Source organism: Bordetella flabilis, from assembly GCF_001676725.1.
GTDB lineage: Bacteria > Pseudomonadota > Gammaproteobacteria > Burkholderiales > Burkholderiaceae_B > Bordetella_C > Bordetella_C flabilis.
The window spans coordinates 4,329,814-4,442,959 of the sequence record NZ_CP016172.1 but is presented as its reverse complement, the minus strand read 5'-3'; the positions used below and the strand labels follow the sequence as shown (position 1 = coordinate 4,442,959).

The window sequence follows — 113,146 nt, the reverse complement described above, 5'->3', positions numbered from 1 at the left end:
GTGCCTGCTGGCCTTCATGGGCGCCGGCGCGCCGCTGGCCGTGGTGCTGGCGGCCACCCTGCTGACGGGCGTCGGCCTCGGATCCTGCATGGTGGGCACCATCATGGTGGTACAGAACGCGCTGGAGCCGCGCGACATCGGGGCCGGCACCGGTTCAGTGCTGGTGCTGCGATCCATGGGCAGCGCTTTCGGCAGCGCCGTGGCGGGTAGCCTGTTGGCCCTGGGATTCGCGTCCTCGTTGACGGCGGCCAGCATTACGCAGCAGATGGACCTGGGAGCGCTGCGCCATGGCAGCGACGTGCTGACGCAGTTGCCGCCCGCGGTGAAGCTGGTCCTGATGGAAGGCGTCGCGTCCACCTTCCGCAACATCTTCGCCTTCGGCGCGGTCGTGGCCGTCGTCTCGCTGCTCGTCGTGCGGCGCATGCCGGACCTCGAGCTGCGCAGCGGCGCGGCCAGCCATACGCCGATCGGCGATTGAGCCTGCCGCGCCCCGGCATGGCGCCGCGCCCATTGCCCGCGGGGCGGCGCCGCGCAGGGCCCCACGCCGCACCGTACGTTCAGGGCACCAGCGACAGGCCGATGCCGATCTGCGACTTCTGGCGCTGGTCGTAGCCCAGCAGCGTGTCGCCGTAGCCGTTGAAGTACTGCAGGTGCAGGTAGCCGTTCATGTTCAGGAAGGTGCGCTTGAGCGGCCATGCCAGGTCCAGCTGGGTGGTGCGGCGTGCGCTGTCGCCCTGGCGGTACATGACCGAGGCGATAAGCCCGTTGTCCTGTGCCCAGCGCAAGTGCCAATCGACCCAGCCCGTATAGTCGGTGTAGTTGCGGTTCTCGTCGCCCAGGGCGAAATAGCCCTTGATGCGCGGCGCGAAGGTCAGCGTGCTGCCCCCGTCGAAGCGGTAGTTGACCGCCGGCTGCACGAAAGCGTCGTTCACCGACCTGGAGTCATCCCCCGCCTTGCCATTGGAGGCATGCTCGACGCCGCTGGCCAGCCCGACGCGCCAGTTCTGGTCGGCCGACTGCCACATGTTGTCCGATTGCCAGAACAGGCTGGGATTGAAGGTGGTATCGATGAAGGGCCGCGATTCGCCCTGCAGATCCCACACGGATGTCTGGGTATAGCCCAGGTAAAGATTGTCCAGGAAACCGGGCTCCTTGCCGGCGTCCGGCGTGAAGAGCCGGTATTTGAGGCTGAACTGCAGCTTGGATGTGGTCCGGCCACGGGTGCGGATGTCGATGTAGGTCGGCTCGTATTCCGACAGGCCGCTGCGCAGCCGGTCGAATGCCGGGTTGCCGGAGGCCGTGCCCGCCGGGGTGGCCGCCGCCACGCTGGTGGGCGAGGGGCCGGCGTCGGGCGACGCGCCGATGGCACTGACTTCCTTCGCGGGCAGGGGCTGGCCGGTGCGGGCATCGACGACCGGCACATCGGCGGGCTTGCTGGCGATGGTGCCGGCGGCCGTGGCATCCAGCGCCATCAGCGTCGGCTCGCCTTCGATCGCCACCGCCTGCAGGCCGGTGGCCTGCGCCGGAACGACGGCGCGCCAGGCCATGCGCGCGAAGTTGTTGACCGGAACGTTGAAGTCCAGGACCTCACTCTCGGCACGCGCGACGCTGCGGACGACGTTGCCCGAAGGCGAGCGCCACTGCAGCACGATTTCGCGCGGCGGCTGCCAGCGGCCGCCGGTGTCGCTATCGTTGAAATAAATGGCCTGGACTTCGATGGTGGTGCCGGGTGCGGCACTGGCGCGATCCAGCTTGTAGCTGATGCCGGCGTGGGCCGGGAAGACGGCAGCCGCGGACAATAGGGCGGCGATTCCTCCCAGGCGCACCGGCACGCGCGAGGTTACGGTGCTTGGCATGTTCGTACCTGGTCAATAGGGGACGAGGCACTCTAGCATCGGGACCTTACGCCATTGATACTGTCTGTAATGCGCTTCGCGCCTGTCCCTGGCACGTCTCCTTCAGAAGCGCGCCCGCAGGATCGCGGCGCCGCGGCCGTCCGGGCGGTTTTCGCCACCGTGCTGCGGTACGATTCGTTACCGCGGCGAGAGCTTGCTTTACAGCTATGCAGCGAGGGCGCCACATAGAGGGCGTATCGAAAGGCGAGGCAATGGCCACAGCGCAAAGGCACGCGCTAGGCCCGTGGGCGTGGTGGAAGGCCGGCCGCTCCACTGGCGCCGGGCGCCAGGGTAAAATGCCGCGCCGCAGGGACGTGCGCGCGGCGCAATGCCCCGGCTACCATGCGGTATGGGTTTCTTCAGGCCGCCCTTAGCTCAGTTGGATAGAGCACTCGCCTTCTAAGCGAGCGGTCACACGTTCGAATCGTGTAGGGCGGGCCATTTGTGAACTTCAAGCAAATCGAGACCTTCCGCGCCGTCATGCTGACGCGCTCCATGACGGTGGCGGCGGTCCAGTTGCATACCTCCCAGCCCAACGTCAGCCGCGTAATCTCCCAGCTCGAACGGGAAACCGGCCTGACGCTGTTCCAGCGCACAGGCAGCCGCCTCATCCCCACCATCGAAGGCGAGGCCTTGTTCAAGGAAGTGACGCGGGCTTTCGTGGGCCTGGATACCCTGCGCGAATCGGCTCGTTCGATACGGCAGCTGGGCGCCGGCGCCTTGCGTATCGGCGTGGTGCCGGCCATCGCGATGACCGTGATGGCCCTGGCCATTTCCAAGTTCCGCCGCTATTACGCCGAGGTGCCCATCTCGGTGTACACCAGCGATTCGCGTACGGTCGCCAACTGGACGGCGACGCGATTCTGCGATTTCGGCCTGGTGGCCTACCTGGTCGATGTGCCGGGGATCCGCAGCGCGCGCTGGCGTAACGAGAAGGGCGTGTGCATCGTTCCGGTGGGCCATCGGCTGGCGCGTCGACGCCGCATCGTGGCCAAGGACCTGAACGGCGAGGACTTCATTTCCCTGACCCAGGGCGACGGCACCCGCATCGCGATCGACGCGGCCTTCGACCCGGGCGCGCGGCGGCTGACCATCGAAACGCCCTATGCCGCGACGATCTGCAGCATGGTCGGCATGGGACTGGGCGTCAGTGTCGTGAATCCCCTGGTGGTCCGCAGCCTGCGGCCGCCTGGCATTGTGACGATGCCGTTCGAGCCGGCCATCCCGTTTCCAAGCTACATCCTGCACAACGAGCAGCATGTGGAATCGCCGCAGAGCCAGGTCTTCTTCGAATGCCTGCAGGAAGCGGTGCGGGAGCGCTGACGGCCCGACGGCCGCGGCGCGGCGCCGAGCATATACGGCGCGGCCATCGTGGCACGGGTATATCAATTCTGCATGACCCGCGGGTTTATTCGTATTTGACGGCGGCAAAGGGGCGTTCCCATAATCCTTCGCAAAAGCTCGAACGTCGTGCACGGCGCTGCGCCACATGCCCAGGCTTCACGCTCTCAGGGAAAGCCCGCATGCCGCGCAGTCCGGCATCGAATACATCGAAAGGGGAAACGCCGTGCTGAAGACATATCCATCGTGTCACGTCACCGCACTTGCGGACGCCGCACCCCCTGTTTACCCAGCCGCCCCGCAGCCCGCGCGTCCCCGCGCGCCGGCGGTCCGAAACGCAGTGCCGTCATAAGCGCCCGGCCTCTCGCGACGCGGCTCCGGTCGCGACCCGGGGCGTAAGTGTTTTACACGCCGGCCGCGCGGGCGTGATAGTCGCCGCACCCGGTTCCTGGTCGACACGGCGTGCCCCGGCGCAGCGTGTTTCATGCTTTTCCCTGGCGTTCCGGCCCGGCGGGCGGACGCCGTATTCGCAGTGATTACCTAGACTGGAGTAATCAATGAAAAAGCATACGGTTCACCTTGCCATGCTGGTCGCCGCGGGTTTGATCGCCGCCGTGCCGGCGGCGCAGGCGCAGCAGCGCCTGGTGGTCGCGGGATACGGCGGTTCGTTCGAGGACATCCTGCGGCAGGATCTTTTCCCTGCCTTCGAGAAACAGCACAACGTCAAGATCGACTACGTGGCCGGCAATTCGACCAATACACTGGCGCGGCTGCAGGCGCAGAAAAGCAACCAGGAAATCGACGTGGCCATCGTCGACGACGGTCCGATGTACCAGGCCATCGCACTGGGCTTCTGCAGCCCCATCACCAATCTGCCGGCCGCCGACCTTTATCCGGCTGCCCGCTACAAGGACGACAAGGCGGTCGGCCTGGGCCTGGTGGCGACGGGCATCATGTACAACAAGAAGGCGTTCGAGCAGAAAAAATGGCCGGCGCCGACGTCTTGGGACGATCTCAAGGATCCCAAATACAAGAGTGTGCTGGTCATCCCGCCGCTGAACAACACCTATGGCCTGCACGCATTGGTCCAGTACGCCCGCGCCAACGGCGGCGGCGAAAAGAAAATCGACCCCGGTTTCAAGGTCTTCAAGGACGAGGTCGGTCCCAATGTGCTGGTCTACGAGCCGTCGCCGGGAAAAATGACCGAACTGTTCTCCAGCGGGCAGGCCTTGATCGCCGTATGGGGCAGCGGCCGCGCCAAGGCCTTCGCCGATACGGGATTTCCCGTGGGCTTCGTTTATCCGCGCGAAGGCGCGTACGCCTTGCTGTCCTCCGTCTGTCCCGTGGCCAAACCCAAGCCATCGCCGTTGGCGCAGGCCTTCGTGACCTACCTGCTGTCGCCGGAGGTGCAGACCAAGCTCGGTTCCGCCTATGGCTACGGCCCGGTGAACAAGAAGGCGACCTACACCGAGGATCCCAACGCGGCGGTCCAGCTGCCGGTCGGCAAGGCGGCCCAGGACCTGATCGTGGTGGACTGGGACACGGTCAACCAGAATCGCGACGATTGGAACAAGCGCTGGACCCGTGAAGTCGAGCGCTGAAACGGATACGCGCCGCGCGCGAGGAGATGTCGATGAGCTTTCTCGTCCTGGACGGCCTTACCAAGCATTACGGGGATAGCGTCGCGGTGGGCGGCCTGAGCCTGGAGATCGAGCGTGGCGAATTCGTTTCGCTGCTGGGTCCCTCGGGCTGCGGCAAGACGACCACCCTGCAGATGATCGCCGGCTTTGTCGATCCGACGGCCGGGCGCGTCGTCCTGGACGGGCGCGATCTTGGCCGCACACCGCCGCAGAAGCGGGGCATGGGCATCGTCTTCCAGAACTATGCGCTGTTCCCGCATATGACGGCGGCCCAGAACGTGTCCTTCGGCCTGGAAATGCAGGGGGTCGGCAAGCGCGAGCGCGCCGACCGCGTGGCCGAGACGCTGAAGCTCGTGGGCCTGGCGCACCTGGCGGACCGCTACCCGGCCCGCATGTCCGGCGGACAGCAGCAGCGCGTGGCGCTGGCGCGCGCGCTGGTGATCCGTCCGCACCTGCTGCTGCTGGACGAACCGCTGTCCAACCTTGACGCCAAGTTGCGCGAGGACATGCAGATCGAACTTCGCAGCATCCAGCGCACGGTGGGCACGACCACGATCCTAGTCACGCACGACCAATCGGAAGCCTTGGCGCTGTCGGATCGCGTCGTGGTCATGAACCAGGGGCGCGCGGAACAGGTGGCCCCGCCTTTCGCCGCCTACGAAAGGCCGCAGACCTCTTTTGTCGGCGGTTTCCTCGGCAAGGCCAATGTGTTCCATCCGCAGGCGGTGGACGTCGATGGCGTTCCCCACCTGCGCGTGGGCCAGGCCTGTATCGCGCTGGACGGCCAGGCCGTCCCGGGCACGGGCGCGGCCATTGTGCGCCCGGAAAAACTGCGGTTCAGCGAACCGGGTCCAGGCGCGCTGCCCGGGCGCATGAAGACGCGCATCTTCCAGGGCAACCACTGGCTGTGCCAGGTGGAGACGGAAGTCGGCGACGTGCTGGTGATCCGCCAGAACGATGGGGTGGCCGTGCCGGCCGAAGGCGAGCCGGTACATCTGTCGTGGCGCGCCGCCGATATGCGCGTGGTCCAGGCGCCGCCGGCGCCGGCCGCCCTGTGAGCGCGCCGCCATGGCCGCATGCCGCGATCGCCGCACGCCACCATCGTCTTGCGAGACTCCGCCGATGACCGCACGCCACCATCGCGCAAGGATCTGCCCATGAGCGCCCGCGCCACGCCCTGGCTGCTCAGCGCGCCCGCGCTGCTGCTTTACGGCCTGTTCCTGGTAACGCCGCTGCTGCTGGTGTTGCTGATCAGCTTCTACAACTTCGACTTCTATGGCGGCATCGATGCTTCGTTCACCGCCAAGAACTATATCGATATCTTCACCGACGGCTATTACTACGAGATCTACGCCCGTACCTTCGGCGTATCGGTGCTGGTCACGCTGGCCTGTGCGGTGCTGGGCTCGGCGGAAGCCTACGTGCTGTCGCGCATGCGCAATCCCTGGAAGGGCCTGTTCCTGATGGTGGTGCTGGGGCCGTTGCTGGTCTCGGTGGTCGTGCGTACGCTGGGCTGGGCGCTGCTGTTCGGCTCGACCGGCCTGATCAGCCAGTTCCTGCAGGCACTGGGCCTGAGCGATGCCCCGGTCAGCCTGATGTACACCAACCTGGGCGTCGGCATCGCGCTGACGCACGTGCTGGTGCCCTTCATGGTCATCTCGGTATGGGCGTCGCTGCAGCGTATCAACCCGGCCACCGAGGCTGCCGCCTTGTCCCTGGGCGCGCATCCCTTCACCGTGGTCCGGCGGATCATCGTGCCCCAGGCCATGCCGGGCATTCTCTCCGGAGCCATCATGGTGTTCGCCCTGTCGGTCAGCGCCTTCGCCACGCCGGCCATCGTGGGCGGCCGGCGGCTCAAGACGGTGGCCACCGCCGCGTACGACGAGTTTCTCAACACCCTGGACTGGCCGCTGGGCGCCGCGCTGGCCGCGGTGCTGCTGCTGGCCACCGTGGTGGCGCTGATCGCCGCCAACCGCCTGATCGAGCGCCGCTACGGCGCCGTCTTCGAGGCATGACGCGGAGGCTTGCACCATGGATTCCACCACGACGATCCGGCAGGGGAGGATGCAGCCATGACACCACGCAGCAACGGCGTTTTCGGGCTGGTTTTCCACACCTTGTTCATCCTGTTCATCCTCGCGCCGCTGCTGATGGTGTGCGCGGTGGCGTTCACGTCCGAGGGCTTCATCTCGCTGCCGACGTCGGGCCTTTCGCTGCGCTGGTTCCGGGCCATCCTGGACAACCCCCGCTTCATCGACGCCTTCTGGTTCAGCCTGGGGCTGGGGGCCCTGTCCGCCACGATCGCCATCGTGCTGGCGGTACCCGGGGCGCTGGCGCTGGCGCGTCACCGCTTTCGCGGCCGCGAGGCCGTCATGGCGTTCTTCCTTTCGCCGCTGATGATTCCGCACGTGGTGCTGGGCCTGGCTTTCCTGAAGTACTACACGTCCATCGGACTGGTCGGCAGCTATGCCGGCCTGGCGATCGCCCACACGGTGCTGATCCTGCCCTATGCCTTGCGCCTGGTGCTGGCCTCGGCCACGGGCCTGGATCCCTCGTTGGAGCGTGCCGCGCTGTCGCTGGGCGCTACGCCGCTCCGCACCTTTCGCCGCATCGTGCTGCCGCTGATCCTGCCCGGCGTGGTCAGCGGCTGGGTGATCGCCTTCATCACCAGTTTCGACGAACTGACGATGTCGATCTTTATTGCATCGCCGTCGACGACCACGCTGCCCGTGCGGATCTTCCTGCATATCGAGGACACCATCGATCCGCTGGTGACGGCTGTCTCCGCGGTGCTGATCTACATGACCGCCATCGCGGTCGTCATCCTGGACCGCCTGGTCGGCCTGGAAAAGTTATTTGTCGGTAAGGGACGCTGATGAACGAGAACTCCGCAACATTGTCGTCGGCGCATGTCCGCCCGCGCCGGCACCAGGGCGTCCATGACGTGGTGGTGGTGGGCGGCGGCCTGGTGGGGTCGGCCATCGCCTACGGCCTGGCGCAAGCGCTTCCCCATGTCGCGGTGCTGGACGAAGGCGACATCGCCTACCGCGCTTCGCGCGGGAATTTCGGCCTGGTGTGGGTGCAGAGCAAAGGCATGGGGATGCCGGCCTATGGCCACTGGACCATGGCTTCGCAGGGGCTGTGGCAGCGACTGGCCGACGCGCTGCGCGACGAGACCGGCGTCGACGTGCGCCTGGAACAGCGCGGCGGCCTGCACGTGGTTCTGAGCGACGAGGAATACGAAGCGCGCGAGGCATTCATGACGCGCCTGCAATCGCAGCCGGGCATGGCGCAGTATCCCTGGAAGATGCTGGACCGCCAGGCGGTCGCCGACCTGGTGCCGGGCCTGGGGCCGGAGGTGCGCGGCGCCTCGTGGACCCCGGTGGACGGCATTGCGAACCCGCTCAAGCTGCTGCGCGCCCTGCATACGGCCTTCGACCGCCGCGGCGTGGATTACCTGCCGCATCATCCGGCGCAACAGGTGACGTTCAGGAACGGCGTGTTCGAGGTCGCCACGCCGCACGGCATCGTGCGCGGCGCCAAGCTGCTGCTGGCCTCCGGCCTGGGCAACAAGGTCCTGGGCGCGCAGGTCGGCCTGGACATTCCCGTGCGTCCGCAGCGCGGGCAGATCATCGCCCTGGAGCGCACGCGCCGCATCCTGGAAACCCCGCTGGTCAGCCTGCGGCAGATGGATGAAGGCACCTGGCTGATCGGCGACTCCCAGGAAGAGATGGGCTATGAAGACCGCACGACCGGACTGCCCGTGCTGGCGACGCTGGCCGACCGCGCGGTACGCACCCTGCCGGCCTTGCGCGACGTGCGCGCGGTGCGCGCCTGGGCGGCCCTGCGGGTGATGTCGGCGGATGGCTTCCCGATCTATGAACAATCCGCCACGCATCCAGGCGCCTTCGTCGCGACCTGCCACAGCGGCGTGACCCTGGCCGCCGCGCACGCCTATCGCTATGCGCCCATGGTCGCCGCCGGTGTGCTCGATGAAGGCATGTCCAGTTTTTCCACTCGGAGGTTCCATGTTCAAAAGGCTGCATGAGGCGGATGAGGCCCTGGGCCAGGCGCCCGTGGCGATACGGCTGGATGGCGCCGAGGTCGCCTGCCGCGCGAGCGACACGGTCGCGGCGGCGTTGCTGGCCCATGGCTGGGACGCCTGCCGCGATACCGCCGTGGGCGGCGTGCCGCGCGGTCCCTATTGCATGATGGGCGTGTGCTACGACTGCCTCGTCACCATAGACGGCCGGCCCAACCAGCAGGCGTGCATGACACTGGTGCGGGCGGGGATGAGGGTGGAGCGCCAGGCTGGCGCACGCAAGGTGATCGAATGACGACGACGCTACGCACATGCGACCTGCTGGTGGTGGGCGCTGGGCCGGCCGGCCTGGCGGCGGCGACCGAAGCCGCCCGCCTGGGTGTCGGCACGCTGCTCCTGGACGAGCAGGCCGCCCCGGGCGGCCAGATTTACCGTGCCATTACGACGACACCGCTCAAGGACCGTCGGGTCCTGGGCGAGGACTACTGGCACGGCGCCAGCCTGGTGGCTCCTTTTGCGCAGTCCGGCGCCGTTTACGAGCCGGGCGCCACGGTGTGGGCCGTCGCGCGGCACACGGCGCCCGCGCAGGCCGAAGGATTCGAGGTCGCGTATTCCGTGGGGGGCGAGGCGCGGCTGGCTCATGCGCGGCACATTCTGCTGGCCACGGGGGCGCAGGAGCGCCCCTTTCCGATTCCCGGATGGACGCTGCCGGGCGTCATGACGGCGGGGGCCGCGCAGATCCTGCTCAAGCAATCCGGCATGGCGCCGGATAGCCGGGCCGTGCTGGCCGGCTGCGGCCCGCTGCTGTACCTGATCGCGTGGCAGTACCTGAACGCCGGCGTAAAGCTGCACGCCTTGCTCGATACCACGCCGGCCGGGCGTAGTGTCCAGGCGCTGCCACATGCCTGGGATTTCCTGCGCTCGCCGTATCTCGCCAAGGGCCTGAAGCTGCTGCGGGCCGTCAGGGCCCACGTCCCGGTACAACGGCATGTGGCCTCGCTCGAAGCGCTCGGCGAAAACGGCCGGCTCGCGGCCGTGCGCTTCCGGGCGGGCGCAGGCGCGCCCCAGACCATGGCGGCGGACCATTTGCTGCTGCACCAGGGCGTTGTGCCGAATATCAATCTGTCCAACGCCGTCGGGATCAAGCACGCCTGGAATGACGCGCTGGCGTGCTGGGAACCCATGGTGGACGCCTGGGGCGCCACCGATGTCGCGGGAATCGGCATCGCGGGCGATGGCGCGGGGATCGCCGGCGCGCGCGCCGCCGAACACCGTGGCCGCCTGGCCGCCCTGCAGGCCGCGCTCGTGCTGGGCCGCATCGACGCCGCGCGGCGCGACCGCGAGGCCCGTCCGGCGCGCCAGGCCCTGGAACGCGCTACCCGGGGTCGCGCCTTCTTCGACACGTTGTACCGGCCCGCGGACGCCTATCGCCGCCCAAGCGGCGATACCATCGTGTGCCGCTGCGAGGAAGTCACGGCCGCGCAGGTGTGCGACGCCGTCAAGCTGGGCGTGCAGGGACCCAACCAGTTGAAGTCCTTCCTGCGCTGTGGCATGGGGCCTTGCCAGGGCCGATTCTGCGGGCTCACGGTGACGGAGCTGATCGCCGGCGAACGGGCGGTGCCGCCGGCGGAGGTCGGCTACTACCGCCTGCGTTTTCCGATCAAGCCCCTGACGCTGGGCGAACTGGCTTCGTTGCCGCAGACGGATGAGGGCCGGCAGGCGGTCATCCGCTTCAAGAAATGAACCGGGGGGCCATCTCCGCCGAAGTGATCGTCATCGGCGGCGGCCTGCACGGCAGTTCGGCGGCCCTGCATCTGGCGCGCGCGGGTGTCGATACGCTGGTGCTGGAAAAGAACTACATCGGCCGCCACGCATCCGGCGTGAATGCCGGCGGCGTGCGCACCTTGTCGCGCCATCCGGCGGAGATTCCGCTGGCCTTGGCGTCGCGCGACATGTGGTACCGCATCGGCGATCTGGTCGACGACGACTGCGGCTTCGAGCAGCACGGGCAAATCCGCGTCGCGGAGACGGACGCGGATGTGGCGGACGCCCGGGAGCGGCTGGCCCTGCTGGCGGGGCTCGGCTATTCGCACGAAGCCTGGATCGACGCCGACGCATTGCGCGCGCGCATACCGCGTATCGTGCCGACCATCCGTGGCGGTGTGATCGCCAGCGGTGACGGCGCCGCCGATCCCTATCGCACTACCTTCGCGTTCCGCCGCAAGGCGGCGCGCCTGGGCGCGCGCTTCGAAGAAGGGGTGCGGGTAAACCAGGTGGAGCAGGTGGGCGCCCGTTGGCGCGTCGACACCGACGCGGGCGTGCGCGAGGCCCGCGCCGTCGTCAATTGTGCGGGCGCCTGGGCCGACCGCATCGCCGCGCAATGGGGGGAAGCCGTGCCGCTGGTTCCGATCGCGCCCATGATGCTGGTGACGACGCGCATGGAGCACTTCCTGGATCCGGTGGTGTTGTGCCAAGGCCGTCCGCTGTCGTTCAAGCAGCGCGCCAACGGCACGGTGCTGATCGGTGGCGGCCGCCGCGCCTGGGTGGACCGCGACGCCGAATGGACGGAGTTGGACTTCCGCTCGCTGGGCGCCGGCGCCCGCACCGTCTGCGATCTTTTCCCCCACATGCGGGACGCCATCGTCAGCCGCGGGTGGGCGGGCATCGAGGCCGCCATGCCTGACGAGCTGCCCGTCATTGGCCCCAGCGTCCGGCGGGAATCGGCCTTCCACGCTTTCGGCTTCTCCGCGCATGGGTTCGAACTCGGACCTGTCGTGGGAAAAATCACCGCCGACCTGATCACGAAGGGCCGCACGGAGCTTCCCATCCTGCCGTTTTCGATTAAACGATTCGTGGCCCGCGCTGATTCGGCCTGAGGCCCGATTTCTTGCCTGGCATGCGGACAAGCGGGCAGGCGGCGAAGATGGCTCCGGGTCCGGCACCCCGCAAAGCCGCGAAGCGCGGGTAGCACAGGCATGAAAAAGGAGCTCCGCGTGGAGCCCCTTTCTATATACGCAGCGGCGTGAACGGCCTTACTTCTGGGTTGCCGCGGCGGCCTTGTTCAGCGATTCGGCCAGCATGGTCAGCTTCTCGTCGGTCGCTTTTTCTTCCTGCAGCGTTTCCCCGAGCAACTTCTGGGCTTCCGTCTCGCCAAGCTGCTTGGCAAAGGTGGCCAGCGTGCCGTAGCTGGCGATCTCGTAGTGCTCCACCTTCTGCGCCGCGCCGATCAGGGCGGCATCGAGCACCGGGCCCTTGCCGATTTCTTCAATCACTTCCTTGCCTTCCTCCACCAGGCCTTCCATGGCGGCGCATTTGATGCGCTTGAGCCGCAGGCCCATGAGTTCCACGATCTGGTCGATACGTTCGACTTGGCCGAGCGTTTCCTCCAGGTGTGTCTTGAAGGCAGCCGCCAGATCGGGGTTGCTGGCAGCGCGCGCAAGCTTGGGCAGTGCCTTGGTCAGCTGCTTTTCCGCACTGTAAATATCGGATAGTTCGTGCAGGAAAAGGTCTTGGATGGTTTTCTCGGCCATGGGTGTGCTCCTGTGCTGGGTTGAATAGTCATGCGGCGCTTTCGCCGCGCCTTGCGCACCGTAAGCAACCGGCATGCCCGCTTCCCCGGCGCATACGCTGCACCTGTCTCGAACTCCGATGAGCAAGAGTGGCGCGCGGTGCAATTAATGCGAGAGCGGGCGCGTCCCGCGGTCGCCCCGCGCCCGGCACGGAACCTGCATCGGAGGCGTGCCACGGGATGGTGCCGGACCTGCCGTCCCCCTGGCGCTAACGCGCCGATACAGCAACGGAGATGGCTATGGAAGCAAGCAGCACGACTATGGACCGCGAGGTCATGGAGTCGCACTACATGGACTGGTTGCGGGACGCCCACGCCATGGAGCAGCAGGCGGAGAGCATGTTGACAGCGATGGCCGCGCGCATCGAAAACTATCCTGATCTCAAGAGGCGGATCGAACAGCACATTGATGAAACGCGCGAGCAGGCGCGGCTTATCGCCGAGTGCATCCAGCGTCGCGGTGGCGACACCTCGATGATCAAGGATCTGACGGGCAAGGCGATGGCGGGCATGCAGGGCATGGCGAACATGTTCGCCAGTGACGAGATCGTCAAGGGCGGCATGCTGAGCTATGCATTCGAGCATTTCGAGATTGCCTCGTACTCCAACCTGATCGAGGCGGCGCGCATGGTGGGCGACCGCGAAACCTTGGCGATATGCGAACGCATCCTGCCGCAGGAGCAGGCGATGGCCGACTATCTGCAGCACAACATGGCAGGCGTGTCGCGGCGCTTTCTGGAGCTGGCGCAACAGCCCGGCGCCAAGGCCAAGGTATAAGCGGGGGCATGCGGCCGCGGCTAGGCCACAAGCCCGCGCCAGCGGCCGGTGGAGACGGCGGCACGACGCTTGCGCGGGCGTTTTTCCCCGTCTCCGCCGCCGTCGCAATGCGCCTCCATCATCTGAATTGCATCTCTTCCTGTCCCATCGGCGGTCACCTGATGGACGGGCGGGCGGGTTGCCTGTTCTGCCGTGGCAGCCTGTGCTGCCATTGCATCCTCGCGGAAACGCCGCGCGACGGCCTGGTCCTCGTCGACACCGGATTCGGCTTGCGCGATGTACGGGATCCGCGCAGCCGCCTGAGCGCGTTCTTCCTGGCTTTGCTGAAACCGGATTTCAAGGAGTCGATGACGGCGGTCCGCCAGATAGAAGCCCTGGGCTACAAGGCGTCGGACGTGCGGCACATCGCGCTGACTCACCTCGACTTCGACCATGCGGGCGGCCTTGACGACTTCCCCAACGCCACCGTGCACCTGATGCGGCGCGAGCGTGAGTCGGCGGCCCTGCAAGCCACCTGGATGGACCGGCAGCGCTACCGGCCCCAGCAGTGGTCGTCGCTGCGCCGTTGGAAGACCTATCTGCCCGGCGATGGCGACGCCTGGTTCGGCTTTCGGGGCGTGCGCCTGCTGGAGGGGGTGCACGCGGATATCGCGATGGTGCCGCTGCACGGCCACACGCATGGGCACGCCGGCGTCGCGCTGCTGGATGACCCCAAGTGGCTTCTGCAGGCCGGCGACGCCTACTTCTATCACGGCGAACTGAATCTGGAGCGTCCGCACTGCACGCCGGGGCTGCGCTTCTACCAATGGATGATGGAGAAGGAAAGGCGCGCGCGCCTGGAGAACCAGGCGCGGCTGCGCAAGTTGAAACACGAGCGCGCAGCGGAAGTCGATATCTGCTGCAGCCACGATCCGCAGGAATTCGATGCGTTGGTCGCGCGCGCCGAGTCGGCGCACGCGATGGTGTGACAAGGCGCACGAGTCAGGTACAGCGATTGCGGAATACCGCGCCAGTCGCGCGCAATTGGCGCGCGGCAGCGCCGTCTCACTGGAGGGCTTATGTTTGCTCACAACAAACGACTGCAATACACGGTACGCGTCCAGGAAACCAATCCTGGTCTCGCGAACCTGCTTTTGGAACAGTTCGGCGGACCACAGGGAGAGCTGGCTGCCGCCATGCGTTATTTCACGCAAGCGATCGCCGAAGATGATCCGGGCCGCAAGGACATGCTCATCGACATCGCGACCGAGGAGCTGAGCCACCTCGAGGTAATCGGGACCCTGGTCGCGATGTTGAACAAGGGAGCCAAGGGTCGGCTGGCGGAAGCCGTGGATAGCGAGGCCGAGCTGTATCGCGCCGTGAACGGGCCGGGGAACGACTCTCACGTCACGCAGGTGCTGTATGGCGGTGGACCGGCGCTGATCAATTCCGGAGGCCAGCTCTGGACTGCCGGCTATATCGATTCCATCGGCGATCCGGCCTGTGACCTGCGCTCCAATATCGCCGCCGAGGCCCGGGCCAAGATCATCTATGAGCGTCTCATCAACGTGACCGATGATCCCGGCGTGAAGGAGGCCCTGGGTTTTCTCATGACGCGCGAAGTGGCGCACCAGCAGTCCTTCGAGAAGGCCCTGTACTCCATGGTGCCCAATTTCCCGCCCGGAAAGCTGCCCGGGGATCCACGCTTCGCCAACACCTACTTCAATATGTCGCAGGGCGAGGGCGATACCCGTGGCCCCTGGAACAGCGACGAGAACTTCGAGTTCGTTTCGGATCGCGAGGAGCAGTGCGCGGTCGACGGCGGCGATGGATTGGCCATGGTGAACCTGAGCGGGGAAGAAACGCAGGCCATGCAGGCTTTGGTCTCGCGTACCGCTTCGGACCCTCAGTCCAACCCCGAAACGGGAGCGGACCTGGGCGCAGGGGTTTCCACGACCGGCAAGATTTAACCGCCGGCGCGGCGGACAATCAACGTTGTCCTCTCGCAGGAAGGGCAGGTCGGCATGCCGGCCTGCCCTTTCTTTTTGCCGCGCGGCCGAGCCCAGCCAGGCATGCCCCTTGCGATAGGTAGAGCACGCGCCGGTGTCGGCGTTTCATTAAGGAGCTGATATATGAACAAGGACCAAGTTAAGGGCGTAGGCGAACAGGTCAAGGGCAAGGTCAACGAGACCGTCGGCAAGGTCACCGGCAACAAATCCCAGGAGCTCAAGGGCGATGTCCAGCAGGGCGTGGGCAAGGTGCAGAAGGCACATGGCGACGCCAAGGAAGACGTCAAGGATGAGCTGGACCGGACCAACCGTCCCTAAGCGCTACGTGTGCGCGCTGTCCCTGCGGGGACTGGCCTGATGACCGCCGCCCCGGTATCGCCGGGGCGGCGTCTTTTTCGGCGCAGTAAAGACCGGCCGGCAGCAGGCCCGCGGCGGCCGGCTGCCGGCATCACGCGCCGTGCGGTGGCTGCTCATCCCGGAGCGCCTCTTCCAGCGTGTCCAGCACCCGTTTGGTCTGGCCTCTTGCCTGCATAGAAAACAGCAACAGCGAGCGCCCTGTCACCTGGTAAACGTCGCCCGACTCGAAGCTGGGGAGTTCGGTGCGCACAGGCGCGTTGGTGTCGATCAGGCAGGTCCACTGGTCGCTGCCCGGGATATCCGGAAGGGTGAAATCGACGACGTCGTGGTACGCGTTGAACACCAGCAGCAACGTCGCGTCGGAAGCCGGCCTGCGGATACCCGTGGCACGGGCACGGCCGTCTATTACCAGTCCGAAGCAGTGCATGCCGGGATCCGACCATTGATCGTCGCCGATTTCCACACCAGCCGGACTGAGCCAGCGAACGTCGTTGACCCCTAGTTTCTCGTCATAGTCCCCGGTCAGGAAGCGGCCGCGCCGCAGTACCGGCAGGGTGTGGCGCAGCGTGGTGAGCTTGCGCACGAAATCGATCAGCGCACGGCCGTCGTCATCGATCTCCCAATCGACCCAGCTGATGTCGTTGTCCTGGCAGTAGGCGTTGTTGTTGCCGCCCTGGGTCCGGCCGAACTCGTCGCCGGCCAGTATCATGGGCGTTCCTTGCGAGAACAGCAGGGTCGCCAGCATGTTGCGCTTCTGCCGTTCGCGCAGGGCGCGGATCTCGGCGTCGTCCGTTGGTCCCTCCGCCCCGCAATTCCAGGAGCGGTTGTCGGAATGGCCGTCGCGGTTGTCCTCGCCGTTGGCGTCGTTGTGCTTGTCGTTGTAAGAGACCAGATCGTTCAATGTGAAGCCGTCGTGGGCGGTAATGAAATTGACGCTGGCCCAGGGACGCCTTCCGCCATGATTGAACATGTCGCCCGAAGCCGTAATGCGCGCCGCGAGGTCGGCCGCCACGCCTTCCTCGGCCTTCCAGAACGCGCGCACGGTATCGCGGAAGCGGTCGTTCCACTCCGCCCACCCTGGTGGAAATCCCCCCACCTGGTAGCCGCCCGGTCCGCAGTCCCATGGTTCGGCAATCAGCTTGACGCTGCTCAGGATGGGATCCTGGCGGCAGGCCTTGAGAAAGCCGCTGCCATAGTCGAAGCCGCCCGGTTCGCGGCCGAGGATCGTGGCAAGGTCGAAGCGGAAGCCGTCCACATTCATTTCCGTGACCCAGTAGCGCAAGCTGTCCATGACCATCTGCAGGACACGGGGATGCGACAGGTTCAACGTGTTGCCGGTGCCGGTGTCGTTGATGTAGTAGCGCTTATTGTCGGGCAGCAGGCGATAGTACGAGGCATTGTCGATGCCGCGGAACGATAGCGTCGGTCCCAGCTCGCTGCCTTCGGCCGTGTGGTTGTAGACCACGTCCAGGATGATCTCCAGCTCGGCCTCGTGGAAGCGGTCGATCATCTGCTTGAGTTCATTGATGGCGCCCGGGCCTTGCGCGAAGTAGCGCGGGTCGGGCGCGAAGAAACCGATGGTGTTATAGCCCCAGTAGTTGGTCAGCCCGTTGTCGAGCAGATGGCTGTCATTGACGAAGGCATGGATCGGAAGCAGTTCCACCGAAGTGATGCCCAGGCCCTTGATATGGTCGATGACGGCCTGCTGGCCCAGACCTTCGAAAGTGCCGCGCAGCGCCTCCGGGACTGCCGGATGGCGTTTGGTATAGCCGCGCACATGGGTCTCGTAGAAGATGGTGCGTTCCCAGGGGACTCGCACGCGCGTCGGGTGCACCCAACTGAAGCGTTGATCCACGACCTGGCATTTCGGCATGAACGGCGCGCTGTCGCGCTCGTCCACGCCCAGGTCGGCGTCTTCGCTGCCCAGCGTATAGCCAAAAACGGCGGGGTCCCACTTGAGTTCGCCGACATAGGCCTTTGCATAGGGGTCGAGCAACAGCTTGTTGGGGTTGAAGCGATGTCCGTTCTCGGGATCCCAAGGGCCATGGACGCGGTAGCCGTAGACCGTGCCAGGCTTCAGGTCGGCGACGTGCACGTGCCACACTTCGTCGGTGTACTCCGGCAGTTCGATGCATTCGATCTGCTTTTCGCCCTTTTCATCGAACAGGCACAGTTCGACACGCGTGGCATGCGCGGAAAAGAGCGCGAAATTGACGCCGTTTCCGTCCCAGGTGGCGCCCAGGGGAAAAGGCAGACCCTCTGAAATGCGGGGGTGTTCGGTCATAATAGGCACTCCGGGGGATGGATGGGTGGCGCGGAGACCAGCGTGCGCCGAGGGCGCCAACCCAGCAACCGGCATGCCCGGCCCGGGTACGTGGATTGCGGCGCAATGCCACTCGTACTGGAGGTCTGCCATGAATACCCTGAAAGACACGGCGCGCGGCCTGGCGATGGAGCTAGGCATCGAATCCCCCTTGGACGCCCGGCACATCCAGGGCGAGGCGGATCCGTCCGCGCATCAGTTCGCGCTGTCGACCGCCGCCGGCCGGCTATATATCCAGAACGCCGCAGGCAAGGTGATCGAAGTCGGTGACCTGGTCGAGGAGCAGGGCACTTATGCCTACCGCCTGGACCAGGGCACGATTCAGGGCCAGGATCTGCCCGATCTGGGCAGCGTTCTGAGGCACCTGGCGGCACAGTTGACTTACCTCTACGTGGATGGGCTGTTCCGGCAATTGCCCGATAGCGCCGCCGAAGCCAATGCGCATTCGATGTCGGTGCCGCCCCTGCACGTGACGCTGGCCGAGGGCACGGACGAATTGCGCGGGCCGGCCGGCACGGAGACCCTGGTCCGCTGACGCGGCGCGGCGCGCGCATCGAAGCCGCGCTGGACCGCGGAGGCGGGTGCTATGCGCGCCCGCCTGCCGGCCGCCTCGCCGGGACGCGGGCACGCGCCGCGTCGTGCTGTTCCTGGATAAGCCGCGGATAGACGGCCCGGGCGCCCGCCAGGAAGTTGTCCACGGCGTAGCGCACCTTGTCGTCGAAGTCCACTTCCATCGGGGATTGGTAAATCGTCTCGCGAATGGCGGTGTAGAACAGGCCGTCGTGCAGGGTCCAGTAGAACTCGATCTCCTGCTCGGAAACGGGCGCGTCCTCGCGCACGCCGCAGTAGTCGCGCAATTCCAGGCAGCAAGGTATCAACAGTTCTTTTTTCAGCAATTGCAGATAGCGGCGGTTCAGGCCGCTGCTTTCCAGGCCCGCGAACATATAGATGCGGATCCATTCGGGCTGGTAGGTCGCGCGCGCGTATTCACGATAGAAGCGCACCAGCCTTTCGGCCAGGGGTACGGCGCGGTCCTGCAGCAACGTCACCCATTGGGGCTGCCACCGGCCCATGAAGACATGCAGGTAGACCTTGTCGATGAGGTCCTGCTTGGACTTGAAGTACCGGTACAGCAGCGGCTGCGTAATGCCCAGGCGTTGCGACAGCTCGCGCGTATGGCCCGCGAAGCCTTTCTCGGAGAAATAGCGGATGGCCCCATGCAGGATCTGCTGCTCCCGCTCCTCGGCCCGCAGCCGCGGCTTCTTGGCCGCTGCGACAGGCGTCTGGCGGGGGGGCTGGGTAGCGGACGCCATGGATCCGCTCACAAAGGGTCGCCCGTGTCCGGCGTCAGCCCGGCGGACCGCACGGCCGGGATCAGGCAAAGCTCGTCATTGTCCGAGGTATCGCCCGAGATGCCGATGGCGCCGATAACCTGGCCTCCGGCATCGCGGATCAAGGCACCTCCGGCGACCGGGGCCAGGCGGCCTTCGGATATCGCATTCAAGGAGGCGAAGAAGGCCGGGGCGCCCTGCGCCCGGCGGGCGAGTTCGCGGCCTCCCAGGCCCATGCCCAGGACGCCCCAGGCCTTGGCCATGGCGAGCTGCGGACGCATGATGCCCGAGCCGTCCGAGCGTTTCAGGACGACCAGATGGCCGCCCGCGTCCATGATGGCCACGGTCAGCGGCGCGAAGCCACGGTCGCGGCCCTGGCGCAGGGCCTCGTCGGCAATGCGATCGGCCTGGTCCAGAAGTACATTGCTCATACTGCGATCTCCTTTTCAATCCACCCGGATACCGTTTTCCTTGATGATGCGCGCGTACTTCGCGATTTCAGCCTGGTTGAATTTCTTCAGTTCCGCCGGGCTGGAATGCATGGCTTGCACACCCAGGTCGTAGTAAAGCTGCACCAGCGCCGGATTGCTCATGGCCTGGTCGATGGCGGCGCGATAGCGCTGCACCACGTCCGCGGGCGTCCGCGCCGGCAGGTACACGCCCCAGGAATTTAGCGCGACGAGGCCGGCCAGGCCACTTTCGGCGAAGGTCGGCACGTCGGGCAACTGCGCGGCCCGCTCCGCGCTGGTTATGGCCAGGGCCCGCAGCCGGCCGGCCTTGATGTACTGCATGACCGCCTGGGTGTCGGCGATGATCATGTCGATCTGGCCCCCCATCACGTCATTGACGGCCGCCACCCCGCCTTTGTAGGGCACGTGCTGCATCTGGATGCCGGCTGCGTCGTCGAGCATCTCGCCGCTCAGGTGCGCCAGCGTGCCGGCGCCCCCGGAACCGAAATTCAGGCTGCCCGGCTTGGCCTTGGCGGCCCGTATCAGGTCCGCCAGCGTCTTGTAGGGCGATTTCGGGTTTACCACCAGCACGCAGGGACCCGTGGCCACCAGCGAGATGGGGATGAAGTCGCGGTCCAGGTCATAGGGCACCTTGGTCAGCAGCGGGTTCACCAGGGTGGGGCCCATATTGCCCAGCATGAAGGTATAGCCGTCGGCAGGCTGGCGCGCGGCATAGTCGGTGCCGAGCGTGCCGGCCGCGCCGGGCTTGTTGTCCACGATGACGGGTTGCTTCCACACCTCGCTCAGTTTCTGGGCCAGAATGCGTGCCATCAGGTCGGAGGCGCCGCCGGGCGGATAGGCGACGACGAGGTGGACAGGGCGGTCGGGGAAACTGGCGGCGGCCACGCTCGCCCATAGGGCGAACACGGCCGCGACCAGGAAGGTCGGGTATCGGCGGTACATTGTTTGTCTCCAGGTGTGGTGCGGCCCCGTTCATTGCGGGTGCCTTTGCGGATATACTATCGATCGATAAATTAGAAAGCAATTCTTAAATTCCAAGCGGGAAGGGTCTCATGGCAAATTTCAGCAGCCCCAGCCAGGCCGGTCGGGCCGATCAAACGCTGGCGCACAACATGAAGCTGTTGGCGCACCACGAACTGCAAGGCTTTGGCGGACTGGGCGAAGGTATCGCGATGCAGCAGACCGATGACGGTCGCCGCATCCTGTGGCTGGCGCATGAATCGGCGCCGAAGAATTTCACGGCCGTCGACGTGACCGACCCGCGCCAGCCGCGCGTGGTGGTGCAGACCGACCTGCCGCACATGAAGGTACGTTCGAATTCGCTGGACGTGTGCGGCAATGTCATGGCGGTGGCCTACCAGGTACAGTCGCCGGGCATGACGCCCGCCGGGTTCGACCTGTTCGACATCAGCGTTCCCGAAAAGCCGCGGCTGCTGTCGCACTTCGACTGCTCCGGACCGTATTCCCGCGGCGTGCACGCCTTATGGTTCGTGGACGGCAAGACGGTGCACATGGCCTCCGGCGCGCCCGACTTCCAGCCGCACAATCAGCTGGACGACCAGATCTATCGCATCATCGACGTCAGCGACCTGGGCAAGCCGGTGGAGGCGGGCCGCTGGTGGTACCCCGGCACCCGCGTGGGCGACAAGGAAGCCCCGCCGCCGCGCCTGCCCGCCAAATTCGATACGGGGTTTCGCGCCCACAACACCAACGTGTTCCCGGAGCGGCCCGACCGCGCCTATGTCGGCTATATCGACGGTGGCGCCGTGGTGCTGGATATCTCCGACACCTCGAACATCAAGGTGGTGTCGCAATGGAACCACTCGCCGCCGAACAATGGCTTCACGCATACCGTGCTGCCGCTGTTCGAGCGCGACCTGTGGATCGTCAGCGACGAATGCGTGCAGGACGATGGCGCCGACTGGCCCAAGCTGGTGTGGGTGGTGAATGCCCGGTCCGAAGCGAATCCGCTGCCCATCAGCACCTTCCCGATGCCGTCCGTGGAAGCCTTCGCAAGGCGGGGAGGACGCTTCGGCGCCCATAACCTGCACGAAAACCTCCCGCTGCCCGTATCGTTCAAGTCGGACACGCTGATCATCGGCACCTTCTTCAATGGCGGCGTACGGGTGTTCGATACCAGCGACCCCTATCACGTCGAGGAAGTGGCCTACTACGTGCCCGGGGCGCCCAAGCTGTCGCCGGCCGGCGCCATCCAGTTGAACGACGTGTATGTGGACGATCGGCGCCTGGTCTACACGGTGGACCGCTTCAGCGGTGGCCTGTACATCCTTGAAATGACGATCTGAGCGCCGCGGCGGGAGGGCCTGCATGGCATATCAGCGCGATCCGCTGGCGGGCAAGCTGCCCGTCACGCTCATCACCGGCTTTCTGGGCAGCGGCAAGACCACGCTGATCCGCCGCCTGCTCACCCATCCCGACATGAACCGGGTGGCGGTGGTGATCAACGAAGTCGGCGAAATCGGCATCGACAACGATCTCGTGGTCATGTCGTCGGAGAATGTCAGCCTGCTGGCCAACGGCTGCCTGTGCTGCACCGTGCGCACCGACCTGCAGGATACGCTGCGCGAGCTCTTCGGCCAGCGGCGCGCCGGCCAGATCGCCGACTTCGATCGCGTCGTCATCGAAACCACCGGGCTGGCCGATCCGGCGCCTGTCATCCAGACCCTGGCCAGCGATACCATGCTGGGCGCGCAATACCGGCTGGACGGCGTGGTGACCCTCGTCGATGCGGTGAACGGCCCGGATCAACTCGCGGTGCAGCCGGAGGCGGTCAAGCAGGTCGCGGTGGCCGACCTGCTGGTCATCACCAAGGAAGACCTGGCGCAGCCCGCGGCGGTCCAGACCCTCACTGAAACGCTGCGTGGTATCAACGGCAACGCGGCAGTCAGGCACACCAGCATGGGGCAGATCGAACCGGTGGAACTGACGGGCCTGGGCTTGACCAGCGCGCGCGCTTCGGCCGGCGCGCTGCGCTTCCTGGGGGCCGCGTTCGACGAGGCCTTCTCGGAGGGGCAAGACGCGGCCTACCTGGGCGCGCGATTGCCCGCCCGGCACGCGCCGGACATCCAGACCCTGGCCCTGCGCTTCGACGCGCCGTTCACGTGGGAGACCTTTGCCGCCGCAATGGACATGCTGATCAGCCTGCGCGGCGTGGACCTGCTGCGCGTGAAGGGCATCGTCAACGTGGAAGGCAAGCCCGTGGTCGTGCAGGCGGTGCAGCACATCATGCATCCGCCCGTGACCCTGGACGATTGGCCCAGCGAGGACCGGGGCTCGCGGCTGGTCTTCATTACGCGCAACATCAAGGCCGCGGCCATACGCGGCCTGTTCGACGCCGTCGGCGCGATACGCGACTGAACGCCCGCTGTCCGGTGATTCAGCGCCCGGGCGCCGACATCTTGTCCAGCACGTCGTAGACCGCCGCGGTATCGGCGTCGCCGTGGCCCATGCCCATGGCGGCGTTGTACACGGGAATGCAGGCATTGAAGAGGGGCGCCGGCACGTTGCCTTCGGCCAGGGCCGCGGCAATCAACTTCATATCCTTCTGCCAGGTGCTGACCTTCATGGTCGCGGCATCCCAGGTGCCGGCGCTCATGACCGGCCCGCGTACCTCCAGCATGCGCGATCCGCCGGCGCCGTCGGCCAGGACCTTGACGGCCAGGTCCATGTCGATGCCCATGCGCTGGCCCATGAGCAGGGCCTCGGCCGCCGAAATATTGTGTATGGCTACCAGCAGGTTGGCCATAAGCTTCATGCGCATGCCGTTGCCGAAGGCGCCGATGTTGTAGGTGACGCGCGCGAAGCCGTCGAACACCGGCTGCATCGCCGCGATCGCGGATGGGTCGCCGCTGGCGTAGACCGCCAGGTCCTTGTTCACCGCCTGGGCGCCCGTGCCGGACAGCGGGCAGTCGAGCAGGGTAATGCCGCTCGGCTGGAGCAGCTCGGCGGCCCGTTGCTTGGCCTCCAGGTTCAAGGTGCTGGTTTCCGCGACGCACAGGCCGCGGGCGCCCACCGCGGCGATGCGGCGTGCCAGGTCGGCCAGTACCGCGTCGCTGGGCAGGCAAAGCACGAGGAATTGCGCGGACCGGATGGTGTCTTCCGGGTTGTCGGTGGGCGTGCCGCCCGCGCGCGTCAGTGCCTGGCGCGCCGCCGCGAGCGGATCGTAGCCGACCACCCTGTAGCCAGCCTGCACCAGGTTCGCGGCGATCGCCGAACCCATGATCCCGATGCCGAGCACGCCCACGGTGGCGCGGCCTTTCGGGGAGATGGCGGGGGAGAAAGCGGAGGAGGTGGACACGGCGTTCCTTCAGCGGCGGCGCCCGCGGCACGCCGCGCCGGAGTGGGGCGCCGGACCGTGTGCCGCGGTAGTTGATCCATCGATAACTTAGAAGTATACCGCCGCCGCCGCAGGCGTGTTCATTCCCCCCGGATGTTGCCGGCCTCGATCACGCGATGCCACTTCTCCGTGTCGCTGGCGATAAGCCGGGCAAACTCCTGCGCCGTCGTCGCGGTGGGCTCGACGCCTTGGGCCGCCAGGCTGTCGCGCAATGTCTTGCTGGACAGGGCCCTGTCCACCGCCGCGTTCAGGCGTGCAAGGGTCTCCGCCGGCACCGCCGCGGGGGCCAGGACGCCATACCAGTTGCTGGCTTCGACGTTGGGGATACCCAGTTCCGCCAGCGTCGGAACGTCGGGCAGCGCGGACAGGCGCGCGGGCGCGGCGACCCCGATGGGCTTCAGCGCCTTGTCCTTGATGAACGGCATCAGGCCGGAGATATCGCCGAAGAAGGCGTCGACGTGGCCGCCCATGGTGTCGGTGATGGCCGGCGCCGCGCCCTTGTAGGCGACATGCAGGAAATTGACGCCGGTCGATGCGTTGAACAGCGCGAGCGCCATGTGGGGCATGCTGCCGATGCCCGACGACGCGATGTTGCCGGGTTGGTCGCGCTTGCGGGCGTTGTCGACGAATTCGCGTGCAGTGCGCGCCGGGTTCCCGGGCGAAACGACGAGTACCTCGGGCGTGTTCACGACCAGGGAGACCGGCGCGAAGTCCTTGCGCGGGTCGTAGGGCAGCTTGGGATACAGGGAAGGATTGATGACGATGGCGCCCGCCGACGTCAGCCACAGCACGGAGCCGTCCGCGGGCCCGCGCATGACGTAATTGGCCGCGATTGCGCCGTTGGCGCCGGGCCGGTTTTCCACGATCACGTTGCCGCCCAACTGGGTCTCCATTTCCTTGGCCAGCAGGCGTGCCAGTGTGTCAGCCGGGCCGCCGGGCGGAAAGGCCACGATCAGCCGGGTAACAGGGGCGGCGTGGGAGGCGTATGCCAGCGTGGCGAGGATAAAGCACAGGAAAAGGCGCCCGAACGACGGGAACAGGGATCTCATCGGGATCTCCGCAAGAAAAGAAACAAAGGGGAAATGTGCGCGTGCGCCGCGCAAGGCGGCGCCGCGCGCCTAGCCGCCCGGGGCGCCTTGCGTGTTGACGTAAAGCGCGTAGATGGACGTGCACGAAGCCATGAAAAGCCGGTTGCGGTGCTTGCCGCCGAAGCAGAGGTTGGCGCAGCGTTCCGGCAAGGAGATATGCCCGATGGCTTCTCCCTGCGGCGAGAACACGCGCACGCCGTCCAGCTCGGCCGTGCCCATGCCCCAGCCGCACCACAGGTTGCCGTGGATATCGACCCGGAAACCGTCGGGTGTCCCGGGGCCGGCATCGACCAGCACGCGGCTGTCGCGCAGGCCTGTGCCGTCCGCCGTCACGTCGAAGACGCGTATCGTGCGCGGACGGGCGCGTGACTCAATGACGTACAGACGGGACTCGTCCGGAGAAAACGCCAGTCCGTTGGGCCCGTTCACGTCATCGGCCACGACCTCGAGCCGGCCCTCGGCGGGATCCAGGCGGTAGACATGGGCCGGCAATTCCTGTTCTGCCATCTCGCCCTGGTAGTACCCGAGGATGCCGAAGGGCGGGTCGGTGAACCAGATCGAGCCATCGGATTTCACGACGACGTCATTGGGCGAGTTCAGGCGCTTGCCGTCGTAGCAGTCGGCCAGGACTGTGATGCGGCCGTCGTGTTCGGTGCGCGTGACGCGCCGCCCGCCGTGTTCGCAGGTAATGAGCCGGCCCTGGCGGTCGCGCGTATTGCCGTTGGCATGGTTCGCAGGCCCGCGATAGACGCCGACCTGGCCCGTCGGCTCGTCCCAGCGCAGGATGCGGTCGTTGGGGATATCGCTCCACAGCAGGTAGCGGCCATCGCCGAACCACACCGGGCCTTCGGCCCAGCGGCAGCCCGTGGCCAGGCGTTCGACGGCCGCGAGCGGCAGATGGAGTTTTTCGAAGGCCGGCGACAGCGCGCGTATGGCCGGGTCGGGATAGCGTTGTGCGGGTTCCCACATCGGGCGTCTCCTGGAACTGCGCGTCAGCCGTACAGGCGGGCAGGGTTGTGTGTCAGCACCGCCTTGGCGGTGGCTTCGTCGCCGCAGGCGCGCCGTACCAGGGCCAGCAGCGCGGCGTCATCCGGCGGCGCGTACCTCACGTTGACGTGCGGCCAATCGCTGCCCCACACGCTGCGTTCGGGTGCGGCCTGGACGAGGCCGCGGATTTGCTGCAACGCGTCTTCCGGGCTGCCGTCCGTCACGCGGTCCGCGCCCGATACCTTGATCCAGACCTCCGGCGATTCCAGCCTGTGCAGCAGCGCCTGTCCGGCGTGCGATTGCAGGCCGCCCCGGGCGGGCAGCCGCGCCATGTGGTCGATGACCTGGGGCACGCCGCAACCTTCGAGGGCCTGAAGAATGGTCAGCGTGTCGTCGGCCTCGGCATGGACCAGCACATGCCAGCCATAGGGCGCGACCCGCGCGATGCACTCCCGCATCCGCCCCGTGTCGATGGCGCTGCCGCCGCCGCCCAGGTGCGCCATGGCGCCCAGGCGTATGCCGCGCACGCCGGCGTCATGCATGGCCTGCAATGTCGGTTCCGGGATGTCGGGATCGATGACCGCTATCCCGCGGTATGCGCCTGCGCTGGCGGTCAGCGCGCCCACCAGCGCCGCGTGGTCGGGCCCATAGCAGGCGCCCTGCACAATCACGCCGCGCGTGACGCCCATGCGGGCATGCAGGGCACGCAGCGTGTCGAAAGGCGCTTCCGCGGGGCGATAGACCGCATCGGGCGGCAGCGGGTAGGTGTTCCAGGGGCCGAAGATATGGGTATGGCAATCCCAGACGTGATCATTGGATGTCATGGCATCTCACTGCAAGCGGGAAAGGGAAACGGGAAAAGAATGGGCAATGGCCGTCAGGGCATGCGCGCCGGCCCGGCGCATGGGGACCGGACCAGCCGGCAGGACGCGCACGCATCAGCTCGACGTGGCCCCGGTCTCCTTGATGATGTCGGTCCAGCGCCGGTACTCCGAGGCGATCAGATCGCCGTAGGCCCGGCCCGGGCCACCGGTCGCCTGCGCGCCCTGGGCCTTCAATGCGTCGATCGTGTCGGGCGCGCGCAGCACGGTCTCCATGGCGCCGTTCACCTTGGCGACTACCTCACCGGACAGATGCGCCGGTCCCACAATGCCTTGCCACGTGCCCGAATCGAAGCCCGGCAGCACGGTTTCCGCCAGTGTCGGGCAATCCGGCAGCACCGACACGCGCTGCGCGGTAGTCGCCGCGATCGCACGCAACTGCCCGTTCTTCACGTACGGCAGGAAGGCGTTGATGCTGCCCGACATCATGAAATCGATGCGGCCGGACAGGAGGTCCGGCAGGGCGGCGGCGTTGCCCTTGTAGGGAACATGGGTGAACTGCACGCCGGCCTGGCGGGCGAACAGTACGCTGGTCAGGTGATCTATGGTGCCATTGCCCGACGAGCCGAAGTTCAGTTTGCCGGGCTGGCGCTTGAGCAGCGCGATGAATTCCGCGGGCGTCGCGGCCTGCACCTTGGGGTTCACGATCAGCACCAGCGGCACGGTGGCGACATAGGCCACCGGCGTGAAGATCCGGGCCGGGTCCAGCTCCGGCCGGCCGAACAGGGCGGGGGATATGGAGATCGATGAACTGTTGTACAGGAATGTGTGGCCGTCGGCGGCGGATCCGGCGACCAGTTCGGACGCGATGTTGCCGCCGGCGCCGGGCCGGTTCTCGACCACGATGGATGCAGGCAGCTGCTCGCCCAGTTTCCTGGCTATGATGCGCGCCAGGACGTCGGTAGGGCCGCCCGGGGAAAAGGCCACCACCATGCGAATGGGGCGGTCGGGGTAGCCGGACGCGCGGACGGCGGGAGCGAGCGCGCCGAGCCCGCACGCCGCCATGGCCCGCAGCACCGTCCGTCGCTGGCCGGATATCGTTGTCATGCTGCTGTCTCCAGTTTCTTGCTGCGCGGGCCCCGCATCGCTCGCGCGTTGCGCCGGGCCCGCCGTGCCTGTGTGAAGTTCGGTTCAGGCGCGACCTGGTGCAGGCTTCAGTCGCAACGTACGCTCATGCCGCCATCCACGACGATTTCCGCGCCGGTCACGAAGCGGGCCTCGTCGGATGCCAGGAACAGGGCGGCATTGGCCGTATCGCGTCCATCGCCCATGAAATTCAGGGGAATGCGCGATTGGCGCTGCTTGAGCAGGGTTTCGACGTCGCCGCCGGCGCGTTGCTTGGCCAGGCGGGCCTCGACCATGGGCGTGTGCATCTGCCCCGGAATGACCGTGTTCACGCGTATGTTGCGGCTGGCGTATTCCACGGCCACCACGCGCGAAAACTGGATCACGCCCGCTTTGGCCGAGGCATAACCCACTTGCGCCGCGCCGGTCCAGCGGATGCCGGAGGTCGACGCCGTGTTCACGATCGCGCCCCCTCCCTGCGCTTCCATCAAGGGCAGTACATGCTTGCATGTGAGGAAGACGCTCTTCAGGTTGAAGGCGATCTGGGCGTCCCAGGTTTCCTCGGACAGGGTGACCGGGCCGCCCTTGGCCGAGCCGCCGACGTTGTTGACCAGGATGTCCACGCGGCCATATTGCTGATGGCAGGCCCGCACCATGGCCGCGACTTCGTCGTCACGCGTCACGTCGCAGGTCCAGGGCGTGGCCTCGCCGCCGGCGGCGCGCACGCGCTCCAGCGTCTCCGCCATGGCGTCGATGTTCTTGTCCACCGCGAATATCCGCGCGCCTTCCTCGGCGAAGCGCACGGCCACCGCGCGGCCATTGCCCCAACCCGGGCCGACGCATCCCGCGCCCGTCACGATCGCGATCTTGCCTTCCAGTCTTCCACCCATCGATGTCTCCTTGGTGCTGCATCTCTTTCCGCATGCCGGGGGCGCCCTGCGCGGGGCCCGCCCGCGCGCATTCATGTCGTCCGCGTGCCGCCCGCGGTGTCCGGCCCGGCTGCGAGTTCGACAGGCTCGCCTTCCGGCGGTTGTACGTCGAATACATTCAGCGTCATCGATACCAGGGTGTAGTAGCCGGCGATGCCGACAAGATCGATGATGCCGGTCTCCCCCAGCGCCAGCACGGCTTTCTGGTACAGCGCATCGGGGATGCGCCGCTGCGCATGCAATGTCGTCAGGAATTCGTGCACCAGCGCTTCGTCGGCGTTGGCATAGGGAATCGGCTGGCCATCGCGCAGGGCGTCGATCATGGCGGGCGACACGCCACCCTTGAGCGCCATCGGCTTGTGCGCCCACCATTCGAATTCGGACTGCCACAACCTGGCCAGGACCAGGATGGCCCATTCGGAGAGCCGCGGCGGCAGGCTGGTGTCGTAGCGGCAGTAGCGGCCCAGGGCCTGCGCGGGGTCCGCCAGGCCGGGCCGGTGCAGCCAGACGGCCAGCGGGCCGCGCACCCGGCCGCGCGGGCCGCTGGCGATGAGGTCGTGGATGCGTTGCTGTTCGGCGCTCATCTGGCCGGGTTGCAACGGTTCGATGCGTGGCATGGGGCGTCTCCTTGGCGTGGTGGTCGATTATTCTGCGCAGCGACGCACCAGCGGTCCAATATATTTTTCTGAACCAATTGATTCCAAAATAGAATTACATAAAACGGACCTTCCGCATGGACCCCAAATCGCTGCGCTACTTCCTCGCCGTGGCCGAGGAACTCCATTTCGGCCGTGCCGCCGACCGCTTGCATATCTCCCAGCCGCCGCTGACCAAGCATATCCAGCAACTGGAGGCACGCCTGGGCGTGATGCTGTTCGACCGCAACAAGCGCAACGTGCGGCTGACGCCGGCAGGCTTCACCCTGGTGGAGGAGGCGCGGCGCCTGCTCGCGCAGACCGAACAGTCCATGCGCGCGGTACAGCGCAGCGCACTGGGCGACACCGGCCGCGTGCGCATCGGCTTCGTGGCGGCGGTGCTGTTCATGGGTGTGGAGCGGGTGTTTCGCCGCATCGACCGGGAGCTGTCCGGCATCGACAGTGTCTGGGAGGAAATGGGGTCTTCCGAACAGATGGAGGCCCTGCAACAGGATCGCATCGACCTGGGCTTTGGGCAGATATCCCATGGCCTGGGAGACATGGCCTGCCATCGCGTCGCCAGCGTGCCGCTGGTCGTGGCCGTGCCGCAATCCCATCCGCTCGCGGCACAGCGCCGCATCCCGCTGGCGCGCCTGACCGACGACCCGTTCATCGTCATCCCGCGCCAAAGCGCGCCCAGCTTTCATGACCTGACGGTGGCCGCGTGCGTGGAAGCCGGCTTCAGCCCGAACATCCGCCACTACGCCAAGCACCTGGTGTCTATCGTCAGTCTGGTCGCCATGGGGCGCGGCGTGTCGCTGGTGCCGCGGTCGTTCGCGCGGGCGGCCCTTCCTGGCGTGGTGTTCCGGCCGATCGCCGGCGTCAAGGCGTACGCCGAGTATTCCGTCGTCTGGAACCCGCGCAACCGCTTGCCCGTTCTGCCGCGGGTGCTGGGCCTGCTGGGCGTTCCCGGCGTGGGCTGATCGGGTGGCATGACGCTTGCGGAGCCGTATCGATGCCCATCGGTACGCCGGGGGACACCAGAACAACATCGATACGCAAGCTTTCGAGGGAGGCTGATATGGCATTGATCGTCGCCGCACGGTTCACCACGTTCGAGCAGGCCCAGGCCGCGGCACGCGCGTTGTTCGCGCAGGGGTTTGCGGAAGATGACGTGCATATTTTCTATGTCAATACCGCCGGGGCGCATGCCCAGTACCCCATCGGCGGCGACCGCAAGGCCGATCCCGATGCGGGGGGCGCGCACTACGGTGCCATGCTGGGCGGCGCAGGCCTGGGCCTGATCGGGGCCGTGGCCGGCGGGCTGATCGGCGGGGCGCTGGAGCTTCCCTCGCTCGGTGTGCTGGCTGTGGCGGGCGTGGGCGCCTACATCGGGTCGCTGATAGGCGCGCTATGGGTGACCGGCCGGCGTCAGCCCGGCGTGAACCGCAGCCGCACGGCCGAGCATCCGGAACATCCGGAGGTCCGGTCCGCCGGGGTGCTGCTGGCCCTGCACACGGACCCGACGCGCCAGGATCAGGCGTGCAAGCTCCTGCGCGACGCCGGCGGCGAGGATGTCGAGCGTGCGCAGGGCCGCTGGCAAGAGGGCCGTTGGGTGGACTTCGACCCCTTGAAGGCGCCCGACCGGGAGGCCGGCACGGTGTAGCGGAGCCATCCCGCGCCGTCGCCGCCGCGCCCCCCGCGCCACGGGAAGGAATTACATCCGCCGATGCGAGCGCAAGGGACGGCATGCCGTTTGCAGTGCACGGCCTTCAGAACAAGAGGAGTACGCCATGGGGCAATACCGCAATTTCGAGATCGAGACCACCATCGTCCCTGATGCCGCGGGCCAGTACGAGGCCACCTTCGTCATCTACGACAAGCAGGCGGGGCAGACCCGGGACGCACATGCGTCCAAGTCGCAGGAGGGAAACGCCGAGGGGCGACGCTACGCCTTCCCGGCGGTGGGCAGCTACCTCACGCCGGAGGATGCCCGCGAGCAGACCGAGGCGTGGGCGCGCAAATGGATAGAGAACAACTTCTCGGGCTGAGGGATCGCGGCCAGCGCCGGCACATGCGACAACGGCGTTTCAGCGGATGGGCTGGAACGCCGTTTCCTTTTGCCGGGCAATTGAGCGATCGGGCGGGATGCCCGGCCGGTGGCAGCGATGGGTCGCCTGGGCCGCGCAGCGTCCGGATGCCATACCGCCGCTGCCGCGCGGGGCGTGAAGACCCCGGGCGCTTTCAGAGGACCGTGTATTCCGGCTTCCCGGAGGGCTGGATTCCCTTGACGGCCATCATCAGATAGCGGGCATGGCGCTCGGCTTCTTCCTGGCTCTCGAAGACCAGCGGCGAGGCGGCGTGGACGACGCTATCCTTCAGTCCCGCGCCGCGCTTGCGGGTGGTGACCCGCACGTGGTAATCGCGGCCACGGGAAAACACCTGGCATTGCACCCTGTAGCCGTCCACGGAAACACCTTCGTTCCAATCCATCTTGAACTCCTTTCTGCGTCATCCCTTCCCGGGGGCGCGCTGGTTCGTGCGTTGCAGCAAACGGGGCGTCACGAGCAAACGGCGTGCCTGGGGCTCGCGGGCCGGGCCCTACAGCCCGAGGCCGGTCACCATGAGGAAGGTCAGGAACAGCGCGAAGTGCGTCATGCCCTCGATCGCGTTGGTCTGCCCATCGTTCAGGTTGACCGCCGCCACGATCAGCGTGATGCCGGTCAGTACGACCTGGATGGGCGTCATGGCCATCTGGATAGGCATGCCGAGCAGCAGGCCCATCAAGGTGATGATGGGTACGGTCAAGGTCACCGTGGACAAGGACGCGCCCAGCGCGATGTTTACGGTGGATTGCATGCGGTTGGCGAGCGCCGCCCACAGCGCGGTCAGGATTTCCGGCCCGGCGGAGATCACGGCCACGACCAGGGCCAGCAGCGCGGCGGGGGCATGGGTATCGCGCAAGCCTTCCTGCAGGGCCTCTGACATAACTTCGGCCAGCGTGCCCACCAGCGCGACGCCCAGAACCATGACCAGCACGGAGTAGAGCGGGCGCACCTGCATCGCGGGATCCGCGACCCGGCGGGTTTTCTTCTCGGGATAGGCATAGCTGAAGAAATAGCTGTGCGGCCCCACCTGCATGCGCAGGAACACGCCGTACAACATCACCAGCGCGGCGATGGTAAAGCCGCCGTAGACCGGCCACCAGCGTGGCGGCACGAACTCCGGCACCACCATGGCGATGCCCATCGCCGTGAGGATCATGGCCGTGTAGGTGCGCGCGGAGTCGTCGTTATAGGATTGTTCGCCGTGCTTCAGGCCGCCGATCAGCGCAGCCAGGCCCAGCGTGCCGTTGATGTCCAGCATGACGGCTGCATAGATGCTGTCACGGGCGAGTGTCGCGGAATGGGTCTGCAGGATGACGATGGCGAGTACCAGTACTTCCACCATGACGGCCGACAACGTCAGGATCATTGTGCCGTAGGGATCCCCCACCTTGCGCGCCAGGACTTCGGCGTGGTGCGCCACGCTCATGGATGCAACGAGTATCGCCGCAAGCAGGACGGTGGCGGCCGCCAGCGTCGCCCATCGGCCCGCTGCCAGATACACCGGCGCGCTGGCAAAGGCCAGGATGCCGACGAGGAACGCCAGCAACAGCAGCTTTTCTTGCCTGAGCAGGGTATACGGCGACGGGGATGGCATGGCGCCGCCCTGGCAAGCACTGTGCCCGCCCGCGCGGAAAGCGCGGCCTGGCGAAGTCGAAGGTCGATTGCCCGCGCGGACCGGGCCCATCGCCCGGGATGCCGCACCGTTGACGATGCGCAGGAGGGCAATGCCGGGCCGCCGCCAGCGGCCCGGCATTGCGTGAGGGAGAGCTGGCGTCCTCGTCGGCCGTCAGGAGACGGCCATTTCCGGTTGCGGCGGCCGCTTATAGCCGCGCTGGTAGTGGTGCGTGAAGGTCTGCAAGGCGTGCAAGGCCTTGCGCGGGTCGTGGCCGGGCTTGACGACGAAGCTGTCGAAGCCGCAGCGCGCCTGGTAATGGATGGTGTCGATCAGGACGTCCCCCACCGCGCGCAACTCTCCTTGCCAACCATAATGCGTGCGCAGGAGCTGTGCGATGGAATAGCCGCGGCCATCCGTGTAGATGGGAAACTCGACGGCAATGTAGGCGATGCCACGCGGGTCGATGGTGCGCGCGTCGCCTTCCGCGAGGTCCGCCGGATCGGCGTCCGGGCCGAGCTGGATGGCGACCGGATGCTGCCTGGCGCGCAATGTGTCGCGCGATTGCAGCCAGAGCGCCAGCGGAACGATCCAGTCGGGCTCGTCGGGCGGCAAGGCCGCGCCAGCATCGTCCGGGGTATGACGCCGAGCGGTATCGGCTTGCAGGCGGCCATGGCGGATCAGGTTCGGTACCGGGTTCTGTTCAGGCATGGGCGGGCTCCTTCTGGCGCGCGGCGTCGCCGTAGACGTCGGTCTTGAACGGCTCGATGCCCACGCGCGACACAACGTCGACGAAGCGTTCTTCTTCGCTATCGCGCAGCCGCAGATAGGTGTGGATCAGTTTCTCGACGACGCCGGGCACCTCGTCGCGGGCAAAGGACGGGCCGATGATGCGGCCGATGGCCGCGCCGCCGGCGCGCTGCGGATCGATGTCCTGGAGATTGTCGCCCGCCCCGTTCTGGCGTCCGCCGATCGTGACCTGGTACCACTCCTCGCCGGCCTTGTCCACGCCCAGGATGCCGATGTGGCCCACGTGATGATGGCCGCAGGCATTGATGCAGCCAGAGATGTTCAGGTCCAGTTCGCCGATCTCGAACAGATAGTCCAGGTCGTCGAAACGGCGCTGGATGGCCTCGGCCACCGGTATCGATACGGCGTTGGCCAGCGCGCAGAAATCGCCGCCGGGACAGGAAATGATGTTGGTCAGCAGGCCGATGTTGGGCGTGGCCAGCTTGAGTGGCTTGAGCGCGCTCCAGAGCTCGTACAGGCGGCTGCGGCGTACGTCGGCGAGGATCAGGTTCTGCTCGTGCGACACGCGCATTTCACCGAAGGAGTAATCGTCGGCCAGGGCGGCGATGGCGTCCATCTGGTCGGCGGTGACATCGCCCGGAGGCGACCCTGTCGGCTTGAGCGACAGCGTCACGGCGGCATAGCCGGACACCCGATGTGTCCGGACGTTCTTGCGCAGCCAGCGGCCGAAGGCGGGGTCGGCGGCGGCCAGCGTGTCGGTGGGATCATGTTCGTCAGCCGCCGCGGCGTCGTACTGTGGCCAGGTGAAGCGTCCGGCGATCGTGTCGAGGTCGCCCTGCGTAAGGGTGTCCGGGCCGCCCTTCAGGAAGGACCATTCCTGCTCGACCTGCTCGGCGAAGACTTCCGGCGTCAGGTCCTTGACCAGGATCTTGATGCGAGCCTTGTACTTGTTGTCGCGGCGTCCGTGCAGGTTGTACACGCGCAGCACCGCCTGCAGGTAGGTCAACAGGTCGTGCCAGGCGACGAAGGGCTTGATGAGCTTGCCGACGATGGGCGTGCGGCCCAGCCCGCCACCAACCCATACCCGGAAGCCCACCTGGCCGTTTTCCATCAGCGCCTGCAAGCCGATATCGTGCACGCCGACCGCGGTACGATCCTCGTGGGCCCCGCTCACCGCGATCTTGAACTTGCGCGGCAGGAAGGCGAACTCGGGATGCAGCATCGACCACTGCCGGATGATCTCGCACCACACCAGGGGATTGGTCACCTCGTCCGGCGCGACGCCGGCGAAATGGTCGGTCGTGGTGTTGCGTATGCAGTTGCCGCTGGTCTGGATGGCATGCATTTGAACCGTGGCCAGGTCGGCCAGGATGTCCGGCACTTCTTCCAGGCGCGGCCAATTGAACTGCATATTCTGGCGCGTGCTGAAGTGCCCGTACCCGCGGTCGTACTTGCGCGCGATATGGCCGAGCATGCGCAACTGGCGGGACGTCAGCATGCCGTACGGGATGGCCACCCGCAGCATGGGCGCATGGCGCTGTATATAGAGTCCGTTCTGCAGCCGCAGAGCGCGGAAGTCGTCTTCGGACAGTTCGCCGGCCAGGAAACGTTGGGTCTGGTCGCGGAACTGCATAACGCGCTCTTCGACCAAGCGCTGGTCTGTGGGGTCATACACGTACATGTCTATGCGCCTCGATTACGCATGCCGATTGCAGTGCGGCCAGCGTCGGAAGCGCGGCCGGAAAGCGTAATCGTAGCGTGGTTGGACGGCGCATGTTGGGCTATCCACCCCAGGTTATTTGCTTAGACGAGCCCCTTATTAGCGCATGCCGCATTCGCATTCGCCGCCGCTGCATGCGGGTCCCTTGTGAGCGGTGCAAACCAGGCGCGCGGCAGCCTGAAAGCAAAAGGCCTGAGTCCGGTGCGATACCGGGCTCAGGCCTTTTCGACCCTTGGTTCTTGAACGGTTCCGCTCTTGAGCCAATCCGCGCGTCAGTTCACGCGCGCGGGTTCCAATGCATAGCCTTGCGGCCTGCTTGCAGCAGCCGTATTACTGCGCGGCGTCCTTCAGCTTCTTCAGCGGACGGACCTTGACCTTGACCGAAGCCGGCTTGGCCGGGAACCAGCGCTCTTCGCCGGAGAACGGGTCCTTGCCGAAACGCTTGGGCTTGGCGGGAACCTTCTGGACCGAGATCTTGAACAGGCCGGGCAAGGTGAATTCGCCGGCGCCCTTCTTGTTCACGGATGCCAGCACGGCGCCTTCCAGGTTGGCCAGCACGGCCTTGACCGACTTGGCTTCCACGCCGCTTTGTTCGACCAGGTGGGTCACCAGCTGGCTTTTGTTCAGGGCGCTCTTGATCGAGGCGATGGGCGAGGCGGCTTTCTTGGCCGGCGCGGTCTTGGTCACAGCGGCCTTCTTTGCCACGGCTTTCTTGGCCGGGGCTTTCTTGGCAGCGGTCGTAGAGGCTTTCTTTGCAGGAGCTTTAGCTTTAGTGGCCATGGTCGATTGTATGGTTGGGTTGAGTTAGCACAAGGCTCGCGCCGTACGCCTGGCGCCGGCTGAACGCGATGATACTGAAGCCGCGCTCTTATGTACATTATTTGGCGCGGATTACGCGTGAAAATGCGCTGGAGAGGCGCTACAACAACGGTTGTGCGCCTCCGGAGCCCTGAAAACAGGGGTTTTTCGCGCGGTCCACCGCCGCGCAAGCGGCATGCGATCAGGCCGCGCGGCTCATGGATGCACCGGGCGCGGCCGCGTCGATCAGCGTGACGGCTTCGCCGATCACGATCACCGCGGGGCTGGAAAGCCCGGAAAGGTCGATGTCGGCGGCCATGCTGTCGATGCGCGAGACGACGTGGCGTTGCTCCGGACACGAGACGCGATGCACGACGGCGACGGGCGTGCGGCCTGCAAAACCCGCTTCCTGCAGTTCGCGCGCCAGCATGGCGGCATCGCGCATGCCCATGTAGCACACGACGGTGAGCCCGCTGGCGGCCAGGCCGCGCCAGTCGGGACGGGACGCGTCCATGGTGTGCGCGGTGACGAGGGCCACGCCGCGGCTCAGGCCGCGATGTGTCAGGGGCAGGCCCAGGGCCGCGCCCACCGCGAGCCCCGCGGTCAACCCGCCCACCGCCTCGGCTGCGATGCCGCGCGCCGCCAGCCAGGCCAGTTCTTCGCCGCCGCGCCCGAAAATGAAGGGGTCGCCGCCTTTGACGCGCGCCACGATCCGGCCTTGGCGGGCATAACGGGCCATGAGCCGGAGGATAAAGTCCTGGGGGGTGGAACGGCAGCCGCCGCGCTTGCCCACCTTGACGATGCGCGTGGCGGGCGCGGCCAGCGCATGGATGCCGGGGCCCACCAGGTCATCGACCAACCAGACATCGGCCTCGCGCAGCACGCGCGCCGCCTTCACGGTCAGCAGTTCAGGGTCGCCGGGACCGGCCCCGACCAGCCAGACCTTGCCGGTGCCGTGCGGTGCGCAAGTGGATACGGGGGGCATTCGATGAACTCCTCACGGGTGGGTGGGATGGGCGCGCGCCAGCATGCGCGCGATTTCCGGGCCGCAGGAACCGCAGCCGGTGCCGCAGTGCAGGGTCTGCTGCAGGCCGTCCATGTCCAGGCCGGCGGCAATGCCGGTTTCGATGGCTTCGTCCGTGACGCCGTGGCAGACGCAGACGGTGCGAGCGCGGCGCGCCGGTGCGCCGCGGCCCATCAGCAGCTGCGCCGTGCTGGCGGGCGGCGGGCCGCCATCGGCCCACGCCGACAGGGCGTCCCAGGGGCTCACGTCGCCGGCGAGCAGGAAGGCCACGGGCGTCTTGCCGTCCAGCGCCACGCGGCGCAGGATGCCGCGATTCGGATCATCGAAAGCCGCGTGCGGCTGGGCCAGCCCCAATGCCGCAGCCATTTCCTGCAGCGTCACGACAGGGGCCGCATGCTTGGCGGCCACCGCGATGCGCAGGCCGCCACCGCCCATCGCGGTGGGCAGCAGCACTGCATAGGGAAAGCGCCGCAGCCATGGCGAGAGCGCCCGCCGCAGCGCGGCCGCGTCGCCTTTCAGCCAACCCATGGCCTGCCAGGGCAATTGCGCAGCTTCGACGGCGATGGCGCTGTGCTTGAGCTCCGGCTGGTGCGAATACGGGTCGCGCGCCGGATTGGTGAGCGCGTTGATGCCGTCGCCGGCGATAAACGCGCTGCCCCAGTGCATAGGCAGGAAGGCGTGGCCAGGCTTGAGGCCCTCGTCGGCGCGCACGGCCATGAAGAGCTGTCCGCGCCGCGACTTGATCCTGGCCAGCGCGCCGTCGGCCAGCCGCAGGCGCTGCATATCGCCCGGATGCAGCGACAGGCAAGGCTCTTCGACGTGCCGGGTCAGCGCCAGGGACAGCGCGGTGCGCGCCATCGTATGCCAGTGATCGCGCAGCCGCCCCGTGGTCAGGCGCAGCGGATACTGCGCCGACACCGCTTCCGCCACGGGCGCATAGCCCACGTCCACGAAGCGGGCGCGGCCGTCGGGCGTGGCGAAGCGACCGTCGGCATAGAGCCGCGGTATCGCGCTTGCGTGGGGGTGGTAGGGCCATTGCTGCGGGCCGTCCCGGTCCAGGATGTGATAGGTCAGGGCGCTGTAATCCAGGTCGCGCCCCGAGGTGGTCCGCGCATGTTCTGCGAAAACCTGGCTCTCATCGGCGTAGTCGAAGCATGCAGTCTTCGCGGGCGCGATGCGCGCCGCCAGCCGGGTCGCCACGGCCGCAGCCAGGCGCCAGTCCGGCCGCGCATCCCCGGGCGGCGCGATGGCCGCGCGTACGCGGCTGATACGCCGTTCGGAGTTGGTCACCGTGCCGTCCTTCTCCGGCCAGGTGGCGGCCGGCAGCACCAGATCCGCGTAGGCCAGGGTTTCGCTGCCGGCGTAGGCGTCTTGCACGATAACGAACTCTGCCTTGTCCAGGGCCGCCCGCACGCGCGCCTGGTCGGGCAGGGACTGCGCCGGGTTGGTCGCCACGATCCACAGCAGCTTGATGCGTCCGTCCCGCGCGGCGTCGAACATGTCGATGGCGGGCAATCCCGGCGCTGCGGGCAAGCTGTCCACGCCCCACAGCGCCGCGACGGCGGCACGGTCGGCCGCATTGGCAGGGTCGCGGTGGCCGGGTAGCAGGGTGGCCATGCCGCCGGCCTCGCGGCCGCCCATCGCGTTGGGCTGGCCGGTCAGGGAGAACGGACCGGCTCCGGGCTTGCCGATCTGCGCCGTCGCCAGGTGCAGGTGGATCAGCGCCGCGTTCTTGGCGGTGCCGCTGCTCGACTGGTTCAGGCCCATGGTGTACAGCGACAGCGTGGCCGGCGAGCGGGCGAACCAGCGCGCCGCCTGCACGATGTCGGCGGCCGGCACGCCGCAGACGTCCTGCGCCGCGCGTGGCGTGAACTCGTGGACGCGTTGCTTCAAGGCGGTAAAGCCGGCGGTGTGGGCGTCGATGTAGGCGCGGTCGATCAGATCTTCCCAGATCATGACGTTCAGCATGGCGTGGAACAGCGCCACGTCGGTGCCGGGCAGAATGGGCAGGTGCAGGTCGGCGGCGGCCGCGGTGTCCGTGCGCCGCGGATCCACCACGATCACCTTCATGTCGGGGCGCGCCTGGCGCGCGGCCTCCAGGCGACGGAAAAGCACCGGGTGCGCATAGGCGACATTCGCACCCGCGATGAAAACCGTGGCGGCGGCGTCAAGGTCTTCGTAGCAGGCGGGCGGCGCGTCGGCGCCCAGCGTCTGCTTGTAGCCCGCCACGGCGCTGGACATGCACAGGCGCGAATTCGTATCGACGTTATTGGTGCCGACCAGGGCACGGGCCAGCTTGTTGAATACGCTGTAGTCCTCGGTCAGCAACTGGCCGGACAGGTAGAAGCCGATGGCGTCGGGGCCGTGGCGCTCGATGGTTTGCGCCAGCCGGTCCGCGGCGACGTCCAGCGCCTGGTCCAGCGCCAGTTCGCGCCGCGGCGTGGCGCGGTCCGGACGCCATTGCGCCCGCAGCACCCGCGATCCGTCGCGACGCACCGTGTCGGCAAGGTTCATGCCCTTGCTGCACAGCCTGCCCTGGTTGGAGGGATGCCGGTCGTCCCCGCTGACCGCGATGACACGGTTGCCCTGGGCCTGCACACGCACGCCGCAGCCCGTGCCGCAATAGCAGCACACCGAGGACACCGTACGGATGCCGCCGGGAAGCGCGGCGGTGGCCGGGGCGCGGAGATCGCCGATAAGAGGGGCGTCCATCAGCCTTGCGCCTCCATGGCCAGGTGCACGATACCGTCCTCCACCCGCACGGGTATGGTCTGGACGCAGCCCACGTCCGGCGCCTGCGCCTGGCCGCTGTCCAGTTCGATGGTCCAGCCGTGCAGCGGGCACGTGACGGCGTGGCCGTGCACCAGCCCGGCCGACAGCGGGCCGCCCTTATGGGGGCAGCGGTCGATGACCGCGAAAATGCGGTCGTCGCGGCAGCGGAACAGGGCGATGTCTTCGGCGCCGGCGCGGCGCACCACGCGCGTCCCCAGCGGCGGGATGTCCTCCACGCGACAGACCCCGGGGGATGTGCGGGCATCGGCCCGTCCGCGGCGTCCGTCCAGGACGGGGGTATCGGCTTGGGTCATGGCGTCTCCTTGCTTCAGGCGGACAGGGTCTGGTAGTCGCGGGCCGCCGACGGCGAGGCTGTCCGTTCGACCCAGGGATCGGCTTCGAAGGACAGCGCGAAACGCAGGCGGGCGTACAGGGCGGCCCGCTGCGCCGCATCTTCCACCACCTTCGCCTTGGCGTAGTCCAGGCCGACACGCGCCAGGAAGTGCACGGTGCGCTCCAGGTAGAACGCTTCCTCGCGGTACAGCTGCAGGAAGGCGCCGGTGTGTTCCAGGACTTCCTGCGCCGTCCTGACCTTGGCGAAGAACTGCGCGGCCTCGGTCTTGATGCCGCCGTTGCCGCCGACATAGAGCTCCCAGCCGGATTCCACCGCGATGACGCCCACGTCCTTGATGCCCGACTCGGCGCAATTGCGCGGACAGCCGGACACCGCCAGCTTGACCTTGTGCGGGCTCCACATGCCGAACAGGTCCTTTTCCAGCGCGATGCCCATGGCGGTGGAGTCCTGCGTGCCGAAGCGGCAGAATTCGCTGCCCACGCAGGTCTTGACGGTGCGCAGGCTCTTGCCATAGGCGTGGCCGGAAGGCATGTCGAGGTCCGCCCAGATGGCGGGCAGGTCTTCCTTTCTGACGCCCAGCAGGTCGATGCGCTGGCCGCCGGTGACTTTCACCAGCGGCACCGCGTACTTGTCCGCCACGTCGGCGATACGGCGCAACTCCGCGGCATTTGTGACGCCGCCCCACATGCGCGGCACCACGGAATACCTCCCGTCTTTCTGGATATTGGCGTGCATGCGTTCGTTGACCAGGCGCGACTGCGGGTCGTCGCGCGCTTCGCCGGGCCAGGTGCTGATCAGGTAGTAGTTGAGCGCCGGCCGGCAGGTCGCGCAGCCGTCGGGCGTGCGCCATTCCATGAACGCCATGGCGTCCGCGACAGAGGTCAGGTGCTGCGCGCGGATCGCCTTGCGCACCTGGCCGTGCGTCAGGTCGGTACAGCCGCAGAGCGGCTTTTCCGACTTCGGCTTGACGTCGGCCGCGCCGCCCACGCAGTTGATGAGGATCTGTTCGACCAGCGGGGCGCAGGATCCACAGGAGCTGGACGCCTTGGTGTACTTCCTGACGTCGTCGACCGTGAACAGTCCCTGCTCGCGTATCGCCTGCACGATGGCGCCTTTGCACACGCCGTTGCATCCGCAGACTTCCGCGCTGTCCGGCATGGTTGTGACGCGGTTCTCGCCCGCGTGGCCGGTATCGCCCAGGATTTGCTCGCCCAGCATCAAGTGGTCGCGCAGATCCGCGATGGACCTGCCTTCGCGGATCAGGCGGAAATACCAGGCGCCATCGGCGGTGTCCCCATAGAGGCAGGCACCCACCAGCTTGTCGCCCTTGACCATCAGCTTCTTGTAGATGCCGCCGACCGGGTCGGCGAGCGTGATGGCCTCGGTGTCAGGTCCGCCGATGAAGTCACCCGCGGAGAATACATCGATGCCGGTGACCTTGAGCTTGGTCGAGGTGACGCTGCCTTCGTAGCGTCCGATGCCATGCAGGGCGAGATGGTTGGCCGCCACCTTGGCCTGTTCGAACAGCGGGGCGACCAGGCCGTAGGCGATGCCACGGTGGCTGACGCATTCGCCGACCGCATAAATGCGCGGATCATAGGTCTGCATCGTATCGGAGACGACCACCCCGCGATTCACGTACAGCCCGGCCGCTTCCGCCAGGGCTGCGTTGGGCCGGATGCCCACGGCCATCACGACCAGGTCGGCGTCGACTTCCTCGCCGTCGGCGAAACGCACGGCGCGCACCCGGCCCGATGGGTCGCCGAGGATGGCCGCCGTCTGGCGCGGCATCAGGAAGGTCAGGCCGCGGGCTTCCAGGCTCTGACGGAGCAGGGCGCCGGCGCTGGCGTCAAGCTGGCGCTCCAGCAGCGTTTCGGCCAGGTGCACGACGGACACCGACATGCCGCGCGCCGCCAGCCCGTTGGCGGCCTCCAGGCCGAGCAGGCCGCCGCCGATCACGACGGCGCGCCGGTGGCTGGCCGCCGCTTCGATCATCTGGTTCACGTCCTGGATGTCGCGGAACGTGATGACCCCTTGCAGGTCCTTGCCGGGGACCGGCAGGATGACCGGACTGGACCCCGTGGCGAGCAGCAGCTTGTCATAAGGCGCCACCGTGCCGTCCTCCGCCTGCACCTGGCGACGCGCCCGGTTGATATGCGTCACGGTGCGGTTGAGCAGGAGGCGTATGCCATGGTCGGCATACCATTGCACGTCGTTCAGCACGATGTCCTGCACGGTGTGCTCGCCGGTCAGGACGGGCGACAGCAGGATGCGGTTGTAGTTCGGCCACGGCTCGGCGCCGAACACGGTGATGTCGTACAGGTCCGGGTCGAGCTTGAGCAGTTCTTCCAGGGTGCGGACGCCGGCCATGCCGTTGCCCACCATGACGAGTTTCGGTTTATCCATGCGAGGTCTCCAAGGCGTCCATCGCGCTTTCAAGCACCCGCGTCGGCGGCCTGCGTCGCGTCCCGGCGCGCGGCGATGGGAAAGCTGGTGGCGTAGGACGCGGCGTCGCGGGCGCGCCAATGCCGGCCATCGAACAGGCGCACGTCGCGGTCGGTAGAGGGCGGCACCGGCACGCCCGCCGCTGCCGCGGCCTGCGCGTACAGGGCGGTGCGTTGCACCTCGCTCGCCACGGCGCGGTAGTCGGGGGCTTCGCGCAACAGGCCCCAGCGCACGAACTGCGTCAGGAACCACATGCCGTCGGACGGATAGGGATAGGTGGCGCGGCCCGCGTCGAAGAAGGTCAGGCCGTCCTTGTCCTGCCACTGGCGGCCCAGGCCATCGCGTCCGTGTCCCGCCAGGCAGCCCGCGATCAGGTCGGCCGGCTGGCCGATCAGGTCCGGCTGCGCCAGCCGGCGGGCCACGGCCTCGCGGTTGGCGGGATCGTCCACATAGCGCGCCGTGTCCAGCAAGGCCGCCGTCAACGCGCGTGCGGTATTCGGGTGGGCGTCGACCCATTGCGCCGTGGCGGCCAGCACCTTCTCCGGGTGCCCCGGCCACATGGACTGGGTGGTGGCCACATTGAAGCCCGCACCGGTCTCGATGGCCACCGTATGCCAGGGTTCGCCGACGCAGAAGCCATGGACCAGGCCGTCCTGCAGCGCCGCGACCGTGCGCGGTGGCGGCACTACCACCCGGTCGACGTCGCGGGTCGGGTCGATGCCGTGCGCGGCCAGCCAATAGGCCAGCCACATGGCGTGCGTACCCGTGGCGAAGGTATGCGCCAGCGTCAGGCTCTCGCCGGCGCGCACGGCCTGGGCCAGGGCCCAGCCGTCGCGTATGCCGCGTTCGGCGATGCTGCGCGCCAGGACGATGCCCTGGCCGTTCTGGCTCAGCGCCATCAGGATGGCCATGGGCGTGGCATCCCCGCCGATGCCCAGGTGCGTGCCATAGACCATGGAGTAAAGCGCATGCGACGCGTCCAGCGTGCCGTCGCCCAGGCCGTCGCGCACCATGGCCCAGGAGGCCTGTTTGCGCGTCTCGATCCGCAGGCCGTAACGCTTGTCGAAGCCGAGCTCCGCCGCCATGGCGACGGTGGCGCCGTCGACCAGGGGAATGAAGCCGAGGCGAACGGTCTGTTTTTCCGGCTTGTCGCTGCCGGCGAGCCAGGCGCCTGCCACGCGGCTGTCCGCGTTGCCGCCTTCCGCCATGGCGGGGGTGTCGGGAATCGCGGGCAGTTGGATCGCATGGAGGGAATGAACCGGATCGGCGGGAACCGCCGCGGTGGCCGGGGCCGGTTCCGCCGGCGTTTTTCCCAGGGCGGGGTTGCCATAGCGCCGGTGCAGGAAATCCACCACCGCCGCGCGGCAGGCCAGGTAGGCGGGATCGTTGGCCAGTTCGACGCGGTCGCGCGGGCGCGCAAGCGGCACGGGCAGGACCTGCCCGATGGTGGCGGCGGGGCCGTTGGTCAGCATGACGATGCGGTCCGACAGCAGGACGGCCTCGTCCACGTCGTGCGTGACCATGATGGTCGTGGTGCGCGTCTTCGCCACGATCTTCAGCAGTTCGTCCTGCAGATGGGCGCGCGTCAGCGCGTCCAGCGCGCCGAAGGGCTCGTCCATCAGCAGGACCTTGGGCTCCATGGCCAGCGCGCGGGCGATGCCGACGCGCTGCTTCATGCCGCCGGATATCTCGCGCGGCAACTTGGAGCGCGCGTGCGTCAGCCCCACCAGTTCCAGCGCGGCGTGGGTGCGTTCCACCATGCGCGCCTTGCCTTCCAACTGGCCGAACACGCGCTCCACGCCCAGATATACGTTCTGGAAGCAGCTCATCCAGGGCAGCAGGGAATGGTTCTGGAAGACCACCGCGCGTTCCGGCCCGGGCCCGGCGATCTCCTTCTCCGCGCACAGCAGTACGCCGGACGTGGGACGGGACAGCCCCGCGACGAGGTTCAGCAGCGTGGATTTGCCGCACCCCGAATGGCCGATCAGCGTGATGAACTCGCCCTGCGCCACCGTCAGATCGATGTCGCGCAGCGCCACGAACGGACCCTTGCGTGTCTGGAACACCTGGCCCACGCGCTCGATGCGTACGAATTTCTGCATGGCTTTACTCCTCGTAGGTGAAGTGCCGGGCCAACTGCATCAGCAGCACTTCCAGCACCAGGCCGACGATGCCGATGATGAAGATGGCGATCACGATGTGTTCCACCTTGAGGTTGTTCCACTCGTCCCAAAGCCAGAAGCCGATGCCCGTACCTCCGGTCAGCATCTCGGCGGCGACGATCACCAGCCAGGCGGTGCCGATGGACAGGCGCACACCCGTCAGCACGTAGGGCAGCACCGCGGGCAGCAGTACACGCGTCAGGACTTTCCATTCGGACAGGTCCAGCACGCGCGCCACGTTCAGGTAGTCCTGCGGCACGCGCGTCACGCCTACCGCGGTATTGATGATCATCGGCCAGATCGAGCAGATGAAAATGGTCCAGATGGCGGCGGGATCCGCCGACTTGAACAGCAGCAGGCCCAATGGCAGCCAGGCCAGGGGCGATACGGGCCGCAGCAGGCTCACGATGGGCGACAGCATGGCGTTCAGCGCCTTGAACCGGCCGATGGCGAAGCCCACCGGAATGCCGACCACGGCCGCCAGGCTGAAGCCGGCCGCCACGCGCAACAGCGAGGCCAGCACATTCCAGCCTATGCCTTTGTCGTTGGGGCCGTTGTCGTAGAAGGGGTGTGCGAACAGCGCCGTCGCGGCATCCCAGGTCTTCGCCGGTGTGGGGATCGCCGGCGCCAGCATGGCGATGACCTGCCACACCAGCACGAAGATCGCGAAACCGGCCGCCGGCCCGATGACGGCGCGCAGGGCGCCTTCGAAGCGCTCGCGCCAGGCGTGGCCCAGGCGGGCAAGGGGGAGGGAAAGCGAACGTTCCATATCGGCTCCTGGTCAGGCCTTGATCTTGAAACCGTCCGCATACGCGGCCGGATTGCTGCCATCCCACACGATGCCGTCGATCAGCCTGGCGCTGCGCATGTCCGCGGCGGGCAGGGTGGCCCCGGCGGCCGTCGCCGCCTGCTTGTAGACGTCGATGCGGTTGATCTGCCGCGCCACGGCCAGGTAATCGGGATGTTCCTTCAGCAGTCCCCAGCGCTTGTGTTGGGTCAGGAACCACATGCCGTCGCTGAGGTAGGGAAAGTTCGCGGCGCCGTCGCCATAGAAGCGCATCGCATGCGCGTCGTCCCAGGTCTTGCCCAGGCCGTTGGCGTAGCGGCCCAGCATGCGGTCGACGATCACCGACATATCGGTGTTGATGTAGGACTTGGCTGCTACGGTTTCGGCGGTCTTGCGCCTGTTCTCCGCCGAGGCGTCTATCCATTTGCCGGCCTCCAGCACGGCCGCCGTGACAGCGCGCGCCGTGTTGGGATACCGCGTGACGAAGTCTGCCGTGGTTCCCAACACCTTTTCCGGATGATCGACCCAGATGTCCTGCGTCGTCGCGGCGGTGAACCCGACCTTGTCGGAGATGGCGCGCGCATTCCACGGTTCGCCGACGCAGAAGCCGTCCATATTACCGATGCGCATGTTGGCCACCATTTGCGGCGGCGGGACGGTGATCACCTTCGCATCGCGCATGGGGTCGATGCCGTAGGCCGCCATCCAGTAGTACAGCCACATCGCATGCGTGCCGGTCGGAAAAGTCTGCGCGAAGGTGTAGTCGCGCTTCTGCGTCGACATCTGCCTGGCCAGCGATGCGCCGTCGGTCACGCCGGCATCCTTCAGTTGCTGCGACAGCGAGATGGCCTGCCCGTTCTGGTTCAGCGCCATCAGCACCGCCATGTCTTTCTTCGGTCCGCCGACGCCCAGGTGGACGCCGTACACCAGCCCATACAGGACATGCGCAAAGTCCAGTTCGCCGTTGATCAGCTTGTCTCGCACGCCCGCCCAGGACGCTTCTTTCGACGGCGTGATCTTGACCCCGTACTTCTTGTCTATGCCCAGCACCGACGCCATGACCACGGAGGCACAGTCCGTGAGCGGAATGAAGCCGATCCGGACCTCGGGTTTCTCGGGAGCATCCGAGCCGGCGGCCCAGGCACCGGCACGCACCAGGGGATCCACCAGGGTCAGCAGGCCGGCGCCGGCCAGACGCTGGGCGGACTGGGCGATCCAGCGACGCCGTCCAGGATTCGCCATGGCCGCGGGCGTGGAAGTCGGATGCTGCAGACCTTTGTTGCGCTTCATTCGTCGCTCCAGTCAAAAAAAAAACGTTCCGCGCGCCCGGGAAGCGATTCCCTGGACGTGCGGAACGTCGTTGTTCCGGTTGCCGCGCTGACGGCAGTGACGACCCCCGTTGGCCGTCGCTTTCATCAAAGCAATAGGTATGCCAGTTTTCGGCCGGCCCCGGCTTCGGGAGATGAAACGCCGCTCTCTCCGGGGATGGGGCGCCGTTCAAAGGGCCGACCGGCCTGTGGTTGCAGGGATGCGCGGTCGTCGCGCCTTGCGGCGAGATGGTGCGGCGGCAGGGGCCTATGCGCCATTGCGGTGCAACATGCAGTGCATGGGGCCGGCGGGTGTGCGCCGGCCAGCGTTCTCCGCTCCTGCCTGTGCGGGGGCAGGGGCGGCGTTCGGACCGGTTGCCTCCCGGCAGGCCGACGCTGTTCCGGCGGACGCGGGCGAGGCGGCGAAATGGCATACATTTTGCGTTGCATGCCTATATGGCAGGGAGCGGACATGCTTAGGGTGATGTTGATCAAGGACGGGAAAGGCCGCGTGGCCGGCCTGCGTCACACCCTGGCCGAAGCCGGCGTCGAGGTCATCGCCGAGGTCGTTCCCGAGCCCGACCTGGCCGCCACCGTCGCCCGTCTGGCCCCCGACGTGGTGCTGATCGACACCGACGCCCCCGCGCGCGATACCCTCGAGGGCGTATGCGTGGCCAGCGCCCACAGCGAACGGCCTGTCGTCATGTTCACCGGTACGCACGATCGCGATGCCATCCGCCAGGCGTTGCAGGCCGGCGTCGCCGCCTACGTGGTGGGGGAGGTCCCGGCCTCGCGCATCCAGAGTCTGCTGGACGTCGCCATCGAGCGCTTCGCCGTCGACAAGGCGCGGCGGGAAGAGCTCAGCGAAGCGCGGCAGCGCCTGGCCGAACGCCAGTGGGTGGAGAAGGCCAAGGGCCTGATGATGTCGCTGCGCGGCGTGTCGGAGGAAGAGGCCTACCGCATGCTGCGCGAACGCGCGATGACCAGCCAGCGCCGCATCGGCGAGGTCGCGCGCGAGATGGTGGAAGTGGCCGGCTGGCTGAAGGGGTAGGCGCGCGGGACAGCTTCATGAGCTTCACGCGCGGCCGCGTCCGGAATGTCGCGGTCACGCGCCTGCCGCCTGCGCGTCGTCGCCCTTGTCCGGCAGCGGCGATGGCTTCCGCTGGTGCCCACGCGCGGCAGCGGCCCGCTCAGAGGTAGGGTGTGGCCAGCCAGATCACCTTGTTCCGCAATCGCTTGGGGAACGGCATGGCGTCCAGCAATTGCAAGGTCTGCGGGATGGCGGTCGCGATGGCGCTATCGATACGCGCCCCTATCCATTCGGCCACCGCACGATCGTAGATCTCCGTATCCAGCTCGAAATTGAGCCGCAGGCTGCGCGGGTCCAGGTTCGAGGAGCCCGTGTACGACCACGCATCGTCCACGGTCATCAGCTTGGAATGGTCGAATGCGCCGGTGGTCCGCCATACCTGGCAACCGCAGCGGATGACCTGGTCCAACTGCGCCGTCATGGCATAGTCGACCAGGCGCAGGTTGTTCTTGCCGGGGATCACGATATCGACACGGACCCCGCGGCGTGCCGCGGTCGCCAGCGCGCCGATCAGCGTCTGGTCGGGCAGGAAATAAGGCGACTGGATGCGCACATGGCGCTGGGCCACCGCCAGCGCTCCCAGCAGCATGTTGTGGGTGCTGCCGATGGAGCGGTCCGGGCCGGACGGCACGCACCGCACCGCGGCGCCGCCGGCCGGTCCGCTGGCCGCATGGTTGAACCACAGGGCGCCGGCGAGCGACTCGCCCGTCGTGAAGTCCCAATCGTGGGCGAACACCGACAGCAGTTGCGTTACGACGGGGCCTTCGTAGCGAAAGTGCGTATCGCGGTTGGTGTCCTCACGGGCCAGCGCCGTCACGAAGGCGGCGCGGATATTCATGCCCCCGGAAAAACCCACACTGCCGTCCACGATCAGGATCTTCCGGTGGCTGCGCAGGTTCGCGTATGGCATGCGCAGGAAACCCAGCGGGTTCGTCATGAAGCGTGCGGTCGGCACGCCGTTTTTCTTCAGCAGTTTGACGATGGGCGGGCGCGAATAGTGCGCCCCCACGGCGTCGATGAGCACACGCACCTGCACCCCGCGCGCATGGGCCTCGATCAGCGCCTGGGCGACCTCCCGCCCGATAGGATCGTTGTCGAAGATATAGCTTTGCAGGGCCACCGTATAGCGCGCCTGGCGTATCGCCTGCAGCATCGCCGGATAGGTTTCGTCGCCCCCCGCCAGCGGCTGCACCGTATTGCCGCCCGACAGCTGGAAATGGCTGATCTGGTCGGCCAGGATCTTCATGGACGCGAATTGCGGCGCCGACAGGGGCACCACATCGACTTCGTGCGCCGCAGGCTCGCGCGAATAGGCCACCATCGCCTCGTCGCGTAGCTGCGACACGCGCGTGATCCGGATGCGGTTGACCCCGGCGACGAAATACGCCGCCGCGCCGAAGAGGGGCGAAAACAGCGTGACGCTCACCCAGCCAATGGCGGCGCGCACGTCGTTCTTCGTCATGGCGGCGTGGACGGCGGCCCCGGCCCCCGCGCCAAGGCTGATCGCGAACACAATATGAGGCCAGTAGGCCTCCAGGATCTGGTGCATTTCGCGCATGGTGATTGTTGGTATTGGTTGCCGGGCGAGTTGCGGAATCGGCCGGCGCTCCCATGAGCCGGCCAAGGCGGGAGAATACCAAGCCGCGGCCCTGGCGGTAACGGCGCGGCTCTTGGAAAGAGCTTATCGAAGCATGCTAGAATCTCGCTTCTTCGCTGCGGTGGCTGTAGCTCAGTTGGTAGAGTCCCGGATTGTGATTCCGGTTGTCGCGGGTTCGAGTCCCGTCAGCCACCCCATAAAATCAAGTACTTGCGCCAACTTCAAAGAACCATAAATGGTGGCAAGACTCGGAAATGGTGGCATGGATTCCGCGCTGGACTTGATTTCGACGATCCCGCGACGGTCATAAATCCGCCTCGTCGTTGCCGGATTCGCATGCGTTTCGGGGTTCTCATCCCGCGCTGCCATCACGGTAACGTAGTACGCCCGCAGGTCGTGGAAGGTGAACCGCTCGTTTCCCACAGCCCGCCAAGCTTGCGTGATCTTGGCTCATCGAGTTTTGAATCCTTTGGCTTCCATGGCAAGGTAGCTGGGCTGCCGAATGCCAAGGCGAGTGGCCATTTCAGGGTTCGCGCGCCGCGGTGTTTCGCGGCGTGCGTGCGATGAGGCGCGACTGGTGCGGAGTAACCCTGTATGCTGTCGGGGTGCATCGTGCACCTGTCAGGCATTAGGGAGTACCCATCATGGCCAAAGGTCAGCTTCGCGGTAATAAAGAAGCAAAGAAACCCAAGCAGCCGCCCAAAGCTCCCCCGATTCCGGTGTCTGGAGCTGGCGCCTCATCCTCCAAAGGGAGCGCTAACCAATCGGAACCCAAGCGAAAGTAGCCAGGTCGCCGCCCTGGGACGACAAGACCCCGGTCCGGCATGAACTTTTCGGTGTAGAACGGCTGGCGCAACACGCGCGCAGCCTGGCCGCGGCGCAAGCGGTCACGTCCAAGCCGCGCAGGGTGCCCCCGCTGCGCAAGCGGCTGGACGACAATGCCGCCGTGCTGTTGGCGGCTTATCGCGCCAGTGCGGTGGAACTCGAGTGCGGCCGAGGCGTAGAGCCGGCCGCCGAGTGGCTGCTTGATAACTATCACGTCGTGGAAGAGCAGGTCCGGCAGATCCGCGACGATCTGCCGCCTGGTTTCTATCGCCAATTGCCCAAGCTGGCGACGGGGCCCTTCGCCGGCTATCCCCGCGTGCTGGGCGTGGCGTGGGCATTCATTGCGCATACCGACAGCAACTTCGGCCCGGATACGCTGCGGCGGTTCATATCCGAGTACCAATCCGTGCAGACGCTCACCATCGGCGAGCTCTGGGCCGTGGCGATTACCTTGCGTGTCGTGCTGGTCGAGAACCTGCGGCGTCTTGCCGACGAGATCGTTGCTGGACGCCAGGCGCGCGACAACGCGGACGAACTGGCCGAAGCGCTCTTGCGTGCGGGCGCGGCCCGCACGGCGCTGGATCTGGATGCCACGACCCGCTCCCGCGGACCCTTGTCCGAAGTGTTCGCGGCGCAACTCAGCAAGCGCTTGCGTGACCAGGACCCCCGCGAGACGCCGGCCCTGGCCTGGTTGCAGGAACGCCTGAATGTGCAGGGAACGTCCACCGACGCTGTGGTGGAACAGGCGCAGCAGCGGCAGGGCGCCTCCAATGTCAGCGTGCGCAACGTCATCACCAGCATGCGCCTGATGTCCGATATAGATTGGGCCGACTGGTTCGAAAGCGTCAGCCTGCCCGATGAACGCCTGCGGCAGTTCAGCGCGTTCGGGAGCATGGATTTCGCAACGCGAGACCTGTACCGCAAGGAGATCGAGCATCTGGCGCGCCGCTCCGCCATGACCGAAATAGAGGTTGCGCAGGCGGCCCTGGATGCCGCGGCGGCGGCAGCGGCAGATATGGGCGGGGAGGACCTGGAGCGGATCCGGGACCCGGGCTATTACCTTATCGGGAAGGGGCGCGGGGCGTTGGAGACGCGGATCGGCTATGCGCCGCCATGGAGCCTGCGGCTGGACCGCATGGCCATGGGTAGCGGGATCCTGGGCTATGTAGGCACCATCATCGCCGCGACGGCCGTGCTTGCCGGCCTTGTGCTATGGGCGCTATGGACCCCGGGCATGGCCGCCGGCTGGCTCGCGCTGTTCCTGGTTTTGGCGCTTTTCCCCTTGACCGAAGTCGTCACCACGCTTGTGAACCGGGTCATCACCTGGAAGCTGGGGGCGTCGGTGCTGCCCGCCATCGACCTGACGCGCAGTGTGCCGGAACAATACAGGACCCTGGTCGCCGTTCCCACGCTGCTGACGAGCGAAGCCGAGATGCTTGCTCAAATCGAACAACTGGAAGTGCTTTACCTGTCCGGCTCCGGCGGCGACCTGGTCTACGCGTTGCTGGCCGATGGCCCGGACGCCGATACCGAGACCACCGTGGCGGACGCGCCGATACTCGCGGCGGGCGCCGCGGCCATCGCGCAACTGAATCTGCAGTATGGACCCGCCCCCGGCGGCAGCCGTTTCCTGCTGCTGAATCGCCGCCGCGTCCTGAACCAGGCGGAAGGCGCCTGGATGGGGTGGGAGCGCAAGCGCGGCAAACTTCACGAATTGAACCGGCTGCTGCGGGGGGCGGGTGACACCACCTATACCCCCATCCCGGGGCTGCGCCAGCAATTGCCGGCAAACGTGCGATATGTCCTGACATTGGATGCGGATACGAGGTTGCCCAGGGACGCGGCGCAGAAACTCATCGGAAAAATGGCGCACCCGCTGAATCGCCCCCGGTTCGACTTCGGCAAGCAGCGGGTAGTCGAAGGACACGCCATCCTCCAGCCCAGGGTCACGCCGTCATTGCCCCTGAATCGCGAGGGCTCCATCTATCAGCGCCTGTTCTCCAGTTCGGCGGGCCTGGATCCCTACGCGGCGGCGGTTTCGGACGTCTACCAGGATCTGTTCGGCGAGGGTTCCTACACGGGCAAGGGCATCTACGACATCGATGCCTTCGAGTTAGCCTTGGCCGGCCGGGTGCCGGAGAATGCCATGCTCAGCCATGATCTGTTCGAGGGTATCTTCGCCCGCGCCGGGCTGGCGTCGGATATCGAGGTCGTCGAAGAGTTTCCGGCACGCTATGACGTGGCCTCGCGGCGCACCCACCGCTGGACCCGCGGCGACTGGCAACTGCTGCCATGGCTGTTCGGGCGTCCTGCGGGCGATCGCGCCGTACCGCCGGTCGGACGGGGCAAGATGCTGGACAACCTGCGCCGGTCCCTGCTGGCGCCCGCGAGCTTCCTCGCTTTGGGCGCGGCGTGGACCTTGCCCATGCCGGCCGCCGCGCTGGCGACGCTGTTCATTGTCCTGTGCCATGCCATCCCGGCCGTACTTCCGTCGATCAGTTTCGTCGTGGCACGGCGAAGCGGTGTATCGCTGCGCAGCCGCTTGAGGCTCTTCGGCCAGGACCTTTCCCTGGCCGGGCAGCAGATCCTCGCGTCTTTCATCTTCCTGGCCGACGGCGCCTGGAAAATGACCGACGCCATTTTCCGGACCTTGTATCGGTTGCTGGTCAGTCGCCGTCATCTGCTGGAATGGACGACGGCCGCGCAATCCGCGGGCACGGCCCGCTCGGGCGTGGCGGGCGTTTACCGCATGATGTGGCAGAGCGTGTGCCTGGCGCTGGCCATGTCTGCCGGCGTGCTGCTGCTGCAGCCGCTTTCCTGGGTGCTCGTGCTGCCATTCGCGCTGCTGTGGATCGCAGCGCCGGCATGCGCCTGGTGGATCAGCAGGCCGCGAGGGGTGGCCGCCGAGCTGCGCGTGTCGCCATCGACTGCGCTCGCCTTGCGCCGCACGGCGCGCCGAACGTGGCGATTCTTCGAAACATTCGTGACGGCGGAGGACCACATGCTGCCGCCCGACAATTTCCAGGAAACGCCCAAGCCTGTGCTGGCCCGGCGCACGTCGCCGACCAACCTGGGCCTGTATCTTCTGTCCATCGTCGCCGCACGCGACTTCGGATGGACGGGTACCCGGTGCGCCGTCGGGCGCCTTGAAGAAACGCTTGCCACCATGGGGCGCATGGAGCGTTACAACGGTCACTGGTTCAATTGGTATGCGACGGACGATCTGCGCGTGCTCCAGCCCGCCTATGTTTCTTCGGTGGACAGCGGCAATCTCGCCGGCCACTTGATCACCCTGGCCAACGCCTGTGAGGAATGGACTGACGATTTTTCCAGCTCGCAAGCCCGCCAGGGGTTGGCGGACAATCTCGCGTTGGCCCGCCAGGCGTTGTCCGAGATGACCGCACCGGGCGACGACCGCCCGCAGCAGCTTGCCGCCGGGCTGGATGAGATCGACACCCTGCTGCATGGCGGCCAGGACATGGTGTCGCTGCTGCCGACGTTGGGCCGGCTTGCCGGAAAGGCCGTCAAATCAGCGCAGGCCCTGGTTCCCGCCGAGGCGGAAGGGTATGGCACCGACCTGGCATTCTGGACAGATGCGCTGGCCGGTGCCGTGCAGGCGCATCGCGATGACGTGGAAGCCGCTACGCAACGTCCCGAGGTGCTGAATGCGCGTCTGCGTGCCCTTGCCGGCACGGCGCGCGAAATGGCCATGGCCATGGATTTCGCCTTTCTGCTGGATCCGGAGCGCAAGCTGCTTTCGATCGGCTATTCCCTGGGCGACAATCGCCGGGACACCAGTTGCTACGACCTGCTTGCGTCGGAAGCCAGGCTGGCGAGCCTGTTGGCCATCGCCAAAGGGGACGTTCCCTCGCGACACTGGCAACGCCTGGGACGTACGTCCACGCCCGTCGGCCGGGGATCGGTGCTGATCTCATGGTCGGGCTCGATGTTCGAGTACCTGATGCCCTCGCTGATCATGCGCGCCCCGGTGGGCAGCGTGCTGGAACAGACCAACCGCATGGTGGTGCAGCGGCAACGGCAGTATGCAGCGGGCCTGGGCATTCCATGGGGCATCTCCGAGTCGGCCTATAACGCGCGCGACATGGCGTTTACGTACCAGTACTTGAACTTCGGCGTACCAGGCCTGGGACTCAAGCGTGGCCTCTCCGAAGACCGCGTCGTGGCGCCATACGCGACGGGTCTGGCGGCGATGGTCGATCCGGAAGGCGCTCGCGAGAATTTTCGCCGCCTGGCGCAACTCGGCGCCCTGGGCCGCTATGGTTTTCACGAGGCCCTCGATTTCACGCCGTCCCGCTTGCGCGAGGATGAGTCGGTCGCCATTGTGCGCAGCTTCATGGCGCATCATCAAGGCATGACTATCGTGGCCATCGCCAATGCCTTGCTCGATGGCTGCATGCGCACGCGCTTTCACCGCGAGCCCATGATCCAGGCCTGCGCACCCCTGCTCCAGGAGCGTGTGCCGCGAGATGTCGTCGTCGCCCATCCTCGCGCCGAGGAGGTCAAGGCTTCGGCCGTGCCGGCCGATGGCGCGACCCTCACCATGCGCCGTTTCGACCGGCTGCCCGACGGGCCGCCCCACACGCATTTGCTGTCCAACGGACGCTATACGGTCATGTTGACCACCGCGGGTGGCGGTTACAGCCGGTGGCGCGAGATCGCGGTGACACGCTGGCGCGAGGACGCCACGCGGGACAACCTGGGCTCCTATCTGTTCTTGCGGGATATGCAGCAAGGCAATACGTGGTCGGCTACCCCGCAACCTAGCTGGGCGGAGCTGGAACAAATCCAGATCGGCTTCTCGGAGGACCGGGTCGACTTCATGCGCCGCGATGGGGCGCTCACCACCATGACCCAGGTTCTGGTTTCGGGCGAAGATGATGGCGAAGTGCGGCGCGTGTCGCTGGTGAACAGCGGCCGCCGGGCCCGGGATATCGAGGTGACGTCATACGCCGAACTGGTGCTGGCGCCAGCGGCCAACGACAGGGCCCATCCGGCGTTTTCCAAGATGTTCGTGGTGACCGAGTTCCTGCCAGAGTTCGGCGCATTGGTCGCTACCCGACGCCCCCGGTCCGGGGACGAGCCGCAAGTGTGGGCGGCTCACTTCGTGGTGATCGAAGGCGAAGTCATTGCGCCAGTGCAATACGAGACCGATCGCGGGCGCTTCGCCGGTCGAGGCGCGCCCGGGTGGCTGCCGGGTGGCGTCGCTCCGGGGGCGCCATTGTCCAACACCGTTGGAACGGTGCTCGACCCGGTGTTTGCGCTCAGGCATGGTGTGCGGGTCGCGCCTGGCCGCGTTGCGCGGGTTTCGTTCTGGACGCTGGTGGCGGAGACGCGCGAAGCGCTGCTGGACCTGGTGGACAAGCATCACGACCGCAACGCTTTCGAACGGGCCCAGACCTTGGCGTGGACCCAGGCGCAGGTCCAGTTGCGCCACCTCGGCATGCACGCCGAAGAGGCGGCCGCGTTCCAGCGGCTCGCGGCGCCGCTGCTGTACCCGGATTCAAGATTCCGGATACCGTCCGCGGCCATCATCCGGGGCGCCGGGAGCCAGTCCGGGCTGTGGCCCTACGGCATCTCGGGCGACCTGCCCATCGTGTTGCTGCGTATCGACGATGTACAGGACATGCCCCTGGTCAGGCAGTTGCTGCGCGCCCACGAATACTGGCGCATGAAGCGCCTGGCAGTCGATCTGGTCATCCTCAATGAACGCGCCTCGTCGTATATCCAGGACCTGCAGAACGCCATCGATACTGCGGTGCGCAGCAGCCAGGCGCGGCCCACCTTCGGGAAGGAGCTGGCCAAGGGCGCGGTTTACACCCTGCGTGCGGATCTCATGGCCAGGCCGGGCCGAGATCTCGTCCAGTCGGTGGCCCGCATCGTACTGCTTGCGCTGCATGGCACCGTGGCCGAGCAGCTGGCCCGTATCGTCGATGCCTCCCCGCGGATGTCTGCCTTGCCGTACTCGGCCCCCGTGCCCGTGATGATGCCGGGGCCGGATAAGCCCGCGGCGGATTCGCCGGCGCCGCAGGGGCTGGAATTCTTCAACGGCCTGGGCGGCTTTGATATGGATGGCAAGGAGTACGTCATCCAGCTGCAGGAGGGCATGGCGACACCGGCGCCCTGGATCAATGTCATTGCCAACCCGCATTTCGGCTTCCAGGTTTCAGCGGAAGGCAGCGGCTACACCTGGGCGGAGAACAGCAAGGAAAACCAGTTGACGCCATGGTCGAACGATCCCGTGATGGATCCGCCCGGCGAGGTCTTTTACCTGCGTGACGAGGCCACCGGCGAGCTCTGGAGTCCCACCGCGTTGCCCATACGTGGGCAGGGCAGCCATGTCGCGCGCCATGGATTCGGCTACAGCCGCTTCGAACACCGGCACGACGGCATCGCCACCGATCTGTTGCAGTACGTGCCGCCGCAGGACCCGATCAAGATATCCCGCCTGACGCTTGCGAACCACTCGGACCGGCATCGCCGGTTATCGGTGACCGCCTATGTGGAATGGGTGCTGGGGGCGGCCCGCAGCGTCTCCGCGCCGTTCCTGGTCACCCGCATGGATGAAGCAAGCGGGGCGATGTTCGCGGCGAACCCGTGGAGCCTGGACTTCGGGCAACGCGTGGCGTTCGCGGACCTGTCGGGCCGCCAGGCGTCGTGGACCGCCGACCGCCGGGAATTCCTGGGAGACAACGGCGAACTGGCGACGCCGGCCGCGCTGGCGCGGACGGCGGATCTGTCGGGACGCTGCGGCGCGGCGCTGGACCCGTGCGCGGCGATGCAATGCGTGGTCGGGCTGGAGCCGGGGGAGTCGGTCGAGATCGTCTTCTTCCTGGGGCAATCGCCATCGGCCGATGAAGCTCGGACGCTGCTGGCGCGCTATCGGGAGACGGACCTCGACGCGGTGCTGGAGCAGGTGAAGGCCGATTGGCGGATGCGCCTGGGCGCCATCCAGGTGAAGACGCCCGATCGCGCCATGGATGTCCTTCTGAACGGCTGGCTGCTTTACCAGGCGATCGCCTGCCGCCTGTGGGCGCGATCGGCTTTCTACCAGGCCAGCGGCGCGTATGGCTTTCGCGACCAGTTGCAGGACAGCATGGCACTGATGTTCTCCATGCCCGAGGCGGCGCGGGCGCAATTGCTGCGCGCCGCATCCCGGCAGTTCGTGGAGGGCGACGTGCAGCACTGGTGGCTACCGCAGTCCGGGCAGGGCGTACGCACCCGAATTTCGGACGACCGTGTCTGGCTGGCCTACGCTGCCGCCAATTATGTCCTGCGTTCTGGCGACGCGGCCGTACTCGACGAACAGGTACCCTTCCTGCAAGGCCCCGCGCTGGGACAGGATGAGCACGACATCTTCTTCCTGCCCTCGGTGGCGGAGGAAACAGCCACCTTGTTCGAGCATTGCGCGCGTGGCCTGGACCAGTGCGTGGCGTTGACCGGCGCGCATGGCCTGCCGCTGATCGGCACCGGCGACTGGAACGACGGCATGAGCCGCGTGGGCCAGGCGGGCCGTGGCGAAAGCGTATGGCTGGGCTGGCTGCTGCTGCGCACCGTCGACCTGTTCGAGCCGATGGCCCGTGCGCGCGATCCGGTGCGCGCGGCGCGCTGGCGCGAGCATGCCGACAACGTGCGCACGGCGATCGAGACCCATGCCTGGGACGGCGAATGGTATCGGCGCGCGACCTTCGACGACGGCACCTGGCTGGGCTCCGTCGATAGCGAAGAATGCAGCATCGATTCCATCGCCCAGTCGTGGGCAATCCTGTCCGGCGCGGCGCCGCCCGAACGCGCCGCCCTGGCCATGGCCAGCCTGGACAAGCACCTGGTGCGTCACGAAGACGGCGTGGCCCTGCTGTTCTCTCCACCCTTCGATCGCATGGCTCGTGATCCCGGCTATATCAAGGGATATCCGCCCGGGCTGCGCGAGAACGGCGGCCAATATACCCACGCCGCGCTGTGGGCTGTCCTGGCCTACACGAGAATGGGCGACGGCGACAAGGCCGTAGAGCTCTTTTCGATGCTGAACCCCGTAAATCACGCCCGCACGCTGGCGGATGTGGGTCGCTACAAGGTCGAGCCATACGTTGTGGCTGCCGATGTCTATTCCGTCGCGCCGCACGCTGGCCGCGGCGGTTGGACCTGGTACACCGGCTCGGCCGGCTGGATGTACCGGGCGGGCCTCGAAGGCATTCTTGGCATACAGCGCAGCGGCGATTCCGTCACCGTCAACCCGTGCATTCCAGCTGCATGGCCCGGCTTCGAAGCCTCGCTGGCGATCGGGGAGAACCGCTACGAGATCCGCGTCGACAACGTTTCGGGGCGGGGCACGGGCGTGTCGGCGGTGCATATGGACGGCGTGGCGATGGCGTGCGAAGGCGGCGAAGCATCGTTGCCGCTTGACGGCCGGCGGCATGAGGTGACGATCACACTGTAGGACCGCCAGCGCTGCGCGCCCTGGCGGCTTGCGGCCGGCAGGGCTTTGCGCCCATGGCGGGGCGGGCACGGAGCTCCGCCCGCCATGCCGGGCGGCACGCTAGGATTGCTGCCCCACGTGGTGATTGATCCACCCGAGCAGCCAATCCGCGACCTGCAGGCTGTTCTTGTCCTGCATCATCATGTGCGAGTTGCCGTGTATGCCGATCTTCGGCAGTTCCACCAGTTCGCTCTTGCCACCGGCTTTATTTACCGCCTCGACGAAGGCACGGCATTGCGTGAGCCGCGGCGCCCAGCGCTGCGACTGCTCGACGTAGTCCCCGAACAGCACCAGGATGGGCATCTTCAGGTACGGCTTCAAGTCGCCGGCCGCGTCGGGGCAGGCGCCGGGTTCGATGGAAATAATGGCGGCGATGCCATCGGTGCTAAGCGCCGCCGTCTGGAACGGGTAGATGCCGGATTGGGAGTGGCTCATCAGGATGGTTCCCTTCAGGCGCACCGCCAGTTGCGACAGGTTCGCAACCGTAGGGTTGGGTGTCGGCAGCGCGGCAAGCCAGTCCGGCACCATCTGCTTCCAGAACTCGTCCTGGGCCTGCAGAGGGAACTGCATTCCCGCGAAGACCTTCGGATACTCGGGGCCGAAGCGGAATATTTTCCACGCCCCTTCATGCGACGCGGAAAAGACCGGCGGCAGTTTGTCCGCCGGCATTTTCCCAGTCTTGACCGCGTTGATGGCGGAAGGGTCGGCCGCCGAGCGCCCACGCGAAACCTGGTCGATCACATAGGTCGAATAGCCCTTGCGCAGGAAGTATTCGTCCCAGCCCATCCGGCCGTCCGGCGTCGTCTCCCAAGTCTTGCCCGTCAGGCAGCAGCCGTGGATCAACGTGATGGGATAGCGCCGGGGATGTAGAGGAACCTGGTAGTGGACATACATCTGGTCCACGGTGATGGTGCCGGATGCGTCATAGGCGGGCAAGGTGGACAAGGTATCGGAATGCACATTGCGCCCGCCGATGAAGAAGCTGCCTTGCTTCGCAATCGTCAGGGGCGCTTCAGGGGCGGGCTGGGCCAGGGCATTGGGGCTGGAAATCATGGCGGCCCAAAGCAGGGCGAGAAGCAGCGGTAAGGCACGGAAGGAAAACATCGCGTCTCCTGTTATGGAAGGGTACCGGACACGGTGGCGCCGGCCCGGGAAGGCCATCGGCGGTGGCGACGGCCGCCGCGTGCTGGCTTGGGCGATGAGGGCGCTGCCGCACCGCCGAAGTGCCCGCGCAGTGTAGAGCGCGTCGGTTGACTGCCGCCTTAGCGTCAGATTGGCCCTCCAGTCCTCCGCGATACGGGGAAATTGCCGACCGGAATCGGGAACGCATGGACGTGGCCATCCACGTACCTGTCCCGAGGGCGATCCGCCCTCCGACTGTACGGAGGAGACACCATGCACATACCTGCGACCACCCCCACCACCCCACCGGACCGCCCGCCGATTCCGCCCCGTCCGGTCCGGGACGACCTGGACGGCTTGCTGACTGCCTATCTCTCGGACGCCGCCAAGCCGCATCGCGACAAGGTGCTTGACCTGTTGCGGGTCATGGATACGGCCCCGGCCGGCCGGCATCTCCTGATGGAGCTGCGGGGCCTGGCCCAGGGCGGACATGTTCCCGTGATAGACCTGCGCGCCGGCGACGCCAAGCCCCTGGACGAAGCGGTCGAAGGGACGCCGGTGTGGCGCCTTCCCGCGGACGCCGTCCGTCAGCATGCCGCGGAAGTCGGCGTGCCGCCCGAAACCCAGCATGCGCCCGCCGTGTTCTGGGACCTGATCAGCGTGCGCAATACCCTGGTGCGCCTCGCCGGCACGTCGGGGGAGCCGCTCGATCCCGTGCAACTCCAGGCGCGGTTCCGTACGGAGTTGAACGGCGGGGACGATCCGGCGAAAACCGGCAGCGCTGTGTCGAAAAGCAAAAGCGTGGACGAGACCTATCCACCGGCGCTGGCACTGCATCGTGCCAGCGTTTCCACGATACGGGTGGTCGACCCGCGGCCCACCAGCCTTCCGGACATTTCGGCCTTGCCTGGTCCTTACGGCCAGGATCCGGTCACCGCGAGCGCCAGGACGTCGCCGTCCACACCCGCCGATCCAGGCGCCGCCTTGGCCACGCAAATCGATGCGGTCACGCAATCCGATCCGCCACCGTCGCAGACTGTTGCGCGGCAGTCGCGCCTGGTCCGTTGGGCACGGGGCAGCCTGCGCTGGCTGCGAGGGCTGCCGGGGCTGCGCGACCTTGTCCGTCGCGTCCGGCCGAATAACGCCACCAGGCAGGATCCCGATGCGACGGCATCCGAATCTTCAAGGAAGCGCCGCAGCGCGACGGTTGCCTCGCTGCGGCCGACTGCGTCCACCGACTCGGTCAGCACCGCCACGGTGGTGAACGGAGGCAATGCGGGAAGTGCTGCCATCCCCGCCACCGCACCGGCCCCGACCACCCCGACGAGCCCGGATTCGTCCGGAGAGCCGGGGTTGCAACGGGACCGCAACCGCAGCGGACATCGGCGCGTGCCTTCGGACGCCGATGCATTGTTGCGTAACATAGGCAAGTGAATCAGGCGGGCTGCGTCCGCCGACGTCCGCCAAAGGCGTTGACGAGCAGCCCCGCCATCACGAGCAGCGCACCGAGCAACTGCGGCAGCGACAGCGCTTCGTCCAGGATCGCTGCCGCTGCCGCCAGGCCGATAACCGGTATCAGCAAGGAAAAGGGCGCGACCTGGGCGGCCGGATAGCGCGACATCAGCCGTGCCCACAAGCCATAGCCCACCAGCGTCGCGATAAACGACAGGTAGAGCACCGCGAATATAGAACTGCCGCCCAGGGACCCCAGCGCCCCCGCGATGCGCTCGGGCCCTTCCAGCCACCACGACAAGGCGAAGAAAGGCAGCGGCGGGATCAGGCTGCCCCATACCACCAGGCCCAGCATGTCCGCCTTGCCGGCCTTCTTGGTCACGATATTCCCCAGCGCCCACATCAGCGCCGCGCACAAGGTCAGTGCGAAGCCCGCCATCGTCATCGCGCCGCCGCCCTGTTCGCCGATCAGGGCCAGACCGCCCGCCGCGATCGCCAGTCCCGCCGCGTTATGGAAACGGAAGCGCTCGTGCAGGAGTAGCGCCCCCAGCGCCACGGTAAAGAAGGCCTGCGCCTGCAATACCAGCGATGCCAGGCCAGCCGGCATGCCCACCGACATCGCGGTAAACAGGAAGGCGAACTGTCCCAGGGATATGGTCGCGCCATACGCGACCAGCCAGCGCGTGGCGATGGCGGGCCGCTTGACGAAGAAGACGGCGGGCAGGGCAGCCAGCGTGAAGCGCAGCCCGCCGAGCAGCATGGGCGGGATGCCATTCAGTCCCATCCTGATGACGACGAAGTTCATCCCCCATACGAGGATGACGATGGATGCAAGGGCAAGGTCCCTGGGCGACATGTAGACTCCGTGGCGAGATGGACGCACCCGCGGTGCGGGCCGGAACACGCCGATGAAATTGCGTATTGTCCCGTAACGGCTGCGGACTGGAAAAACCGCAAAACAGGCGGACAATGGTCGGGTTCTGACGGTGGACCACCGGTTCTGCCCAATGATAAGCTGGCCCTTGATTCAGTCAGCCACCGCACGTTCTAAGAGAGCCGACGGTAGACCATGTCCAGTTTGCAGGAAACGTATGCCGCGCCGCGGCGCATGACGGAGTTCGAGGCGCTGTTGGCCGCAGGGTCTGTTGCGCTCGATGCCATTCCAGGGGCGGTTTATCTTTGCGATAGCGAGGGCCTGGTGGTTTGCTACAACATCGAAGCGGCGGCCCTGTGGGGCCGTCAGCCCGACGTCGACCCGCCCAGGGAATATTTTTGCGGATCTCATCGCCTGTACCTGCCGGACGGCACGCTGCTGCCCCGCAGCGAGTGCCCCATGGCGAAGGCCATCCAGGACGGCGCCTCCACGCGCAACGCGGAGATCGTGATAGAACGCCCGGATGGCTCCCGCCTGACTGCGCTGGTCAACATCCGGGCGTTGCGGGATGCGCAGGGCGAGGTACAGGGCGCCATCAATTGTTTCCAGGATATTTCTGTACGCAAGGCCATCGAAGCAGAGCTGGCGCGCCAGAAGGAAAGCCTGGAGGACTTCTTCGAAAACAGTGCGGTCGGCCTGCATATCGTCAGCGGCGATGGCATCATTTTGCGTGCCAACAAGGCCGAACTGGATATGCTCGGATACGCGCCGGAGGAATACATAGGCCGGCAGATCGGGGATTTCCACGCGGATGCCGACGTTCTCGCCGATCTAATCGACCGTCTGTCCAAGGCGGAAACGCTGGAACGCTATCCCGCGCGCCTGCGCGCCAAGGACGGCTCCATCCGCGACGTACTTATCACGTCCAATGGCCGCGTCGACGACAAGGGCCTGATGCATACCCGATGTTTCACGCTGGACGTGACAGACCTGCGCAAGGCTGAAATCGCCCGGCAGCAGATGCAGGACGACATCGAAGCCAGCGAGCGTCGCCTGCGTGAATTGCTGCAGGCCTTGCCCGCGGCGGTTTACACCACGGACGCGCAGGGCCGCATCACCTTCTATAACGACGCCGCCATCGAACTGGCAGGCCGGCGCCCCGCATTGGGCGACGAATGGTGCGTGTCCTGGCGGCTGTATCATCCCGACGGGACGCCCCTGCCGCATGACGAATGCCCCATGGCCGTCTGCCTGAAAGAAGGGCGTATCGTACGCGGCGGCCAGGCGATCGCCGAGCGCCCGGACGGCAGCCGCGTGCCTTTCATGGCGTATCCGACGCCCTTGCGCAATGCCGAAGGGCAGCTGGTGGGCGCCGTCAATATGCTGGTGGACATCTCTTCCCACAAGCAGGCGGAGGCGCGGCAGAAAGCCCTCATCGATGAGCTGAACCACCGTGTCAAGAATACCTTGGCCACCGTGCAGTCCTTGGCACGGCGCAGCGCGCGCCATGCGAACAACCTGCAGGAATTCGGCGCGACCTTCGATGCGAGAATCCTGGCGCTGGCCCGGGCGCATGACCTGCTGAGCCGGCGCTACTGGGTCGCCGTGGCGATGCAGAGCCTTGTCCAGGATATCGTTGCGCCCTACGCCGATACGGACGGCAGGGTAAGGGCCCAAGGGCCCGCCCTGGATCTGAATCCCCGCGCCGCATTGAGCCTGGCCATGGCGCTGAACGAGCTTGTCACCAATGCGGCAAAGTACGGAGCGCTCTCCGTGCCCCACGGCTCCATTTCGGTCCACTGGGAGATGCCGGAAGATGGGGCAGCCACGATGCGTCTCGACTGGGTGGAGGAAGGCGGCCCTCCCGTCGCGGTTCCCCCGCGTCGCGGCTTCGGCACAGTCCTGCTGGAACGCTGTATCGACCGCGACCTCGGGGGCCGCTGCGATCTGCGATTCGATACCCGAGGCGTGCGCTGCCGGATGTCCATTCCCCATGCCCAGTTGGTCGCCCATGAGTGAATTAATCGGTTCGCGCGTGTTCCTGGTGGAAGACGAGACCGGCGTCGCGATGCTGATCGAAGACATGCTGGAGGAGCTCGGTTGCGAACTCGTTGCTTCGGTGGCCCATCTGGCGCAAGCCTTCGACGTGGTGGCGTCCACGGTGTTCGACGTCGCCATCCTGGATGTGAACGTCAGTGGTGAACAGGTATTCCCGCTGGCATCCACGCTCGCCACCCGCGGCATCCCCATCGTATTCAGCACGGGCTACGGCATGGCCGGCATACCCGAGGAAATGAGGGTCTATCCCGTATTGGCCAAGCCCTTCGCCTTCGACGAGTTGAAGCGCACCCTGGTATCCGTGCTGCGCGAGGCGCCCGATGCGCGACGCCGAAGCGTTTGAGTACCGCGGTTGGCGGGTCACCATCGAGATTCGCCAGCCCGCGGCTGAATCGGATACCGGGGTCTACATGACCACCATCGCCATTGCCGCCACGGGGCCCGATGGCGCGGCCGGCGAGCCGGTGTTCCTGTGCAAGCGCGCGCAGTATGTCTACCTGGACGAAGACGCCGCATACCAGGCCGCCGTGGCGCGAGCCAGGGCCCACATCGACGGGCTGCCGCGCCGATAGTCCCTTGCCGTCCCAGCACGATTTCGTGCGGATGCACCATCCGGCGCACCATGCCTGTGCCGCGGCAGCCGCCGGTCGTGGGCTGCGCGGCGCTTCCCCCAGGTTTTTCTCTTGGCATGCATATTGCTTGCTTTCTATGCAAGTGACTTGCATGAAACGCATGTAACTTACGCGCGCCGGCATAGGCCCGGCGGCGTCGATCCATGAAAGCCAAGGGGAATGTCATGCTGCTACGCCGGGTTATCGCTGGACTGTTCGCTTTGATGGTGGCCGGCGCGGCGCATAGCGCCGACCTGCTCGACACCATCAAGAGCAAGAAGGAAATCGTCATCGGTACGGAGGCGCAGTTCACGCCCTTCGAATACCTGCAGGACGGCAAGATCGTGGGTTATGGCCCCGACCTTATGCGGTACATCCTGGCGGACCTGCCCGGTGTGACCGTCAAGCAGTTCGACCTGCCATTCCAGGGCATTCTGCCGGGGCTTGCCACCAAGCGTTTCGACTTCGTCGTTACCTCGGTGACCATGACGAAGGATCGTGCCGCGAAGTTCGCCTTCACGGTGCCGATCGCGGATGCGACCACCGCCCTTGTCAAGCTCAAGCGGGATAACGGTTTGACGGAGCCCGCCGGTATCGCCGGCAAGACGGTCGGGTCGCAGGCCGGATCGGCGCAGTTGAAGGCGCTCCAGGACTATGCCGCCAAACTGAAGGCCGACGGCAAGCCGGCAGTCACCATACGGGAGTACGTCAGCTTCGACGAGGCCTATGCCGACCTGGCCGCCGGCCGCCTCGACGCGGTGGCGCAGTCGCTGTCCAACCTGTCCACCCTGGTCAAGACGCGTGGCGATGTCTACGCGGTCGTCGATGGACCCATCGGTCCCAAGACCTATTTCGGCTGGGTTGGCCGCAAGGACGCGGACAGTGCCGCCCTGGTCAAGTTCTTCAGCGACGGTATCGCCCGCGCGGAGAAAAGCGGGGAATTGAAGGCGCTGCAGATGAAGTGGTTCGGCTTCACGATGGATGTGCCGACCGACCACGTGCCGGCGCCTGAGCTGTAGGCCGCGCGCCTGACGTCCGCGCCCCGGAATGCCGCCATGAATGCCACCATGAATGCCACGACCCTGCCTGAACGCCTCACCGCGTACCTGCCCGTGCTGCTGCACGGCGCCGGCTATACCGTGCTGGTGTCGCTGGTCGCCATCCTGAGCGGTTTTTTCCTGGGCGCGGCATTGCTGGGCATGTCCCAGACCCGGGGCGGACGCGGCGTACTGCCGGGATTGGTGGCGCTCTATGTGAGCTTCTTCCGCGGCACCCCGCTGCTGGTGCAACTGCTGATGATGTTCTACCTGCCGAGCGCGGCCGGCATGGACCTGCCCCCGCTCTGGGTGGCGATGCTCGCCATGGGCTTGAACTCGGCGGCGTTCCAATGCGAAATCCTGCGCGCCGGCCTGGCGGCCGTGCCGGCGGGCCAGGTCGAGGCGGCCTTGTCCTTCGGCATCGCCCCACGCCATGTTTTCCATTACGTGCAGTTGCCTCAACTGGCGCGCGCGGTATGGCCGGCGGTGGTGTCGGAGGCGATCGATGTGGTCAAGAACTCCGCCATCGTGTCCGTCATCGCGGTGAGCGACCTGGCCCGCGGCGCGCGGCAGATCGTCGCGGGCAACTATCGTCCGCTCGAGGTGTATATGACGACGGGCCTCTCCTATTTGGTCATGACCGCGCTGATTTTCGCGCTGGGCTCGTGGATAGGCGCGCGCTTGCGTACCGGCCGGCGTGCCAGCGCCGGCGTGACGACGCGCGTGGCGATCAACAAGACATGATCGACTTTTCCCTGATCCTGGACCTGTTGCCGCTGTTCGGCCAGGCGCTGCTGCGGACGGTGGCCCTCGTGGTGCTCGGGCTTGCCGGCGGGCTCGCGCTGGGTTTCGCCATGAACCTGATACGCGAGACGGGGCTGCGCTCGCTCGCCGCGCTGTATTGGGCCTACACCGCGATATGGCGCGGCGTGCCCTTCCTGATCCATCTGTTCATCGTCTATTTCGGCCTGCCCGCGGTGGGCTTGCGCCTGGACCCCTTCGCGGCGGCAGCGTTGACCCTGGCCGTCTACGGCGGCGCCTACATCGCCGAGATATTTCGAGCCTGTTGGCAAAGCATTCCGCGCGGGCAGATCGAGGCCGCCCGCTGCATGGGGCTGTCGCGCCGGCAGGTGTTCCTGCACATCGAATGTCCGCAGGCGCTGCGCGCCAGCCTGCCGCTGCTGGCCAACCAGGCGATTCTGTTGATGAAGGAATCGGCGCTGGCGTCGGTCATCACCTATCCGGAGTTGACGATGACCGCCGGCAAGGTCGTGTCCGAGCAGTTCGTTTACGTCGAGCCCTACCTGTTGCTGGCGCTGAGCTACTGGGCCCTTGCCACCCTGATCAATCGCCTGGCCAAGCGTCTGCGCCGGCGTGTCGCATTGACGCGAGGAACGCCATGAGCACTACCCATTACACCCTGGCCGTCAATGAAAGCGTGCCCATGATCGCCTTGCGCGGCGTGGGGAAGTCGTTCGACGGCACCCCGGTGCTGGCCGACATCGACCTCGACGTGCGCGCCGGCGAAGTCGTCACCCTGATCGGCCCCTCGGGCTCGGGCAAGACCACGCTACTGCGCTGCATGAATTTTCTCGAGGCCTACGACCGGGGCGAGGTCCGTATCCGCGGCGCGCTGCTGGGGTATCGCGTGACGCCCGACGGCGCGCGGGTGCGCGAAAGCGATCGCGTCATCGCGGAGGTGCGCGCCGCCGTCGCCATGGTGTTCCAGCAATTCAACCTGTGGCCGCATATGACGGTGCTGGCCAACGTCATGGCCCCGCTCACGCTCGCCAAGGGCATGCGCGCGGACCGCGCGCGCAAGGCCGCGCAGGATGCGCTGGCCAGGGTAGGGATGTCGGCCAAGGCCGATGCGCTGCCGCCGGCGCTCAGCGGCGGCCAGCAGCAGCGCGTGGGCATCGCGCGCGCGCTGGCCATCCATCCGGATGTCATGTTGCTCGACGAGCCGACCTCGGCGCTCGATCCGGAACTGGTGGACGAGGTGTTGGAAGTCATCAAGAGCCTGTCGCGCGACGGCATGACCATGGTGATGGTGACGCACGAAATGAGCTTCGCCGCCGAGGTCTCGGACCGCGTCGTCTTCATGGAGAAAGGCCGCATCATCGCCACGGGTTCACCGGAACAGATTATTTATCGGCCTGAACATCCGCGCATCCGGACGTTCCTGCAACCGTGGATAAGGCGCAGCCTGAACGGTGTCGCTCAGCAGGGGGCGCTATCGTGAACAGCCATGGCGCATTCGTGGCGCTGGCCGATGGTCGCGCGGCCGACGTCGCGCGGACGGTGGACGAGCGCCGCCTGCACGACGCGCTGAGGTCTTTGGCACGGCATGGTGCGGTGCGGACCGGCGGCGTGGCGCGCCAGGCCTTGACAGCCGAGGAACTGGCCGCGCGCCGCGCGCTGCTATCGGTTTTTGGCGATCGCCCTGGCTACGCCGTCGCCATCGATGACGCGGCCAATATCCACATACGCCGGCAAGGGGCGGAGCCCGGTGCGTCCCCTGTGCTGACGGGCAGCCATGTGGACACGCAGCCTTTGGGCGGGTGGCTGGACGGCAGCTTCGGCGTGGTGGCGGGACTGGAAGTCCTGCAGGCGCTGGACGGCCTGGGCGTACGCACGCGCAGGCCCATCGACGTCGTGATGTGGACGAACGAAGAAGGCTCGCGCTACGCACCCGGCCTGATGGGCTCGGTCGCCTATACCGACCCCTCGCGTCTTGCCGCCTTCCTGCAGGTGGAGGACGCCGAGGGAATCGACTTCCGGGCGGCGCGCGATGCCGCGGTGGCGGATTTCCGGAACGCCGCGCACGCCGGCGCATGGACCTGCTTCGACGCCCCGCTGGCGCGGCCGGTGCATGCCTATATCGAGGCGCACATCGAGCAGGGGCCGGTGCTCGAGGCGGAGGGAATGCAGGTGGGCTGTGTCGTGGCCATACAAGGTGTGCGCTGGCTGCATATCGTCGTCAACGGTCGCAGCGCCCACGCCGGAACCACCCCGCTGCGGGCGCGTGACGACGCCCAGGCCAAGGCCATCGCATTGGCGCATACCCTGCTGACGCACGCGGCCGATTGCGGCGACGAAAGGCTGCGCGTGACGATAGGGCGCTGGGAGTGCGCGCCAGGTTCGATCAATACCGTTGCCGATCGGATTGTGTTTACCGTGGACGTGCGCCACCCCGAGGCCGCGGCCCTGGACGCGTTCGTGGCGCGCGTCGAACGCGCCTTGCCCGCTGGCGCGGCCATGCGGATGCTGCAGGACAAGCCCACCACGCCGTTCGACACCCGCCTCGTGGACCTGGCCCGGCATGCCTGCACGGCGCTCCATCTGCGTCATCGCGACATGGTGTCCGGCGCCTTCCACGATGCCATGCCGCTGGCCGGTTTCTGCCCGACCGCCATGCTGTTCGCGCCCAGCAGGGACGGTATCAGCCATCACCCGGACGAGGACACTGCCATCGCCGACCTGGCGGCCTGCACCCGCGCGTTGGCGTGCTGCCTGACGGCGCTGGCGGAACCGGTCGCCTGAGTCTTTCACGGCCCGAGCCGTCCACCGACCGAACCCCTTACCGCCCGATTTCCTTTACGACTTCCGTCCCACCATCTTGACAAGCAAGGAACCCATGATGCAAACGCAAACCCCCCTACAGGTGCCGGACAACGGCGAGCCGGTCGGTATGAATGACACCGTCAATGCGCCCATCTCGCCCGACGGAACTCCCGTGCCGGGCCAGCGCTACCAGGTGCCGGCGCGCCAGGGGAGGGCAGTCCGCCTCGCCAAGGGCCAGGTCATCCGCATCCACAATACACACGGCACGCAGGTGTGCGATACCTGGGCGTTCAAGGCGGACGACCTGAGCGAGTTCATGTCCATGGAGCACGCGCGCGCCGTCATCGATCGCATCATCCCAAAGGTCGGAGATCCGCTGGCGAGCAACCGCCGCCGGCCCATCATGACGCTGCTCGCCGATACCTCCCCGGGTGTGCATGACACCCTGATGGCGGCGTGCGACGCCTACCGCTACCAGAACCTGGGCGTAAAGGACTATCACGACAACTGCGCGGACAACCTGCGCATGGCGCTCAAGGCGATCGGGCTGCGAGCCCGTGAAGTGCCGCAGCCCTTGAATCTATGGATGAATATTCCCGTGGGGCCGGACGGTGGCGTAGACTGGCTGCCGCCGGTATCCAAGGCCGGCGACTATGTCGACCTGCGCGCCGATATGGATTGCGTGGTCGTCATGTCGGCGTGCCCGCAGGACATCATTCCCATCAACGACAATCGCCCCGTCGAAGTGCACTTCACCGTGATGGCCGGGGCCTGAAGCGCACGACCGCGATGGTCCGAGCGATCCCCTATGGCAAAGAAGAGAATCGAACCGTCCGCCCCGCCCGCCGTTGTGGAAGAAGTCCCCGAAAGCGGGTTGGCGGCCCTGGGACCGCGCCTGAAACATGCCCGCATGGTGCGCGGCATGACACTGAAGGCGCTGGCCCGCACGGCGGAATGTTCCGAAAGCCTGCTGTCGCGTGTGGAGCGCGGCCAGGCCATGCCTTCGCTGGCGACGCTGCATCGCCTGGCGCGGGCGCTGGAAACCAACGTGGCGGAGCTCACGGTCGCCCATGCGCCGCCGCGGTCCCCCGTAACGCGCGCGGCGGACCGGCCCGTCATCGCCTTCACCAACGGACCGCGGCGGGGAAAGGGCGGCGTGCAGCTCGAGCGTGTCATCGTTCCCATGCGCGGCCAGCTTCTGCAGGCGGACATCCACGTCCTGGCGCCGCAAGCCGAAAGCCTGGAGCAGATCGCCCACGCGGGCGAGGAAATGGGCTATGTGATCGAAGGCGAATTCGAGCTGCGCCTGCGCGAGGATGTCTACCGGCTGTGCGCCGGCGATTCCTTTTATTTCTCCAGCGACGTACCCCATAGCTACCGCAATCCCGGACGCACGGTGACCCGGGTGCTCTGGGTCAACACGCCGGCGACGTTCTGATTCCTGACGGATTTACATGACCACCGACACTTCGATGCTGGAGATGCCCCGCTACAGCGGCATCCCGACCTTCATGCGCGTGCCGCAGGCGACCGACCCGCGGGAACTCGATATCGCGATTGTCGGCGTGCCCTTCGACGGCGGCGTCACCGCGCGCCCGGGTGCGCGCTTCGGCCCGCGCGAAATCCGCAATATGTCGTCGATGACGCGCGCGATCCACCATGTCACCCGCTTCAATCCGTTCAAGGCCTGCCGGGTAGGTGACATGGGCGACGTGCCATTCACGGATGTGTTCCATCTGGAGAATGCGCATGCCGATATCCGGCGCTTTTTCGAGCCCATCTTCGCCGCCGGCAAGAAGACCCTGGTCGCGGGCGGCGACCACTCCATCACCTTTCCCATCTTCCAGGCGCTCGTACCCCGTGTTCCCCTGGGTATGGTGCATATCGACGCGCACACGGACACCTGGGACCACTTCGTCGGTTCCAAATTCAGCCACGGCTCGCCCTTTCGCCGCGCCGTCGAGGCGGGGCTGCTGGATCCCCGGCGCACCGTCCAGATCGGCATCCGCGGCGCCCAGAATTCCGACGAGGGGTGGCGCTATTCGCTGGAGAGCGGGATGCGTGTGATCTTCATCGAAGAGTTCGATGCGATGGGCGTGGCCGAAGTCGTGCGCGAAGCCTGGCGTATCGTGGGAGACGGGCCGGCCTATCTGTCGGTGGACGTCGACGGCCTGGATCCCGTCTATGCGCCGGGGACGGGAACGCCGGAAGTGGGCGGCATTTCGTCGCGCGAGGCGCTGGCCCTGCTACGCGGCCTGGACGGCATGAACCTGTGCGGCGCCGACGTGGTGGAGGTGGCGCCGCCCTACGATCCCAGCGGAAATACGGCATTGCTGGCGGCGACGCTGATGTACGAGTGCCTTTGCCTGCTTGCACGCAGCTACGCCGGGGTGCCGCGCTGAGCGCCGCGGACGGTGGGCGTCAAGAGGGCCGCAGGAAGACTGTGCCGCGCTTTGCGGCGGTGGGGGCATGCGGCAGGTAGCACGGCACACGGCTTGCGCGGGCATTCCTGCCGTACGTCAACCAGGAGTGCCACTCATGCCCATTGATCCAACCCAGCCCGGCCTGCCCGAAAATCCCGATATCCCGCCGCCGCCGTCATCGCCCGGACCTGGCAAGCCGCCGTCCCCGAGCGCGCCGGTGCCGCCGGCGCGCCCCGGTCCCGAAGAAGAGAGCATCATCCCCACGCCCCGGCCGTCCACGCCGGACGGCGGCTGGGTGGCCTGAGGCCACGGCGCGCTGCGGGCGGACGCCCCGTCCGCCGCCTCTGCAGCCGGATCCGCGTATGGCTGCCCGCCCATCACCGTCGCGAATCGCCCTCCCGCGAGCGGTGGCCGGGCGCCTTGTCGGCATCGGGCTCGCGCGCCGGGGCTTGCTTGCGGTGCTTTTCCTTGGATTGCTTGGTAGAACGCGCGTGCTCGGCGAGGTCCTGGTAACGCCGGGCGATGACTTCGATCTGGTCTTCGTCCAGCGCCTCGATATCCACAAGGCTGTTGTCGGCGTCCTCCATCGCCCATAGCAATTCATCCAGCTTCAGGTGAATGGCGTGGCTGTCCTTGTTCTGGCTTTGCTGGATCAGGAAGACCATCAGGAACGTCACAATCGTCGTCCCGGTATTGATCACCAGTTGCCAGGTCTCGGAATAGTGAAAGAAGGGGCCGCTGACCAGCCACACCAGCACCGCGCCGGTCGCCATGCCGAAGGCGAAGGGCGATCCGCTCCATTGCGTGACCTTGCCGGCGAAGTGGTCGAAAGCGATGCGCAGGGGCCCTGCATGCCGGTTCCCGTTGCGACGCGGGAGCGCGCGGCGCGGGGCGCCGCCATCTTTTGTGGGCGTAGTCATGCTGGCATCCTTTGAAGCTGCTCATCCATCGATGGCAAGCTTCATGCCCGGCCACGGGGATCCGATGCGCACGCCCGGGTGGAGAGGTCCCCTATCCCAGCGGCAAGGCAAAGGCGGACGCGGCGTCCGTTCACTTCCCCAGCAGGTCTCCCAGTGCGCCGCCCAAGCCCTTCACCGCGGAACCGACACCTTCTGCGACGCCTTCGACGCTGACGCCTATGGCCTTGGCGAAACCGCCCACGATGCGTGTGGAGACATCGTCGGACAGCGAGAATTTCGGGTCTTTCAGGCTGCCTTGCAGCGTGAAGTCGAAGGCCACCTGGCCCTTGCGATCCTCGAGCGCGGCAAGGACGGCCTTGCGCGGCAGCGACCGCAGGCTCCCGCTGTTGCTGAAGTCCAGATCCTTCAGGCTCACCTTGCCCTGCGCGTTCAACTGCTGATCCTTGACCCGCGTCGTCATGTCCAGGTCCATTTGCCCGGCGGTGAGCAGGGCCGGGGCATGCTTCTGCAGATAGGGCGCGAGCAGCGAGACGTCGCCGCCCGACAGTGTGTTGCGCACATCGGCATCGCGGCTGGGCAGGGCGATCCAGCCATCCACCGTGACGGTGCCGCGCCGCTGCTTGCCCACCATCTCGCCACGCACCTTGATCTGCGTATGCTGATCGTTGGCTGGCGAATGGAAAGGACCGATCTCGGCGTGCAGGTTATCGAAGGGAATGCGGTAGGGCTGCTTGGCGACTGCCGCGTCGAAGAACTCCATGCGGCCGTTCTGCAGGATCAGCAGGCCCACATCGGTTTCGCGTTTCGGCTTGGGGCGGCCGTCCGTCCCCTGCGCATCTTCCCGCGCCTTGGCATCCGCCCGGTCCCTGAAGGTGGGCAGGACGCGCAACCCTCCGTCGGCCGTGCGCAGCACCGACAAGTCGTAATCACTGACGACCGCGCGCCGAATGGAGATGCGGTCGGAAAGCAAGGCACGCCAGTCGGGGTCCAGGGTGACCCGGCCAGCGCGCAGCGTATGCCCCGTCGGCCAGCCGGGCGGGGCCCCGACCTCGACGTTTTGCAGCACGATCTGCGACCATCCCACATTGATGCTCGCCGCCGTGCCCTGGTCGCCCAACAGGTCTTCTATACGCGATACGACCACGCGCGCAGCGATATGCAGCGCGGCGGCCGCCACGACGGCCACGACGAGCACGGGTATGACGAAGAATTTGACGGCCTTTCTCATAGGGGCTGGGATCCCGTGGGCGGTGAGTGCCATGTTGACGTTTCCCGGGCGCGGCGCAAAGCTATTCCAATGGCTGATCCTGCGCCGGGATTGCAGGAGCGCCATGTTAGGATGCCGCGCCACGCATGGCCATCACCCCTAGACACGAGGACACCCCATGGACACTGACGAGAAGCTGGCTTTGGTCGCCCAGACCATTGCTCACCAGGGCGGGCAGATCAGCGCGTTGACGGCGGCCGTCACGTGCGTGCTGCACATCGCAAGGACTACCCCGCAGCTGCGGGAAGCCATCGAAACGCGGCTGGAGCAGAACTACGCCGGGTTGCTGGCGCGGTCGGAAAGCCAGCAGTATGTCGCCGGTTTCGAAAGCATGCGGGACGCAATCGCTGCCGCATTGAAGTCCTGAAAGCGGAAGCCGGCTCGCACGGCGCGGCGGCGCGCCGGCTTCCTCAGTGCTTTTCCTCCGCTTGCTGTGCCCCCGCGCCGGGCAGGACTGCGTCCACGATGGCGTCGCCGAAGCCTTCCCTCAGGCCCAGCGCATGGCGGCCCTGCGGCGTAACGCCAAAGCCAGCCCCGCCTTGCTGCCGCGTGATCAGTTCGTGCTCGAGCAGTGCCTGCGCCTGCCGCTCGTCGATGCCGGCATGGCCGGAATGGATTTCTTTGAGCAGTTGTAGTTGTGCATCGGTCAGCATGTTGTTCTCCGCAAAAGTTGAACGTGGTGCTCGTGGTCCTGTAGCGCAAACGGAGCAAACCCTGTTCCCGCAGCGCGCTGATGTTGCGTTGCCTCGCTATGGCCCGGGCGAGCGGAGCAGCCCGCCCAGGCCCGCTCTCAGGTCGAGGAGCCGCCATGGGTTTTCATTAACATATCGTCATATCAGAGTTACAAAATATTCCGCGTCATGTCATGTGGGGCGAGTATGCTCGCTGCACTGCCCATCGTTCAGGGGAAGGACGCGTGCATCGAAATAACGACATCTACAAGGGTTTCCGCCTCACCGCCAAGGTGGCGCGGGACCATCCTTCGCCGGCCGACGGCGGGGGGCCCGTCTTCCGGGCGATCGTGCGGGTAGGCCCGGCATCGATGCAACCCGAAGACGGCGACGAATACCCCATCCCCCGCTTCGTGGACGGCGGCTACGTCTACAGCCCGGCGGAAGCCGTGCATGCCGCCGTGGCGCATGGCCGCGAAATCGTCGACGCCTTGTGCGGGGTTCGCCTGGCCTCGACATGAGGACGGCGCGGCGGAGGTCGCCGTGACCGACTTCGCCCGTTCCTCGCTGGGCCGGCTGCGCGCGCAGCTCGGATCGCAGGCCCTCTTGTGCCCCTGTGTGCGCGTGGTGCTGGAGCGTCCGGACGGCGCCATCCTGATGCAGGCGCGCGCCGACTTCGTCGGCATGTGGGGGCTGCCGGGCGGCCATATCGAGATCGGCGAGTCCGCCGAACGGGCGGCCCGCCGGGAAGCGCTGGAAGAAACGGGGCTGGCGCTCGGTGCCCTGCAGCCGTTTGGCCATGCTTCCGATCCCCGCGTGGAGACCGTGACCCTGCCCAATGGCGACATTTGCCACTACCAGGCGCTGCTTTTGCATTGCCAGGAATTCCAGGGCGAGATGCGCGCAGATCCCGCGGAGGCGCTGGCACTGCGCTGGATACACCCGCAGGCCGACCCGCCGGCCATGATGCCGCACGTCCAGGCCACGGTGCAGGCCTTCCTCAGATATCGCGCCGGCGGCGGGTTCCAGCTTTTGTGATGGACGGCCGTCGATGGATCAAAGGGCCGAGGCGCTGAAGGTGTCGCATTGGCGTGGGTCGCCGCTTTGCAGGCCGCGCTTGAACCAGCGCACCCGCTGGGCCGACGTACCATGCGTGAACGCGTCCGGCACGATATAGCCCTGGCTTTGCTTCTGCAGGCGGTCGTCGCCGATGGCGCTGGCGGCGTTCAGGGCTTCCTCGACGTCGCCGGCTTCCAGGATATGGCGGGCGCTGTCCGCGCGCTTGGCCCATAGGCCCGCGAAGCAGTCCGCCTGCAGTTCCAGCCGGACCGACAAGGCGTTCGCCTGTTGCGGATTTTCCCTCTGCAGGGACGCGACCCGCTCGGACACGCCGAGCAGGTGCTGGACATGATGGCCCACTTCATGGGCAATGACATAAGCCTGCGCGAAGTCGCCGGGCGCCTGGAAGCGGCGCCGCATCTCGTCGAAAAAACCGAGGTCCAGATAGACCTTGCTGTCGGTCGGACAGTAGAAAGGCCCCATGGCGGCGCGGCCGGTTCCGCACGCCGTGGGCGTGGCGCCGGTATAAAGGACCAGCTTGGGCGGCACGTACGAACGGTTGGTATGTTCCCGGAAAATCGCCTGCCAGGTGTCTTCGGTTTCGCCCAAAACCTTGGCCACGAAGCGCGCCTGCGGATCGTCGGCCGGCGGCGCGGTAGCCGGCGTTTGCTGAACGGTGCCGGGGTCTTGCATCAGTTGCAGCACCACGGCCGGATCGACGCCGAAGTACATGGCGACGAGCGCCAGCACGACCGCACCGATGCTCAGGCCGCCGCGCCCCACGCGCAGGCCGCTCCCGCGACGGTCCTCCACGTTCTCGCTTTCCCGCGAATCGTCCATGCGCATGAGGTCTCTCCTTCCGGCTCCGGGACCGCTGATGTCCCCTGGCAAGGTGTTAGGATAGCCGCATGGCGCAATTCTTTTCCGTACATCCCGCGAATCCGCAAGCCCGCTTGTTGAAACAAGCCGCGCAATTGCTGCGCGACGGCGGCCTGGCCGCCGTCCCCACCGACTCCAGCTACGCCGTTATCGCCCGGCTCGACGACAAGGCCGCCGCGGACGGCCTGCGCCGTTTGCGCGGCCTGGACGAACGGCACCATCTGACGCTGATCTGCCGGGACCTCGCCCAGCTCGGTCATTTCGCCCGGGTCGACAATCGGCAGTACCGCTTGCTCAAGGCCGCCACGCCCGGCCCGTTCACCTTTATCCTGGAGGCCACCCGGGAGGTTCCCCGCCGTGTCTCCCATCCTTCGCGCAAGACCATCGGCTTGCGCGTGCCTGATCACCCGGTCACCCTTGGCCTGCTGGAACAGTTCGGCGAACCGCTGTTGTCGACCACACTGATTCCCGCCGGCGAAACCGACGCCCTGAACGATGCGCAGGAGATCCGCCAGCGCTACGAGCACGAGCTGGCCGCGGTCGTCGACAGCGGGGCCTGCCCCAAGGAACCGACCACCGTCATCGATCTCACCGAAGACGTGCAGATCATCCGGGTCGGTCGCGGGGACCCGGCCAAGCTTGGACTTGCCTGATTCATGGACGACATCATCCAGTCGATCGCGCTCTACGCGATTCCTGTCATTTTCGCGATCACGCTGCACGAGGCGGCGCACGGCTATGTGGCGCGCATGTTCGGCGACCCCACGGCCTACCAGATGGGGCGCGTCAGCCTGAATCCGGTGCGCCATATCGACCCGGTGGGGACGCTGCTCGTGCCGTTGGTCATCCTGCTGGCTTCCAAGCTGCTCGGCAGCCCGGGCATCCTGTTCGGATGGGCCAAGCCCGTGCCCGTGGATTTCAGCCGGCTGCGCCGGCCCAAGCAGGACATGCTGTGGGTGGCCGCCGCCGGCCCGGCTTCGAACCTGTTCATGGCCATCCTGTGGGGCCTCGTCCTGAAACTGGTGTACCAGAGCGGCGGGGCGGAAGGCTTCTGGTTCGACATGGCCGCGGCCGGCGTGCAGATCAACCTGGTCCTGATGGCGTTGAACCTGCTTCCGCTATTGCCGCTGGACGGCGGACGCATGCTGTACAGCCTGCTGCCGCATCGGCTCGCCTGGCAATATTCCCGCATGGAGCCGTACGGCATGATGATCGTGCTGCTGCTCCTCTTCAGCGGCGCGCTGTGGGTCTTCCTGCAGCCGATTTTCGCGCTTGGAAGCACCATCGTAGGGTGGTTCCTGTAGGTTTTTCCCCGGTATCCGGTAAACTCGCGGGATTTACAGAATCAAGTCGTCCGCCAGCCCCCGCTGGCGGGCTCCGGAGCCCCTCGCACATGGCATCCTCGGCATCCGCCGCTGGCGTTACTTTTCAGGGCAGCATGGTGGCCCTGGTTACCCCCATGCAACCCGACGGCACGCTGGACTATGCCGCCTACCGCGGTCTGGTCGACTGGCATATCGCCGAAGGCACGGACGCGCTCGTGGTCGTGGGCACCACCGGGGAATCTCCCACGGTGTCCATCGACGAGCATGCGGAGCTGATCCGCCTCGCGGTCGAACACGCCGCCGGCCGGATCCCCGTCATTGCCGGTGTCGGCGCCAATTCCACCGACGAGGCGATACACCTGGCGCGGCACGCCAAGGCCGTGGGCGCGCAGGCAGGCCTGTCGGTCGTCCCCTATTACAACAAGCCGTCCCAGGAAGGGCTGTACCGCCACTTCCGCCGTATCGCCGAAGCCGTCGACCTGCCCACGGTGCTTTACAACGTGCCGGGCCGCACCGTGGCCGACATGTCCAACGAGACGGTTCTGCGCCTGGCGCAAGTGCCCGGCATCATCGGCATCAAGGACGCCACCGGCGACATCGGCCGGGGTGCGCTGCTTCTGCGCGAGGCACCGGCGGATTTCCAGGTGTTCAGCGGCGATGACCCCACCGCCGCGGCGCTCATGCTGCTCGGCGGGCGCGGCAATATCTCGGTCACCGCGAATGTCGCGCCCCGTCTCATGCACGACCTGTGCGCGGCGGCACTGGCCATGGACGTGCCCAAGGTGCGCGAACTCAACGCGCGTGTGGCGCGTCTGAACAAGGCACTCTTCGTCGAGGCCAACCCCATCCCCGTCAAGTGGGCCCTGTCCCGCATGGGGCGCATGTCCCTGGGTTACCGGCTTCCCCTGGTGGAGCTCGGTACCCAGCACCACGCCACGGTGGAGGCCGCTCTGCGGGACGCGGGCGTGCTCTAAAAAGCATTTATGAGGATTCGTATGAACAAGCGCCATGCCGGCTTCGCGGCATTGCTTACCCTGGCCATGTTGGCCGGTTGCAGCGACGTCAACCAGCTTCTGGGCAAAGAAGAACCGATCGATTACAAGAGCGCGAGCAACAGCGCCCGTGCCGACCCCCTCAGCATTCCGCCCGACCTGACGCAGGCGGCGAATGATCCGCGCTACAAGGCGCCGGTCGGGGGTACAACCACGTTCTCGCAATATCAGGCCGAAGGCCAGCAGCAGGCGGCCGCCGCGCAAACCGCGACGACCAGCGATGTACTGCCGCAGCGCACCGACATGCACGTCGAGCGCGATGGCAATATTCGTTGGCTGGTCGTGGACTTGCCGCCGGACCAGATCTTCAGCAAGGTGGTCGATTTCTGGACCAACAACGGGTTCACGATCAGGACCAACAACCCGGCCGCCGGGCTCATCGAAACGGATTGGGCGGAAAACCGCGCCAAGATCCCGGAAAGCTGGCTGCGGCAAGCGCTGGGTATGGTCCTGGAGCAGGCCTACGATAGCGGCGAGCGTGAAAAATTCCGTACGCGCATAGAGCGCGTCAACGGACACACGGAAATCTATATCAACCACCAGCACATGGTGGAAACCAACGTTGGTGCGCGCGACTCGGGCAACCTGCAATGGCAGCCCGGGCCTGAAGATCCCGGGCTCAACGCCGCCATGCTCGCGCGCCTGATGGTGTTCCTCGGTACCAGCGTGGACCAGGCCAAGACCATGGTTGCCAAGGCCGAAGCCGCGCCGAAGCAGCCGGCGGTCGTACGGGATGTGCAAGCCAACGGTGCGCAGCTCGATGTGCAGGAGTCCTTCGACCGCGCGTGGCGCCGCGTCGGTGTGGCACTGGATTCCGGTGGCTTCACGGTGGATGACCGCGATCGCTCCGCGGGCGACTTCTACGTACGTTACCTCGACACCGACACGGGTCTGCAACGCGAAGAACCGGGCTTCTTCAGCCGTATCTTCGGGGGCAGCAAGTCCAGCAGCGAGGCGCCGCAGTATCGTATCCACGTCGCCGGCCAGGGCTCGGTTTCTCGGGTGACGGTGCTGGACAGCAACGGCAAGCAGGACAGCAGCCCTACCGCGCAACGCCTGCTTGGCGTGTTGGCGGACAAGATGCAGGCGACGCGTTAGAAAGCGCGCCTGGCACCAACTCCGGCGCTGGACCCCCATCCAGCCGCCGGTGCAGTACGGTGGAAAAGGCCCGGCGATGCCGGGCCTTTTTTGCTTTTTGTTCAGGAGGGATGCTCAGGGGGCAACTGGCCCTGCGTGGTCGTGGCAGGCCGCGCTGCCTCTATATGCCTGTCGCATCGTCTGCCGGGGCTGGCAGGAGCGTGGGCGCCCGCCAATGCAAAAGGGAACGCTGATACGCGTTCCCTTTTGTCCGGAACGGCTCGGTCGCCGGCGCCTTGCACCGGTGCCCGAACCCCAGATAGGTCTTACTTGGTGCCGCCGGTGGTGCCGCTGCCCGTGGTGCCGCCGCCCATCGCGCCACCGGTCGTGCCGCCGGTGCCGCCCGTGGCGGGAGGCGTCGTCGTGGCGGGTGGCGTGGCGGGAGCGGTGGTGGCGGGAGCGCTCGAGCTGGCCGGCGCGGCGCTTTCGTCCTTCTTATCGCAAGCCGTCAACGAGACGGCCAGTACGGAAGCAAGAATCAGGGTTTTGGTCAGCATTCGTGAATCTCCTTTGTGACTGCGGGTATTCGGCCCGGGAAGCTGGTACGCGGAAAGCCTGTACGCACCGACGCCTAGCCGGGATGACGAATTCAGGCTACAGGAGATACCCGAAGGATTGAGTGTTTAAATTAAAGCTTCAGCATCGCAAACGAAACAACCCTTGCCGATATGTATAGGGTTTTTCCTGATGTTTCGAGCGTGCGGCATAAGCCCGGAATTGTGGTGACTGGAAACTTTTCAGGGTTTTCAAATGCGCGATGAAGGGGATGAAGGTTTCAACCCGGAGTCATAACGGACCCAGCCGTCGTCCAGCCACTGCATCAGGCACTCCCTTTCGGCTTCCGACAGCGAGCCGGCGAGCCGGCCGTCGCACACTATCGATCTGTCGTCGGCCAGGGCGCGCAGTGCCCGCGTGGCCGGAACGCGCGCCGCCTCGCCATTGATGAAAAGCTGCCGCCCCCGATAAAGCATGCGGGTCCGGCGATCCAGGCGCAACGTGCCCTGAGCCGGCCAGGCGTCGACCAGGTCCGGTCCATCCTCCGCCGGTGTTTCGAAAACGGTATTCGACCCCGGTTCGGTCAGCCAGCAGCCCAGGAATCGCTGTGCCAAGGCTTCGTCCAAGGGCACGCGCGCCACGGCATCGAGCGCGGCGGCGACCAGGCCGTCCGGCATGGCGGCGGGGTGGGCCGTCGGGGCCAACCCCGGGTCACGGTAGCGAGCGTGCAGCCGCGGGCCGGGCAGGGGCGGGTCGCCATACGGGCCGACGGCGTGGCCGGCGCGTGCCATGACCTGTTCGACCGCGGCTTCCAGCATCCCGCGCGCGAGCGTGGCCTGGTCGGGCGCCCGGAAACCGATGGAGATCGTCATGCAATCGCCCTGGGCGATGCCGTCATGGGCGACCTGCGGAGGCAGGTACAGCATGTCGCCCGGCTCCAGTACATAGCTTTGCTCGGGCTCGAAATGCCGCAGGATCTTCAGCGGAAGGTCGGGTTGCAAGCTGAGGTCGCGCTGCCGTCCGATGCGCCACTCGCGCCGGCCGACGGCCTGGAGCAGAAACACGTCATAGCTGTCGAAATGAGGGCCGACACCGCCGCCCTCCGTGGCGATACTGATCATGATGTCGTCGAGCCGGGCGTCCGGGACGAAGCGGAAGCGGTGCATCAGTTCCGCAGCGGCATCGCTATGGAGGTCTACGCTTTGCACCAGCAGGGTCCAATCCGGTTCGCTGGCTTTGGGCAGGCGGGCAAAGGGGCCTTGCTCCATCTGCCACTGGCCTTCCTCGCGCCAGATCAACCGCGAGGCCACGTCGTCGCGGCGCGCCATGCGCTTGAGCGCGGCGATATCCAGCGGCGGCTTGAAACCCGGGATGGCTTGCCGGATCAGGAGCGGTTTGCGTTGCCAGTAGGTGCGCATGAACTGCGCGGGGCTGCGTCCGCCCAGCAGGGCCAGGGTCTCATTCGGATTCATGTCTGTCTGCGCCTGGGCGTGTCATTGCAATTGCGCCTTGAGGCGATAGAGGGTTTCGAGCGCCTCGCGCGGCGTCAGGCTGTCCGGGTCGATGTCGGCCAGCATATCGCGCAGCGCCTGCAGTGCTGCGCTTTCCTGCGCGGCGGCGGATAGGGCCGCCGTTTGTGCATCCGCCTCGGCCGCGGCGGAAAACAGACCCAGCTGCGGTGTCGGTGCGCCCTGGGCCTCCAGGCGCTCCAGCTCGCGCGATGCCTGCCGGATGACCGCCGCCGGTACGCCGGCGCGCTGCGCCACCTGGATGCCGTAGCTGCGGCTGGCCGGCCCTTCGCGAACTTCGTGCAAAAAGACGATGCCACCCGCGGATTCCGCGGCGGCCAAGTGCACATTGGCCGCCGTGGCCTGCTCCGCGGCCATCCTGGTGATCTCGAAATAGTGCGTCGCGAACAAGGTCAGGGCGCGGTTGTGCGTCAGCAGCCGCAGGGCGATGGCCCAGGCCAGCGCCAGGCCGTCATAGGTGGACGTGCCGCGGCCGATCTCGTCCATCAGGACCAGGCTTGCCGGCGTGCTCGCCGCCAGTATGGCTGCTGCTTCCGTCATTTCCATCATGAATGTCGAGCGCCCGCCGGCCAGGTCGTCGGCCGCTCCGATGCGCGTGAAGATCCGGTCCAGCCGCCCGATGCGGGCGCGGGCGGCGGGCACGAAACTGCCCGTGCGCGCCAGCAGCGCGATCAGGGCGACCTGCCGCATGTAGGTGGACTTGCCCCCCATGTTGGGGCCGGTGATCAGCAGCATGCGGCGGGTGGCGTCCAGCCTGCAACTGTTGGGAGTGAAGCGCTCGATGGCACGCTCCACCACGGGATGCCGGCCGGCGTCGATGTCGATCTCGGCGTCCTCGGACAGTTCCGGAGCGGTCCAGTCGTGGCGCCGCGCGTGTTCAGCCAGGGCCGCCAGCGTATCGAGTTCGGCCAGCGCCGATGCGCATTCGGACAAGGCCCGCACATGGCCGCCCAACTGCTCCAGCACCTGCTCATACAACCATTTCTCGCGCGCCAGGGAACGATCCTGCGCAGACAGCACGCGGTCTTCCCAGGTCTTCAATTCCGGCGTGATATAGCGTTCGGCATTTTTCAGCGTTTGCCTGCGCCGGTAGTCTTCGGGGACTTTGTCGGCCTGGCCTTTGCTGACTTCGATGTAGAAGCCGTGCACGCGGTTGAATTCGACGCGCAGATTCGCGATGCCGCTGCGTTCGCGTTCCCGCGCCTCCAGCTGGATCAGGAAATCGCCGCCGTCGGTCGCCAGCGCCCGCAGCTCGTCCAGCTCGACATCGAAGCTGGCCGCGATCACGCCACCGTCTCGTATGGCGGCGGCGGGCTCGGGGGCAATGGCCCCGGACAACATGGCGTGAATGGACGGGTCCGGCGCCAGCTGCGCCATCAGCGTCGCGAAACGCGCGCACGCGGTCAACGCGCGGACCTGTTCGTACAGCGCGGGCAGTTCCGCCAGGGCGTCGCGCAGGCTGGCCAATTCGCGCGGCCGGACCGACCGCAGCGCGACGCGCGCGGCGATGCGTTCGATATCCGGGAAGCGGTTCAGGCGCTCGCGCAGGGTTTCCAGCGGCATTGCGGCCGCCAGGCCCGCCGGCGTATCCAGGCGCGCCGCGAGCAGGGCCGAAATCGCGTGCTGACGTTCCCGGACCAGTGCGTTGTCGCGCAGCGGGTGGTGCAGCCAACGGCGCAGCAGCCGGCTGCCCATGGGCGTGCGGCAGTTGTCCAGGACGGAGAACAGCGTGGGCGCTTCTTCGCCGCTGAGGGTTTGCGTCAGTTCCAGGTTGCGGCGCGTGACGGGGTCCATCAGCACATACTGCCCTGGACGTTCGACGCTGATGCCCTGGACATGCGACAAGGCCTGCGATTGGGTGCGCGCGGCATAGCGCAGCAGCGCCCCCGCCGCGCAGATACCCGCTGGCATGTCCTCGACATCGAAGCCCGCCAGCGTATCGGTGCGAAAGTGCGCCAGCAGATGCGCGCGGGCGCCGTCGCTTTCGAAGTGCCAGTCCGGCACGCGCGCAGACGCGCCGTCGAAGCCCAGGTGCGGGTCGGCGCCCTCCGGCCACACGACCTCGGCGGGCGCGATACGGTGCAATTCCGATTCGATCTGCGCCGGCGCGCATTCAGTGACGTGGAACTCGCCGCTGGCCAGGTTCAACCAGGCCAGGCCCGCACGCGGGGCGCGCCCGGCGCCGGGGAAGACGGCCGCCAGGCAGCGGTCGGCCTTGGCGGGCAGCAGCGCATCGTCGGTCAGGGTCCCGGGCGTCACGATGCGGACGATGCGGCGTTCGACCGGCCCCTTGGAAGCGGCCGGATCGCCGATCTGTTCGCAGATCGCAATGGACTCGCCCAGCGCCACCAGCTTGCCCAGGTACTGTTCCATCGCGTGCACGGGAACGCCGGCCATGGGGATCGGACTACCGTTGGAGGTGCCGCGCTTGGTCAGCGTCAGATTCAGCAGGCGCGCCCCGCGCTCCGCGTCCTCGTAGAACATCTCATAGAAGTCGCCCATGCGGTAGAACAGCAGCAGCGGCCCCGCCTCGGCCTTCAGGCGCAGGTACTGCTGCATCATGGGGGTGTGTCCGCTGGTATCGGGTTTTTCCATCAAAGAATCAGTAGATTGTTTTGGCTTTGGTGTGAAGGCGTGGCAAATCCGCAGCTGTGCCGGCTTTGCCGTTCCCGCGATATGGGGACGATCTGCAAGCGCGGAAACCGGCATTGTAGTCAGGGGGGCGGGTTCGCCAAGGGCTGGTACCGAGTCGGTCCGAAAGCGGGGCTGGCGTCACGGCCTGGCCGGAGCCTGCGCCACACTGCCGTGCCGCAAGGGAAGCGATGCGCCCTTAGCGGTCCTTCACTTTACAGGAGCTACGAGATGAGTCTTGCTGCCGTAGATACCCCCGCGACGCCATCCCTTCTCAATCCTGCGCATGGTCCCGCCATGCCCAGCGGCGATGCGACGGAACCCCACCGCGGTGCGGGCCAGGCGTTCGCCGACGTCAGTCCCGCGCAGGCGAACCCCGCCAATAACATGATGGCCGCCGCAGACCGTTATAACCATGCCCATATCGTGGTGGCCCCGGGCGACAGCCTGTGGGGTATCGCGGACCGCCATGTCGTGGCTGGCGCGACCCGTTATCAGAAGATGGTGGCGATTTTCAACGCCAATCCGCATGCGTTCGCCGAGAACGATATGAGCCGCTTGAAGGCCGGCGCCCGGCTTTCCATACCCAGCCGCGCAACCATGCTGGCCATCGACGCGGCGCAGGCGCAGCGCATATGCGGTGATCACATCGACGCTTCCGAGCAGAAGCGCCACGGAACTGTCCAGGCGGGCGGTCCGCAGGCCGCCGTGCCGGCCCGGCTGGAAGCGGGCGACAGCGTGGTTGTGCGATTCGGCGATACGCTGGGCGCCATCGCCACGAAATATGCGCTTCCCGATGTGACGCTCGCACAGAAGATCGTGGCCATATTCGATGCGAATCCGCGAGCCTTCAGCGGGAGCAATATGAACCGTCTGAAGACCGGCGCAAGGCTGGTGATGCCGGATGGCGCGAATGTCAGCGCCATCGAGGCCGGCGCGGCGCAGGGCGTCGTGAACGAACAGTGGCTGGAATACCAGCGCCGGCGTACCGCCTGACGTCGTGCGTGGGGAGGCGGATCAGGCGAAGGCGGCCCGCCGCAGCATGTCCTGGAAGGCCGCGAAGATGCCCCGCATATGCACAGGCTTGTAGGGGTAGAGGTCTTCCGGATCCATCGCGTGGATCACGCCGCAGGTATCCGCTTCGAATACCAGCAGCCGGCCGTCGGCGGTTTCCGCGCAATCCATCACCAGGTAGTCCAGGCCGATGCGCCGGTGTATCTCGCCGAAAGCGGCCGCATGCCGGGCGCCGAATCCCTGGCCGAAATCCCGCATCTGCTCGGCTTCCTCCGCGCGGTTGGCGGCGTTCTCGGCCATGTCGGCATTCAGGTAGTGCACCATCCACCGAGGCGAAATGCCCAGGTGTCCCAGGTAGGGCTTGCCGTCGATCAGGACGACCCGGTACTTGCGATACCGGCCGTCCTGGCTGCGATATTCCACGAAGCGCGACAGGTAGAACTCCGTTCCGCTCGTCTCTTCAAGGTACTTGGCCATGTCGGCTGCCTTGTCGATCCTGGCCAGCCCATTGCCGGCGTGCGTGTCCAACGGCCGCACCAGGATGGGATAGTCCACGCCATCCAGGGTGTCCGCGGGCGTGGCCTTGCCGGCCGCGATGGCTTCCAGCGCGCTTCGGGGCAAGCGGGCGATGTCCGGCGCGACCACGCCGGGCGCGCCGCGCAAGGCCGCGAACAGGCCGTCACGCGATGTCTTCAGTACGTGCTCCGGACGGTTGATGACGGGCTTGTGCCACTGTCCCAGCGGGGTGGCGAGCGCCTGGAGCAGCTCGCGGTTGGCCGCCGATTCCCCTACTGCGACGATGACTGCGTCATGGTCCGGCAGGACCGGAGGCGCTGGCACGTCGGCACCGACGTAAAGAATATCGAGCGCGACATCGGAACCCTCGATCAGGAACTCGAGCGGTGTGTTGGCCAGGAAGTCGCCGCACGACACCAGGGCGAGCAGGCGCAGGCGGGCCGGCTGGACCGCGGCCGGCATGTGATACAGCGGCTGTGCCTGCACGGCGTGCCGTTGCAGGGCCAGGGCGGCCTCGCGCTGGCCCTGCAACAGCAGGGTCATCGACAGGTCCAGCGCGGCGTTGGCGTCTCCCGCGTCGTGTTGCGCTCGCGCCAGCAGCGCCTGGCGCATGCCCTCCAGGTCGCCCTGCCGGAAGGCCAGCGTGATGAGTGCGGCCTTGCCGATCAGGGGAGGGAAGGCCGTATGCCCGGGGATGCCAGCGGTGGTTTCGTTCATGATGCGGTAGGTTCGTCTGCCATCGCCGGCAGCGGTTCAAGGACAGTGCGCCGGCGGGCGCCCAGTTGCAATACGGCGTCGCACAGCTTGTCCACGTCCGCCACGGTGCTGCGGTGGTTGACGATGGCGGCGCGAATGGCGAGCACCCCGTTGACACGTGTGGTCGACGGCGCGGCGATGCCGGATTCCTGCAGGGCCAGGACGATATCGGCATTCAACTCATCGAGCATGGCGCCATCGGGCTTGTCCGGCGCGATATCCGCTTCATCGCCATCGTGGCCGCGCCGGGCGTCACGCATTTCCGGCGCAGCCGTGGACGCCCCCGCGACATGGCCGCCGCGATAGCGGAAGCACACGATGTTCAGGGCGACCGGCGCCAGGAGCTGCAAGTTCGGCTCGGCCTGCACGCGTCGCGCCAGATGGCGCGCGACTTCGCAGGTGCGCGCCATGACCTGGCCCAGCTTGTCGGCGCCATAGACCGTCAACGTGAACCAGGTTTTCAGCGCGCGGAAACCGCGCGACAGGTCCGGCCCGAAGTCGCACGGCCACGGTGAATCCGCCGCCAGGCCGCTTTCCTCACGGCTGAGGTAAGCCGCGCTCGCCCGGAAGGCGGCCTGGTGCGCCTCTCCGTCCCGTACCAGGATGAACCCCGCGTCATACGGCACCTGCCCCCACTTGTGAAAATCGAAGGCGATGGAGTCGGCCCGCTCGATACCGGCCAGCGCGGGGGCCAGCGTCGGCGAAAGCATGGCCAGCGCGCCGAAGGCGCCATCCACATGGAACCACAGGCCTTCGCGGGCGGCGATGTCGGCCAGGGATGCCAAGGGGTCGATCGCGCCGACGTCCACGGTGCCCGCGGTTCCCGCGATCAGGAAAGGCGTGAAGCCGGCGCGCCGGTCCGCGGCGATGGCGGCCTGCAGCGCCACCGTGTCCATGCGGAAATCGGCATCGACCGGGATTCGCCGCAAGGCCGCCGTGCCCAGGCCGCAGATGTCCATGGCCTGGCCGATGCAGCCGTGCGCGCATGTGGAGGTATAGGCGACGAGACGCGCGGACTGCTCCGCCACGCCATCGCGGCGGACCGACGGGCCCAATGCCGCCGTCCGGGCGACCAATACGCCGATCAGGTTGGCCATGGAGGTGCCCGTGACGAACAAGCCGCTGGCGCTTTCGGGAAAACCGAACAGATCGGCCATCCAGCGGCCGATCTGCCGTTCCACTTCGACCGGGATCTGGTTGCGGCCGCCCAGGTTGGCGTTCAGGCCCGCCGCCAGGGTTTCGGCCAGCATGCCGACGGCCGTGCCGCCGCCATGCACCCAGCCCATGAAGCCGGGATGCGCATTGCCCACGGCGTACGGGAGGATGTCGCGCATGAAGCGGTCGTGGGTGTCGGCCAGGGGGGCCGGCGACCGGGGCAAGGGCGCGGCAAAGCCCGCTCGGACTGCCAACGGGGCGGGCTGCCAGACGGGGCGGTCGCGCAGCGTGCTCAGGTAGTCGAACATATCGTCGAGCATCCTGTGGCCTTGCGCGCGCAACTGCGACCAGTCGGCGGGGTCAAGCGTGTCGTCCGACGGCGTAAAACCGGCGGCGGAGTCAGTCATGCGGTTTCTGCGGAGTAGGGTTGGCGTCAGGGCGCTGTCCGGCCGGACAAGCCGCTGGCATGTTGCCATTGCGAAGGCTGCCGCGATATAGGCGGGATACGTGAATCAGCGGCACACTCGCCCGTCATTTTGGGCTTTTCCTGGGAGCGGGCGCGCCGGACCGCCGTTGAACTTACAATTTCGATCGCCCGGGGCGGTCCGCGCCCGGAAGTATCGCCGGCGCGGCCGACAGGGCCGTACGTGCAACACCTGGCAGGAGATCCCGTGAGCCTTGCGAATGAAGACAGCCCGTCCGGCAGCGGACGCGGCGTGGCGTGGCTGGTCGCGGGGGCCTTCTTCATGGAGAACCTGGACGCCACGGTCATCACGACGGCCTTGCCTGAAATGGCGCGCAGTTTCGGGGTGCGCCCGGCCGATATGTCCATAGGCATGAGCGCCTACCTGCTGGCCCTGGCGGTATTCATTCCCATCAGCGGCTGGGTCGCCGAGCGCTATGGTTCGCGCAGGGTGTTCGGCGGGGCCATCATTCTCTTTACCCTGGCCTCGATTCTCTGCGGCCTGTCGCAGACGCTGCTGCAGTTCACGGCCGCCCGCATCCTGCAAGGCCTGGGCGGCGCCATGATGGTGCCGGTTGGCCGGCTGGCGGTGCTGCGCGCCACGCCCAAGCACGACCTGGTCCGCGCCATCGCCATCATCACCTGGCCTGGACTGGCTGCTCCCGTGATCGGTCCGCTGGTGGGCGGCATCATCACATCGACACTGGGCTGGCACTGGATTTTCTTCCTCAACGTACCGCTGGGCGTAGTGGCGCTGGCCGCGACGGCGTGGCTGGTGCGCGGTGGCCCAGGCGGCCGGCGGCCTTTCGATGGCATGGGCTTCGTGCTGACGGGCGTGGGTTGCTGCGCCCTGATGTATGCGGTGGACCTGTGCGGCAAGCTCGATACCGGGCTTGGCGACGTGGTCGGCCTGTTCGCGCTGGGCCTGGTGGCGATGTTCCTGGCGCTGCGCCATCTGCGCCGGGCGCCGCATCCCCTGGTGGACCTGTCGCCGCTGCGCTACCGCACCTTCGCCGTGACGGTATATGGCGGATCGCTGTTTCGCATCGCCATCGGCAGCGCGCCGTTTTTGCTGCCCTTGATGTTCCAGGTGGGTTTTGGCATGTCGCCGGTGCAGGCCGGTTCCCTCATGCTGGCGTTGTTCGCCGGCAACCTGGCCATGAAGCCGGCCACGGGATGGGTGATGCGCAGCTATGGCTTCAGGCGGGTGCTGGCGGTCAACGGCCTGCTGGTCGCCCTGGGTTTCGCGCTGTGCGCGGCGCTTTCGGCGGGGACACCGTTCTGGCTGGGCGCGATCCTGCTGTTTTTCTGCGGCGCTGCGCGTTCCATGCAGTTCACCGCCCTGAACACCCTGGGTTTCGCGGACGTGCCGGCCGCTTCGATGTCGGGCGCGACGACCTTGTTCAGCGCCTGCCAGCAACTGAATGCGGGCATGGGCATCGCGTTCGGCGCCGTCGCCTTGCGCGCCGCCGAATGGTTGAGCGGGCACGGCGGGCTTGCGCCGGGTCCGCTGCAATTCAGGATTGCGCTCTTGCTGTCCGCGCTGCTTGCGGCGGCCGCCATTCTGGACGGCTTGCGCCTGCCGGCGGACGCCGGCGCCGATATCAGCGGCCACCGGCGTCCGGCCTGAGACTTCAGTCGCCGTCTTCGCTGGCGGTCGTGGAGTCCTGGCCCGCCTCCAGGAAGTTCTTCAGCCGCAACAGGTCGTCGCGCGCCTGCAGGCCGGGACGGTCGCCCCATAGCTTGGCGACGACCCGGCCGAGCTCGCCCGCGGGCGGTTCGTACGCGATAACGGCCTGCACTTCCGTGCCCAGTCCCACCACATCGCTGAACGCCAGCCACCCGGTGTGGCGCACCGGGGAGGCCGATGTCGATTCCCAGGCGATGCGGGTATTGGGCACGTCCTCGGTGATGACGGTGTCCCATTCCAGCGCCGTCCCCAGGGGCGTCTCGATCGTCCAGTGGCTATGCCGGTCGTTCAGTATCTCGACGCTTCGGACATGCTGCATGAACTGCGGCAGATTGCGGAATTCGCGGCAGAACGCGTAGACGTGCGCGATGGGGCGCTGGATGACGACGCGATGCGAGGATGCCGCCGCGCTTTGCCAACCGTGCTCGCGGGCGAAGTGGCGTTCCTGCGGCGTCTTCCCCAGCCGGGCTTTCACGGCGCAATGCCCCGAAACGCCGCGGCTGACCAGGGCGCCGCCGGCCAGGGCGACCAAGGCGCCCAGCCAGCCGCCGCGCCGCAATCCGGCGATCACCAGCGCCCCGCCGCCGAGCCCGGAGGCCCAGCGCTCCTTGTCATTTAGGTTGGCCGGTCCGATCTCCGGCTTGGCGGCCAGAAAGTCCAGCAACTGCATCATGTTGTTCGTGGTCATGTACGTCTCCGCGCGCTCAGTGGGCGTGTTGGGCCTGCCGGTTCGCGGCACGTGTGCGGGCAGCCTTGCGGGCCGCCGCGGATCTGCCTTCCGCGCCCTTGGTGCGTGCGGCCTTGCGTGCCGCGGCCGAACGGTCCGCCGCGGTGCGCTTGCGCGCTGCTGTCCGCGCCTGGCCCGAAAGCGCCCGGGACGATGCACCGGCCTTGCTTTCGCGCTTCAGCGCCTTGGTAGAGGCGGCTGAACGCTTGGCGGACTTGGGACTGCCGTCCTTCGCCTTGGCTTCGTCCTGCCTGGCCTTTTTCTTGGTCGCGGGCGAGGCGTTCGCCTTGGCCCCTACCTTGACGCCAGCACGGCGCGCTTCCGACAAGCCAATGGCGACCGCCTGCTTGGCCGAGCGTACGCCGTGTTTTCCTTCGCGCACATGTTCGACCTGTTCGCGCACGAACTCCCCGGCCTGGGTGGACGCGGACTTGCCTTGCTTCTTGTCGCGCTCGACGCGCTCCAGGGTTTTGCGTTCCGGCATGATCACCTCCAACGTGGCGGACCGCCGTAACGGCCCGATTGATCGTGAAGTAGCGTTCAGCAAACCGCATGCCGCCTGGGCCAGGCCAGGGGTTGCGCGGTCGAGCACGGCGTTTGCGGGCGAGCGGGTCCGCGTTCCGTTCCGGAAGGCGGGTCATGCGCCAGTGCGGCGGCTTTCAAGGAGAAACCAAATGGGCAACCACGTATACAAGCAAATCGAACTGGTCGGCTCGTCGACCACGTCGAGCGACGACGCCATATCCCGGGCCATCGAACGCGCATCCAGCACCCTGCGCAACATCGAATGGTTCGAAGTCACCAGCGTGCGGGGGCATATCGAAAACGGCCGCGTGGCGCACTGGCAGGTGGCGCTGAAGATCGGCATGCGGATCGAGGAAGCCTGATCCGCCCTTCGCCGCGCGCGGCCGGCCGCGCGCCTAGCCGGCCAGCTTTTCCATCCATGCGACGTAGCGGTCCACCCAAGCTTGCAGGAACGCGCGCGTTTCGGGGCTGGCGATGGTGTGGTCGGCGCCGAACATGCCCTCCCTCATCTGCAGGAAGACCTCCGGCGTGGTCAGCGCGGGGGAACCTTCGGCGGCCAGGATATTGCGCAGGTGCTGTTGGGCCAACGCGGTTCCCGCCGCACCGGGCGAGACGCCGATGACGCCGGAGGGTTTGCCTTGCCAGACGTTGTGGCCGCGCGGGCGGGATCCCCAGTCGATGGCGTTTTTCAAGGCGGCCGGGATGGAGCGGTTATGTTCCGGGGTCACGAACAACACGCCGTTCGCGCGGGCTATCAGTTCCTTCATGGCGGCGACGGGCGCGGGCATGGCGTCATCCAGGTCCTGGTTGTAGAGCGGTATATCCAGGTTGGCGTAGCTGAACTTCATGTGTGCGGGCATGAGCTTTTCCAGCGCGCGGGCCAGCTGCATGTTGAACGACGCCTTGCGCAGGCTGCCCACCAGTACGGCGATCTCATATTCCATGGTTGGGGCTCCGGGGTAGGGGGAATCAGTGTAGGCGGCATCGCCAGGGGCCGCTTGCACCCTTCTGGTGCCGACCTTGAGGGTTTTCACTAGGATGGGGATTATTGCAACGCAATAAAATCCTTCGCGATAGCGTAGTTCCTCCTGGCTGATGGACTTTATTGCGCTGCAAAAATTGGCACGAGGATTGCTTGAGGGTATAGGCCGGGGATGTTGCCGGCGTATGTCTGAAGGAGTTCTCATGTCCGCCCCCGCCGTGCCGGAACCCGCTCCCGTCACCATGCTGATTACGCGCCAGATCGCGCCCGAGCGCTACAGCGATTTCCTCGGCTGGCTGCGGCAGGGAGAAATCCTGGCGGCCGGCTTTCCCGGCTTCCTGGGGTCCGGCGTACTGCAGCCGCCCGAAGGCGGAGACCAGTACCAGATCGTGCTGCGGTTTCATGACGAGGCCAGCCTGGCCCGGTGGGAGAACTCGCTGCCGCGCCGCATGTGGCTGGAACGGGGCCGCGAGCTGGTCCGGACCAGCCGGGTGCACCGTGTGACCGGCATGGACAGCTGGTTCGGTTCGCAGAAGCACGCCCCTCCCCGCTGGAAACAGGCATTCAGCATATGGGTGGTGTATTGCCCGTCGCTGCTGTTGTTCAACATCCTGTTCAAGGACCCGCTGGCGGCGATGCCGCTGTTCTGGCGTGTCGTGGTAACGACCGGCACCATGAGTCCCATCCTCTCCTACCTGCTGATTCCGTTCATCAGCCGTGTGCTGCATGGCTGGCTGCATCCCGGCACGCCGCGTCCGGGCGGGCGAGGCGTGTTGAAGGCGCTGCGTTAGCGCGCGAGTCCCCCGCGGCGCGGTACGGAGTACCGGCGCTGGAGCGACATCATCAAGGAGACCGGGGCCACGTCGAGCTGATGGATCCGCAAGGCCAGGCGTCGGGCAACGGGAAAAGGGCAGGCCCGCCCTTGGGCCATCGCGCGCCGCCGGCCACCACTGGCTTCTGATAAAGTCCGCGTGTTTTTTTTGGCGGCGCCTTGTGCCGCCGCGGACGCTACAAGGAGCCATATCCATGGACACCACGCTCACCGGCCTGGCCGCGATGATGCCGACCCTCGTCGATTTGAGCCTGAACCTGCTGTGGGGCGTGCTGACACTCGTGATCGGCTGGTGGGTGGCCGGCCTGCTCGGGAAGTGGGTTAAGCGCGCCGCACAGCGATCCAGCCGCGTCGACCGCACCATCGTCCCCATGTTCTGCACCACCGTCACGTGGGCGGTGCGTGTCTTCACCCTGATCGCGGTGCTCGCGCAGTTCGGCGTGCAGACGGCCAGCATCATCGCCGTCCTGGGCGCGGCCGGACTGGCGGTGGGCCTGGCCTTGCAGGGCACGTTGCAGAACATCGCGGCCGGCATCATGCTGCTGATCCTGCGGCCCATACGCGCGGGCGAGTATGTCGCCCTGAGCAGCGGCACGGAAGGTTCAGTGGAGGAAGTCGGGCTGTTCCTGACGCGGCTCGTGCAGGGCGACGGCATACACGTGACCTTGCCGAACAGCACCATCTGGAACGCCACGATCACCAACTACAGCCGCAACGCCACGCGTCGCTTCGATATGCCGGTGGGCATACGTTATGGCGACGACCTGGATCTGGCGATCGCCACGCTGCGAGACCTGGTCACCGCGCATCCGCTGGCGCTTCAGTCTCCGGCGCCCGATATCCGGGTGTTCGAGTACCGCGACAACGTGGTGATCGTCAATGTGCGCGCGTGGGCGGAGTCCTCGCGGTATTGGGAATTCCGCTGGGACCTGCTGCACAAGGCCCGGGCGGCCCTCGATGCCGCGGGCCTGCGGCCGCCCGTACCGGTCCGGGAGCTCACCTACGGCAATGCGGAGCCCGCGCCGCGCTAGACCGGCCTCGCCCGATCCTGGCCGCGAAGGCGCCCCGCGCGGCGTACGCTGCGGCGCGCTACGTTCCCAGCCGCGCCAGCTCGGCCTTGATCCAAGCCGCGATCTCGCGCTGCCGCTGTGCCGGCATGCGGTCGATGATGGCAGTGACGCTGATCGCCAGCACCGGCGAGCCGTGGGCGTCCAGCAGTGCGCATCCGACGCCCAACGCGCCGCGCACGGCGTGGTTGCCGACCACCGAATAACCGCGCGAACGCGTGTTCTCGATCAGCCGCAGCATCTCGTGCGCCGTCATGCCGCCATATTCGTCCAGGCAAGCCGCATTGCGCGCGACGATGTCGTGCGCCACTTCATCGGGCAGGGCGGCCAGCAGGGCCATGCCGCCGGAGCCGACGCCCAGGGGCTGCCGCTTGCCGGCGTAGGTGGCCAGGATCTGCACCGGATAACCGCCGATCTCGCGGTGCAGGCTGACCGATTCGTCGCCGTCCCGCACGACCAGGAACACCGCGTCGCCCGTGCGCTCCGCCAGGCGCCGTAGCGCTGGCAAGGTCAGCCTCAGGCGCGGATCGGGCTCCGGCATTGCCGCGTCCTGCGCCAGATTGGCGCGGTAGCGCTTGGTGCCCGCCACGGGATGCGCCAGTCCGGCCTCCAGCAGCGCCGCCATGAGACGGTAGATGGTGGGACGCTGTATGCCCGTGTATCGCGCCAGATCGGTGACGCACAGCCCCTCGGGGCCATGGTCGCGCAAGGCCGCAAGGACGCGCAGGCCGCGGCGCAGCGTACGCGGCCCGGCCGCTTGGGGCGAAGACTCATCCATAGAAGGTCGCGGCACGGCCGCATCGCTAAAAAAAGAGTGGTTCGTCCGTTGCGTGGACGAAGCGGGGGGTATTTGTTGCAGCATGTTGCCCGATCGTGGAGAATCCGGCGCTAACTATTTTAAACGTCCATTACCCGGACACTCAGGAGAGAGGCAGATGAGTCAAAAGCTTGCCCTGTTGCGCAAAGCCGTTCTTACCCTCGCGAGCGTCGTCGCCGCAGGCGCCATCAGCGCCCCCGCGCAGGCAGCGTATCCAGATAAGCCCGTGCGCGTGGTGGTCGGCTTCAGCGCCGGCGGCACGACCGACGTGATCGCTCGCATCATGGCCAAGGAACTGACCGAAGCGTTCGGCCAATCCTTCGTGGTGGAGAACAAGCCCGGCGCCGGCAGCAACATCGGCGCCGAGTACGTCGCGCGCGCCACGCCGGACGGCTACACCCTGTATTTCGTGGCGGTGACGAGCGCGATCAACCAGACCCTGTACCCCAAGCTGAACTTCGACCTGGTGAAGGACTTCACGCCGATCGCGCTGGCCGCCAAGGTGCCGAACGTGCTGGTGGTCAATCCGCAAGTGCCTGTGAAGTCGGTGAAGGAACTGGTGGACTACGCCAAGGCCCATCCCGGCAAGCTCGCCTTTGCCTCTTCCGGCAGCGGTACGTCCATCCACATGGCCGGCGAACTGTTCAAGCTGGAGGCCGGTATCGATGTCCTGCACGTGCCGTACAAGGGCAGCGCGCCCGCGCTTACCGACCTGATCGGCGGCCAGGTGCAGTTCATGTTCGACAACATGCCGTCGTCCTGGCCCCATGTGCAGGCCGGCAAGCTGCGCGCATTGGCCGTTACCACCAAAGAGCGCTCGCCCACTGCCCCCGACCTGCCCACCATGGCCGAGTCTGGCTTTCCCAAGTTCGACGTGTCGTCGTGGTTCGGCCTGATCGGGCCGGCAAAACTGCCGCCGGATGTGGTCAAGGCCTTGAATGCCGCCATGGTCAAGGCGCTGGACAAGCCGGAAGTGAAGGATGCCTTCGACAAGCTGGGCGCCGTGCCGGGCAAGACCACGCCGCAGGAATTCGGCCAGTTCATCCAGTCCGAAGTGACGCAATGGGGAACCGTCGTGAAGGCGTCCGGCGCCCGCGTCGATTGATTCCTTCCTGAGCGCAGCGGGCCGCGATCGCCGGTTCTACGGCTTTATTTCGCGGCCCCTGCCTTGCGCGCAGCCGCCAGCATGGCTGTGCACACGCCGCGCATCATGTCGACTTCGTCACGTGTCAGGGCGGTGCGGCTGAACAGGTGCCGCATGCGCGGCATCAGCTTCTTGGGGTGCCTGGGGTCGAGGAACTTGACGGCCTCCAACGCTTCTTCCCAGTGCGCGAGCAGGGCCTGCACCGCTTCCACGGGCGCGGGTTCGGCGCCCGCGTCGCGCGCCTGCGTGGGGGGCTCCGGGAGCAGGCTGGCGCCGGCGCCGGCCAGCAAGGCGTAGCGCATTTCCCACGCCGCCAATTGCAGGGCCTGCGCCACATTGAGGGAACTGTATTCCGGGTTGGCGGGGATGTGGCAGATGCGGTGGCAGGCGGCGATCTGCGCATTGGTCAGGCCGGCGCGTTCGGTCCCCAGGACCACGGCGACGCCCGCCGAACCGTGCGTGTGCAGGTGATCGCGCGCCAGGGCCGCGGCCTCGCGGATATCGCAAGGCGGCGGTCCGAGGTCGCGCACCCGGGCCGTCAGCGCGAAGGCCAGGGTGACGGGGGCCAGCGCGTCTTCCAGCGTGTCGTGCATGCTGGCCGCGGCCAGCACGTCGCCGGCGCCACTGGCCAGCGCGACGGCCTCCGGCTGGGCAGTCATGTCCGGCAGGCGCGGTTCGACCAGCGCCAGGCTGGAAAAACCCATCGTCTTGATGGCGCGGGCGGCCGAGCCCACGTTGCCCGGATGGCTGGGCTGCACCATGACGAAACGGACGCGGCGAAAGGCCTGCGCCAATGAAAAGTCCTGAGTCATTTAAAATGCCACGTTTGGCGCAACGGAACCGGCCACCCGGCGGGTTCCGGCTTGCGCGCATGTGCGAAATCTGTACGGAACTCTATGCACCCGATGCTCAACATCGCCGTCAAGGCGGCCCGGCGTGCCGGCACCATTATCAACCGTGCCAGCCTCGACCTGGAAAGACTCAACGTGGCCCGCAAGGGGCCGCGGGATTATGTCACGGAAGTCGACCAGGCCGCCGAAACGGCGATCGTCGAAACCCTGCGCACCGCTTATCCCGACCATGCGGTGCTGGGGGAGGAATACGGGCTGCAGGGCAGCGAGCAGGCGGAATTCCGCTGGATTATCGATCCGCTGGACGGCACCACCAACTTCATCCATGGCTTGCCCAACTATGCGGTGTCCATCGCCTTGTTGCAGCGCGGGGTGGCGGTGCAGGCGGTGATCTACGATCCGTCGCGCAACGAGATGTTCACCGCCACGCGCGGCAGCGGCGCTTTCCTCAACGACCGCCGCGTGCGCGTGTCGGGCCGCACCCGATACGGCGAGGCGCTGCTGGGCGCGCACTGGCCAGGCTCCGCGGGCCCCGACCAGGGCGGCGGCAAGTTCCGCCAGATGGCGCAGAACAGCGCCGGCGTGCGCCGCATGGGCGCGACCGTACTGGACCTGGCCTATGTGGCCTGCGGCCGCCTCGATGGTTTCTGCGGTGTGGCGCTCAAGCCCTGGGACATGGCGGCGGGCAGCCTGCTGGTCCTGGAGGCCGGCGGCCTGGTCGCCGACTTCTCCGGCGAGCAGGGCTGGCTGGAATCAGGGAATGTGCTGGCCGCGACGCCCAAGATCTTCACCCAGATGCTGGGCACGCTGCAGGGCGCGGCCGGCTGAAGCGGTCAGACCCGTCGGGCCTGGCCTTGCGCGCGCGGGGCCATACTTGTGGGTAGGCCGGGGGAGAGGGGGCCGCAGGCGCTTGGTCAGGGGTCCGATCGGGTCTGTGCGGTTATTTCAACGCAGCCCCCGCGCCTCCGCCATCACCCATGTGGATTAGGGCCTGTTCACGCTATCTGTGCCCTGCGGGGGCTGCGTAGACTACGCCCGGTATGGCGCGGGACGCATGAAGCGGTGCACCTTCCCGGGCGCGCGGTCGCCATCGTTGCGTCGAACCGCGCGCGGGTTCCATGACCGCCGCTGCACAACTTTTCCGGTACGATTACCGGTCCTTCACTGCTGGAGTTGCAAATGGAGTGGCTGCTGGACCCGGCTGCCTGGGTCGGCCTGCTTACCCTAGTCATCCTCGAAATCGTCCTCGGGATCGACAACCTCATATTCATTGCCATCCTGGCGGACAAGCTTCCGCCGGCGCAACGGGACAGGGCCCGGATACTGGGTCTTTCGCTGGCGCTGATCATGCGCCTGGTGTTGCTGTCCGTCATGTCATGGCTGGTGACCCTGACCCGGCCGTTATTCTTCATCGGACCCCTGCATCCTTCAGCCCGTGACCTGATCCTGCTGGTGGGCGGCTTCTTCCTGCTCTTCAAGGGCACCATGGAGTTGCACGAGCGCCTGGAAGGGACGCAGCAGATCAGCGCGGGGCCGCGCGTGTATGCCAGCTTCTGGGTCATCGTGACGCAGATCGTCGTGCTCGATGCCGTGTTCTCGCTCGATTCCGTCATCACGGCGGTCGGGATGGTGGATCACCTGGCCATCATGATGATCGCGGTGGTCATCGCCATCGGCGTCATGCTGGTGGCGTCCAAGCCCTTGACCCGCTTCGTCAACGCGCATCCGACCGTGGTGGTGCTGTGCCTGGGCTTCCTGCTGATGATCGGTTTTTCCCTGGTCGCGGAAGCGTTCGGCTTCAAGGTGCCGAAGGGTTATTTGTACGCCGCCATCGGGTTTTCGGTGCTGATCGAATCCTTGAACCAGTTGGCGCGGCGCAACCTGCTCAAGCTCGACGCCCGCCGGCCCATGCGGGAGCGCACCGCCGAAGGCGTGTTGCGCATGTTGGGCAAGCGTCCGCCGCAGCCCGTCATGGACGAACCGCAGGCCGCCGAGGAGCCCGGGGGGGAGTACCCGCCGGCGTTCGGGGTGGAAGAACGCAATATGGTCAGCGGTGTGCTTACCCTGGCCGAGCGTCCCATCCATTCCATCATGACGCCGCGGACCGATATTTCCTGGGTCAATATCGACGACGACGCCGAGACGATACGCGCCCAGATCGGCACGGCGCCGCACAGCTTCTTCCCTATCTGCCGGGGCAGCCTGGACGAAGTCCTGGGCATCGGCCGGGCCAAGGAGATGGTCGCGGACCTCATCACCGAAGGGCGGATACGCCGCAATCGGCTGCGCGAACCTATTATCGTCCATGAATCCATCGGCATCCTGCGGCTCATGGACACGCTCAAGCGCGCGCGCGGGCAACTGGTGCTGGTGGCGGACGAGTTCGGTGCGATCGAAGGCCTCGTCACTCCCATGGACGTATTCGAGGCCATTGCCGGCGAGTTTCCCGACGAGGACGAACTGCCGGACATCGTGGACGAAGGCGACGGCAAATGGAAGATCGACGGCGCGGCGGACCTGCGCCATGTGGAGCAGGTGCTGGAGACCGATGGCCTGGTCGACGAGGCGCAGGACTATGCCACGCTGGCGGGTTACCTGCTGTCCCGCTTCGGACACCTGCCGCAGCCCGGCGACCAATGCGAATTGGTGTCGCCGCATGCACGCTACCGTTTTGAGGTCTTGCAACTCGATGGCCGGCGCATCGCCACCGTCGGAGTGCAGCGCCTGCCCCTGGAGCTTTCGTCGGCCGACGAAAGCGCCACGTTCTGACCATCACCTGGCTTCGCACCGTGACAGAAAACACGCTCTACCTTATCAAGGCCTTCTTCCTGGGCATCATCGAGGGCCTGACGGAATTCATCCCCGTATCGAGTACCGGTCACCTGATTCTGTTCGGTGACTGGATACACTTCGAGTCGAACTCGGCTAAGGTCTTCGAAGTCGTCATCCAGTTCGGCTCCATCCTGGCCGTCATGTGGATCTTCCGGGCCCGCCTGTGGCAGCTTATCCACGGTACGCTGACCGGGGTGCGCAGCGAAGTCATGTTTACGCGCAATCTGCTGCTGGCCTTCATCCCGGCGGCGGTCATCGGCGCGATCTTCATCCGCGCCATCAAGAATCTTTTCTATCATCCGGGTGTCGTCGCCGTGACGCTGATCCTGGGCGGGTTCATCATGCTGTACGTCGAGCGCCGCGCGCACGGGCGGCCCGGTTCCACGCCGCATCCCGCGGGGGACGACAGCGCCGCGCAGGTGAAGGCGACCGCGCATACGCTGGAAGAGATTTCATGGAAGCAGGCGCTTTGCGTCGGTGTCGCGCAATGCGTGGCCATGGTGCCCGGTGTCTCGCGCTCCGGGTCCACCATCATCGGCGGGATGATCGCCGGCATCCAGCGCAAGACCGCGACGGAGTTCTCGTTCTTCCTGGCCATGCCGACCATGCTGGGCGCGGCCGTGTACGACTCGTACCGCAACATGGGCGTGCTGAGCCAGCACGATGTGCTCGGCATCGCGGTCGGTTTCGTCGCGGCATTCCTCAGTGCGCTGCTGGTGGTGCGGGCGGTGCTGCGCTTCGTGGCGAACCACACCTATCGCGTATTCGCGTGGTACCGGATCGCCCTGGGCATCGTGGTGGCCATTGTGCTGTTCGCCCACTGAAGCGCGGCCGCTCGGCAATCGCCGCCGGACAACCGGTGGCGATAGGCGGCGATCGGCGAAAGGGAAGGGCGCAGGAGCAGCCGCGCGGGGGGTGGAGGGCGCAGGACCCGCCAACCCGCCCGCGTCAGGCCAATTCCAGATCGAAGAACTGCAGGCCGTCGCCGTCGATGACCAGCCAGCCGCCGCGTGGCGGCTGCACATGGTCGCAGTCCCAGTCGGGCAATACCCAGCGCTCGCGCCGCTTGCCGGCGACCTCAAGCACATGCCGCTCGGGGCGGTGGGTGTGGCCGTGTACCAGCGTCGCGACGCCGGTATCCAGGAACAGCGCTTCCACGGCAGACGGGTTCACGTCCATGATGTCGGCGGCCTTGCTCTGCGTGGCCGCCTGGCTTTCGCCGCGCGCCTGTTGCGCCAGGGCCAGCCGCTCCGGGATGGACTTGTTCAGGAATTCCGCCTGCCATGCCGGATCGCGCACCATGGCGCGGAAGGCCTGGTACGACGCGTCGTCGATGCACAGCTCGTCGCCGTGCGTCAGCAGCACCGTACCGTAATCCGTTTCCAGCAGCGCGGGCTCCGGCAGCAGGCGCGCGCCGACCGTTTCGGCCAGTTCACCACCCATGAGGAAGTCACGGTTGCCGCGCCCCAGCCACACCGGTATGGCGGTGGCGGTACGCTTCAATGCCTGCAGCACGGACGCCAGCCAGGGCGGCGCCTGGCGTATCAGGTCGTCGCCGATCCATGCGTCGAAAATATCGCCCGGCAGCAGCAAGGCCGACGCCTCGGCCGCGGCTGCTTCCAGGAAGCTCAGGAAGGCCTCCGACGTGGCCGGAGTGGCCGGACCGAGATGGACGTCCGACGCCACCCAGACCGTCCCCGGCAACGTAATCTTATTCAACAACTTCGGCCTTCTCGATGATGACGTCCTGGGCCGGCACGTTCTGGTGGAAACCGCTGTTGGCGGTTTTCACGGCCTTGATCTTGTCGACCACGTCCGTGCCTTCGGTGACCTTGCCGAACACCGCGTAGCCCCAGCCGTTGGCCGTGGGCGCGGTGAAGTTGAGGAAGTCGTTGTCGGCGACATTGATGAAGAACTGCGCCGTGGCCGATTGCGGATCGCTGGTGCGCGCCATGGCCACCGTGTACTTGTCGTTCTTCAGGCCATTGTTGGCTTCGTTCTCGACCGGGGCATGGGTCTGCTTCTGCTTCATGCCGGGCTCGAAACCGCCGCCCTGGATCATGAAGCCGTCGATGACGCGGTGGAACACCGTGTTGTTGTAGAAGCCTTCCTTGGTGTAGGTGAGGAAATTCGCCACCGTCTTGGGCGCCTTGTCGGCGTCCAGCGTAATGACGAAATCGCCGTAGTTGGTATGCATCTTGACGCGGGGATTCGTAGCCATGGGGTGTTTGCCCTCGGTAGTAGTGGAGGATGGCGCGCCGGCCGGCGCGGCGCCGGCGGTTGCCGGCAGGATGGCGGCAATCGCCACCCCGCATGCCGCATAACGCAGCACACGCAGGAAAGGAGCTGAAAAAGTCATTGCGGGGTCGGTTCCTTCAGCAGGTTGTCGACGGCGCGAGCCTTGTTGCCGCTGCCCGAGACGCCGAGTTTCGCGGCCTCTCCATAGGACCGCTTGGCTTGCAGCAACTGGACATCGGCGAGGTTGGCGCGTGCCGCCGCATAGTTGGGATCGGCGCGCAAGGCGTTCTCCAGGGCCGTGTGCGCGCGATCGATCTCGCCGCGCGCCGCATAGATCACGGCCATGTTATTCCAGGGTTCCGGCAGTTCCGGGAAGCGCGTCGTCATGTCCTGGTAGATATCCAGGGCTTCATCCGTGCGGCCCAGCGCCGCGAGCACGCGCGCATGCTGGAACTCCAGCTGTACGTCGGTGCCGCCGGGAGGCGGCGGGTTGGCCGTTTCGGCCAGCCTTTTCTCGATCATTGCCAGCGCGTCCTGATTGCGGCCGGTATTGATGAGTTGTTCGATGCGGTTGGTGATCTGCGACGCGGTGGGCTGCAGGCGCGTGTCGACACCGGGCTTGGCCGCTTCCAGCAACCGCGCCAGCGCATCCCACCCGCCTTCCGGCGGCGGTTCGTCCAGCGTCGTCGAATTGGCCGAGCGGCCCGGGCCGCCGCCGCTGCCGCCCGGCATGGCTTGCGCGTGTGCCGCCGACATGGGCAGCGACAGCAGGGCCGCAACGAGCGCGGCAGAAAGAAGTCGCGTCTGGATGGTCACAGGGGGTTCCGTGAAGAAGGCCTGGCGGCGCGACGTGGCGCGCAGGGATAGGCCGCTTGCTATACTTGACGACCGCCATTTTAGCCTCGGTTCAGTTTCGAGGTCCGGCTCGCCGCTTTGCCGATGCGCTCGCCCGCCATTATGCGGCGTCGGACAGGCGGGGCGGGGACGTATCGCTCGCTGCCCATGCCGGCAACGCGGTCCGTCCCGCGACGAAGCCCATGGCGGGGCAGCCCCGTACCGGCCCACCACTTTCATTCCTATGCTGCACATCTACGACACGTTATCGCGCACCAAGGTCCCCTTCAAGCCGGTCGAAGCCGGGCGGGTGCGCATGTATGTGTGCGGCATGACCGTCTACGACTACTGCCACCTGGGCCATGCCCGCATGCTGGTCGGCTTCGACGTCGTGCAGCGCTGGTTGCGGGCCAGCGGCCTGCAGGTGGATTACGTCCGCAACATCACCGATATCGACGACAAGATCATCCGCCGCGCGGTGCAGACCGGGCGTCGCATCAGCGAGGTCACGTCGTTCTTCATCGACGCCATGCATGCCGATGAACGCGCCCTCGGCGTGCAGACGCCGGACCATGAGCCGCGCGCGACGGGCCATATCGGCGACATGCTGGACATCATCGGCAAGCTGGAGGACAAGGGCCTGGCCTACCGCGCCGAGGACGGCGATGTGAACTTCGCCGTGCGCGGCTTTCCGGGTTACGGCAAGCTGTCCGGCAAGTCGCTGGACGACCTGCGCGCCGGCGAACGCGTCGCGGTGGCGTCCGGCAAGCGGGACCCGCTGGATTTCGTGCTGTGGAAGTCCGCCAAGCCGGAGGAGCCGGACGACACGAAGTGGCCGTCGGCCTACGGCATGGGCCGTCCGGGCTGGCACATCGAGTGCTCGGCCATGAGCAAGAGCCTGCTCGGCCTGCCGCTGGACATCCATGGCGGCGGTCCCGACCTGAAGTTTCCCCATCACGAAAACGAAATCGCGCAGACCGAAGGCGCGTTCGGCGGCAGGCTGGCCAATGTGTGGATGCATTGCGGTCCGCTGATGGTCGACGCCGACAAGATGTCGAAGTCGCTGAACAACTTCCGGACCATCCGCCAGACCATCGCGCTGGGCGAACCGGATGATGACAAGGCCGACTACACGTCCAATCCCCGCGAGGCGGAGATGGTGCGTTTCTTCATCGTCCGCAATCATTACCGCAGTCCGCAGAACTATACGCCCGACAACCTCGCCGACGCGCAGAACGCGCTGGACCGCCTGTACCAGGCGCTGGCCAACGTGACGGCGGACGGCCAGGGCGTCGATTGGAACGAGCCCCAGGCGCAGGCTTTCAGGGCCGCCATGAACGACGATTTCAATACCTCCGGCGCGGTGGCCGCGCTGTTCCAGCTGGCGGCCGAAGCCAACAAAACGGGCAGCGCGCGCACGGCGGGCCAGCTCAAGGCCCTGGCCGGGCTGCTGGGCCTGCTGCAGCAGGATCCGCAAACCTATCTGCGCACGGCGACGCGGTACAAGGCCGGGACGCAGCCCCAGGCCGCCGCAGCGTCCCTGGACGACAACGCCATCCAGGCATTGATCGATGCGCGCGCCGCCGCCAAGCGCGAGCGCAATTTCGCCGAAGCCGACCGCATCCGGAGCGTCCTGCGCGAGGCCGGCATCGAACTCGAAGACAAGCCGGGCGGTGCCACCAATTGGCGCCGGGTCTGAGCCGCACCAAGGAGCCGCCCGTCATGTCCAGCGCCGATATCACCGTCGCCAAGCCCGCCTACTGGGAAGATGCCGTCGCCCACCTGGTGCGGCGCGACCGCATCCTCAAGAAGCTCATTCCCAAACATCCCGAAGTCTGGCTGAAGTCGCGCGGCACGCCGTTCGTGACCCTGGCCCGCTCTATCGTGGGGCAGCAGATCACCACGCGCGCCGCCGAATCCATCTGGCAGCGTTTCACCCAGGCCGCCGGCTCGCGGCCATCGCCGGCATCGGTGCTGCGCATAGGGGAACCGGGCCTGCGGGAAGCGGGTCTGTCCAAGCGCAAGGCGGAATACGTGCTGGACCTGGCCGTGCATTTCAGCGAGCGCAAGGTCCATCCCGAACGCTGGTCCGTGATGGAGGACGAGGCCGTCATCGAGGAACTGGTGGCGATCCGGGGCATAGGCCGCTGGACAGCCGAGATGTTCCTGATTTTCAACCTGCAGCGGCCCGATGTACTGCCGCTGGATGACCTGGGATTGCTCAAGGCGATCTCGCTACACTATTTCAGCGGCGAACCCGTCTCGCGCTTCGAAGCGCGCGAAGTCTCGCTGGCCTGGCAACCCTGGCGTACCGTGGCAACCTGGTATCTGTGGCACAGTCTGGAACCGATCCAGTACTGACGCCCATGATGCCGCATGGCCCATCAACGGAACCACACCTACATGCGCAACACCTTCCTGGACTTCGAGCAACCGCTGGCCGAGCTCGACAACAAGATCGAGCAACTGCGTTTCGTGCAGGCCGATTCCGCGGTCGATATCTCCGACGAGATCGCGCGCCTGCAGCAGAAAAGCCAGGCGCTGGCCAAGGACATCTACGGCAAGCTGACGCCGTGGCAGACGGCGCTGGTCGCGCGGCATCCGCAGCGGCCCTACACCATGGACTACGTCCGGGAAATCTTCACCGATTTCCATGAGCTGCATGGTGATCGCATGTATGCCGACGACCAGTCCATCGTCGGTGGCCTGGCCCGCTTCAATGGCGCATCCTGCATGGTCATCGGCCACCAGAAGGGCCGGGATACCAAGGAACGCGCGATGCGCAATTTCGGCATGCCGCGGCCGGAAGGGTATCGCAAGGCCCTGCGCCTGATGCGCCTGGCCGAGAAATTCGGCATCCCGGTATTCACATTCGTCGATACGCCCGGCGCCTATCCGGGCATCGGCGCGGAAGAACGCGGCCAGTCCGAAGCCATCGGCCACAACCTGTACGCCATGGCCGAACTGCGCGTGCCCATCGTCGCCACCATCATCGGCGAGGGCGGTTCGGGCGGAGCGCTGGCCATCGCGGTGGCCAATTCCGTCCTGATGCTGCAATACGCGACCTATTCCGTGATCTCGCCCGAGGGCTGCGCATCCATCCTGTGGCGCAGCCCCGACAAGGCCCCGGAGGCCGCCGAAGCCCTGGGCATCACCGCGCCGCGCCTGAAAGACCTGGGCCTGATCGACCGCGTCGTCAACGAGCCCGTCGGCGGGGCGCATCGCGATCCGCGCGTCATGGCGCGCCTGTTGCGCCGCGCCCTGGGCGATACCTTGCGCCAGTTGTCCGGCCTGGGCCCGGACCAGTTGGTGGAGCATCGGCTGCAACGCGTGCTCGCCTACGGCCGGGTGCAGGAAGCGCGCGCCTGAATTCACATTTCGAGGGACCGTCATGGCGTCCATGGGCAGCGATGCTGAACTGACGGTGCCGCTGCGCGGGACGCTGGCCGGTTTGCCAGCCGATGTGCGGGCCGTCGGCGTCGCCGTCAGCGGCGGCGCGGATTCCGCGATGCTGGCCGTGCATGCCGCCGCCCTGGCGCGCGGGGCGGCATGGTCGCTGCACCTTCTGCACGTCCACCATGGCTTGTTCGAAACGGCCGATGCCTGGGCGGACACCGTCCAGGCCTTGGGCGACGCGCTGCAGGTGCCTGTCCATATCCTGCGCGTCCAGGTGCCCGTCGACGCGGGCAAGGGCATCGAGGCCGCCGCGCGCCAGGCGCGCTATGCCGCCTTGTCGCAGGCGGCCGCCGCGCTGGGCCTGCGGCACATCCTGCTGGCCCATCATCGTGACGACCAGGCCGAGACCGTCCTGCTGCGCCTGCTGCGCGGGGCCGGTCCGGCCGGGCTGTCGGCCATGGCCCCGCGGGTCGAGCGCGACGGCGTCGTGTATCTGCGCCCGTGGCTGGACGTGCCGCGAGCGCGGGTTCTCGCGGCGGCCCAGGACTACGCCGCCGCGCAGGGGTGGCGGCCGGTGCAGGATCCTTCCAACGCCGACGTCCGTTATACGCGCGCCGCCCTGCGCACCATGCTGGTTCCGGCGCTGGATGCGCGCTGGCCCGGCTGGCAGGGCATTCTGGCGCGCCATGCCCGCCTGGCCGACGAAGCCGCTCGCATTTTGGACGAGGTGGCGCGGGACGACCTGGCGGCCCTGGACCCGTCGGTCCAGGGGGACAGCTTCGCCCTGGCTTTGTGGCGGCGACTGTCCCCGCCCCGGCAGGCGCAGGTCCTGCGCCACTGGCTGGGACTGCATGGGGCACGCATGCCCACCGAGGCCCGCCTGGCCGAATTGATGAAGCAGTTGCGTCAGCTGCATAGCCTGGGGCACGACAGGCAGATGACCTGGCGCCAGGATGGCCACGCGGTGCGCTGCGTGCGGGGGCGCGTCCGCATCGATCCCTGGCCGCCGGCGGACGAGCAGGGTCCGGATCCTGTCCCGCCTCCTGGCAAGGGATAAGCCGCCTGTCGGACGACTTCCCGCGGCCACGCTAAAATAGCCCGCTTTGCCTGCCCGGCGTTCCGGCAGCTTTCCCAGCCAGAGTACGAGATGTCCCTGATCGTTCATAAATATGGCGGTACCTCGATGGGCTCGGTCGAGCGCATCAAGAACGTGGCGCGTCGCGTCGCGAAGTGGCATGCCGCCGGCCACAAAGTGGTGGTGGTGCCTTCGGCCATGGCCGGCGAAACCAATCGTTTGCTAGGCCTGGCGCGGGAGATTACGCCGCAGCCCGATGGCCGGGAACTCGACATGATCGCCGCGACCGGTGAACAGGCCTCCAGCGGCCTGCTGGCCGTGGCGCTGCAGGCGGCGGGCGTGCCCGCGCGCAGCTATGCCGGCTGGCAGGTGCCCGTGCGCACGGACGGCTCCTACACCAAGGCCCGTATCACTTCGATCGACGACCAGCGCATCCGTGCCGACCTGGACGCCGGGCGCGTCGTCATCGTGACCGGATTCCAGGGCGTGGACGACGACGGCAATATCACTACGCTGGGCCGGGGCGGGTCCGATACCTCCGCGGTGGCGGTGGCGGCCGCCCTGAACGCCGACGAATGCCTGATCTACACCGACGTGGATGGCGTCTACACGACCGATCCTCGCGTGGTGCCCGAAGCGCGCCGCATGCCGGTGGTGTCCTTCGAGGAAATGCTGGAAATGGCCTCGCTGGGCTCCAAAGTCCTGCAGATCCGCTCGGTCGAATTCGCCGGCAAGTACCGCGTGCCGACCCGCGTGCTGTCCTCGCTGACCGACCCCCTGATTCCGCTCGACGAGGAAATGCGCTCGGGCACGCTGATTACCTTTGAGGAAGACGAAAAAATGGAAGCCGCCGTTGTCTCCGGCATCGCCTTCAGCCGCGACGAAGCCAAGATCACCCTGTTGGCCGTGCCGGACAGGCCCGGTGTCGCCTATTCCATCCTGGGGCCGGTCGCCGCCGCCAATATCGACGTCGACATCATCGTGCAGAACCAGTCGGTAGCCGGCACGACGGACTTCTCCTTCACCGTCAATCGCAACGAATTCCAGCGCACCATCGACGTGCTCAAGCGCGAGGTCATGCCCGCGGTGCAGGCCCGCGAGCTGGTCACGGACGAGAAGGTGTGCAAGGTGTCCATCGTCGGTATCGGGATGCGTTCCCACGTGGGCGTTGCCAGCCTGATGTTCCAGACGCTGTCGAACGAAGGCATCAATATCCAGATGATCAGCACCAGCGAAATCAAGACTTCGGTGATCATCGAGGACAAGTACATGGAGCTCGCGGTGCGCGCCCTGCACAAGGCCTTCGGCCTGGACCAGGCGCCCGCCGAAAAGGCCTGATTGCGTCCATGCAACGCCGTCCTGATGCCTACCCCGGGATGCGGCAGGACGGCGGAGCTTTATGCTAGAATCGCAAATTCTGCGGAGACGTGCCCGAGAGGCTGAAGGGGCTCCCCTGCTAAGGGAGTATGTGGCTAAAAACTGCATCGTGGGTTCGAATCCCACCGTCTCCGCCACAGAGTCACCGCGCAAAGCCATTTCGCAAGGCCATTTCGAAAAATCGGGTGGCAAGACCAGCGAGGCCTGGATACCCGCAAGAATCGACGCTTGCGGGTTTTTTATTGCCTGCTTCATGTGCAATGCCCGGCAGCGCCGACGCCGCCCGGCGGGGACGGTTATCAAAAAGAATGGCGGGGTATCCAATCATCGCCCCTATTCCAGTCCTGTAGCGTTGATGCGCAACCTGGTACCGCGTTGCGCTCCCATGGAATTTTCCCCGAGGTCGCTCATGGACATGAAGAACCTGATCGAGAAACACGGCGATAGGGCCTTGCCTTCCGCAACTTATGACGCCCCGCAATTCATTGTCGGGCAGGCGCAGGACGAACAAGGCATCCCCATTAATTTTCCCCTGGCGGGTGGGGGCATCGTCGCCGGATACAAGCTGCTTGTGGCAGTGACGAACAAGGCCGCGCCCCAGGTCGAGGAGCTGACGGACTTGAACCTGGAGCCGGGTTCGTCACTGGTGACCATAACGACGGACATGTTGGCGCACGCCTACTATCGGACCAGGACGGCGGCACGGGCATTTTCGATGGCGCAACTTAACGGCGTGAAGAACGGCAACGCCTTTATCGTCTTTTCCATACTTGATGAAGGTGACAATTTGGTCGGTATTTCCCACAGAATGCCGATCAACCTGGCATTGAGTCCGTCAACGACGGCGTGACGCCAAGATATGGCCGAGCCCCGGCGCCGACCGGGGCGGCCTGAGATATTTCCACTGGTCCACGTCCCTCTTCAAGGGCATAAAACTCCGTTCCAGGCGCATGTCGCGCCTTCCAGGACCGGAGCTTATGCCAATCCAACGCCGCCACGCCTTCAATGCCAATGCCCTGGCCGATGCAGGCGCGCTCGTTCCCACGAAATTCGAGGACCTCTCGAGCCGCTATCTTCACGGGGGGACGTTCGGCGTCGGCAGGGACGGGACCAGGCCCCCCTATCTGAGCTGCATCCCTGAAGGCATCGCGGACCGCGAAGTGACCGCCGCCATCATGGCGATGCATGGCCTATCGCCATTTTCGTGGGTAGTCCGCGCCACGCGGGCCGACCGGGTGCGCATGGTGGGCGAAAAATCCTGCCTGGTCAGTGGCGCTCCGGCGCATGCGACCGGGGTTTGCATCCAGGACTACTACCGGTCGGAGCCGCATTCGTACTTTCCCCAGTACTTCCAGGCGCCCATGTACAAGTCCTCGGCCCTGGCCGGGCGCGAGCTGCTCAATGTATGCATCGCCAGTGCCCGCGAAACGTCACTGGATGGCTACATCGCCGCGCTGACCCGCTATATCGCGGCAGACAAGCAGGGCGCGGAGCCGGTGGACTATGTGGTTATCGCGTTCCAGCTGCGCGAGGCCTTGCGCCTGGGCGCAAGGATCTATGGCGACATGACCGCCGTGATCGCAAATGCCTATATGCTGTCGCTGCCGCAAGGCGCGAGCATTCTGTGCAGCGTGAAGAAGCGCGGCGGCATGTAGCCCGGTGCGCGCCATCCCGGCCGAGGGCCCGGCGACCGGCGACCAGCGAAGGCCTGGCGCAAGCGCGCATGGGCCTGCCGCATCCACTCAATGTCCCGTCGCGGGATAGTTCGGCCCAGGACCCCAGCCGCCCTCGGTGGCCCAGGGGTTCGCAGCGCCAGGGTGCGGTGGACCGGGATGATCGAAACGCCCATCGTTGGCGCAACCGCCCAGCAGCATCCCCAGCAAGCAAGCGGCGGTCAGGGATAGAAATCGGTTCCGGCTATTCATACGCACCTCCAGGGGCAAGGCCCGCGCGTCAGCAAGGGTCGATCCAGAATAGCGCATCGCCATTGCCGGCGCGCGGTGTCCGGCGTGGCAGCCGGCGCCGCGCCGGGCTCAGATATTTCCCAACGACTTTCATCAAGCTGAACGTGAGAATGCCGCGAGCCTCAGAATTATCCGATCCGGGCCCGGGGCCGCCCATGCGCATACGTACAACGGGAGCACGATGCACAGCCGAAATCCGTATAAGGAAGAATTCGCGCGGTTGCGCCTGAGCAAGATGATGGCCGCCACCTCCGCCAGGGACCAGGTGGCCAGGGATGTGTCGGCGGCGGCCCGGCAAAGAGACGCGGCGCGCACCGAACGCGACAGGCAGGTCATCCGCGCCATGGTGGCGCTCATCGACCATGCCCATGTGGTGGGCAGCGCGCTGGCCTCGATCGGGCTGTTCCCCGTAGAACCAACGTACAAGCAGGCCAAGCGGCTGGTCGACATGGCCCTGGCCGCCGCGGACGCGCCGTCGATGCGGGGCAAGCCCAACGGGCAAACCGGCTTGCCGCGTCAGGGCAGCGCGGCCCTGAACCGCATGACGGGCGGGGGCGGGGTGGCCATGGCCGTGATGGACTCCACGGTCACCGCGGTCAAGAACGGAATGCAGTACGCCGGCAGCCCCGTGGTGCAAGAGGCCGCGCGGCTGTTGCGCAAGGCGCCCGATGCCTTTGGCGCAGGCGTTCCGGCGCTCGACTACATCCATAAATGGGTGCTCATGCGCACGCCGATAGGCATGGCGGCGGCGATCAGCGAGAAAATGCTGGCCGCCGCCATGGATGTAGCGAACTGGCTCAACACCCATGCGGCCTTCATCAATACCGTTGCGGTCGTCAGTCCCCTCCTGACCAGCGCCGGCGCGCTGGCCAGCACGGTCGCAGTGAACGACCGTATTGGGGCCATGGAGTCGCTGGCGCAACGGTATGGCACGCATTGCCGCTGCGGCGCGACGGCACAGCGGATCTCGCACGACTGGATGGCGGGGCTGGGCGGTGTCGCCATCGGTGTCATGCCGATCGTGGGCGCCGTGCACGTGGCGGCCGATATCGGGATCAAGGTGGCGCACCGTCTGCACAAGACGCTGGATCATGACGCGCACCGGCCGCCGTTCCATACCGCCCGGGACCTCTGGGGCGCGGGACAGCCGGTCCAGGATGGCGGCCAGCACGCGTGTGGCGGGCAGGGCAAGCTGCAGGTGTTTCCCGTCCGGACCGGTGGACGCTGCCCGATGGCGCTACTCGTGCTCGCGACCCTTTTTGGCG

The 113,146-nt window shown here is 66.7% G+C and carries 103 protein-coding genes, 3 tRNA genes and 2 pseudogenes (2 of these 108 running past the window's edge); 62 read left to right on the top strand and 46 right to left on the bottom strand.

All coding sequences use genetic code 11. The features are described 5' to 3' along the window. A protein-coding gene (locus BAU07_RS19730) for an MDR family MFS transporter (protein WP_335617522.1) crosses the window boundary here: on the top strand, positions 1-478 show its end. Its footprint begins 1,085 nt before the window's first position; only the last 478 of its 1,563 coding nucleotides appear in the window; the start codon falls outside the window, past its left edge; its stop codon occupies positions 476-478. A gap of 79 nt (positions 479-557) precedes the next feature. Here the strand turns inward: BAU07_RS19730 and BAU07_RS19725 are convergent, their stop codons facing one another. Continuing rightward, positions 558-1,856, bottom strand: coding sequence for a phospholipase A (locus tag BAU07_RS19725; RefSeq protein WP_066661335.1), 1,299 nt, complete (start codon positions 1,854-1,856; stop codon positions 558-560). A 403-nt stretch (positions 1,857-2,259) separates the two neighbouring features. Between BAU07_RS19725 and BAU07_RS19720 the strand changes: the two genes are divergently transcribed. The 10 genes from BAU07_RS19720 (at position 2,260) to BAU07_RS19675 (ending at position 11,794) form a co-directional block, all read left to right on the top strand. Further along, positions 2,260-2,336, top strand: a tRNA-Arg gene (locus BAU07_RS19720). Positions 2,337-2,339: 3 nt separating this feature from the next. Next, positions 2,340-3,218: a LysR family transcriptional regulator gene (locus BAU07_RS19715; RefSeq protein ID WP_066661330.1), complete on the top strand. Its 879-nt coding sequence runs from the start codon at positions 2,340-2,342 to the stop codon at positions 3,216-3,218. 575 nt (positions 3,219-3,793) lie between these two features. Beyond that, positions 3,794-4,837, top strand: coding sequence for an ABC transporter substrate-binding protein (locus BAU07_RS19710; protein WP_066661327.1), 1,044 nt, complete (start codon positions 3,794-3,796; stop codon positions 4,835-4,837). A gap of 32 nt (positions 4,838-4,869) precedes the next feature. Next, the gene (locus tag BAU07_RS19705; RefSeq protein ID WP_066661324.1) at positions 4,870-5,934 is read left to right on the top strand and encodes an ABC transporter ATP-binding protein; all 1,065 of its coding nucleotides are present in this window, start codon (positions 4,870-4,872) and stop codon (positions 5,932-5,934) included. 99 nt (positions 5,935-6,033) lie between these two features. After that, complete coding sequence (locus BAU07_RS19700) at positions 6,034-6,891, top strand: ABC transporter permease (protein WP_066661322.1); 858 nt, start codon at positions 6,034-6,036, stop codon at positions 6,889-6,891. A 57-nt stretch (positions 6,892-6,948) separates the two neighbouring features. After that, the gene (locus BAU07_RS19695) at positions 6,949-7,752 is read left to right on the top strand and encodes an ABC transporter permease (protein WP_066661321.1); all 804 of its coding nucleotides are present in this window, start codon (positions 6,949-6,951) and stop codon (positions 7,750-7,752) included. Continuing rightward, entirely contained in the window at positions 7,752-8,924 is a 1,173-nt protein-coding gene (locus tag BAU07_RS19690; protein WP_066661320.1) for an NAD(P)/FAD-dependent oxidoreductase, read from the top strand. Before BAU07_RS19695 ends, BAU07_RS19690 begins: the two co-directional genes overlap by 1 nt. Further along, the gene (locus tag BAU07_RS19685) at positions 8,905-9,213 is read left to right on the top strand and encodes a (2Fe-2S)-binding protein (protein ID WP_066661317.1); all 309 of its coding nucleotides are present in this window, start codon (positions 8,905-8,907) and stop codon (positions 9,211-9,213) included. Before BAU07_RS19690 ends, BAU07_RS19685 begins: the two co-directional genes overlap by 20 nt. Beyond that, complete coding sequence (locus tag BAU07_RS19680; protein ID WP_066661314.1) at positions 9,210-10,661, top strand: FAD/NAD(P)-dependent oxidoreductase; 1,452 nt, start codon at positions 9,210-9,212, stop codon at positions 10,659-10,661. Before BAU07_RS19685 ends, BAU07_RS19680 begins: the two co-directional genes overlap by 4 nt. Beyond that, a complete protein-coding gene (locus BAU07_RS19675) occupies positions 10,658-11,794 on the top strand; it encodes an NAD(P)/FAD-dependent oxidoreductase (protein WP_066661311.1) in 1,137 nt (378 codons plus the stop codon). The genes BAU07_RS19680 and BAU07_RS19675 overlap by 4 nt, the downstream gene beginning before the upstream one ends. Positions 11,795-11,950: 156 nt before the next feature. Here BAU07_RS19675 and BAU07_RS19670 read toward each other — a convergent pair whose 3' ends face one another. Continuing rightward, the gene (locus BAU07_RS19670; protein WP_066661308.1) at positions 11,951-12,448 is read right to left on the bottom strand and encodes a YciE/YciF ferroxidase family protein; all 498 of its coding nucleotides are present in this window, start codon (positions 12,446-12,448) and stop codon (positions 11,951-11,953) included. Positions 12,449-12,726: 278 nt separating this feature from the next. Between BAU07_RS19670 and BAU07_RS19665 the strand changes: the two genes are divergently transcribed. The 4 genes from BAU07_RS19665 (at position 12,727) to BAU07_RS19650 (ending at position 15,569) form a co-directional block, all read left to right on the top strand. Then, the gene (locus BAU07_RS19665) at positions 12,727-13,263 is read left to right on the top strand and encodes a ferritin-like domain-containing protein (protein WP_157122353.1); all 537 of its coding nucleotides are present in this window, start codon (positions 12,727-12,729) and stop codon (positions 13,261-13,263) included. 107 nt (positions 13,264-13,370) lie between these two features. Then, positions 13,371-14,231 (top strand): MBL fold metallo-hydrolase, encoded by an 861-nt coding sequence (locus tag BAU07_RS19660; RefSeq protein ID WP_066661302.1) that lies wholly within the window; start codon positions 13,371-13,373, stop codon positions 14,229-14,231. Between the two features lie 90 nt (positions 14,232-14,321). Then, positions 14,322-15,212, top strand: a complete 891-nt coding sequence (locus BAU07_RS19655) for a manganese catalase family protein (RefSeq protein ID WP_066661300.1) — start codon at positions 14,322-14,324, stop codon at positions 15,210-15,212. 162 nt (positions 15,213-15,374) lie between these two features. Further along, a complete protein-coding gene (locus tag BAU07_RS19650) occupies positions 15,375-15,569 on the top strand; it encodes a CsbD family protein (protein WP_066661292.1) in 195 nt (64 codons plus the stop codon). 130 nt (positions 15,570-15,699) lie between these two features. On the opposite strand, the gene glgX is transcribed toward BAU07_RS19650, so the two are convergent. Then, entirely contained in the window at positions 15,700-17,892 is a 2,193-nt protein-coding gene (gene glgX / locus BAU07_RS19645; RefSeq protein WP_066661290.1) for a glycogen debranching protein GlgX, read from the bottom strand. 130 nt (positions 17,893-18,022) lie between these two features. On the opposite strand from glgX, the gene BAU07_RS19640 reads away from it, so the two are divergent. Beyond that, the gene (locus tag BAU07_RS19640; RefSeq protein WP_066661288.1) at positions 18,023-18,466 is read left to right on the top strand and encodes a hypothetical protein; all 444 of its coding nucleotides are present in this window, start codon (positions 18,023-18,025) and stop codon (positions 18,464-18,466) included. A gap of 49 nt (positions 18,467-18,515) precedes the next feature. On the opposite strand, the gene BAU07_RS19635 is transcribed toward BAU07_RS19640, so the two are convergent. From BAU07_RS19635 to BAU07_RS19625, 3 genes are read right to left on the bottom strand one after another with little or no spacing between them, the layout of a single operon-like run. Beyond that, the gene (locus BAU07_RS19635) at positions 18,516-19,244 is read right to left on the bottom strand and encodes a TetR/AcrR family transcriptional regulator (protein WP_066665577.1); all 729 of its coding nucleotides are present in this window, start codon (positions 19,242-19,244) and stop codon (positions 18,516-18,518) included. A gap of 8 nt (positions 19,245-19,252) precedes the next feature. Continuing rightward, on the bottom strand, positions 19,253-19,693 hold the full coding sequence (locus BAU07_RS19630; RefSeq protein WP_066661285.1) for a GlcG/HbpS family heme-binding protein: 441 nt from the start codon (positions 19,691-19,693) through the stop codon (positions 19,253-19,255). Between the two features lie 15 nt (positions 19,694-19,708). Then, positions 19,709-20,674, bottom strand: a complete 966-nt coding sequence (locus BAU07_RS19625) for a Bug family tripartite tricarboxylate transporter substrate binding protein (protein WP_066661282.1) — start codon at positions 20,672-20,674, stop codon at positions 19,709-19,711. A gap of 110 nt (positions 20,675-20,784) precedes the next feature. Here BAU07_RS19625 and BAU07_RS19620 point away from each other — a divergent pair, with 110 nt between their 5' ends. Together BAU07_RS19620 and BAU07_RS19615 are read left to right on the top strand one after the other, a co-directional pair. Continuing rightward, complete coding sequence (locus tag BAU07_RS19620) at positions 20,785-22,038, top strand: LVIVD repeat-containing protein (protein WP_198168825.1); 1,254 nt, start codon at positions 20,785-20,787, stop codon at positions 22,036-22,038. 22 nt (positions 22,039-22,060) lie between these two features. Continuing rightward, positions 22,061-23,110 carry a CobW family GTP-binding protein gene (locus tag BAU07_RS19615; RefSeq protein WP_066661275.1) on the top strand — a complete coding sequence of 350 codons (1,050 nt, stop codon included), beginning with the start codon at positions 22,061-22,063 and terminating at the stop codon, positions 23,108-23,110. Positions 23,111-23,129: 19 nt separating this feature from the next. On the opposite strand, the gene BAU07_RS19610 is transcribed toward BAU07_RS19615, so the two are convergent. From BAU07_RS19610 to BAU07_RS19580, 7 genes are all read right to left on the bottom strand, one after another. After that, on the bottom strand, positions 23,130-24,050 hold the full coding sequence (locus BAU07_RS19610) for an NAD(P)-dependent oxidoreductase (RefSeq protein WP_084025881.1): 921 nt from the start codon (positions 24,048-24,050) through the stop codon (positions 23,130-23,132). Between the two features lie 119 nt (positions 24,051-24,169). Beyond that, positions 24,170-25,138, bottom strand: a complete 969-nt coding sequence (locus BAU07_RS19605; RefSeq protein ID WP_066661268.1) for a Bug family tripartite tricarboxylate transporter substrate binding protein — start codon at positions 25,136-25,138, stop codon at positions 24,170-24,172. A gap of 69 nt (positions 25,139-25,207) precedes the next feature. Then, a complete protein-coding gene (locus BAU07_RS19600) occupies positions 25,208-26,146 on the bottom strand; it encodes an SMP-30/gluconolactonase/LRE family protein (protein ID WP_066661266.1) in 939 nt (312 codons plus the stop codon). 23 nt (positions 26,147-26,169) lie between these two features. Then, the gene (locus BAU07_RS19595; protein WP_066661264.1) at positions 26,170-26,988 is read right to left on the bottom strand and encodes an amidohydrolase family protein; all 819 of its coding nucleotides are present in this window, start codon (positions 26,986-26,988) and stop codon (positions 26,170-26,172) included. Between the two features lie 114 nt (positions 26,989-27,102). After that, on the bottom strand, positions 27,103-28,092 hold the full coding sequence (locus tag BAU07_RS19590) for a Bug family tripartite tricarboxylate transporter substrate binding protein (RefSeq protein ID WP_066661259.1): 990 nt from the start codon (positions 28,090-28,092) through the stop codon (positions 27,103-27,105). 107 nt (positions 28,093-28,199) lie between these two features. Next, a complete protein-coding gene (locus BAU07_RS19585) occupies positions 28,200-29,000 on the bottom strand; it encodes an SDR family NAD(P)-dependent oxidoreductase (protein ID WP_066661244.1) in 801 nt (266 codons plus the stop codon). 71 nt (positions 29,001-29,071) lie between these two features. After that, complete coding sequence (locus tag BAU07_RS19580; RefSeq protein ID WP_066661241.1) at positions 29,072-29,656, bottom strand: carboxymuconolactone decarboxylase family protein; 585 nt, start codon at positions 29,654-29,656, stop codon at positions 29,072-29,074. Between the two features lie 116 nt (positions 29,657-29,772). Between BAU07_RS19580 and BAU07_RS19575 the strand changes: the two genes are divergently transcribed. The 3 genes from BAU07_RS19575 (at position 29,773) to BAU07_RS19565 (ending at position 31,725) form a co-directional block, all read left to right on the top strand. Beyond that, entirely contained in the window at positions 29,773-30,657 is an 885-nt protein-coding gene (locus tag BAU07_RS19575) for a LysR substrate-binding domain-containing protein (RefSeq protein ID WP_066661232.1), read from the top strand. A gap of 98 nt (positions 30,658-30,755) precedes the next feature. Further along, positions 30,756-31,340 (top strand): hypothetical protein, encoded by a 585-nt coding sequence (locus BAU07_RS19570; RefSeq protein WP_066661224.1) that lies wholly within the window; start codon positions 30,756-30,758, stop codon positions 31,338-31,340. Positions 31,341-31,467: 127 nt separating this feature from the next. Continuing rightward, positions 31,468-31,725 (top strand): hypothetical protein, encoded by a 258-nt coding sequence (locus tag BAU07_RS19565; RefSeq protein ID WP_066661222.1) that lies wholly within the window; start codon positions 31,468-31,470, stop codon positions 31,723-31,725. A 193-nt stretch (positions 31,726-31,918) separates the two neighbouring features. Here the strand turns inward: BAU07_RS19565 and BAU07_RS19560 are convergent, their stop codons facing one another. From BAU07_RS19560 to BAU07_RS19505, 13 genes and pseudogenes are all read right to left on the bottom strand, one after another. Then, complete coding sequence (locus BAU07_RS19560; RefSeq protein ID WP_066661220.1) at positions 31,919-32,167, bottom strand: hypothetical protein; 249 nt, start codon at positions 32,165-32,167, stop codon at positions 31,919-31,921. A gap of 108 nt (positions 32,168-32,275) precedes the next feature. After that, positions 32,276-33,376: a calcium:cation antiporter gene (locus tag BAU07_RS19555; RefSeq protein ID WP_066665574.1), complete on the bottom strand. Its 1,101-nt coding sequence runs from the start codon at positions 33,374-33,376 to the stop codon at positions 32,276-32,278. 192 nt (positions 33,377-33,568) lie between these two features. Continuing rightward, complete coding sequence (locus BAU07_RS19550) at positions 33,569-34,105, bottom strand: DUF934 domain-containing protein (protein WP_066661215.1); 537 nt, start codon at positions 34,103-34,105, stop codon at positions 33,569-33,571. After that, positions 34,098-35,825 (bottom strand): nitrite/sulfite reductase, encoded by a 1,728-nt coding sequence (locus BAU07_RS19545; protein WP_066661213.1) that lies wholly within the window; start codon positions 35,823-35,825, stop codon positions 34,098-34,100. The genes BAU07_RS19550 and BAU07_RS19545 overlap by 8 nt, the downstream gene beginning before the upstream one ends. Positions 35,826-36,194: 369 nt before the next feature. Then, the gene (locus BAU07_RS19540; RefSeq protein WP_066661211.1) at positions 36,195-36,644 is read right to left on the bottom strand and encodes an HU family DNA-binding protein; all 450 of its coding nucleotides are present in this window, start codon (positions 36,642-36,644) and stop codon (positions 36,195-36,197) included. A gap of 220 nt (positions 36,645-36,864) precedes the next feature. After that, positions 36,865-37,647: a uroporphyrinogen-III C-methyltransferase gene (gene cobA / locus BAU07_RS19535; RefSeq protein WP_066661209.1), complete on the bottom strand. Its 783-nt coding sequence runs from the start codon at positions 37,645-37,647 to the stop codon at positions 36,865-36,867. Between the two features lie 12 nt (positions 37,648-37,659). Beyond that, complete coding sequence (locus tag BAU07_RS19530) at positions 37,660-40,398, bottom strand: nitrate reductase (protein WP_066661206.1); 2,739 nt, start codon at positions 40,396-40,398, stop codon at positions 37,660-37,662. Then, entirely contained in the window at positions 40,398-40,772 is a 375-nt protein-coding gene (nirD, locus tag BAU07_RS19525) for a nitrite reductase small subunit NirD (RefSeq protein WP_084025880.1), read from the bottom strand. The genes BAU07_RS19530 and nirD overlap by 1 nt, the downstream gene beginning before the upstream one ends. A gap of 14 nt (positions 40,773-40,786) precedes the next feature. Further along, positions 40,787-43,219 carry a nitrite reductase large subunit NirB gene (gene nirB, locus BAU07_RS19520; protein WP_066661205.1) on the bottom strand — a complete coding sequence of 811 codons (2,433 nt, stop codon included), beginning with the start codon at positions 43,217-43,219 and terminating at the stop codon, positions 40,787-40,789. Between the two features lie 29 nt (positions 43,220-43,248). Continuing rightward, a pseudogene (locus BAU07_RS27240) lies at positions 43,249-44,349 on the bottom strand (CmpA/NrtA family ABC transporter substrate-binding protein); the annotation flags it as partial. A 222-nt stretch (positions 44,350-44,571) separates the two neighbouring features. Further along, positions 44,572-45,360: pseudogene (locus BAU07_RS27235) on the bottom strand (ABC transporter ATP-binding protein); the annotation flags it as partial. A gap of 4 nt (positions 45,361-45,364) precedes the next feature. Further along, positions 45,365-46,189: a nitrate ABC transporter permease gene (gene ntrB / locus BAU07_RS19510; RefSeq protein WP_066661203.1), complete on the bottom strand. Its 825-nt coding sequence runs from the start codon at positions 46,187-46,189 to the stop codon at positions 45,365-45,367. 12 nt (positions 46,190-46,201) lie between these two features. After that, positions 46,202-47,497 (bottom strand): CmpA/NrtA family ABC transporter substrate-binding protein, encoded by a 1,296-nt coding sequence (locus BAU07_RS19505; protein ID WP_066661202.1) that lies wholly within the window; start codon positions 47,495-47,497, stop codon positions 46,202-46,204. A gap of 489 nt (positions 47,498-47,986) precedes the next feature. On the opposite strand from BAU07_RS19505, the gene BAU07_RS19500 reads away from it, so the two are divergent. Continuing rightward, on the top strand, positions 47,987-48,565 hold the full coding sequence (locus BAU07_RS19500; protein WP_066665572.1) for an ANTAR domain-containing response regulator: 579 nt from the start codon (positions 47,987-47,989) through the stop codon (positions 48,563-48,565). A 139-nt stretch (positions 48,566-48,704) separates the two neighbouring features. On the opposite strand, the gene BAU07_RS19495 is transcribed toward BAU07_RS19500, so the two are convergent. Beyond that, on the bottom strand, positions 48,705-50,162 hold the full coding sequence (locus BAU07_RS19495; RefSeq protein WP_066661198.1) for a phospholipase D-like domain-containing protein: 1,458 nt from the start codon (positions 50,160-50,162) through the stop codon (positions 48,705-48,707). A 160-nt stretch (positions 50,163-50,322) separates the two neighbouring features. On the opposite strand from BAU07_RS19495, the gene BAU07_RS19490 reads away from it, so the two are divergent. Together BAU07_RS19490 and BAU07_RS19485 are read left to right on the top strand one after the other, a co-directional pair. Then, positions 50,323-50,398: transfer RNA gene (locus BAU07_RS19490), tRNA-His, on the top strand. Positions 50,399-50,964: 566 nt separating this feature from the next. Continuing rightward, on the top strand, positions 50,965-59,481 hold the full coding sequence (locus BAU07_RS19485; protein ID WP_066661197.1) for a glycoside hydrolase family 94 protein: 8,517 nt from the start codon (positions 50,965-50,967) through the stop codon (positions 59,479-59,481). Between the two features lie 99 nt (positions 59,482-59,580). Here BAU07_RS19485 and BAU07_RS19480 read toward each other — a convergent pair whose 3' ends face one another. After that, positions 59,581-60,624 (bottom strand): alpha/beta hydrolase family protein, encoded by a 1,044-nt coding sequence (locus BAU07_RS19480; protein WP_066661194.1) that lies wholly within the window; start codon positions 60,622-60,624, stop codon positions 59,581-59,583. Positions 60,625-60,915: 291 nt separating this feature from the next. Here BAU07_RS19480 and BAU07_RS19475 point away from each other — a divergent pair, with 291 nt between their 5' ends. Then, the gene (locus BAU07_RS19475) at positions 60,916-62,076 is read left to right on the top strand and encodes a hypothetical protein (protein WP_066661191.1); all 1,161 of its coding nucleotides are present in this window, start codon (positions 60,916-60,918) and stop codon (positions 62,074-62,076) included. 1 nt (position 62,077) lies between these two features. Here BAU07_RS19475 and BAU07_RS19470 read toward each other — a convergent pair whose 3' ends face one another. Then, entirely contained in the window at positions 62,078-62,950 is an 873-nt protein-coding gene (locus BAU07_RS19470) for an EamA family transporter (RefSeq protein WP_066661187.1), read from the bottom strand. Positions 62,951-63,163: 213 nt separating this feature from the next. On the opposite strand from BAU07_RS19470, the gene BAU07_RS19465 reads away from it, so the two are divergent. The 12 genes from BAU07_RS19465 (at position 63,164) to BAU07_RS19410 (ending at position 72,965) form a co-directional block, all read left to right on the top strand. Next, the gene (locus BAU07_RS19465; protein WP_066661184.1) at positions 63,164-64,987 is read left to right on the top strand and encodes a sensor histidine kinase; all 1,824 of its coding nucleotides are present in this window, start codon (positions 63,164-63,166) and stop codon (positions 64,985-64,987) included. Further along, positions 64,980-65,369 carry a response regulator gene (locus tag BAU07_RS19460; RefSeq protein WP_084025878.1) on the top strand — a complete coding sequence of 130 codons (390 nt, stop codon included), beginning with the start codon at positions 64,980-64,982 and terminating at the stop codon, positions 65,367-65,369. The genes BAU07_RS19465 and BAU07_RS19460 overlap by 8 nt, the downstream gene beginning before the upstream one ends. Further along, positions 65,347-65,598: a hypothetical protein gene (locus BAU07_RS19455; protein ID WP_066661181.1), complete on the top strand. Its 252-nt coding sequence runs from the start codon at positions 65,347-65,349 to the stop codon at positions 65,596-65,598. The genes BAU07_RS19460 and BAU07_RS19455 overlap by 23 nt, the downstream gene beginning before the upstream one ends. 203 nt (positions 65,599-65,801) lie before the next feature. Continuing rightward, the gene (locus BAU07_RS19450) at positions 65,802-66,656 is read left to right on the top strand and encodes a transporter substrate-binding domain-containing protein (RefSeq protein WP_232338169.1); all 855 of its coding nucleotides are present in this window, start codon (positions 65,802-65,804) and stop codon (positions 66,654-66,656) included. Positions 66,657-66,692: 36 nt separating this feature from the next. Continuing rightward, complete coding sequence (locus BAU07_RS19445; RefSeq protein ID WP_198168824.1) at positions 66,693-67,418, top strand: amino acid ABC transporter permease; 726 nt, start codon at positions 66,693-66,695, stop codon at positions 67,416-67,418. Beyond that, positions 67,415-68,077 (top strand): amino acid ABC transporter permease, encoded by a 663-nt coding sequence (locus BAU07_RS19440; protein WP_066661179.1) that lies wholly within the window; start codon positions 67,415-67,417, stop codon positions 68,075-68,077. Before BAU07_RS19445 ends, BAU07_RS19440 begins: the two co-directional genes overlap by 4 nt. Next, a complete protein-coding gene (locus tag BAU07_RS19435; protein WP_066661178.1) occupies positions 68,074-68,916 on the top strand; it encodes an amino acid ABC transporter ATP-binding protein in 843 nt (280 codons plus the stop codon). The genes BAU07_RS19440 and BAU07_RS19435 overlap by 4 nt, the downstream gene beginning before the upstream one ends. Then, positions 68,913-70,217, top strand: coding sequence for a M20 family metallo-hydrolase (locus BAU07_RS19430; protein WP_198168823.1), 1,305 nt, complete (start codon positions 68,913-68,915; stop codon positions 70,215-70,217). The genes BAU07_RS19435 and BAU07_RS19430 overlap by 4 nt, the downstream gene beginning before the upstream one ends. Positions 70,218-70,311: 94 nt before the next feature. Further along, positions 70,312-71,013: a DUF1989 domain-containing protein gene (locus BAU07_RS19425; RefSeq protein WP_066661175.1), complete on the top strand. Its 702-nt coding sequence runs from the start codon at positions 70,312-70,314 to the stop codon at positions 71,011-71,013. A 33-nt stretch (positions 71,014-71,046) separates the two neighbouring features. After that, positions 71,047-71,676 carry a cupin domain-containing protein gene (locus BAU07_RS19420; RefSeq protein ID WP_084025876.1) on the top strand — a complete coding sequence of 210 codons (630 nt, stop codon included), beginning with the start codon at positions 71,047-71,049 and terminating at the stop codon, positions 71,674-71,676. A gap of 16 nt (positions 71,677-71,692) precedes the next feature. Next, positions 71,693-72,640, top strand: coding sequence for an agmatinase (gene speB / locus BAU07_RS19415; protein WP_066661173.1), 948 nt, complete (start codon positions 71,693-71,695; stop codon positions 72,638-72,640). A 136-nt stretch (positions 72,641-72,776) separates the two neighbouring features. Beyond that, the gene (locus BAU07_RS19410) at positions 72,777-72,965 is read left to right on the top strand and encodes a hypothetical protein (RefSeq protein ID WP_066661169.1); all 189 of its coding nucleotides are present in this window, start codon (positions 72,777-72,779) and stop codon (positions 72,963-72,965) included. A 73-nt stretch (positions 72,966-73,038) separates the two neighbouring features. Here BAU07_RS19410 and BAU07_RS19405 read toward each other — a convergent pair whose 3' ends face one another. Next, a complete protein-coding gene (locus tag BAU07_RS19405; RefSeq protein WP_066661166.1) occupies positions 73,039-73,581 on the bottom strand; it encodes a low affinity iron permease family protein in 543 nt (180 codons plus the stop codon). Between the two features lie 130 nt (positions 73,582-73,711). Next, the gene (locus BAU07_RS19400) at positions 73,712-74,809 is read right to left on the bottom strand and encodes a DUF748 domain-containing protein (RefSeq protein WP_066661157.1); all 1,098 of its coding nucleotides are present in this window, start codon (positions 74,807-74,809) and stop codon (positions 73,712-73,714) included. Between the two features lie 157 nt (positions 74,810-74,966). Between BAU07_RS19400 and BAU07_RS19395 the strand changes: the two genes are divergently transcribed. Next, positions 74,967-75,215 carry a hypothetical protein gene (locus tag BAU07_RS19395; protein ID WP_066661149.1) on the top strand — a complete coding sequence of 83 codons (249 nt, stop codon included), beginning with the start codon at positions 74,967-74,969 and terminating at the stop codon, positions 75,213-75,215. 43 nt (positions 75,216-75,258) lie between these two features. On the opposite strand, the gene BAU07_RS19390 is transcribed toward BAU07_RS19395, so the two are convergent. Next, positions 75,259-75,501 (bottom strand): hypothetical protein, encoded by a 243-nt coding sequence (locus tag BAU07_RS19390; RefSeq protein ID WP_066661146.1) that lies wholly within the window; start codon positions 75,499-75,501, stop codon positions 75,259-75,261. 263 nt (positions 75,502-75,764) lie between these two features. On the opposite strand from BAU07_RS19390, the gene BAU07_RS19385 reads away from it, so the two are divergent. Beyond that, entirely contained in the window at positions 75,765-76,040 is a 276-nt protein-coding gene (locus BAU07_RS19385; protein WP_157122351.1) for a hypothetical protein, read from the top strand. 22 nt (positions 76,041-76,062) lie between these two features. Then, positions 76,063-76,557 (top strand): NUDIX domain-containing protein, encoded by a 495-nt coding sequence (locus tag BAU07_RS19380; protein WP_066661142.1) that lies wholly within the window; start codon positions 76,063-76,065, stop codon positions 76,555-76,557. 18 nt (positions 76,558-76,575) lie between these two features. On the opposite strand, the gene ypfJ is transcribed toward BAU07_RS19380, so the two are convergent. Next, a complete protein-coding gene (gene ypfJ, locus BAU07_RS19375) occupies positions 76,576-77,424 on the bottom strand; it encodes a KPN_02809 family neutral zinc metallopeptidase (protein ID WP_066661140.1) in 849 nt (282 codons plus the stop codon). Between the two features lie 62 nt (positions 77,425-77,486). Here ypfJ and BAU07_RS19370 point away from each other — a divergent pair, with 62 nt between their 5' ends. The 4 genes from BAU07_RS19370 (at position 77,487) to bamC (ending at position 80,932) form a co-directional block, all read left to right on the top strand. After that, positions 77,487-78,110, top strand: a complete 624-nt coding sequence (locus BAU07_RS19370) for an L-threonylcarbamoyladenylate synthase (protein ID WP_066661138.1) — start codon at positions 77,487-77,489, stop codon at positions 78,108-78,110. A 3-nt stretch (positions 78,111-78,113) separates the two neighbouring features. Then, entirely contained in the window at positions 78,114-78,761 is a 648-nt protein-coding gene (locus BAU07_RS19365; RefSeq protein WP_066661135.1) for a site-2 protease family protein, read from the top strand. A gap of 89 nt (positions 78,762-78,850) precedes the next feature. Next, entirely contained in the window at positions 78,851-79,756 is a 906-nt protein-coding gene (gene dapA, locus BAU07_RS19360; RefSeq protein WP_066661133.1) for a 4-hydroxy-tetrahydrodipicolinate synthase, read from the top strand. Between the two features lie 21 nt (positions 79,757-79,777). Then, positions 79,778-80,932 (top strand): outer membrane protein assembly factor BamC, encoded by a 1,155-nt coding sequence (bamC, locus tag BAU07_RS19355; protein WP_066661131.1) that lies wholly within the window; start codon positions 79,778-79,780, stop codon positions 80,930-80,932. A 305-nt stretch (positions 80,933-81,237) separates the two neighbouring features. On the opposite strand, the gene BAU07_RS27405 is transcribed toward bamC, so the two are convergent. From BAU07_RS27405 to mutS, 3 genes are all read right to left on the bottom strand, one after another. Further along, the gene (locus BAU07_RS27405; RefSeq protein WP_066661129.1) at positions 81,238-81,468 is read right to left on the bottom strand and encodes a hypothetical protein; all 231 of its coding nucleotides are present in this window, start codon (positions 81,466-81,468) and stop codon (positions 81,238-81,240) included. A 249-nt stretch (positions 81,469-81,717) separates the two neighbouring features. Then, positions 81,718-82,938, bottom strand: a complete 1,221-nt coding sequence (locus tag BAU07_RS19345; protein WP_066661126.1) for a cupin domain-containing protein — start codon at positions 82,936-82,938, stop codon at positions 81,718-81,720. A gap of 21 nt (positions 82,939-82,959) precedes the next feature. Then, complete coding sequence (gene mutS / locus BAU07_RS19340; protein ID WP_415830330.1) at positions 82,960-85,590, bottom strand: DNA mismatch repair protein MutS; 2,631 nt, start codon at positions 85,588-85,590, stop codon at positions 82,960-82,962. Positions 85,591-85,857: 267 nt separating this feature from the next. On the opposite strand from mutS, the gene BAU07_RS19335 reads away from it, so the two are divergent. After that, entirely contained in the window at positions 85,858-86,622 is a 765-nt protein-coding gene (locus BAU07_RS19335; protein WP_198168822.1) for a FimV/HubP family polar landmark protein, read from the top strand. A 21-nt stretch (positions 86,623-86,643) separates the two neighbouring features. Here BAU07_RS19335 and BAU07_RS19330 read toward each other — a convergent pair whose 3' ends face one another. Both BAU07_RS19330 and BAU07_RS19325 read right to left on the bottom strand, forming a co-directional pair. Then, positions 86,644-87,873, bottom strand: coding sequence for an ATP-grasp domain-containing protein (locus BAU07_RS19330; protein WP_066661114.1), 1,230 nt, complete (start codon positions 87,871-87,873; stop codon positions 86,644-86,646). Then, entirely contained in the window at positions 87,870-89,474 is a 1,605-nt protein-coding gene (locus BAU07_RS19325; protein ID WP_066661106.1) for a pyridoxal phosphate-dependent decarboxylase family protein, read from the bottom strand. The genes BAU07_RS19330 and BAU07_RS19325 overlap by 4 nt, the downstream gene beginning before the upstream one ends. Before the next feature lie 264 nt (positions 89,475-89,738). Between BAU07_RS19325 and BAU07_RS19320 the strand changes: the two genes are divergently transcribed. After that, positions 89,739-91,160, top strand: coding sequence for an MFS transporter (locus BAU07_RS19320; RefSeq protein WP_232338168.1), 1,422 nt, complete (start codon positions 89,739-89,741; stop codon positions 91,158-91,160). Between the two features lie 4 nt (positions 91,161-91,164). Here BAU07_RS19320 and BAU07_RS19315 read toward each other — a convergent pair whose 3' ends face one another. Beyond that, complete coding sequence (locus tag BAU07_RS19315; RefSeq protein ID WP_084025872.1) at positions 91,165-91,908, bottom strand: SRPBCC family protein; 744 nt, start codon at positions 91,906-91,908, stop codon at positions 91,165-91,167. 16 nt (positions 91,909-91,924) lie between these two features. Continuing rightward, the gene (locus BAU07_RS19310) at positions 91,925-92,431 is read right to left on the bottom strand and encodes a DUF6496 domain-containing protein (RefSeq protein WP_066661104.1); all 507 of its coding nucleotides are present in this window, start codon (positions 92,429-92,431) and stop codon (positions 91,925-91,927) included. Between the two features lie 190 nt (positions 92,432-92,621). Between BAU07_RS19310 and BAU07_RS19305 the strand changes: the two genes are divergently transcribed. After that, positions 92,622-92,834 (top strand): dodecin, encoded by a 213-nt coding sequence (locus BAU07_RS19305; RefSeq protein ID WP_066661102.1) that lies wholly within the window; start codon positions 92,622-92,624, stop codon positions 92,832-92,834. Between the two features lie 33 nt (positions 92,835-92,867). On the opposite strand, the gene BAU07_RS19300 is transcribed toward BAU07_RS19305, so the two are convergent. Next, positions 92,868-93,416 carry an NADPH-dependent FMN reductase gene (locus BAU07_RS19300; protein WP_066661099.1) on the bottom strand — a complete coding sequence of 183 codons (549 nt, stop codon included), beginning with the start codon at positions 93,414-93,416 and terminating at the stop codon, positions 92,868-92,870. 241 nt (positions 93,417-93,657) lie between these two features. Here BAU07_RS19300 and BAU07_RS19295 point away from each other — a divergent pair, with 241 nt between their 5' ends. Both BAU07_RS19295 and BAU07_RS19290 read left to right on the top strand, forming a co-directional pair. Next, positions 93,658-94,245: an antibiotic biosynthesis monooxygenase gene (locus BAU07_RS19295; protein WP_066661093.1), complete on the top strand. Its 588-nt coding sequence runs from the start codon at positions 93,658-93,660 to the stop codon at positions 94,243-94,245. A gap of 235 nt (positions 94,246-94,480) precedes the next feature. Continuing rightward, positions 94,481-95,317: a mechanosensitive ion channel family protein gene (locus tag BAU07_RS19290; protein WP_066661090.1), complete on the top strand. Its 837-nt coding sequence runs from the start codon at positions 94,481-94,483 to the stop codon at positions 95,315-95,317. A gap of 58 nt (positions 95,318-95,375) precedes the next feature. Here BAU07_RS19290 and BAU07_RS19285 read toward each other — a convergent pair whose 3' ends face one another. Then, on the bottom strand, positions 95,376-96,131 hold the full coding sequence (locus BAU07_RS19285; RefSeq protein WP_066661085.1) for an IclR family transcriptional regulator: 756 nt from the start codon (positions 96,129-96,131) through the stop codon (positions 95,376-95,378). Between the two features lie 157 nt (positions 96,132-96,288). Between BAU07_RS19285 and BAU07_RS19280 the strand changes: the two genes are divergently transcribed. Beyond that, entirely contained in the window at positions 96,289-97,275 is a 987-nt protein-coding gene (locus BAU07_RS19280; RefSeq protein ID WP_066661078.1) for a Bug family tripartite tricarboxylate transporter substrate binding protein, read from the top strand. 44 nt (positions 97,276-97,319) lie between these two features. Here the strand turns inward: BAU07_RS19280 and BAU07_RS19275 are convergent, their stop codons facing one another. Next, positions 97,320-98,108, bottom strand: a complete 789-nt coding sequence (locus BAU07_RS19275; protein WP_157122539.1) for an RNA methyltransferase — start codon at positions 98,106-98,108, stop codon at positions 97,320-97,322. Positions 98,109-98,210: 102 nt separating this feature from the next. On the opposite strand from BAU07_RS19275, the gene BAU07_RS19270 reads away from it, so the two are divergent. From BAU07_RS19270 to BAU07_RS19260, 3 genes are all read left to right on the top strand, one after another. Continuing rightward, complete coding sequence (locus tag BAU07_RS19270; RefSeq protein WP_066661073.1) at positions 98,211-98,993, top strand: inositol monophosphatase family protein; 783 nt, start codon at positions 98,211-98,213, stop codon at positions 98,991-98,993. A 351-nt stretch (positions 98,994-99,344) separates the two neighbouring features. Next, entirely contained in the window at positions 99,345-100,934 is a 1,590-nt protein-coding gene (locus tag BAU07_RS19265; RefSeq protein ID WP_066661070.1) for a TerC family protein, read from the top strand. A gap of 20 nt (positions 100,935-100,954) precedes the next feature. Beyond that, complete coding sequence (locus BAU07_RS19260; RefSeq protein ID WP_066661067.1) at positions 100,955-101,821, top strand: undecaprenyl-diphosphate phosphatase; 867 nt, start codon at positions 100,955-100,957, stop codon at positions 101,819-101,821. A gap of 124 nt (positions 101,822-101,945) precedes the next feature. Here BAU07_RS19260 and BAU07_RS19255 read toward each other — a convergent pair whose 3' ends face one another. The 3 genes from BAU07_RS19255 to BAU07_RS19245 form a co-directional block, all read right to left on the bottom strand. Beyond that, positions 101,946-102,716: a UDP-2,3-diacylglucosamine diphosphatase gene (locus tag BAU07_RS19255; RefSeq protein ID WP_066661064.1), complete on the bottom strand. Its 771-nt coding sequence runs from the start codon at positions 102,714-102,716 to the stop codon at positions 101,946-101,948. After that, positions 102,709-103,218: a peptidylprolyl isomerase gene (locus BAU07_RS19250; RefSeq protein ID WP_066665564.1), complete on the bottom strand. Its 510-nt coding sequence runs from the start codon at positions 103,216-103,218 to the stop codon at positions 102,709-102,711. Before BAU07_RS19250 ends, BAU07_RS19255 begins: the two co-directional genes overlap by 8 nt. Before the next feature lie 134 nt (positions 103,219-103,352). After that, complete coding sequence (locus BAU07_RS19245; RefSeq protein ID WP_066661061.1) at positions 103,353-104,051, bottom strand: tetratricopeptide repeat protein; 699 nt, start codon at positions 104,049-104,051, stop codon at positions 103,353-103,355. Between the two features lie 262 nt (positions 104,052-104,313). Here BAU07_RS19245 and cysS point away from each other — a divergent pair, with 262 nt between their 5' ends. From cysS to BAU07_RS19200, 9 genes are all read left to right on the top strand, one after another. Further along, positions 104,314-105,768 carry a cysteine--tRNA ligase gene (gene cysS, locus BAU07_RS19240; protein ID WP_066661054.1) on the top strand — a complete coding sequence of 485 codons (1,455 nt, stop codon included), beginning with the start codon at positions 104,314-104,316 and terminating at the stop codon, positions 105,766-105,768. A 23-nt stretch (positions 105,769-105,791) separates the two neighbouring features. Further along, complete coding sequence (locus BAU07_RS19235; RefSeq protein ID WP_066661045.1) at positions 105,792-106,430, top strand: DNA-3-methyladenine glycosylase family protein; 639 nt, start codon at positions 105,792-105,794, stop codon at positions 106,428-106,430. A gap of 42 nt (positions 106,431-106,472) precedes the next feature. Continuing rightward, positions 106,473-107,438 (top strand): acetyl-CoA carboxylase carboxyltransferase subunit alpha, encoded by a 966-nt coding sequence (locus BAU07_RS19230; protein ID WP_066665563.1) that lies wholly within the window; start codon positions 106,473-106,475, stop codon positions 107,436-107,438. A gap of 22 nt (positions 107,439-107,460) precedes the next feature. Continuing rightward, the gene (tilS, locus tag BAU07_RS19225) at positions 107,461-108,522 is read left to right on the top strand and encodes a tRNA lysidine(34) synthetase TilS (protein WP_084025871.1); all 1,062 of its coding nucleotides are present in this window, start codon (positions 107,461-107,463) and stop codon (positions 108,520-108,522) included. Positions 108,523-108,612: 90 nt separating this feature from the next. Continuing rightward, positions 108,613-109,878, top strand: a complete 1,266-nt coding sequence (locus BAU07_RS19220) for an aspartate kinase (protein ID WP_066661043.1) — start codon at positions 108,613-108,615, stop codon at positions 109,876-109,878. 83 nt (positions 109,879-109,961) lie between these two features. Continuing rightward, positions 109,962-110,054 (top strand) — tRNA-Ser (locus BAU07_RS19215). Between the two features lie 272 nt (positions 110,055-110,326). Continuing rightward, the gene (locus tag BAU07_RS27400) at positions 110,327-110,767 is read left to right on the top strand and encodes a hypothetical protein (protein WP_066661041.1); all 441 of its coding nucleotides are present in this window, start codon (positions 110,327-110,329) and stop codon (positions 110,765-110,767) included. 127 nt (positions 110,768-110,894) lie between these two features. After that, positions 110,895-111,572: a hypothetical protein gene (locus BAU07_RS19205; RefSeq protein WP_066661039.1), complete on the top strand. Its 678-nt coding sequence runs from the start codon at positions 110,895-110,897 to the stop codon at positions 111,570-111,572. Positions 111,573-112,062: 490 nt separating this feature from the next. Continuing rightward, positions 112,063-113,146: the 5' portion of a hypothetical protein gene (locus tag BAU07_RS19200; RefSeq protein ID WP_066661037.1), read on the top strand. 143 nt of this gene lie beyond the right edge of the window; 1,084 of the gene's 1,227 nt are visible here — the first part of the coding sequence; its start codon is at positions 112,063-112,065; its stop codon lies off the right edge, out of view.

Excerpts from the sequence above, each read along its gene's own strand:
- BAU07_RS19425 (WP_066661175.1), top strand. The coding sequence starts at position 70,312 with ATGATGCAAACGCAAACCCCCCTACAGGTGCCGGACAACGGCGAGCCG.
- BAU07_RS19310 (WP_066661104.1), bottom strand. The coding sequence starts at position 92,431 with ATGCCGGAACGCAAAACCCTGGAGCGCGTCGAGCGCGACAAGAAGCAA.
- BAU07_RS19705 (WP_066661324.1), top strand. The coding sequence starts at position 4,870 with ATGAGCTTTCTCGTCCTGGACGGCCTTACCAAGCATTACGGGGATAGC.
- tilS (WP_084025871.1), top strand. The coding sequence starts at position 107,461 with ATGGCGTCCATGGGCAGCGATGCTGAACTGACGGTGCCGCTGCGCGGG.
- BAU07_RS19695 (WP_066661321.1), top strand. The coding sequence starts at position 6,949 with ATGACACCACGCAGCAACGGCGTTTTCGGGCTGGTTTTCCACACCTTG.
- BAU07_RS19630 (WP_066661285.1), bottom strand. The coding sequence starts at position 19,693 with ATGAGCAATGTACTTCTGGACCAGGCCGATCGCATTGCCGACGAGGCC.
- glgX (WP_066661290.1), bottom strand. The coding sequence starts at position 17,892 with ATGACCGAACACCCCCGCATTTCAGAGGGTCTGCCTTTTCCCCTGGGC.
- ntrB (WP_066661203.1), bottom strand. The coding sequence starts at position 46,189 with ATGGAACGTTCGCTTTCCCTCCCCCTTGCCCGCCTGGGCCACGCCTGG.
- BAU07_RS19655 (WP_066661300.1), top strand. The coding sequence starts at position 14,322 with ATGTTTGCTCACAACAAACGACTGCAATACACGGTACGCGTCCAGGAA.
- BAU07_RS19530 (WP_066661206.1), bottom strand. The coding sequence starts at position 40,398 with ATGGACGCCCCTCTTATCGGCGATCTCCGCGCCCCGGCCACCGCCGCG.
- BAU07_RS19330 (WP_066661114.1), bottom strand. The coding sequence starts at position 87,873 with ATGAACGAAACCACCGCTGGCATCCCCGGGCATACGGCCTTCCCTCCC.
- BAU07_RS19725 (WP_066661335.1), bottom strand. The coding sequence starts at position 1,856 with ATGCCAAGCACCGTAACCTCGCGCGTGCCGGTGCGCCTGGGAGGAATC.
- BAU07_RS19220 (WP_066661043.1), top strand. The coding sequence starts at position 108,613 with ATGTCCCTGATCGTTCATAAATATGGCGGTACCTCGATGGGCTCGGTC.
- BAU07_RS19680 (WP_066661314.1), top strand. The coding sequence starts at position 9,210 with ATGACGACGACGCTACGCACATGCGACCTGCTGGTGGTGGGCGCTGGG.
- BAU07_RS19540 (WP_066661211.1), bottom strand. The coding sequence starts at position 36,644 with ATGGCCACTAAAGCTAAAGCTCCTGCAAAGAAAGCCTCTACGACCGCT.
- BAU07_RS19335 (WP_198168822.1), top strand. The coding sequence starts at position 85,858 with ATGAGTCTTGCTGCCGTAGATACCCCCGCGACGCCATCCCTTCTCAAT.
- BAU07_RS19670 (WP_066661308.1), bottom strand. The coding sequence starts at position 12,448 with ATGGCCGAGAAAACCATCCAAGACCTTTTCCTGCACGAACTATCCGAT.
- BAU07_RS19445 (WP_198168824.1), top strand. The coding sequence starts at position 66,693 with ATGAATGCCACCATGAATGCCACGACCCTGCCTGAACGCCTCACCGCG.
- BAU07_RS19410 (WP_066661169.1), top strand. The coding sequence starts at position 72,777 with ATGCCCATTGATCCAACCCAGCCCGGCCTGCCCGAAAATCCCGATATC.
- BAU07_RS19700 (WP_066661322.1), top strand. The coding sequence starts at position 6,034 with ATGAGCGCCCGCGCCACGCCCTGGCTGCTCAGCGCGCCCGCGCTGCTG.
- BAU07_RS19465 (WP_066661184.1), top strand. The coding sequence starts at position 63,164 with ATGTCCAGTTTGCAGGAAACGTATGCCGCGCCGCGGCGCATGACGGAG.
- BAU07_RS19400 (WP_066661157.1), bottom strand. The coding sequence starts at position 74,809 with ATGAGAAAGGCCGTCAAATTCTTCGTCATACCCGTGCTCGTCGTGGCC.
- BAU07_RS19440 (WP_066661179.1), top strand. The coding sequence starts at position 67,415 with ATGATCGACTTTTCCCTGATCCTGGACCTGTTGCCGCTGTTCGGCCAG.
- BAU07_RS19475 (WP_066661191.1), top strand. The coding sequence starts at position 60,916 with ATGCACATACCTGCGACCACCCCCACCACCCCACCGGACCGCCCGCCG.
- cobA (WP_066661209.1), bottom strand. The coding sequence starts at position 37,647 with ATGCCCCCCGTATCCACTTGCGCACCGCACGGCACCGGCAAGGTCTGG.
- BAU07_RS19570 (WP_066661224.1), top strand. The coding sequence starts at position 30,756 with ATGGCATTGATCGTCGCCGCACGGTTCACCACGTTCGAGCAGGCCCAG.
- BAU07_RS19280 (WP_066661078.1), top strand. The coding sequence starts at position 96,289 with ATGAGTCAAAAGCTTGCCCTGTTGCGCAAAGCCGTTCTTACCCTCGCG.
- BAU07_RS19685 (WP_066661317.1), top strand. The coding sequence starts at position 8,905 with ATGTTCAAAAGGCTGCATGAGGCGGATGAGGCCCTGGGCCAGGCGCCC.
- BAU07_RS19480 (WP_066661194.1), bottom strand. The coding sequence starts at position 60,624 with ATGTTTTCCTTCCGTGCCTTACCGCTGCTTCTCGCCCTGCTTTGGGCC.
- BAU07_RS19620 (WP_198168825.1), top strand. The coding sequence starts at position 20,785 with ATGGCAAATTTCAGCAGCCCCAGCCAGGCCGGTCGGGCCGATCAAACG.
- BAU07_RS19595 (WP_066661264.1), bottom strand. The coding sequence starts at position 26,988 with ATGACATCCAATGATCACGTCTGGGATTGCCATACCCATATCTTCGGC.
- BAU07_RS19295 (WP_066661093.1), top strand. The coding sequence starts at position 93,658 with ATGTCCGCCCCCGCCGTGCCGGAACCCGCTCCCGTCACCATGCTGATT.
- BAU07_RS19230 (WP_066665563.1), top strand. The coding sequence starts at position 106,473 with ATGCGCAACACCTTCCTGGACTTCGAGCAACCGCTGGCCGAGCTCGAC.
- BAU07_RS19615 (WP_066661275.1), top strand. The coding sequence starts at position 22,061 with ATGGCATATCAGCGCGATCCGCTGGCGGGCAAGCTGCCCGTCACGCTC.
- BAU07_RS19305 (WP_066661102.1), top strand. The coding sequence starts at position 92,622 with ATGGGCAACCACGTATACAAGCAAATCGAACTGGTCGGCTCGTCGACC.
- BAU07_RS19575 (WP_066661232.1), top strand. The coding sequence starts at position 29,773 with ATGGACCCCAAATCGCTGCGCTACTTCCTCGCCGTGGCCGAGGAACTC.
- BAU07_RS19565 (WP_066661222.1), top strand. The coding sequence starts at position 31,468 with ATGGGGCAATACCGCAATTTCGAGATCGAGACCACCATCGTCCCTGAT.
- BAU07_RS19555 (WP_066665574.1), bottom strand. The coding sequence starts at position 33,376 with ATGCCATCCCCGTCGCCGTATACCCTGCTCAGGCAAGAAAAGCTGCTG.
- dapA (WP_066661133.1), top strand. The coding sequence starts at position 78,851 with ATGGCATCCTCGGCATCCGCCGCTGGCGTTACTTTTCAGGGCAGCATG.
- ypfJ (WP_066661140.1), bottom strand. The coding sequence starts at position 77,424 with ATGCGCATGGACGATTCGCGGGAAAGCGAGAACGTGGAGGACCGTCGC.
- BAU07_RS19640 (WP_066661288.1), top strand. The coding sequence starts at position 18,023 with ATGAATACCCTGAAAGACACGGCGCGCGGCCTGGCGATGGAGCTAGGC.
- BAU07_RS19665 (WP_157122353.1), top strand. The coding sequence starts at position 12,727 with ATGGAAGCAAGCAGCACGACTATGGACCGCGAGGTCATGGAGTCGCAC.
- BAU07_RS19250 (WP_066665564.1), bottom strand. The coding sequence starts at position 103,218 with ATGGCTACGAATCCCCGCGTCAAGATGCATACCAACTACGGCGATTTC.
- BAU07_RS19405 (WP_066661166.1), bottom strand. The coding sequence starts at position 73,581 with ATGACTACGCCCACAAAAGATGGCGGCGCCCCGCGCCGCGCGCTCCCG.
- BAU07_RS19710 (WP_066661327.1), top strand. The coding sequence starts at position 3,794 with ATGAAAAAGCATACGGTTCACCTTGCCATGCTGGTCGCCGCGGGTTTG.
- BAU07_RS19500 (WP_066665572.1), top strand. The coding sequence starts at position 47,987 with ATGCTTAGGGTGATGTTGATCAAGGACGGGAAAGGCCGCGTGGCCGGC.
- BAU07_RS19345 (WP_066661126.1), bottom strand. The coding sequence starts at position 82,938 with ATGAATCCGAATGAGACCCTGGCCCTGCTGGGCGGACGCAGCCCCGCG.
- BAU07_RS19505 (WP_066661202.1), bottom strand. The coding sequence starts at position 47,497 with ATGAAGCGCAACAAAGGTCTGCAGCATCCGACTTCCACGCCCGCGGCC.
- BAU07_RS19675 (WP_066661311.1), top strand. The coding sequence starts at position 10,658 with ATGAACCGGGGGGCCATCTCCGCCGAAGTGATCGTCATCGGCGGCGGC.
- BAU07_RS27400 (WP_066661041.1), top strand. The coding sequence starts at position 110,327 with ATGGACATGAAGAACCTGATCGAGAAACACGGCGATAGGGCCTTGCCT.
- BAU07_RS19600 (WP_066661266.1), bottom strand. The coding sequence starts at position 26,146 with ATGTGGGAACCCGCACAACGCTATCCCGACCCGGCCATACGCGCGCTG.
- bamC (WP_066661131.1), top strand. The coding sequence starts at position 79,778 with ATGAACAAGCGCCATGCCGGCTTCGCGGCATTGCTTACCCTGGCCATG.
- BAU07_RS19460 (WP_084025878.1), top strand. The coding sequence starts at position 64,980 with ATGAGTGAATTAATCGGTTCGCGCGTGTTCCTGGTGGAAGACGAGACC.
- BAU07_RS19650 (WP_066661292.1), top strand. The coding sequence starts at position 15,375 with ATGAACAAGGACCAAGTTAAGGGCGTAGGCGAACAGGTCAAGGGCAAG.
- BAU07_RS19585 (WP_066661244.1), bottom strand. The coding sequence starts at position 29,000 with ATGGGTGGAAGACTGGAAGGCAAGATCGCGATCGTGACGGGCGCGGGA.
- BAU07_RS19420 (WP_084025876.1), top strand. The coding sequence starts at position 71,047 with ATGGCAAAGAAGAGAATCGAACCGTCCGCCCCGCCCGCCGTTGTGGAA.
- BAU07_RS19545 (WP_066661213.1), bottom strand. The coding sequence starts at position 35,825 with ATGTACGTGTATGACCCCACAGACCAGCGCTTGGTCGAAGAGCGCGTT.
- BAU07_RS19560 (WP_066661220.1), bottom strand. The coding sequence starts at position 32,167 with ATGGATTGGAACGAAGGTGTTTCCGTGGACGGCTACAGGGTGCAATGC.
- mutS (WP_415830330.1), bottom strand. The coding sequence starts at position 85,590 with ATGGAAAAACCCGATACCAGCGGACACACCCCCATGATGCAGCAGTAC.
- BAU07_RS27405 (WP_066661129.1), bottom strand. The coding sequence starts at position 81,468 with ATGCTGACCAAAACCCTGATTCTTGCTTCCGTACTGGCCGTCTCGTTG.
- BAU07_RS19370 (WP_066661138.1), top strand. The coding sequence starts at position 77,487 with ATGGCGCAATTCTTTTCCGTACATCCCGCGAATCCGCAAGCCCGCTTG.
- BAU07_RS19285 (WP_066661085.1), bottom strand. The coding sequence starts at position 96,131 with ATGGATGAGTCTTCGCCCCAAGCGGCCGGGCCGCGTACGCTGCGCCGC.
- BAU07_RS19690 (WP_066661320.1), top strand. The coding sequence starts at position 7,752 with ATGAACGAGAACTCCGCAACATTGTCGTCGGCGCATGTCCGCCCGCGC.
- BAU07_RS19605 (WP_066661268.1), bottom strand. The coding sequence starts at position 25,138 with ATGAGATCCCTGTTCCCGTCGTTCGGGCGCCTTTTCCTGTGCTTTATC.
- BAU07_RS19660 (WP_066661302.1), top strand. The coding sequence starts at position 13,371 with ATGCGCCTCCATCATCTGAATTGCATCTCTTCCTGTCCCATCGGCGGT.
- BAU07_RS19290 (WP_066661090.1), top strand. The coding sequence starts at position 94,481 with ATGGACACCACGCTCACCGGCCTGGCCGCGATGATGCCGACCCTCGTC.
- BAU07_RS19635 (WP_066665577.1), bottom strand. The coding sequence starts at position 19,244 with ATGGCGTCCGCTACCCAGCCCCCCCGCCAGACGCCTGTCGCAGCGGCC.
- BAU07_RS19325 (WP_066661106.1), bottom strand. The coding sequence starts at position 89,474 with ATGACTGACTCCGCCGCCGGTTTTACGCCGTCGGACGACACGCTTGAC.
- BAU07_RS19550 (WP_066661215.1), bottom strand. The coding sequence starts at position 34,105 with ATGCCTGAACAGAACCCGGTACCGAACCTGATCCGCCATGGCCGCCTG.
- BAU07_RS19365 (WP_066661135.1), top strand. The coding sequence starts at position 78,114 with ATGGACGACATCATCCAGTCGATCGCGCTCTACGCGATTCCTGTCATT.
- BAU07_RS19235 (WP_066661045.1), top strand. The coding sequence starts at position 105,792 with ATGTCCAGCGCCGATATCACCGTCGCCAAGCCCGCCTACTGGGAAGAT.
- BAU07_RS19590 (WP_066661259.1), bottom strand. The coding sequence starts at position 28,092 with ATGACAACGATATCCGGCCAGCGACGGACGGTGCTGCGGGCCATGGCG.
- BAU07_RS19450 (WP_232338169.1), top strand. The coding sequence starts at position 65,802 with ATGAAAGCCAAGGGGAATGTCATGCTGCTACGCCGGGTTATCGCTGGA.
- BAU07_RS19435 (WP_066661178.1), top strand. The coding sequence starts at position 68,074 with ATGAGCACTACCCATTACACCCTGGCCGTCAATGAAAGCGTGCCCATG.
- BAU07_RS19265 (WP_066661070.1), top strand. The coding sequence starts at position 99,345 with ATGGAGTGGCTGCTGGACCCGGCTGCCTGGGTCGGCCTGCTTACCCTA.
- BAU07_RS19205 (WP_066661039.1), top strand. The coding sequence starts at position 110,895 with ATGCCAATCCAACGCCGCCACGCCTTCAATGCCAATGCCCTGGCCGAT.
- BAU07_RS19625 (WP_066661282.1), bottom strand. The coding sequence starts at position 20,674 with ATGTACCGCCGATACCCGACCTTCCTGGTCGCGGCCGTGTTCGCCCTA.
- BAU07_RS19390 (WP_066661146.1), bottom strand. The coding sequence starts at position 75,501 with ATGCTGACCGATGCACAACTACAACTGCTCAAAGAAATCCATTCCGGC.
- BAU07_RS19495 (WP_066661198.1), bottom strand. The coding sequence starts at position 50,162 with ATGCGCGAAATGCACCAGATCCTGGAGGCCTACTGGCCTCATATTGTG.
- BAU07_RS19470 (WP_066661187.1), bottom strand. The coding sequence starts at position 62,950 with ATGTCGCCCAGGGACCTTGCCCTTGCATCCATCGTCATCCTCGTATGG.
- BAU07_RS19580 (WP_066661241.1), bottom strand. The coding sequence starts at position 29,656 with ATGCCACGCATCGAACCGTTGCAACCCGGCCAGATGAGCGCCGAACAG.
- speB (WP_066661173.1), top strand. The coding sequence starts at position 71,693 with ATGACCACCGACACTTCGATGCTGGAGATGCCCCGCTACAGCGGCATC.
- nirD (WP_084025880.1), bottom strand. The coding sequence starts at position 40,772 with ATGACCCAAGCCGATACCCCCGTCCTGGACGGACGCCGCGGACGGGCC.
- BAU07_RS19315 (WP_084025872.1), bottom strand. The coding sequence starts at position 91,908 with ATGACCACGAACAACATGATGCAGTTGCTGGACTTTCTGGCCGCCAAG.
- cysS (WP_066661054.1), top strand. The coding sequence starts at position 104,314 with ATGCTGCACATCTACGACACGTTATCGCGCACCAAGGTCCCCTTCAAG.
- BAU07_RS19270 (WP_066661073.1), top strand. The coding sequence starts at position 98,211 with ATGCACCCGATGCTCAACATCGCCGTCAAGGCGGCCCGGCGTGCCGGC.
- BAU07_RS19300 (WP_066661099.1), bottom strand. The coding sequence starts at position 93,416 with ATGGAATATGAGATCGCCGTACTGGTGGGCAGCCTGCGCAAGGCGTCG.
- nirB (WP_066661205.1), bottom strand. The coding sequence starts at position 43,219 with ATGGATAAACCGAAACTCGTCATGGTGGGCAACGGCATGGCCGGCGTC.
- BAU07_RS19395 (WP_066661149.1), top strand. The coding sequence starts at position 74,967 with ATGGACACTGACGAGAAGCTGGCTTTGGTCGCCCAGACCATTGCTCAC.
- BAU07_RS19455 (WP_066661181.1), top strand. The coding sequence starts at position 65,347 with ATGCGCGACGCCGAAGCGTTTGAGTACCGCGGTTGGCGGGTCACCATC.